At 37.0% G+C, this 115,343-nt stretch carries 113 protein-coding genes and 4 pseudogenes (1 of these 117 cut by a window edge); 56 read left to right on the forward strand and 61 right to left on the reverse strand.

The genetic code is table 11. The annotated features are described in order from the left end of the window. A protein-coding gene (locus ANA_RS08885; RefSeq protein ID WP_015079736.1) for a glycosyltransferase family 2 protein crosses the window boundary here: on the forward strand, window positions 1-762 show its 3' portion. 237 nt of this gene lie to the left of the window's left edge; only the last 762 of its 999 coding nucleotides appear in the window; its start codon lies beyond the left edge, outside the window; it ends in the stop codon at window positions 760-762. 91 nt (window positions 763-853) lie between these two features. Here the strand turns inward: ANA_RS08885 and ANA_RS08890 are convergent, their stop codons facing one another. Continuing rightward, window positions 854-1,771, reverse strand: coding sequence for a S66 peptidase family protein (locus ANA_RS08890; protein WP_015079737.1), 918 nt, complete (start codon window positions 1,769-1,771; stop codon window positions 854-856). Between the two features lie 82 nt (window positions 1,772-1,853). Then, window positions 1,854-2,852, reverse strand: coding sequence for a DMT family transporter (locus ANA_RS08895; RefSeq protein ID WP_015079738.1), 999 nt, complete (start codon window positions 2,850-2,852; stop codon window positions 1,854-1,856). A gap of 176 nt (window positions 2,853-3,028) precedes the next feature. Here ANA_RS08895 and ANA_RS08900 point away from each other — a divergent pair, with 176 nt between their 5' ends. Further along, window positions 3,029-3,508, forward strand: a complete 480-nt coding sequence (locus tag ANA_RS08900) for a molybdenum cofactor biosynthesis protein MoaE (RefSeq protein ID WP_041458331.1) — start codon at window positions 3,029-3,031, stop codon at window positions 3,506-3,508. A gap of 468 nt (window positions 3,509-3,976) precedes the next feature. On the opposite strand, the gene ANA_RS08905 is transcribed toward ANA_RS08900, so the two are convergent. Further along, window positions 3,977-4,291: a YkvA family protein gene (locus ANA_RS08905; RefSeq protein ID WP_015079740.1), complete on the reverse strand. Its 315-nt coding sequence runs from the start codon at window positions 4,289-4,291 to the stop codon at window positions 3,977-3,979. A 188-nt stretch (window positions 4,292-4,479) separates the two neighbouring features. On the opposite strand from ANA_RS08905, the gene ANA_RS08910 reads away from it, so the two are divergent. The 5 genes from ANA_RS08910 (at window position 4,480) to ANA_RS08930 (ending at window position 10,343) form a co-directional block, all read left to right on the forward strand. After that, window positions 4,480-5,319, forward strand: coding sequence for a MotA/TolQ/ExbB proton channel family protein (locus ANA_RS08910; RefSeq protein ID WP_015079741.1), 840 nt, complete (start codon window positions 4,480-4,482; stop codon window positions 5,317-5,319). After that, window positions 5,309-5,941 (forward strand): ExbD/TolR family protein, encoded by a 633-nt coding sequence (locus tag ANA_RS08915; protein WP_015079742.1) that lies wholly within the window; start codon window positions 5,309-5,311, stop codon window positions 5,939-5,941. Before ANA_RS08910 ends, ANA_RS08915 begins: the two co-directional genes overlap by 11 nt. A 113-nt stretch (window positions 5,942-6,054) precedes the next feature. Next, window positions 6,055-7,047, forward strand: a complete 993-nt coding sequence (locus ANA_RS08920) for a zinc-dependent alcohol dehydrogenase family protein (protein ID WP_015079743.1) — start codon at window positions 6,055-6,057, stop codon at window positions 7,045-7,047. Between the two features lie 16 nt (window positions 7,048-7,063). Next, window positions 7,064-9,352 carry a pentapeptide repeat-containing protein gene (locus ANA_RS08925; RefSeq protein WP_015079744.1) on the forward strand — a complete coding sequence of 763 codons (2,289 nt, stop codon included), beginning with the start codon at window positions 7,064-7,066 and terminating at the stop codon, window positions 9,350-9,352. A 118-nt stretch (window positions 9,353-9,470) separates the two neighbouring features. Further along, a complete protein-coding gene (locus ANA_RS08930; protein ID WP_015079745.1) occupies window positions 9,471-10,343 on the forward strand; it encodes an S-methyl-5'-thioadenosine phosphorylase in 873 nt (290 codons plus the stop codon). A 26-nt stretch (window positions 10,344-10,369) separates the two neighbouring features. Here the strand turns inward: ANA_RS08930 and ANA_RS08935 are convergent, their stop codons facing one another. From ANA_RS08935 to ANA_RS08945, 3 genes are all read right to left on the reverse strand, one after another. Then, window positions 10,370-10,660 (reverse strand): type II toxin-antitoxin system RelE/ParE family toxin, encoded by a 291-nt coding sequence (locus tag ANA_RS08935; RefSeq protein WP_015079746.1) that lies wholly within the window; start codon window positions 10,658-10,660, stop codon window positions 10,370-10,372. After that, on the reverse strand, window positions 10,660-10,995 hold the full coding sequence (locus ANA_RS08940; protein WP_015079747.1) for a hypothetical protein: 336 nt from the start codon (window positions 10,993-10,995) through the stop codon (window positions 10,660-10,662). The genes ANA_RS08935 and ANA_RS08940 overlap by 1 nt, the downstream gene beginning before the upstream one ends. A 72-nt stretch (window positions 10,996-11,067) precedes the next feature. Continuing rightward, on the reverse strand, window positions 11,068-11,580 hold the full coding sequence (locus ANA_RS08945) for a hypothetical protein (protein ID WP_015079748.1): 513 nt from the start codon (window positions 11,578-11,580) through the stop codon (window positions 11,068-11,070). Window positions 11,581-11,680: 100 nt separating this feature from the next. Between ANA_RS08945 and ANA_RS25780 the strand changes: the two are divergent. Next, window positions 11,681-11,820: pseudogene (locus ANA_RS25780) on the forward strand (magnesium-protoporphyrin IX monomethyl ester cyclase); the annotation flags it as partial. A gap of 138 nt (window positions 11,821-11,958) precedes the next feature. On the opposite strand, the gene ANA_RS08950 reads toward ANA_RS25780, so the two are convergent. From ANA_RS08950 to ANA_RS08965, 4 genes are all read right to left on the reverse strand, one after another. Continuing rightward, complete coding sequence (locus tag ANA_RS08950; protein ID WP_083881449.1) at window positions 11,959-12,681, reverse strand: Uma2 family endonuclease; 723 nt, start codon at window positions 12,679-12,681, stop codon at window positions 11,959-11,961. Between the two features lie 83 nt (window positions 12,682-12,764). Continuing rightward, on the reverse strand, window positions 12,765-14,909 hold the full coding sequence (locus ANA_RS08955; RefSeq protein ID WP_015079750.1) for a caspase family protein: 2,145 nt from the start codon (window positions 14,907-14,909) through the stop codon (window positions 12,765-12,767). Window positions 14,910-14,984: 75 nt separating this feature from the next. Beyond that, entirely contained in the window at window positions 14,985-16,166 is a 1,182-nt protein-coding gene (sat, locus tag ANA_RS08960; RefSeq protein WP_015079751.1) for a sulfate adenylyltransferase, read from the reverse strand. Between the two features lie 465 nt (window positions 16,167-16,631). After that, the gene (locus ANA_RS08965) at window positions 16,632-18,683 is read right to left on the reverse strand and encodes a putative Ig domain-containing protein (RefSeq protein WP_015079752.1); all 2,052 of its coding nucleotides are present in this window, start codon (window positions 18,681-18,683) and stop codon (window positions 16,632-16,634) included. Between the two features lie 193 nt (window positions 18,684-18,876). On the opposite strand from ANA_RS08965, the gene ANA_RS23495 reads away from it, so the two are divergent. From ANA_RS23495 to ANA_RS08980, 4 genes are all read left to right on the forward strand, one after another. Further along, the gene (locus tag ANA_RS23495; RefSeq protein ID WP_015079753.1) at window positions 18,877-22,455 is read left to right on the forward strand and encodes a BPSL0067 family protein; all 3,579 of its coding nucleotides are present in this window, start codon (window positions 18,877-18,879) and stop codon (window positions 22,453-22,455) included. 284 nt (window positions 22,456-22,739) lie between these two features. After that, a complete protein-coding gene (locus ANA_RS27015; RefSeq protein ID WP_168633541.1) occupies window positions 22,740-22,901 on the forward strand; it encodes a hypothetical protein in 162 nt (53 codons plus the stop codon). Then, window positions 22,898-23,122 (forward strand): type II toxin-antitoxin system VapC family toxin, encoded by a 225-nt coding sequence (locus ANA_RS08975; protein WP_015079754.1) that lies wholly within the window; start codon window positions 22,898-22,900, stop codon window positions 23,120-23,122. The genes ANA_RS27015 and ANA_RS08975 overlap by 4 nt, the downstream gene beginning before the upstream one ends. Before the next feature lie 29 nt (window positions 23,123-23,151). Further along, window positions 23,152-23,418 carry a type II toxin-antitoxin system HigB family toxin gene (locus ANA_RS08980; RefSeq protein WP_015079755.1) on the forward strand — a complete coding sequence of 89 codons (267 nt, stop codon included), beginning with the start codon at window positions 23,152-23,154 and terminating at the stop codon, window positions 23,416-23,418. A 254-nt stretch (window positions 23,419-23,672) separates the two neighbouring features. Here ANA_RS08980 and ANA_RS08985 read toward each other — a convergent pair whose 3' ends face one another. After that, window positions 23,673-23,906 carry a type II toxin-antitoxin system HicB family antitoxin gene (locus ANA_RS08985; RefSeq protein WP_015079756.1) on the reverse strand — a complete coding sequence of 78 codons (234 nt, stop codon included), beginning with the start codon at window positions 23,904-23,906 and terminating at the stop codon, window positions 23,673-23,675. Beyond that, window positions 23,906-24,142: a type II toxin-antitoxin system HicA family toxin gene (locus ANA_RS08990; RefSeq protein WP_015079757.1), complete on the reverse strand. Its 237-nt coding sequence runs from the start codon at window positions 24,140-24,142 to the stop codon at window positions 23,906-23,908. Before ANA_RS08990 ends, ANA_RS08985 begins: the two co-directional genes overlap by 1 nt. A 64-nt stretch (window positions 24,143-24,206) precedes the next feature. Between ANA_RS08990 and ANA_RS26505 the strand changes: the two genes are divergently transcribed. From ANA_RS26505 to ANA_RS27020, 3 genes are read left to right on the forward strand one after another with little or no spacing between them, the layout of a single operon-like run. Further along, complete coding sequence (locus tag ANA_RS26505; protein ID WP_158310516.1) at window positions 24,207-24,359, forward strand: hypothetical protein; 153 nt, start codon at window positions 24,207-24,209, stop codon at window positions 24,357-24,359. A 34-nt stretch (window positions 24,360-24,393) separates the two neighbouring features. Beyond that, window positions 24,394-24,867 (forward strand): type II toxin-antitoxin system VapC family toxin, encoded by a 474-nt coding sequence (locus ANA_RS08995; protein ID WP_015079758.1) that lies wholly within the window; start codon window positions 24,394-24,396, stop codon window positions 24,865-24,867. Between the two features lie 2 nt (window positions 24,868-24,869). Beyond that, window positions 24,870-25,040, forward strand: a complete 171-nt coding sequence (locus ANA_RS27020) for a hypothetical protein (protein ID WP_015079759.1) — start codon at window positions 24,870-24,872, stop codon at window positions 25,038-25,040. Between the two features lie 268 nt (window positions 25,041-25,308). Here the strand turns inward: ANA_RS27020 and ANA_RS09000 are convergent, their stop codons facing one another. Then, entirely contained in the window at window positions 25,309-25,563 is a 255-nt protein-coding gene (locus tag ANA_RS09000) for a hypothetical protein (RefSeq protein ID WP_015079760.1), read from the reverse strand. Between the two features lie 425 nt (window positions 25,564-25,988). Further along, complete coding sequence (locus tag ANA_RS09005; protein WP_235081996.1) at window positions 25,989-30,182, reverse strand: glycerophosphodiester phosphodiesterase family protein; 4,194 nt, start codon at window positions 30,180-30,182, stop codon at window positions 25,989-25,991. A gap of 495 nt (window positions 30,183-30,677) precedes the next feature. Here ANA_RS09005 and ANA_RS23500 point away from each other — a divergent pair, with 495 nt between their 5' ends. Then, the gene (locus tag ANA_RS23500) at window positions 30,678-31,769 is read left to right on the forward strand and encodes an HNH endonuclease (protein ID WP_015079762.1); all 1,092 of its coding nucleotides are present in this window, start codon (window positions 30,678-30,680) and stop codon (window positions 31,767-31,769) included. Between the two features lie 77 nt (window positions 31,770-31,846). Here ANA_RS23500 and radA read toward each other — a convergent pair whose 3' ends face one another. Next, on the reverse strand, window positions 31,847-33,361 hold the full coding sequence (gene radA, locus ANA_RS09020) for a DNA repair protein RadA (protein ID WP_015079763.1): 1,515 nt from the start codon (window positions 33,359-33,361) through the stop codon (window positions 31,847-31,849). Window positions 33,362-33,533: 172 nt separating this feature from the next. Here radA and rpaB point away from each other — a divergent pair, with 172 nt between their 5' ends. From rpaB to ANA_RS09035, 3 genes are all read left to right on the forward strand, one after another. Next, window positions 33,534-34,262, forward strand: a complete 729-nt coding sequence (gene rpaB / locus ANA_RS09025; RefSeq protein ID WP_015079764.1) for a response regulator transcription factor RpaB — start codon at window positions 33,534-33,536, stop codon at window positions 34,260-34,262. A 162-nt stretch (window positions 34,263-34,424) separates the two neighbouring features. After that, window positions 34,425-35,072, forward strand: a complete 648-nt coding sequence (locus tag ANA_RS09030) for a cofactor assembly of complex C subunit B (protein ID WP_015079765.1) — start codon at window positions 34,425-34,427, stop codon at window positions 35,070-35,072. A gap of 129 nt (window positions 35,073-35,201) precedes the next feature. Further along, a complete protein-coding gene (locus ANA_RS09035) occupies window positions 35,202-35,720 on the forward strand; it encodes a DUF456 domain-containing protein (RefSeq protein WP_015079766.1) in 519 nt (172 codons plus the stop codon). Between the two features lie 16 nt (window positions 35,721-35,736). On the opposite strand, the gene crtO is transcribed toward ANA_RS09035, so the two are convergent. Together crtO and ANA_RS09045 are read right to left on the reverse strand one after the other, a co-directional pair. Then, complete coding sequence (crtO, locus tag ANA_RS09040; RefSeq protein WP_015079767.1) at window positions 35,737-37,425, reverse strand: beta-carotene ketolase CrtO; 1,689 nt, start codon at window positions 37,423-37,425, stop codon at window positions 35,737-35,739. Between the two features lie 280 nt (window positions 37,426-37,705). Next, on the reverse strand, window positions 37,706-39,088 hold the full coding sequence (locus tag ANA_RS09045; protein ID WP_015079768.1) for a cytochrome P450: 1,383 nt from the start codon (window positions 39,086-39,088) through the stop codon (window positions 37,706-37,708). 308 nt (window positions 39,089-39,396) lie between these two features. On the opposite strand from ANA_RS09045, the gene ANA_RS09050 reads away from it, so the two are divergent. The 3 genes from ANA_RS09050 to ANA_RS09065 all read left to right on the forward strand — a co-directional run bounded on the left by ANA_RS09050 (window position 39,397) and on the right by ANA_RS09065 (window position 43,574). Further along, entirely contained in the window at window positions 39,397-41,610 is a 2,214-nt protein-coding gene (locus ANA_RS09050; protein ID WP_015079769.1) for a phosphoketolase, read from the forward strand. 95 nt (window positions 41,611-41,705) lie between these two features. Further along, entirely contained in the window at window positions 41,706-43,202 is a 1,497-nt protein-coding gene (locus tag ANA_RS23505) for a pentapeptide repeat-containing protein (RefSeq protein ID WP_200863846.1), read from the forward strand. A 57-nt stretch (window positions 43,203-43,259) separates the two neighbouring features. Then, on the forward strand, window positions 43,260-43,574 hold the full coding sequence (locus ANA_RS09065) for a hypothetical protein (protein ID WP_015079771.1): 315 nt from the start codon (window positions 43,260-43,262) through the stop codon (window positions 43,572-43,574). A 47-nt stretch (window positions 43,575-43,621) separates the two neighbouring features. Here ANA_RS09065 and ANA_RS23510 read toward each other — a convergent pair whose 3' ends face one another. After that, window positions 43,622-44,131 carry a hypothetical protein gene (locus ANA_RS23510; RefSeq protein WP_015079772.1) on the reverse strand — a complete coding sequence of 170 codons (510 nt, stop codon included), beginning with the start codon at window positions 44,129-44,131 and terminating at the stop codon, window positions 43,622-43,624. 114 nt (window positions 44,132-44,245) lie between these two features. Between ANA_RS23510 and ANA_RS25790 the strand changes: the two genes are divergently transcribed. From ANA_RS25790 to ANA_RS09080, 3 genes are all read left to right on the forward strand, one after another. Continuing rightward, window positions 44,246-44,581: a hypothetical protein gene (locus ANA_RS25790; protein WP_015079773.1), complete on the forward strand. Its 336-nt coding sequence runs from the start codon at window positions 44,246-44,248 to the stop codon at window positions 44,579-44,581. A 227-nt stretch (window positions 44,582-44,808) separates the two neighbouring features. Then, window positions 44,809-45,978 (forward strand): hypothetical protein, encoded by a 1,170-nt coding sequence (locus tag ANA_RS09075; protein WP_015079774.1) that lies wholly within the window; start codon window positions 44,809-44,811, stop codon window positions 45,976-45,978. A 9-nt stretch (window positions 45,979-45,987) separates the two neighbouring features. Continuing rightward, complete coding sequence (locus tag ANA_RS09080) at window positions 45,988-47,115, forward strand: hypothetical protein (RefSeq protein ID WP_015079775.1); 1,128 nt, start codon at window positions 45,988-45,990, stop codon at window positions 47,113-47,115. Between the two features lie 199 nt (window positions 47,116-47,314). On the opposite strand, the gene ANA_RS09085 is transcribed toward ANA_RS09080, so the two are convergent. The 3 genes from ANA_RS09085 to ANA_RS09095 all read right to left on the reverse strand — a co-directional run bounded on the left by ANA_RS09085 (window position 47,315) and on the right by ANA_RS09095 (window position 49,596). Beyond that, window positions 47,315-48,094, reverse strand: a complete 780-nt coding sequence (locus ANA_RS09085; protein ID WP_015079776.1) for an Abi family protein — start codon at window positions 48,092-48,094, stop codon at window positions 47,315-47,317. Window positions 48,095-48,913: 819 nt separating this feature from the next. After that, window positions 48,914-49,288, reverse strand: a complete 375-nt coding sequence (locus tag ANA_RS09090; protein ID WP_015079777.1) for a type II toxin-antitoxin system PemK/MazF family toxin — start codon at window positions 49,286-49,288, stop codon at window positions 48,914-48,916. Further along, window positions 49,282-49,596 (reverse strand): hypothetical protein, encoded by a 315-nt coding sequence (locus ANA_RS09095; protein ID WP_228043780.1) that lies wholly within the window; start codon window positions 49,594-49,596, stop codon window positions 49,282-49,284. Before ANA_RS09095 ends, ANA_RS09090 begins: the two co-directional genes overlap by 7 nt. A gap of 199 nt (window positions 49,597-49,795) precedes the next feature. Between ANA_RS09095 and ANA_RS28480 the strand changes: the two are divergent. Further along, window positions 49,796-50,197, forward strand: a pseudogene (locus ANA_RS28480) (type II toxin-antitoxin system VapC family toxin). A 243-nt stretch (window positions 50,198-50,440) separates the two neighbouring features. On the opposite strand, the gene ANA_RS09105 reads toward ANA_RS28480, so the two are convergent. Together ANA_RS09105 and ANA_RS09110 are read right to left on the reverse strand one after the other, a co-directional pair. Next, window positions 50,441-50,737: a type II toxin-antitoxin system RelE/ParE family toxin gene (locus ANA_RS09105; RefSeq protein WP_015079779.1), complete on the reverse strand. Its 297-nt coding sequence runs from the start codon at window positions 50,735-50,737 to the stop codon at window positions 50,441-50,443. A gap of 7 nt (window positions 50,738-50,744) precedes the next feature. Continuing rightward, window positions 50,745-50,984 (reverse strand): addiction module protein, encoded by a 240-nt coding sequence (locus ANA_RS09110; protein WP_371260394.1) that lies wholly within the window; start codon window positions 50,982-50,984, stop codon window positions 50,745-50,747. 175 nt (window positions 50,985-51,159) lie between these two features. Here ANA_RS09110 and ANA_RS09115 point away from each other — a divergent pair, with 175 nt between their 5' ends. Continuing rightward, on the forward strand, window positions 51,160-51,423 hold the full coding sequence (locus tag ANA_RS09115; RefSeq protein WP_015079781.1) for a type II toxin-antitoxin system ParD family antitoxin: 264 nt from the start codon (window positions 51,160-51,162) through the stop codon (window positions 51,421-51,423). A 2-nt stretch (window positions 51,424-51,425) separates the two neighbouring features. Continuing rightward, the gene (locus ANA_RS09120) at window positions 51,426-51,752 is read left to right on the forward strand and encodes a type II toxin-antitoxin system RelE/ParE family toxin (RefSeq protein ID WP_015079782.1); all 327 of its coding nucleotides are present in this window, start codon (window positions 51,426-51,428) and stop codon (window positions 51,750-51,752) included. Window positions 51,753-52,111: 359 nt separating this feature from the next. On the opposite strand, the gene ANA_RS09125 is transcribed toward ANA_RS09120, so the two are convergent. Continuing rightward, complete coding sequence (locus ANA_RS09125; protein ID WP_158310517.1) at window positions 52,112-53,368, reverse strand: Eco57I restriction-modification methylase domain-containing protein; 1,257 nt, start codon at window positions 53,366-53,368, stop codon at window positions 52,112-52,114. Window positions 53,369-53,531: 163 nt separating this feature from the next. Here ANA_RS09125 and ANA_RS09130 point away from each other — a divergent pair, with 163 nt between their 5' ends. The 6 genes from ANA_RS09130 (at window position 53,532) to ANA_RS09155 (ending at window position 57,164) form a co-directional block, all read left to right on the forward strand. Next, window positions 53,532-54,665, forward strand: a complete 1,134-nt coding sequence (locus tag ANA_RS09130) for an ISAs1-like element ISAsp2 family transposase (RefSeq protein ID WP_015078025.1) — start codon at window positions 53,532-53,534, stop codon at window positions 54,663-54,665. Window positions 54,666-55,063: 398 nt separating this feature from the next. Next, the gene (locus tag ANA_RS09135; protein WP_015079783.1) at window positions 55,064-55,285 is read left to right on the forward strand and encodes a ribbon-helix-helix domain-containing protein; all 222 of its coding nucleotides are present in this window, start codon (window positions 55,064-55,066) and stop codon (window positions 55,283-55,285) included. Further along, the gene (locus ANA_RS24390) at window positions 55,267-55,533 is read left to right on the forward strand and encodes a type II toxin-antitoxin system PemK/MazF family toxin (RefSeq protein ID WP_085929744.1); all 267 of its coding nucleotides are present in this window, start codon (window positions 55,267-55,269) and stop codon (window positions 55,531-55,533) included. Before ANA_RS09135 ends, ANA_RS24390 begins: the two co-directional genes overlap by 19 nt. Window positions 55,534-55,610: 77 nt before the next feature. Then, window positions 55,611-55,898, forward strand: coding sequence for a hypothetical protein (locus tag ANA_RS09145; protein WP_015079785.1), 288 nt, complete (start codon window positions 55,611-55,613; stop codon window positions 55,896-55,898). Further along, window positions 55,895-56,296 carry a type II toxin-antitoxin system VapC family toxin gene (locus tag ANA_RS09150; protein ID WP_015079786.1) on the forward strand — a complete coding sequence of 134 codons (402 nt, stop codon included), beginning with the start codon at window positions 55,895-55,897 and terminating at the stop codon, window positions 56,294-56,296. The genes ANA_RS09145 and ANA_RS09150 overlap by 4 nt, the downstream gene beginning before the upstream one ends. A 274-nt stretch (window positions 56,297-56,570) precedes the next feature. Further along, complete coding sequence (locus ANA_RS09155) at window positions 56,571-57,164, forward strand: Uma2 family endonuclease (RefSeq protein ID WP_015079787.1); 594 nt, start codon at window positions 56,571-56,573, stop codon at window positions 57,162-57,164. A 513-nt stretch (window positions 57,165-57,677) separates the two neighbouring features. Here ANA_RS09155 and ANA_RS09160 read toward each other — a convergent pair. Then, the gene (locus tag ANA_RS09160) at window positions 57,678-58,454 is read right to left on the reverse strand and encodes a hypothetical protein (RefSeq protein WP_015079788.1); all 777 of its coding nucleotides are present in this window, start codon (window positions 58,452-58,454) and stop codon (window positions 57,678-57,680) included. Between the two features lie 397 nt (window positions 58,455-58,851). After that, on the reverse strand, window positions 58,852-60,282 hold the full coding sequence (gndA, locus tag ANA_RS09165) for an NADP-dependent phosphogluconate dehydrogenase (RefSeq protein ID WP_015079789.1): 1,431 nt from the start codon (window positions 60,280-60,282) through the stop codon (window positions 58,852-58,854). Window positions 60,283-60,510: 228 nt separating this feature from the next. Between gndA and ANA_RS25800 the strand changes: the two genes are divergently transcribed. Next, complete coding sequence (locus tag ANA_RS25800) at window positions 60,511-60,699, forward strand: hypothetical protein (protein WP_015079790.1); 189 nt, start codon at window positions 60,511-60,513, stop codon at window positions 60,697-60,699. Between the two features lie 16 nt (window positions 60,700-60,715). Further along, complete coding sequence (locus ANA_RS28485; protein WP_015079791.1) at window positions 60,716-61,639, forward strand: Ycf66 family protein; 924 nt, start codon at window positions 60,716-60,718, stop codon at window positions 61,637-61,639. A 51-nt stretch (window positions 61,640-61,690) separates the two neighbouring features. Here the strand turns inward: ANA_RS28485 and ANA_RS09175 are convergent, their stop codons facing one another. Beyond that, window positions 61,691-62,785, reverse strand: coding sequence for a phosphotransacetylase family protein (locus tag ANA_RS09175; RefSeq protein ID WP_015079792.1), 1,095 nt, complete (start codon window positions 62,783-62,785; stop codon window positions 61,691-61,693). A 525-nt stretch (window positions 62,786-63,310) separates the two neighbouring features. Between ANA_RS09175 and ANA_RS09180 the strand changes: the two genes are divergently transcribed. The 6 genes from ANA_RS09180 (at window position 63,311) to ANA_RS09205 (ending at window position 68,471) form a co-directional block, all read left to right on the forward strand. Then, window positions 63,311-64,183 (forward strand): Rpn family recombination-promoting nuclease/putative transposase, encoded by an 873-nt coding sequence (locus tag ANA_RS09180; RefSeq protein ID WP_015079793.1) that lies wholly within the window; start codon window positions 63,311-63,313, stop codon window positions 64,181-64,183. A 125-nt stretch (window positions 64,184-64,308) separates the two neighbouring features. Next, window positions 64,309-65,157, forward strand: coding sequence for an Rpn family recombination-promoting nuclease/putative transposase (locus ANA_RS09185; protein ID WP_015079794.1), 849 nt, complete (start codon window positions 64,309-64,311; stop codon window positions 65,155-65,157). A gap of 125 nt (window positions 65,158-65,282) precedes the next feature. Then, window positions 65,283-66,143: an Rpn family recombination-promoting nuclease/putative transposase gene (locus ANA_RS09190; RefSeq protein WP_015079795.1), complete on the forward strand. Its 861-nt coding sequence runs from the start codon at window positions 65,283-65,285 to the stop codon at window positions 66,141-66,143. A gap of 125 nt (window positions 66,144-66,268) precedes the next feature. Then, window positions 66,269-67,105, forward strand: a complete 837-nt coding sequence (locus tag ANA_RS09195; protein ID WP_015079796.1) for an Rpn family recombination-promoting nuclease/putative transposase — start codon at window positions 66,269-66,271, stop codon at window positions 67,103-67,105. Window positions 67,106-67,230: 125 nt separating this feature from the next. After that, the gene (locus tag ANA_RS09200) at window positions 67,231-68,115 is read left to right on the forward strand and encodes an Rpn family recombination-promoting nuclease/putative transposase (RefSeq protein ID WP_015079797.1); all 885 of its coding nucleotides are present in this window, start codon (window positions 67,231-67,233) and stop codon (window positions 68,113-68,115) included. 119 nt (window positions 68,116-68,234) lie between these two features. Next, window positions 68,235-68,471, forward strand: a complete 237-nt coding sequence (locus ANA_RS09205) for a hypothetical protein (protein ID WP_015079798.1) — start codon at window positions 68,235-68,237, stop codon at window positions 68,469-68,471. A gap of 120 nt (window positions 68,472-68,591) precedes the next feature. On the opposite strand, the gene ANA_RS09210 is transcribed toward ANA_RS09205, so the two are convergent. Both ANA_RS09210 and ANA_RS09215 read right to left on the reverse strand, forming a co-directional pair. Beyond that, a complete protein-coding gene (locus tag ANA_RS09210; protein ID WP_015079799.1) occupies window positions 68,592-68,888 on the reverse strand; it encodes a type II toxin-antitoxin system RelE/ParE family toxin in 297 nt (98 codons plus the stop codon). After that, entirely contained in the window at window positions 68,885-69,109 is a 225-nt protein-coding gene (locus ANA_RS09215) for an addiction module protein (RefSeq protein WP_015079800.1), read from the reverse strand. The genes ANA_RS09210 and ANA_RS09215 overlap by 4 nt, the downstream gene beginning before the upstream one ends. A gap of 197 nt (window positions 69,110-69,306) precedes the next feature. Here ANA_RS09215 and ANA_RS09220 point away from each other — a divergent pair, with 197 nt between their 5' ends. Next, window positions 69,307-69,561 carry a UPF0175 family protein gene (locus ANA_RS09220; protein WP_015079801.1) on the forward strand — a complete coding sequence of 85 codons (255 nt, stop codon included), beginning with the start codon at window positions 69,307-69,309 and terminating at the stop codon, window positions 69,559-69,561. Between the two features lie 31 nt (window positions 69,562-69,592). Here ANA_RS09220 and ANA_RS09225 read toward each other — a convergent pair whose 3' ends face one another. The 3 genes from ANA_RS09225 to ANA_RS09235 form a co-directional block, all read right to left on the reverse strand. Further along, window positions 69,593-69,811 (reverse strand): addiction module protein, encoded by a 219-nt coding sequence (locus ANA_RS09225; RefSeq protein WP_015079802.1) that lies wholly within the window; start codon window positions 69,809-69,811, stop codon window positions 69,593-69,595. 129 nt (window positions 69,812-69,940) lie between these two features. Next, the gene (locus ANA_RS09230; protein WP_015079803.1) at window positions 69,941-70,621 is read right to left on the reverse strand and encodes an alpha-ketoglutarate-dependent dioxygenase AlkB; all 681 of its coding nucleotides are present in this window, start codon (window positions 70,619-70,621) and stop codon (window positions 69,941-69,943) included. After that, a complete protein-coding gene (locus ANA_RS09235; RefSeq protein WP_015079804.1) occupies window positions 70,621-71,601 on the reverse strand; it encodes a class I SAM-dependent methyltransferase in 981 nt (326 codons plus the stop codon). Before ANA_RS09235 ends, ANA_RS09230 begins: the two co-directional genes overlap by 1 nt. A gap of 260 nt (window positions 71,602-71,861) precedes the next feature. Here ANA_RS09235 and ANA_RS09240 point away from each other — a divergent pair, with 260 nt between their 5' ends. Beyond that, window positions 71,862-72,338: a DUF29 domain-containing protein gene (locus tag ANA_RS09240; RefSeq protein ID WP_015079805.1), complete on the forward strand. Its 477-nt coding sequence runs from the start codon at window positions 71,862-71,864 to the stop codon at window positions 72,336-72,338. A gap of 43 nt (window positions 72,339-72,381) precedes the next feature. Here ANA_RS09240 and ANA_RS09245 read toward each other — a convergent pair whose 3' ends face one another. The 4 genes from ANA_RS09245 to ANA_RS27025 form a co-directional block, all read right to left on the reverse strand. Then, window positions 72,382-73,794 carry a glycosyltransferase gene (locus ANA_RS09245; protein ID WP_015079806.1) on the reverse strand — a complete coding sequence of 471 codons (1,413 nt, stop codon included), beginning with the start codon at window positions 73,792-73,794 and terminating at the stop codon, window positions 72,382-72,384. 117 nt (window positions 73,795-73,911) lie between these two features. Then, a complete protein-coding gene (locus ANA_RS09250; RefSeq protein ID WP_015079807.1) occupies window positions 73,912-76,680 on the reverse strand; it encodes a bifunctional acetate--CoA ligase family protein/GNAT family N-acetyltransferase in 2,769 nt (922 codons plus the stop codon). Between the two features lie 270 nt (window positions 76,681-76,950). Continuing rightward, window positions 76,951-77,397 carry a hydrogenase maturation protease gene (locus ANA_RS09260; protein ID WP_015079808.1) on the reverse strand — a complete coding sequence of 149 codons (447 nt, stop codon included), beginning with the start codon at window positions 77,395-77,397 and terminating at the stop codon, window positions 76,951-76,953. Between the two features lie 97 nt (window positions 77,398-77,494). Continuing rightward, window positions 77,495-77,980, reverse strand: coding sequence for an SDR family oxidoreductase (locus ANA_RS27025; protein WP_015079809.1), 486 nt, complete (start codon window positions 77,978-77,980; stop codon window positions 77,495-77,497). 72 nt (window positions 77,981-78,052) lie between these two features. On the opposite strand from ANA_RS27025, the gene ANA_RS09270 reads away from it, so the two are divergent. Next, window positions 78,053-78,448 (forward strand): pentapeptide repeat-containing protein, encoded by a 396-nt coding sequence (locus ANA_RS09270; RefSeq protein WP_015079810.1) that lies wholly within the window; start codon window positions 78,053-78,055, stop codon window positions 78,446-78,448. 133 nt (window positions 78,449-78,581) lie between these two features. Here ANA_RS09270 and ANA_RS27520 read toward each other — a convergent pair. From ANA_RS27520 to kdpA, 13 genes and pseudogenes are all read right to left on the reverse strand, one after another. Then, window positions 78,582-78,734: pseudogene (locus ANA_RS27520) on the reverse strand (Uma2 family endonuclease); the annotation flags it as partial. A 101-nt stretch (window positions 78,735-78,835) separates the two neighbouring features. Next, on the reverse strand, window positions 78,836-80,284 hold the full coding sequence (locus tag ANA_RS09275) for a Ni/Fe hydrogenase subunit alpha (RefSeq protein ID WP_041458343.1): 1,449 nt from the start codon (window positions 80,282-80,284) through the stop codon (window positions 78,836-78,838). Between the two features lie 128 nt (window positions 80,285-80,412). Beyond that, on the reverse strand, window positions 80,413-81,027 hold the full coding sequence (locus ANA_RS09280) for a CP12 domain-containing protein (protein WP_015079812.1): 615 nt from the start codon (window positions 81,025-81,027) through the stop codon (window positions 80,413-80,415). Between the two features lie 73 nt (window positions 81,028-81,100). Beyond that, window positions 81,101-81,646 carry a hydrogenase subunit HoxY gene (locus ANA_RS09285; protein WP_015079813.1) on the reverse strand — a complete coding sequence of 182 codons (546 nt, stop codon included), beginning with the start codon at window positions 81,644-81,646 and terminating at the stop codon, window positions 81,101-81,103. Between the two features lie 70 nt (window positions 81,647-81,716). Then, entirely contained in the window at window positions 81,717-82,433 is a 717-nt protein-coding gene (gene hoxU, locus ANA_RS09290) for a bidirectional hydrogenase complex protein HoxU (RefSeq protein ID WP_015079814.1), read from the reverse strand. An 82-nt stretch (window positions 82,434-82,515) separates the two neighbouring features. Continuing rightward, window positions 82,516-84,120, reverse strand: coding sequence for a NuoF family protein (locus tag ANA_RS09295; RefSeq protein WP_015079815.1), 1,605 nt, complete (start codon window positions 84,118-84,120; stop codon window positions 82,516-82,518). Beyond that, the gene (gene hoxE, locus ANA_RS09300; RefSeq protein ID WP_015079816.1) at window positions 84,107-84,619 is read right to left on the reverse strand and encodes a bidirectional hydrogenase complex protein HoxE; all 513 of its coding nucleotides are present in this window, start codon (window positions 84,617-84,619) and stop codon (window positions 84,107-84,109) included. The genes ANA_RS09295 and hoxE overlap by 14 nt, the downstream gene beginning before the upstream one ends. 188 nt (window positions 84,620-84,807) lie before the next feature. Then, entirely contained in the window at window positions 84,808-85,338 is a 531-nt protein-coding gene (locus ANA_RS09305) for a universal stress protein (RefSeq protein WP_015079817.1), read from the reverse strand. Window positions 85,339-85,644: 306 nt separating this feature from the next. Continuing rightward, complete coding sequence (locus ANA_RS09310; protein ID WP_015079818.1) at window positions 85,645-86,766, reverse strand: sensor protein KdpD; 1,122 nt, start codon at window positions 86,764-86,766, stop codon at window positions 85,645-85,647. Between the two features lie 14 nt (window positions 86,767-86,780). Beyond that, entirely contained in the window at window positions 86,781-87,392 is a 612-nt protein-coding gene (gene kdpC / locus ANA_RS09315) for a K(+)-transporting ATPase subunit C (protein ID WP_015079819.1), read from the reverse strand. A 101-nt stretch (window positions 87,393-87,493) separates the two neighbouring features. Then, entirely contained in the window at window positions 87,494-87,697 is a 204-nt protein-coding gene (gene kdpF / locus ANA_RS28490; protein WP_015079820.1) for a K(+)-transporting ATPase subunit F, read from the reverse strand. A 3-nt stretch (window positions 87,698-87,700) separates the two neighbouring features. Continuing rightward, the gene (gene kdpB / locus ANA_RS09320; protein ID WP_015079821.1) at window positions 87,701-89,767 is read right to left on the reverse strand and encodes a potassium-transporting ATPase subunit KdpB; all 2,067 of its coding nucleotides are present in this window, start codon (window positions 89,765-89,767) and stop codon (window positions 87,701-87,703) included. A 98-nt stretch (window positions 89,768-89,865) separates the two neighbouring features. Further along, the gene (kdpA, locus tag ANA_RS09325) at window positions 89,866-91,560 is read right to left on the reverse strand and encodes a potassium-transporting ATPase subunit KdpA (protein ID WP_015079822.1); all 1,695 of its coding nucleotides are present in this window, start codon (window positions 91,558-91,560) and stop codon (window positions 89,866-89,868) included. 475 nt (window positions 91,561-92,035) lie between these two features. On the opposite strand from kdpA, the gene ANA_RS09330 reads away from it, so the two are divergent. Both ANA_RS09330 and ANA_RS09335 read left to right on the forward strand, forming a co-directional pair. After that, window positions 92,036-93,190: a sensor histidine kinase gene (locus ANA_RS09330; RefSeq protein ID WP_015079823.1), complete on the forward strand. Its 1,155-nt coding sequence runs from the start codon at window positions 92,036-92,038 to the stop codon at window positions 93,188-93,190. Between the two features lie 10 nt (window positions 93,191-93,200). Next, entirely contained in the window at window positions 93,201-93,878 is a 678-nt protein-coding gene (locus tag ANA_RS09335) for a response regulator transcription factor (protein ID WP_015079824.1), read from the forward strand. A 2-nt stretch (window positions 93,879-93,880) separates the two neighbouring features. Here the strand turns inward: ANA_RS09335 and ANA_RS09340 are convergent, their stop codons facing one another. The 4 genes and pseudogenes from ANA_RS09340 to ANA_RS09355 all read right to left on the reverse strand — a co-directional run. Further along, on the reverse strand, window positions 93,881-94,297 hold the full coding sequence (locus ANA_RS09340; RefSeq protein WP_015079825.1) for a type II toxin-antitoxin system VapC family toxin: 417 nt from the start codon (window positions 94,295-94,297) through the stop codon (window positions 93,881-93,883). Then, window positions 94,284-95,117 (reverse strand): SWIM zinc finger family protein, encoded by an 834-nt coding sequence (locus ANA_RS09345; RefSeq protein ID WP_015079826.1) that lies wholly within the window; start codon window positions 95,115-95,117, stop codon window positions 94,284-94,286. The genes ANA_RS09340 and ANA_RS09345 overlap by 14 nt, the downstream gene beginning before the upstream one ends. A 3-nt stretch (window positions 95,118-95,120) precedes the next feature. Then, window positions 95,121-96,071, reverse strand: coding sequence for a DUF4351 domain-containing protein (locus ANA_RS09350; RefSeq protein ID WP_015079827.1), 951 nt, complete (start codon window positions 96,069-96,071; stop codon window positions 95,121-95,123). A gap of 7 nt (window positions 96,072-96,078) precedes the next feature. Beyond that, window positions 96,079-98,142, reverse strand: a pseudogene (locus ANA_RS09355) (DEAD/DEAH box helicase); the annotation flags it as partial. 5 nt (window positions 98,143-98,147) lie between these two features. Here ANA_RS09355 and ANA_RS26845 point away from each other — a divergent pair. The 7 genes from ANA_RS26845 to ANA_RS27530 all read left to right on the forward strand — a co-directional run bounded on the left by ANA_RS26845 (window position 98,148) and on the right by ANA_RS27530 (window position 103,993). After that, window positions 98,148-98,531, forward strand: a complete 384-nt coding sequence (locus ANA_RS26845; protein ID WP_162471195.1) for a hypothetical protein — start codon at window positions 98,148-98,150, stop codon at window positions 98,529-98,531. A 121-nt stretch (window positions 98,532-98,652) separates the two neighbouring features. Next, window positions 98,653-98,838, forward strand: coding sequence for a hypothetical protein (locus tag ANA_RS09365; RefSeq protein ID WP_015079830.1), 186 nt, complete (start codon window positions 98,653-98,655; stop codon window positions 98,836-98,838). A gap of 619 nt (window positions 98,839-99,457) precedes the next feature. After that, window positions 99,458-100,138: a Uma2 family endonuclease gene (locus ANA_RS09370; protein ID WP_015079831.1), complete on the forward strand. Its 681-nt coding sequence runs from the start codon at window positions 99,458-99,460 to the stop codon at window positions 100,136-100,138. 765 nt (window positions 100,139-100,903) lie between these two features. Further along, entirely contained in the window at window positions 100,904-103,060 is a 2,157-nt protein-coding gene (locus ANA_RS09375; protein ID WP_015079832.1) for a polyribonucleotide nucleotidyltransferase, read from the forward strand. A 370-nt stretch (window positions 103,061-103,430) separates the two neighbouring features. Further along, complete coding sequence (locus tag ANA_RS27030) at window positions 103,431-103,601, forward strand: hypothetical protein (RefSeq protein ID WP_015079833.1); 171 nt, start codon at window positions 103,431-103,433, stop codon at window positions 103,599-103,601. A 97-nt stretch (window positions 103,602-103,698) separates the two neighbouring features. Further along, window positions 103,699-103,857 (forward strand): hypothetical protein, encoded by a 159-nt coding sequence (locus tag ANA_RS27525; protein WP_235082000.1) that lies wholly within the window; start codon window positions 103,699-103,701, stop codon window positions 103,855-103,857. Beyond that, entirely contained in the window at window positions 103,847-103,993 is a 147-nt protein-coding gene (locus ANA_RS27530) for a hypothetical protein (protein WP_168652175.1), read from the forward strand. The genes ANA_RS27525 and ANA_RS27530 overlap by 11 nt, the downstream gene beginning before the upstream one ends. On the opposite strand, the gene argH is transcribed toward ANA_RS27530, so the two are convergent. The 3 genes from argH to larB form a co-directional block, all read right to left on the reverse strand. Further along, window positions 103,980-105,368, reverse strand: coding sequence for an argininosuccinate lyase (gene argH / locus ANA_RS09380; protein WP_015079834.1), 1,389 nt, complete (start codon window positions 105,366-105,368; stop codon window positions 103,980-103,982). The two genes, ANA_RS27530 and argH, sit on opposite strands and share 14 nt — an antisense overlap. A gap of 442 nt (window positions 105,369-105,810) precedes the next feature. Further along, a complete protein-coding gene (locus tag ANA_RS09385) occupies window positions 105,811-106,083 on the reverse strand; it encodes a hypothetical protein (RefSeq protein ID WP_015079835.1) in 273 nt (90 codons plus the stop codon). A 3-nt stretch (window positions 106,084-106,086) separates the two neighbouring features. Beyond that, on the reverse strand, window positions 106,087-106,875 hold the full coding sequence (larB, locus tag ANA_RS09390) for a nickel pincer cofactor biosynthesis protein LarB (RefSeq protein WP_015079836.1): 789 nt from the start codon (window positions 106,873-106,875) through the stop codon (window positions 106,087-106,089). Between the two features lie 358 nt (window positions 106,876-107,233). Between larB and ANA_RS09395 the strand changes: the two genes are divergently transcribed. Then, a complete protein-coding gene (locus tag ANA_RS09395) occupies window positions 107,234-108,898 on the forward strand; it encodes a mechanosensitive ion channel family protein (RefSeq protein WP_235082002.1) in 1,665 nt (554 codons plus the stop codon). 36 nt (window positions 108,899-108,934) lie between these two features. Beyond that, complete coding sequence (locus ANA_RS09400; RefSeq protein WP_015079838.1) at window positions 108,935-109,864, forward strand: mechanosensitive ion channel family protein; 930 nt, start codon at window positions 108,935-108,937, stop codon at window positions 109,862-109,864. A gap of 82 nt (window positions 109,865-109,946) precedes the next feature. Here ANA_RS09400 and ANA_RS09405 read toward each other — a convergent pair whose 3' ends face one another. The 5 genes from ANA_RS09405 to ispF all read right to left on the reverse strand — a co-directional run bounded on the left by ANA_RS09405 (window position 109,947) and on the right by ispF (window position 115,221). Next, complete coding sequence (locus tag ANA_RS09405) at window positions 109,947-111,728, reverse strand: ABC transporter substrate-binding protein (RefSeq protein ID WP_015079839.1); 1,782 nt, start codon at window positions 111,726-111,728, stop codon at window positions 109,947-109,949. Window positions 111,729-111,826: 98 nt separating this feature from the next. Beyond that, on the reverse strand, window positions 111,827-113,611 hold the full coding sequence (locus ANA_RS09410) for an ABC transporter substrate-binding protein (RefSeq protein ID WP_015079840.1): 1,785 nt from the start codon (window positions 113,609-113,611) through the stop codon (window positions 111,827-111,829). 27 nt (window positions 113,612-113,638) lie between these two features. Further along, window positions 113,639-114,259, reverse strand: a complete 621-nt coding sequence (locus ANA_RS09415) for a PIN domain-containing protein (protein ID WP_015079841.1) — start codon at window positions 114,257-114,259, stop codon at window positions 113,639-113,641. Then, a complete protein-coding gene (locus ANA_RS09420; protein ID WP_015079842.1) occupies window positions 114,240-114,731 on the reverse strand; it encodes a type I restriction enzyme HsdR N-terminal domain-containing protein in 492 nt (163 codons plus the stop codon). The genes ANA_RS09415 and ANA_RS09420 overlap by 20 nt, the downstream gene beginning before the upstream one ends. A gap of 4 nt (window positions 114,732-114,735) precedes the next feature. Beyond that, window positions 114,736-115,221: a 2-C-methyl-D-erythritol 2,4-cyclodiphosphate synthase gene (gene ispF / locus ANA_RS09425; protein ID WP_015079843.1), complete on the reverse strand. Its 486-nt coding sequence runs from the start codon at window positions 115,219-115,221 to the stop codon at window positions 114,736-114,738. Window positions 115,222-115,343: the final 122 nt, after the last annotated feature.

The raw sequence follows: 115,343 nt of genomic DNA on the forward strand, positions 1-115,343 counted from the left end.
CCCACAACTAGAAATAAATGTTTGCAAGAATCATCAGGTGAATACATTGCTGTTTTAGATTGTGATGACTATGCATATCCATCAAGATTAGCAGAACAATTTGAGTTTATGGAAAATAACCCAGACTTTGGTATGGTTGGGTCTTGGGTTGAATTAATGGATGATCATGATAATTTGACGGGTGAAGTATGGAATGAGGAAGAACCCGATCAAAAAATTCCTTGTAGGCTGTTATTCCATAACTATTTTGCTCATTCAGCGGTTTTGATGAGAAGAAGTGCAATCAACGCAGTTGAGATAAATGGAGAGGTTTATAGAAAAGATTATCCAAATGCTCAAGACTATGATCTATGGGTAAGAATATCAAAAAAATTCAAAGTTTGGAATCTTCCCAAAGTTTTAATTAAATATCGTGTACATTCTCATTGTATAAGTCTAAAAGCCGCAAATTTAGTTGAAAAATTGACCTGTAAAATAGTTACTGATCAAATCAATGATTTAGGTATTCAACCCACGGATAAAGAATTAGCATTACATAGACAAATAGGATCTTATAATCCCCAGGAAATTGATACATCTATAGAGTACATGAAAGAAGTAGCAAATTGGTTGACAATACTCAGAAACGCTAATAATAACACAGGTTTATACAATCATCATGATTTTAATCAAGTTCTAGCAGATTTACAGTTATTTATATTTTGTCATTGTCTTAAACAACAAGAAATGGAACTACACAGATTAGAATTGATTATCTCATAGCAATACCTTGTCCAAATTGGAAAAAGCCTTGATTTGTAGGTTGGGTTAAGCGACAGCGCGACCCAACACCCCATCACAAAGAGGCCTATGTCTATGGGCAAAAATGCAATATTCCTTGTTCAGCATCTAATATTGCTTTTACCCCCACAGGTAAAGCAGCATTGGGGCTATCATGACCAAAGGGGAGATTAGAAACTATGGGAATACCCAAATCACCCAAACAATCGCGCAAAACTTCCTCTACAGTAAAACTAGGTATATTAGGTGGGGCTTCACACTTAGTAAACCCTCCCAAAGCAATACCACGAACTTTAGATAAAGCCCCGCTCAAACGCCACTGTGTCAACATCCTATCAATGCGATAAGGTGTTTCTGTCACATCTTCCCAGGCTAATATTACACCATCGAGGTCGGGTAAAATCGGTGTTCCTAAAAGATGGGTTGCTACTGTCAGATTACCAGGAAGCAAGATTCCTGTTACTGTACCACCACCCCAACCACAACCTTTTAAAGGTGCGAGGGGACGACCTTCTACTATGTCCAATAACCGCTTGATTGACCATTCTGACTCATTGGCTAGGGTAGTCATGACGGGACCATGTACACTGGCAATTCCGGCGTTATAGAGACTCCAAAGCAGGGCTGTGATGTCAGAAAAGCCAATTAACCATTTAGGGGTAATGGTATTTTCTTGCCAAGTCCAATCTTCTAAAATCCGGGTGCTACCAAAACCACCTCTCGCGCAGAGGATTCCCTGACATTCGGGATCTTGCCATGCTGTGGCTAATTGTTGACGACGGTGGGCATCTGTACCAGCTAGATAACCATGTCTATCATTGAGATTGTCGCCAATTTTAATCCGATAGCCGTGGGACTTCCAAATTTCCACACCTTGATTAAAAGCCTCAACTTCTCGCAATGCACCACTGGGGGCAATGACGCGCAGTAAATCACCGGGTTTGAGGGGTGGGGGTTTGAGGGTAGATTTGAGATTTTGAATGTTAGACATCAAGAGAATTACTGGCGGTTGTTAAATTTAAATTAGATCAAGAATCCACGGTAAAAGCCATACTGTAAGAGACTCTTAACTCTTAACTCCTGACTCCTGACTCCTGACTCCTGACTTCTGTGATAGTAGGTTTCTGATTTCCGCCGATATTTTCCCGTTGGTTAATTAAATAAATACTGATTAAGGTCAGAAAAACCCCAAACCATTGAATAGTAGTCAGGACTTCATTGAGAAAAATATAACCAAATATTAAAGCAAAAACGGGTGTGAGAAAAGTCAGAGAACTTAAACTGGTGAGATTGCCACTAGAGGCAAAGTAGAAAAATAATCCGTAAGCGATCGCACTGCCAAATACAGTAGCATAACTTAATGCCAACCAGTCCGATAGGACAAGATTTTCCCACTGTTGAGATTCTAATACTGAAGAAATTCCCCACAAAGGCAAGCCACCGATAATTGTATGCCATCCTGTAGCTGTTACTGGATCTACATATCGGCACACAAAGCGAATCATCACTGTTCCCACAGCCATTGATAAAGCTGCCAGTAACATTAACCACTCACCACTATCAAATAACTGTTGCCAATTATCTGTAGAGATGGTGATTCCTGATGCAAAAAGATGGAAAATCAACTCTTGAGGTAAACCAATCAAACTAATTCCTGTGATTCCCAAACCTAACCCTAACCATCCCCATAATCCAATATGTTCTTGAAATAACCACAGGGAAAGTAAAGCTACTGCTAGGGGTTGGGAGTCTATCATGACCGAACCTAAACCAGCATTGGTTCTGACTAAACCTTCAGCTAAAAAGCCTTGAAATAAAGTGCCATCAACTAAAGCAAATATAATAATCCACAACCACCCTAACCAACTTTGAGGTTGAGGTTTACCCATAAATGCAGCCACCATGAGAATTAACACCCCCGCAGGTATTAATCTGACTCCAGCCATAAATAGGGGTGTGGTGTGAGGAATTACGCCTTTCATTGCCACCATTGCTGTACCCCAAAGGAAAAAAGGAGCAATTAATAGTAGATACGCGAGGGGATTTTTAGATCCACTGAGTTGCACTTGCATGAGATGATTGTGGTTTTTATGAATAGATGAAAAAATTAGTTTAACTGATTTTACGGTTTTTAAAGTCTTGGTGAGTGGAAATAAGATTTTAATAAGTATTAACCGCAGATGAACGCAGATGAACGCAGATAAAGATGGATGAATTCAGGGATTTTAGGATGCTGTTAGGAGAATGTATGATTACAACTAAACCCAGGGTTGAAGATAGTTTTGGGATGACATTAGCACCATTGTCTGTGGAAGAAATCTACAGTCAGGCAGATAATCCTGCTAATGGTGCGGTGGTAGTAATGAGTGGTATGGTTCGTAATCAAACTGATGGTAAGTCTGTGGTAGCTTTGGAATATCAAGCTTATGAACCAATGGCTTTGCAGGTATTTTATCAAATTGCTGATGATATTCGTGATCAATGGCCTGAGGTGAGTCGGGTGGTGATATATCATCGCATTGGTAGATTGTCTGTTGGGGAAATTAGTGTGGTTGTGGCTATCGGTTGTCCTCATCGTGGTGAGGCTTTTGCCGCTTGTGAGTATGCTATTAATACATTAAAACACAATGCGCCGATTTGGAAAAAGGAACACTATAGCTTGCTGGGTGAAGATGGTTCTCCAATAGCAGAGTCTAGTTGGGTATCTATTAAAGATTGTAAACACTGAGAGGATGTTTGAAAAGTTTTGAATGTATAAATTGACCCCTCTCCAAACCTCTCCCCGACGCGGGGAGAGGCTCTGAAAACCCCATTCCCTGGTAGGGAAGGGGGCAGGGGGGTTAGGTTTTTGGAGATTATGGGTTTCATCTGATACTTTTCAAACAACCTCTAAGAAACCAAGAAAAATACATTGGTTATTGATTGTAATATAGGTTGGGTTGTTCGCGTCAACGTTGCGAAGCAATGGAACTAAACCCCATATTAACCGTAAGATACCAATAAATGGTGTTGGGTTTCCTTGCGTCAACCCAACCTACTTACTAGGTGAACACAATAAAACTAAACTGTGTAAAGAAATGTAAAATCGCTGAAAACTTCTTTACTCTTGCCTCTTGCCTCTGGTTACTGAGCGAAGTCGAAGTATTGCCTCAAGCCTAGTGCTATGACGACAATTTTCAACGCCAACCTACTAATACTACTTAACGGGGATAGAATCAACATCCACAGTTTCACCAGCCGCAGGGGCATGATTAGCCGGATTGCTGGTACTATTTTCTACAGTGCCTTTTTTGGCCTTCCAACCATCAAGAACTAAGGAAGAAACTTCGGAAACGAATAAACTTAACAATAAAACATCATCAATTTGGCCAATAATAGGAATAAAATCTGGAGAAATATCTAAAGGACTAATTAAATAGGCTACCGTGCCGATAATTATCCACCAACGGTATTTAGGATTGCGTAGAGTGTTCCGATACCATGTGTACAGGGATTGAATTGAGAAGTTCATGTTCTTAACCTCCAGTGATTTTTTTATTTTGGCAAATAATCCTCTAAACTCCCGGTGGGAATAACCGTCATATTGTGTATAGAAGATGTTACTCCTGAGTAATTAGTTAGAAAAGTTTGTGAGTAATGCAAAACTCTCTAAAATGAAAATGCTTTGACTATTAGGAATGGAGAGAGGAAACCCACACAGTGGATATTTTAGATTTATTTAAGAAAGGCGGGCCCTCCATGTGGCCTTTGCTAGTTTTATCAGTCCTATCAGTAAGTGTGATTTTTGAACGGCTGTGGTTCTGGTTACGGATTCTTGCTCAGGAAAAAGAAATAGTCAATCGGGTTCTGGATGCTGCTGGTGAGGATTGGGGCATCGCTGAAGCAATAGCTGAACAAGCCAAAAATCAGCCCATTGGCAGATTTTTATACGCACCTTTAAGCTTACAAAAAAGTGATCCAGAAACCTTTAGATTAGCCCTAGAATCCACCGCAGCGGACGAAATAGCCGGAATGCGTCGGGGTGAAAAACTTTTAGAAGCGGTGATTGCCCTTTCGCCACTGTTAGGATTATTGGGTACAGTTCTGGGTTTGATTCGTTCTTTAGGTGCAATTCGCATTGGTGATTTGGGAACTGAATCTACAGCCGGTGTCACCACGGGGATTGGGGAATCGTTAATTAGTACAGCAGCGGGATTAATAGTAGCGATCGCTAGTTTAGTATTTTACCGCCTATTTCAGAGTTTTGTTGTTAACCAAGTTAAAATTTTCAACAAAGCTGGTAATGAAATGGAACTGCTTTACCGTCAATATCCTCCCGAACCTAAAACAATTAACACAGAAAGATTCTCAAAACGCACCTCTAAAAATTTCGATTCATCTTCTCAGTTAGAATCAAAAACATTTATCCAAGAACCGGAAAATGAGCCAGATGATACAGATAATTACAGTTTAAACCTGGGAAATTCAGCAAATTTACCAGATGACAAGGTTGATAATGCCAATTTGAAATCTGGAGAAAAACAAGAAGATGAAAGTTAAGCTAGATACTCCGACTGAAGACGTTCAGATTCAAATTATCCCCTTAATTGATGTTGTTTTTTGTATTCTGACATTCTTTCTCTTAGCAGCTTTACAATTTACTCGTCAACAAGCAATTAATGTTGACTTACCCAAAGCTAGTACAGGCGAAAATTCTGCGGCTAATTCCCAAATTAAAAGCAAAATATTACCTGTAACAATTGATGCTATTGGATTGACTTACATCGAAAAAGAACCTGTGAAACAGGAAGAATTAGAAGCACGTTTAAAACAATATATCCAAGCCAATCCAGATGGAATTTTAGTATTGAATGCGTCGCGGACAGCTACTTATAACGACGTGATTCAAACATTGGATTTGCTGAGAAAAGTAGGAGGAAATCGTGTATCTTTGGGAATTATCCCCGGTTCATCTCAACCACTGACAAATTCACCCAATTTCCCAACTCCTCCCATAAATAATAATCCCACCATCCCAGGAATTAACTCACCTGACAATTTGAGGTCTTTACCACCGGTTAACCCAAATCCCCTTCCCACAGCCGGGAACGGAATTAATCCCGGTACTTTACCTCAAGCGCCTGTAACACCAGGAACTAATAATTCTTCTCCTCAAAATTAAAACCATTTTGTGAGAAATTTTGGATATTTCTTCCCCATATTTTCCTCAATAATTAGGAATTTATGGGGATATTTTTAGGTAAATTTAAATAAGTGTATCTAGGAGAAAAAACCATGAAAGCGATATTAATGACAGCAGCGGGTAAACCGGAAGTTTTAGAATTACAAGAAGTTCCCCAACCCATACCCACAAATAAAGAAATTTTAGTGAGAATTTTGGCGGCTGGTGTTAATCCCATTGACACAAAATTACGTCAAAGGGGGACATTTTACCCTGAACAAATGCCAGCTATTTTAGGATGTGATGGTGCAGGTATAGTGGAAGCTGTGGGTAATGATGTCCAAAAATTTGGCGTTGGTGACGAAGTATATTTTTGCTATGGTGGTTTGGGTGCAAAATCTGGAAATTATGCAGAATATACCATTGTTGATGAAAGATTTGTAGCCTTTAAACCCAAATCGGTTTCTTTCACCGCAGCAGCAGCAGCACCTCTGGTTTTAATCACTGCTTGGGAAGCTTTATATGAACGGGGAAGACTTGAACCAGGAGAAAAGGTATTAGTTCATGCTGGTGCGGGTGGTGTTGGTCATGTGGCTATTCAATTGGCTAAACTCAAAGGTACAGAGGTAGCGACTACGGTTAGTTCTCTAGAAAAGGCTAATTTTGTCACTCAACTTGGTGCGGATAAAATCATTTTTTACAAAGAAACTGATTTTGTCGCATCTGTATTAGAGTGGACTAATGGTGAAGGTGTAGATTTAGTTTTTGATACTGTTGGTGGTGATACTTTTGAAAAATCTTTTCCCGCAGTGCGACTTTATGGGGATATTGTGACTATTCTTGAACCGAAAGCTAACACTGTTTGGAAAGTTGCTAGAAATAGAAATCTCCGCATTGGTTTAGAATTAATGTTAACACCGATGTTGTTAGGAAATGTGGAAGCGTTAATACATCATGGAGATATTTTACAAGAATGTGCTAATTGGATAGATGAAGGGAAGTTAAAAATTGAAGTTAGTCAGACGTTCCCTTTAGCGTCAGCAGCAAAAGCACACGCTTTAGTGGAAACTGGTTCTGTGCTGGGTAAGGTTGTTTTGTTAAATTAATCATTAAGTAGGGAATTTGTTGAGATTGTTTTGTCACTTTAGTTATTTACAAAGATGGGATTTTTCTCAACTTTGGCAAATAAAAAACACCGTTAAAAAAATAAACTTATTATCTGCGAAATTAGGAAAAATCATCATATCTAATTCCGCAGTAATATTGTTTATTTGTATATTTGCTATATTTTTATTTCCTATTCCTACTTTTGCAGTCCCAAATGAACCCATAACTTTAACTTGGGAATTATTACAAGAACGAGTTAAAACACCAATTTTGCGAGATGGTAATTTAACTGTAGATTTAAGGAAAATGGTAATTGATTTACGTCCAGAAAATGGTATTTTCCGAGATGATTTTTACCAATTACTCAGAAAAGAATTACAAAAAACTGGTGCGACGGCTTTGGGTTTAGATTTGAGTAATTCTGTAATTGAAGGTGATTTTTATGGGAGTGATTTGGGTTTAAGAACTCCTGTTTATGCTCAAGGTATAGCCCAAATTTTCACACATACAGAACGGGAACAGTTAGAAAGTTTACGTTCTGTATGTTTGCAATCTTTAACAAGGGCTTTTCCTAATTCTAAAGATTGTAAATCTTTGTTGAATAATCAGTCAAATAATTCTAGTAGTATTTCTGTGTTTCGTGGGGCTTTAATTATGGTAGAAAGTCGTTTTAATGGTGAGGTAAAATTTCCGAATACGTTCTTTCTGCAATCTGTAAATATTCAAGGGGCAAATTTTTTAAAACCTACTAATTGGGAGGAATCAAGATTTAGTAGAACTGTGAGTTTTAATGGGGCTATTTTTCACGCTCTTAGTAGTTTTCAAGGTAGCATTTTCTTTGACAAAGCTAATTTTCAAAATGTCAAATTTCTAGATGCTACTAATTTCCAAGGTGATGTATTTTGTGATGATGCAAAATTTAATCAAGGAAAATTTCAACAAATAGTTAGGTTTAATAGTAGTTATTGGCAAGAAAATGCTGATTTTTCTAGTGTGATTTTTAATAATCAAGTAAACTTTAACAGAGCTAATTTTCATCAATTTCTATTCATGAAAGATGCTATTTTTAAACAAGGACTAATTTTTCGAGAATCTGAGTTTAATCAATCTGTGGATTTGCAAAGTGCAAGTATTCTTAATCAAGCTGATTTTAGTGATGTTAACTTTGCGGAAACAGCATTTTTAAATGTTTCTGATTTGGTGTTTAATTCTAATCAAGCGAAAATTTTAGGTAATGTTGGAGAAATTGGCAAAAAGTTGATTGTCCCCACTTTACGCGGTAATCAAAATATTTTGCGGAATTTAAGTCAAAATTTCCGGTTACAACAGCAGGTTAGTGATGCAAATCAGTTAGAATATACAAAACAACGGTTAAGGTTAATTGAATTAAGTCATCAGTTGATAGCTATTAATATTAATACTGCTGCTGTGAATAGGTTGATAAATTTAGGTTTTTCCGCAACCCAAGCGGCTGAAATTCATCAATATCGTCAAATCAAACATTTTCGGAATATTAGCGAGTTACTAGTTTTAGCAGATGTGAATTTAGAAATATATAATCAGTTAAGTGATAGAATTATTGCCACTGAACCTCTGGTTTTTAGTGGGTGGGTAGTTAGATATTTAAGTTGGTTGTTATTGAGTTTATTATTGCTGTTAAGTGGTTATGGGACAAACTTTTGGTTAGTATTTGGTGTGGGTGGTGTAGTTATTTCCTGTTTTGGTGTATTATTTTGGTTAGTTGATCGCTATCGTCGTTTGTCTCCTGTAGCAATTGTTCCTAGATATTATGAAACTGTTTGCATATTATTGAGTTTTATTTGTTTAATATCTGGTAGTTTATTAGCAATTTTTCGGAATTCTGGGAATCCTTGGTTAACTCTACTGTGTTTATTTTTCATTATTTTTCCCTTACCTGGAATTTTATTATGGCGACTTTATCAACAAGGACGTTATCATGATTTAATGGATATTTCCTATTTTCGAGAAGATGGAACATTAAGACAATTAAGATTATTAATTGGGAGATTACCAGTTATTCCTAGAAATCCTAGTTTCCGGGAAAGATATATGCCACTATTATGGGATAAACGTTGGAATTGGCTGAATTATTATGATTTTAGTTTGAATAATTTGGTGAGATTGGGATTTAATGATATTCGTTTACGTGATGAACATTTACCAGGAATTATCTCTACTCTGGCTTGGTATCAATGGAGTTTAGGGTTACTTTATATTATTCTCGCTGGTTGGACTCTCTCGCGGACAATTCCCGGCTTGAATTTATTGATTTATCTCAAATAGATTGAAAATTTTTCAACTTTTATAAAAACAAGAACTTTATTTTTTACCGAATATTCTTGTACAATATACAGACGGTAAAATTACTTATTAATCCCATTCATCACAAGGTTGATAATTTATGACTGTAGCTAGAATTGGCATCATTGGTGGTAGTGGGTTGTATAAGATGGAAGCACTGAAAGATGTGGAAGAAATAGAAATTTCTACCCCTTTTGGTTCACCTTCAGATGCGATTATTCTCGGAACTTTAGAGGAAACACGAGTGGCTTTTTTAGCGCGTCATGGTCGTAATCATACGTTGTTACCTTCAGAGTTGCCATTTCGGGCTAATATTTACGCTATGAAGCAATTGGGGGTAGAATACCTGATTTCTGCTAGTGCTGTGGGTTCTTTGAAGGCTGAAGCTAAACCCCTAGATATGGTAATTCCCGATCAATTTATTGACCGCACCAAGAATCGCATTTCTACCTTCTTTGGTGAGGGAATTGTGGCGCATATTGCTTTTGGTGAGCCGATTTGCCATAATTTGGCGGGGGTTTTGGCTGAAGCGATCGCTTCTTTAAGTTTACCAGATGTTACATTACATAATGGTGGTACGTACGTATGTATGGAAGGACCGGCTTTTTCTACTAAGGCTGAATCTCATCTCTATCGGAGTTGGGATGCTACAGTCATCGGGATGACAAATTTACCAGAAGCGAAGTTAGCCAGGGAAGCGGAAATCGCCTATGCAACGTTGGCGCTGGTGACGGATTATGATTGTTGGCATCCTGATCATGATACTGTGACGGTGGAAATGGTAATTGGGAATTTACATAAAAATGCGGCGAATGCACAAAAGGTAATTCAAGAAACTGTGAAGCGGTTGAGTGCAAATCCCCCTGCTAGTGAGGCGCATTCGGCTTTGAAGTATGCGATTTTGACGAATTTGGAGAAAGCACCAGCAGCAACTAAGGAGAAGTTGGCTTTGTTGTTAGAGAAGTATTTGTAAGGTCATAGGGGATGAGAACTGACTGATTAAATCGGTCTATTCTCTCGCCCATGATAGATGCGTAAAATAATCACATCATCTTCAAGAATAGCGTAGTGAATAATATAGCCGTATTTACCAAAAGAAACTAAAAGTTTTCGTAATCCTGCTACCTCATCTACAATCGCGCCTCGATGTGGATTTTGCTGTAGAGTATCGCTAGAAGAGACTATTGTTTGTACTGCGCGTGCTGCTGCGTTAACATCATTAAGTGCGATAAAATCGTAATGACGATTTAAGTCGTTAATTGCAGTTTGGGTCCAAACTATCTGAGACATCAGCGTTCTTGATTGATTCCTAAGCTATTTACCCATTCCCGCACTCGTTCATGTTCCACCCCTGAACCTGTGCGACGGTAGGCTTCTAGCGCAGATTTACTTTGCTGAATCATGTCGGCTTCAGTGAGAGGTTGAAAATTTAGTTCTGCATCTATTTCGCCATACTCAAGTGATTCTTCTGTGGTTTGAGTAGGTTTATTTGTCAACAACCGCTCAAAATCTTCTAATTCCCCAGATGTACCAGTTAGCCATGTTAAGAGAAGGGTTTTTACTTGTTCTCCAGGTAATGGTTGAAGATGATCTAGAATTTGTTGTCTAATATTACTCGCTATCATAAGTTTTTGATTTTTGTGGTAGCTTTGCCTTCAATATAACATTTTTGGCGTTGGTGATAGATAGCCATATCATTAATCCCACCAATAAGTAATAACTACAGCATCTCGCTGTTGCCAAAGCGACTCACCTTCCAAACCTGCTTCCAATCTCATTCGTAACTGTCGCCCAAGTCGCAAACCATATTCTTCATTATTACCATCAGTAATATCCACTGAATCTGCACGCCACTTTTTACCCAAATCCAAAAGCTGAGACACGATACTATCTTGGTTTTCTGTCAAAATGTAGAGGGTATCCCCAGGATAAGCTACAAAGTGGATTATACTCGATTCTGGCATCGGGCGATAATTTGCCATTGCCAATAAAGTATCTACCAAACCACCAAAACTTAAACCATTTTCATCTGGTGCAAAAATTGGTTTCGTAAACAGAAAACTTGCCCATAGATGAGAATGTTGGCTAAGATCCCTAACAACCTCCTCCCCATTAAACTCATTAAAGCGACGTTGCCACACCAAAGCTGCAAAAAGTTCCTGGGGACTGTATTCTTGAGCTAGGGTTTGAATATTAGCTAAGTTCAACATAGAGAATTAATAACAGTTTGATTAAGTAGGTTGGCGTTAAAAATTGTCGTTATGGTAAGGGAACAGAAAAGAGGTTTTCAGCCTCCTAATTATAGGAACGGGCGATTTTAAACTATCTTTAGATTTAGGTGAAGTAACCAAAACCCGCACCTATACATTTTCCCCCTTAGAATGGGTGCTTTACAGTGTTTATTTATCAGAAAAAATGGTTATTGGCATTATATCATTATTGTCCAAAATTATCTGCGTTCATCTGCGTTTATCCTCTTCCATCTGCGGTTAATTCTTTATTGTTGTACCTCACTTGAATGGGAATTACTAGAAAATATCCCCGACTTCTTTAAGAAGTCGGGGATCTGAATAGGATCTTCATGAAAATTAGTCAGAAATGCCAGCATCTCGAAGGCGTTTTTCTAACTCTTCCAAACGTTTTAAGGCAGTTTCCTTAGCAAGTCGTTCTTGTTGCACTAACTCAGAACCCCAAAGTAGCAAATTACCATCTTGATCCCACCAGCGTAACCAGTAACCTTGACGGTTTTCGCGTTTTCCTTGCCAAACACCAATAAATAATTCCATTTCAGTTAACCAGTAACGGTTATTTTCATCTGAGGAACGCAATTTATAGTGTCCATTTTCATGCAAGTTATATATTTCTAATTCACCGATATCTGGTTGAAAAATAATGTAATTAGGAACTTGTAAAACTTGTTCATAATAAAACCATTTTCCGGGGGGATAGGTGTGTTTATTAGAATATTCACTACCATCAGTATCGGAAAGAAATTCCATGACCACCACAGGAATTTGTCCCTGTTTATGGGGGGTGTAACTGCGTTGGATTTGTTCTCTAGGCACTGTAATTTGCGCCACGTAAGCCCAGTCAGGGGCTTTGATGACAAATTTGCCATTAACTGTGGCGCAGATGCCGTAATTGGTGGTAGCAAGGGCAGTTTCTGGAAGTTTGCCAGCGAGTTCTAGGCTTTCTGTGAGTGCTGCTGCTAGACTGGGTTGATTGACATTATCCACAGGTTCATTGTCTAAAACAAAGTCTTCAGGTAAAAGTTCCCAAGTGATCTTGGTGGTGGAAGCACTTACAACCATAGGAAACACAAATAAGGGATTAAGTTCTAGTATATAGTTATTCTCAATCAAATGTGAACAGGACAATAATGAAATCCCTACCTCTAAACAACCTGAAAACTAAAGTTCAAACTTGCCCAATTATTCACATCCAAAACATAAGCATCATTAATATCAGTTGTCACTTTACTGGCGTTATGTAAATCTTGTAATATGGCTTGGGCAACTTCTAAAGGGTTGACAATGGGACTAATAGCCTGTTGATCTGTGGTAGGATATTTAGCGATCGCTAATGCCGTGAGAGTTTCCTTAAATGGTGCTGTACTCAGAATAATTTGGTGTTCACAAAAAGTATAACGAGTAGGCAGTAACCAGCCAGCTATCGGGTGATTCTCTGGGATTTTGACAGTTTTACCCGGAGGAATCAGAACTTCTATTAATTGGGGTTTGGTAGGAGGAATATCTGTCTGCAGGAAAACTTCCCAAGGATAAAAAGCAAAGGCATCTTGATAATTATTTAAACCCACTAAAATTAAGTATATCGGGCGATCGCTCAAATTTTCAATTTTATATTGCCAGCGACTACCCACAGGAATTGTCGGCATAGCTATTTCTTCATAGCCAGGTGTTTGCAAAGTGTTATCAATACTTGCAGTCCCCAAAGTATCCCTCACCATAAAAACACGGGGTAAAACGTTGTTAACAATCTCTAAAGTTGCCCTCACAGGTAAACGCGAAGAACCTTTATTTTCTGTCAACTGCCACAACTTTGATGCTAACAGAGTAGAAAATTTTGGTTTTAATCGCTGTACTGCCACCTTCACCGCTTCCCCAACTTCCCCTATCGTATTAATAATCAATTCACCACCCAGGCAAAAAAGACCATAACGGCTGGGGACTTGGGCAACTTTACCAAACACATAATCAGCAGTTTCTTCTACAGTAGCAATATTAGCAATCCGGTTAATTCCTGAAAAAACACTAGTAGCATCTACCCGTTCAATTCTTTCCAAACCCTGATCTAAAGCCACATTAACATGAATATTCCGAGGTAATACCCGAATAACTTCTTGGACTATTTGCCCAACTTGAGGTAAAGTAGTAATTTCTTTATTTGTAAATTGGGCTTTAGCTATTAACCCACTTCGTGATTTAACAACTAACTCTTCTCCCGTATCCAGAGTTAACCGAGAATTTACGCCATAATTTGTGAGAACTTGATTAGGTAATCCTCCTAACCATAATTTGACTGTTTTGCCATCATCATCTATGGCTTGAACTACACCAATACTTCTCAATTTATCAATCGGAAAATAATCAACAATTAAAGCATTTTGAGATTTTTTTGGCTCATTTACTAGACTTGGTTGTTGTTTTCCACCTAACTGATACATGGAAGTAGCAACACCAGAAAGAAAAACTGGGATTGTTTTGGCTGGGATAGTTTCCCACAAATATTGAGTTAAAGCATAAGTTAATAATCCCGCAGTCCAATTAGAGAAAAGAAATTCTCCGGCTTGCTGATTTAGTTCTGAAGTCGCATTGATCATCAGAGGATTATTATTAGCTGATTTATGATTTTTCAGTTGTGATAGAAATTCTAATTCTTCTATTTGTAAAGTTGCTGTTGATAATTCTGGACGGGTACGCATTCGTAAACCACTGGGTTTTAATTCACTAGAATGATAGTAGCTAGTATCTAATATTGCTGTAACTTGATTTGTTGGGAGCGATCGCAATAATAATAACAGAGTTTCTGCCAATAAATAGTTTCTCGAATTTGTCCCCAATAAATTATTCTCATCAACAGGAACTATGGCATTATAGATCCCCGACTTCTTGAAGAAGTCGGGGATCTGCTCATTTCCCAAATTAACACGAGTCCCATAACCAGAAAAATGGAAAATCACCACATCTCCAGGTTTGGCTTGCTTACCCAAGTGATCTAAAAAAGCATTTTCAATAAATTTTCTGCTGGCTTGTTCATCAGTTAAAGTCAGAATATCTGACGCGGCAAAGCCACAACGATTAATTAACAATTCTGTTTGCAATTCCACATCAGTTACACAACCACCAAGGGCAGGACTTTGTGGATATTGATTAATTCCTATCAATAATGCCAACTTCCGCTGATTAGGTTGTGCTAAAGCTTGGTAATAGGGATTACCCAAACTCAACCACTCAGTTTCAGCCACTCCCAATGCCGCTAATAAGCCGCTAATTTGTTGTAAAAACCCACGCCGTTTCATAATTAACAGTCAGACTCCAGCCCATTCTCATAGCTTAAAGGCTGAAGTCTGGAGAGTAAAGTTTCTGATCTTAACCTAAACTAATACAGGTGCAATTTTCATAGCCCTGGTTAACTCAGCCGCAACTTCTGGACGAGAAAATTCCGGTGGTGGTAACTCACCCCGACGTAACATTTCCCGCACCTTGGTTCCCGACAGATGAACCCGTTCCTCTGGTTTGCTAGGACTGGTTTTAGTTGTGGCCATTTGTTTGGTGCGCTTGCAATAGAAAGCGTGTTCAAACTTCATTGGTACAATTCCCAACTCTTCAGGGGCGAATTCATCAAAGATATATTGAGCGTCATAAGTGCCGTAGTAGTCACCCACACCAGCATGATCACGTCCGACAATAAAATGTGTACAGCCGTAATTTTTCCGCACTAAAGCATGGAAAATGGCTTCTCTAGGCCCAGCATAACGCATGGCTGCCGGGTTAATTGCCAAAATTACTCTATCTACAGGGTAATAGTGTTCTAGTAAAATTTCATAACAACGCATCCGCACATCAGCAGCGATGTCATCTTCTTTTGTTGCCCCTACCAATGGGTGCAAAAATAGACCATCAACAGTTTCTAAAGCGCACTTTTGAATATATTCATGGGCGCGGTGGATAGGATTGCGAGTTTGGAAACCCACAATTGTTTTCCAGCCTTTTTCTCGAAACATTTCCCGTGACGCAGCCGGATCAATTTGGTAGCTGGGAAAATGGGGATGAGAGTCCCGTTGTAATAACCAGATATCACCAGCTAGGTTGATAGAACCTTGGTTATATACTACCTGCACCCCAGGATGTTTAGCATCATCAGTGCGATAAACATTTATGGCTTCTTGTTGTTTGTCGTAGGTATACTTCTCGGTCAGTTCCAATACCCCAATAAACTCGCCTCTGGGGTTATCCAGACGCACCAAACCGCCTGCTTGTAGAGGGGATGCTACTTCTTCGGTTACAGACAGTGTAATGGGAATTGACCAGACAATACCGTTAGCTAACCGCATTTGGGTGACGACTCGGTTATAGTCTGCTTGGTTCATGAAACCAGTCAAAGGACTAAAACCACCAATGGCAATCATTTCTAAATCAGAAACTGCTCGTTCATCAAGTTCCACACGCGGTAAAAAGTCAGCCTTAGAGAGAAATATTTCTCTTTGTGCTGAGGAAGCAACCCGGTTAATTAACTCTCCACCGTGGGCGGCAATGGCATCTGGATGGTAACTCAACGTAATTTTTCCCTAGTTGTTGCAGACTATGTACTAAGTTACCAAATTATTGGTACACATTGTTAAATTTCTGTGAATTTTTTTCCTTTGCCGGTCGGAAAGGGTGAGATTAGGAAAAGATGGTGTATTTTACACTGCTAATACTAGTAGTTCGTCAAGATAAAAATGATGGACTGTAGTGTGAGCGTCTCGCTCACGCGGGCAAGACTTGTACTGAGCAAGCGAAGCCCTGAGCCTGTCGAAGGGTCGAAGTATGCCCGCACTGCCAAAAACCCGTCAGGGAATAAATTCCCTGTCTCATAGCTCAAGTCCGTTAAAACGGACTAATGAATTTTCCTAGTATTTAGTCATCTTTTAGATGACTTTCGCTATTAGCAAGGAACTTGAGTTCCTTGCGGGATGAAGATTTTGCGTTAAGTTGACACCAATAAAGCTCTTGCTTTACCCCTACCTCCTAAATGCTTATTACGCAAAAACAAACTGTTTAGGATCTGTCAAACTCAAACTACTGGCTTGAATTCCCGTCAGAGTAGCTAGAGTTTGATTATTGAAGACAATCGCAGTATCTGCACCAACTTGATTTAACTTGAGTGTGGATGTGGTAATACCTAAACTGACAGCACCACTAATCCCAATCACATCAGTCCCCAGTTGGAAGTCAAGCACGGTATTAGCAGCTTTCGGTAGTTCAGCTTTGACAATCCAGAATTGGTCAGTACCAGCACCACCGGAAATTAAGTTACCACCACCAAGACTAACTCTGAAGATATCTTTACCATCACCACCCAAAGCCCGGTCATTGCTACCCAAGTAGAAGGTATCATCACCGACACCACCGGATATGCGGTTATTACCTTGGCCATCTCTAGCATCAAAGGTATCATTACCATCGCTACCGAAAGCGCGATCGCTCTTATTCACAAAGATAGTATCATCACCGCTACCCAGATCAACGATATTGCTACCTGAGTTGGGAAAAACAGATACAGTGGACAGGTCTAACTCATCTTTACCTGCACCTGTAAATACAATATTGTTTTGACCATCGAATTGACTACCAGGAGTGGCAATTAATTTATCATCTCCTGGAGTTCCTACAGTTGTAGATTGGTTGACTGCGAGAGTAAAGATATCATTGACAGTTGCCCCGGCTTTATCTGTCGCAATTACCTTGACATCTAATTTACCGACATTTCCTGTGTTGGGAGTACCACTAAAGGTGCGAGTTGTAGAGTTGAAATTCAGCCAATCTGGTAAATTACTACCATCAGCTAACGTGGCAGAATATTTAATTAAATCAGGAATTACACCATCCTTGAGCAGTGTATTTTCAAATGTATCTGTTACTAACTGATGCAGTCTGGTTGTGGGATGAACATCGTCCCAAAAAGCATATTGATCAGGGTTAACTGGCGTAGTGACTGTAATTAGCGGCTGAGTAATATTCGTGAATTTGTAATTAGCAGGATTAGTCTGAAATGCTGTACTCAAACCAAAGATGTCTACTAAAGATAAATCAACATTGAGGGCTGGTTCTAAGTTAGTTAAAGCTTGAGTTAAAGCTGCATTAAAACCAATAGAAATTGCTCTGGCATTCGCTACATTGTTATTAGCAATACTCAAAGGAGTAGCACCCAAGTCTGATAAATTGCCAACGACAATTTCTTTAGCACCTAATCCGGCTAAAGTTGTAATTGCACTACTAATATTAGTAACTGCATTAGTCACAGCCTGAGTAGGATCTGTGGCAAGATTCAGAAAATCATTAGCACCAGTCCAGATTACATACAGTCCATCTTTACCAATAGAATTGGCATTTACAGTTTTAAATTGCTGAATTTGTGTGAGTAATCCAGGTACGGTTATTTGCCCAAAAGTATTACTTACTCCTGTATTTGCGCCCAAAAAGGCGTAATTTTGAATTGATTGGTTTGTAAATTGTAAATCAGGTGCAAAGTAATCAACCCAAATTAAGCCATTAGAAAGACGACCTTGATAATTAGGTGATGGTGGAAAGGTGTTACCAGATGCTTTGTAGGCATTACCTGTATCTGAGAGGCTATCACCAAAGATGACGAGGTTTTTATAGGGATTAACTGCGTCTGGATCGGAGAAGGTATCTTTGGGTAGTGTAAATGTAAAGGTAGAATTGACCTTAACTGTTTGATCTAAAAGTGGATTTTTGAGGATGGGTGCGGTATTCACGTTTTGTACCTTAATAGTGAACGTATCATTAACAGATGCTCCTGTTTTATCTGTAGCTGCTACTTTAACATTCAGATTCCCTACATTATCATTAGTGGGAGTACCGCTAAAAGTCCGAGTTGTAGAATTGAAGGTTAACCAATTTGGTAAAGCATTACCATTTTCTAATGTTGCTGAATAGGTGAGAATATCACCCGCATCAATATCTGTGAAGGTATTGGTGGGAATTTGGAAGTTGAAAGCAGTTCCTTGTTTAGCATTTTGATCTGCGATTAGGTTAGCAACTATTGGTGCATTGTTTACGACTGCCACATCATCATTGGTAATTGTTCCTACGGCTGTAGCGGTGGCAATTGTGGGATTGGTGGGATTGGAAAGGGCGCAGGGCCTGCGCCCCTACAGATTTTCCAATTTACTGACTGTATTAAATTCAGTAATAATACTGTAGTCATGATTAAACATAATCTGTAATCATGATGAATATATATGAACTCAGAGTGTACACATGGTATTAGATATCGTAAATAATACGCTGGACTCTACCACCAGCCTTAATCTAAGCGGGACAAATCAGTTATTCACAAATATTGACATAATAGGTAATACTTATTTACTCAAAGATACAGCCAACAAATATTTTGCTCAAGCAGGAACAAATACCCCAATTACTATCAGAAATGGTGGACAACAAATCTATCAAGATATCTATTCAGGATGGCAAACTCTAGCAGTAGAAACCGTGAATGGAGATAATCAAGTTCTCTGGAAAAATGTTTCTGGAAACTTCCTGCATATCTGGCATTTAGATAATAATTGGAATTGGATTTCTTCTGAAGGAGCATGGGGATTAAATTCCTCTGAAGCTTTCACTCAAGAAACAAACTTTGGTATAGATACAAATAGTGATGGCATAATTGGCAATCCTTACAGCTTGATGGAATCAGCAGGAAATACGAAGTTAGTTAAAGATACAGCTAATAAATTCTTTGCTCAAGTAGGAACAGCTACCCCAACTCCCATCAAAAATAGTGGGCAACAAATATTCCCAAATATCTATCAAGGATGGCAAACTCTAGCAGTAGAAACCGTCAATGGAGATAATCAAGTTCTCTGGAAAAATGTTTCTGGAAACTTCCTGCATATCTGGCATTTAGATAATAATTGGAATTGGATTTCTTCTGAAGGAGCATGGGGATTAAATTCTGCTGAAGCTTTGGGTAAAGAATCTGTTTTTGCTGTAGATGCTAATGGTGATGGTGTTATTGGCAATCCTTACAGCTTGATTGAATCAGCAGGAAATACTAAGTTAGTTAAAGATACAGCTAATAAATTCTTTGCTCAAGTAGGAACAGCTACCCCAACTCCCATCAAAAATGGTGGGCAACAAATCTATCAAGATATCTATTCAGGATGGCAAACTCTAGCAGTAGAAACCGTGAATGGAGATAATCAAGTTCTCTGGAAAAATGTTTCTGGAAACTTCCTGCATATCTGGCATTTAGATAATAATTGGAATTGGATTTCTTCTGAAGGAGCATGGGGATTAAATTCTGCTGAAGCTTTGGGTAAAGAATCTGTTTTTGCTATAGATGTAAATGGTGATGGTGTTATTGGTATTGAGAAACCAACAATTACTATTAGTGCAAGTGATGCTAATGCAGGAGAAACTTCAACTGGACAAACTGCAAATCCTGGTCAGTTTACTTTTACAAGAATAGGAAATATAGCTTCATCTTTATCTGTTAATTACTCTGTTGGGGGTACAGCAACTAATGGCATAGACTACAACGCATTAAATGGGATTGCGACTTTTGCAGCTAATTCTTCTACAGCTACGGTTAACATTAATCCCATTGATGATGCTATTTATGAAGGCAATGAAACAGTAGTTTTGAGCCTAGTAAATAATGTTAATTATGTGGTTGGAACTGCTAATAATGCCACAGTTGTAATTGCTGATAATACTAAAACCAGTCATTTAGGATTGGTTACTGACTTTAATAAAGACGGTAAAACTGACATTCTCTGGAAAAATCTATCTGATGGAAACCTTGGTGCTTGGGCAATGAATGGGACCTCTGCTAGTTGGATAGACCTTGATGATGGAGGTGATAAAAATGATGGAGCTTGGTATTTTGTAGGCACTGGAGACTTTAATAATGATGGTAATACAGACATTATTCAACGTTATCACTGGGTTAATTCTCCAGGTTATGTTCGTATTTGGTTAATGAATGGTAATCAGCGCATTGATATTAAGGAGATTGAGGCAGTATCGAGCAATGATTGGCATATTGTAGGCACAGGTGATTTTAACCAAGATGGTAATGTAGATATTCTCTTGCGTAATTATGTCACAGGTGCTAATCAGGTTTGGATGATGAAGAATTATCAAGTTATTGGTCGAGTTGATTTAGAAGCTGATACCAATCTTAATCAGCGCATTGTGGGAACAGGTGACTTTAATAGTGATGGCAAGATTGATATTCTTTGGAGAAATGCAACTACAGGGGATAATTCCATCTGGTTGATGAATGGCGTAAATCGCGCTAGTACCGCCAATGTTGATAAGGTTGGGGATCTCAACTGGCATATTATGGGCGCGGCAGATTTCAATAATGATGGTAAATCCGATATTATCTGGCGCAATTATGCCAATGGTCAAAATCTTGTTTGGTTAATGAATGGTAGCACTCATACAGGTGATCTAGATATTCTAGATGAGCCTAATCGCAATTTCACTATTGTGGGTAAATCTGATCCTGTTGGCATTTGGACAACCGACTATTTCGGAAATAAAGATTTATCAGCAATACCTACTTACACAGAAGGTTTTACCGATATTACTGGCAGCTTTAGCCGGGATTGGGGTAATGGATCTGTCCCAAATACTCCGACGGATAACTTCTCTGCACGTTATCAAACTACTCATTATTTTGCACCTGGACTGTATCATATTACCACTGGTGCTGATGATGGCATTAATGTAAAAATTGGTAATGAATATGTAGTAAATAAGTACAATCAAATTGGCTGGTATTCTGGTTACTTCCGTTCAACGGGTGGGTATTATCCTGTTACCATTGAATATAAGGAAGATTCTGGTATTGCTTCAATAAATTTCAAACTGGAAGGACATCAGGCTTTCAATGACAATGTAGATACTTCAAAATACTGGAATGGATCTATTTACCATTGGGATGGACAAGGTACTGCACCTTCCTTTGATATTTTCCGTGATCAGGGGAATCTGATTGGTAATGCTAATTTAGGCTCTAATGTTCGCAGTGATGGCAAAATTGGTATTAATGCTAATTGGGGACAAGATGCGCCTAATGGTGATAACGCTCGTCTCCCTCATAATTTCTTTGTGATGGGTGCTTGGACTCTACAATATTTTGATGGTAGCGAATATAAATTCCGGGTGCGTGGAGATGATGGTTTCCACCTCTGGGCAAATGGTGCTTGGGGACAAGGCGGTTCTTACAATATCACACCTGCTAATCAATGGTTATATGCTTATGGTGACTATTACGAGGTGAAATTCACTTTGCCTGCGGGTTGGTATGATGTCGGTTACGATATGTGGGAAGGTGGTGGTGCTGCATTTATGGATATATCTTGGGAGAAAGTTGTTGTAACACCACCTGCACCATCCGGTTTAATGACTACTTCAACTCGTTTAACCCAGTTACAGAATGGACAGTTAAATGGTCAATACATTGATGTAGATGGTTATCCCAGTGAAAATATATATCAATGTTGGGATTTAGTTGCTTATGCCACAGGAATTAATAGCTCTAGTCCTTATTACTTCACCACTAACTGGAAACGAGGAGCTAATGTCATGGGAAATGGTAATGTGGCTGTAGGTACTGCGATCGCAACTTTTGCTGGACCAAATAATAGTTATGATAACGGTTCCTATCAACATACCGGAATTTTTGCAGGTTATGGAACTCAAAATGGAGTATCTGGTTTTTATTTGTGGCAACAAAATCCTGGAGCAGTTAACTTGGGATTTTATCGGAATAATGGGACAGGAGTTGGTGATGCCGACAACTACTATGTGATTCAGTCTTGATTTCTAGTTTGGTAGGGGTTTAGCAATGCTAAACCCCTACGATATCGGGTACACAAACCGATAAAATATTGGGTACAAAATCGGTAGATATTTAGGTTATTTCCATATCCAAAAATGTCGAAAATCAAGATAATTCCTCAACATGAAAATCATTGTAAATATGTCGCTGCTAGTTAGTCGTTGGGTAATGGTTTAGCAGTGCTAAACCCCTACGTTTTGGGGAGGATAAAAAGATGTAGGGATGTGGGAGAGCGAAAATTCGACCGTAGGAATCGCTTTTAGGGATGATGGAATGGAAGTTTCTAGAATTTAAAGCAGGAAACATTGATCTAATTTCACAACAGATAAACACTACAAAGAATTACCCACTCAAAGGAAAACCTATTACCATTGCTAGTGATTTTGATGAACCTATGCCTGAACTTTGGCAAGCATTAGCAGAATGATTTTTCTAGATACCCATATTTGGCTATGGTTGCTTCATGAGCCTAGTCAATTATCACAAGCAGCGCAAGAAGCTATTGAAAGTGAAGAATCCCAAAATGGCTTATTAATTTCAGCAATTTCTGTTTGGGAAGTAGCAGTTAAATCTAGTGTCAATAAATTAGTTTTGCCTTTACCCATTGATGAATGGTATCAGTTAGCGCAAACTGCAAATGCCAAGTAAACTAATTTTTGATAAATAATATTATTACAATGAGAATTATTGCTCGGACTACCCTAAGAGAATATTGGCAAAAATATCCTGATACAGAACAGCCTTTAAAAGCATGGTTTGATGATGCTACCCGTGCAAATTGGCAAAGTCCATCAGACATTAAAGAAGTTTATGCTAATGCCAGTATTATTACTAATAATCGATTAGTCTTTAATATTAAAGGTAATAATTATCGTTTAATTGTCCACATTCGTTATGAGATTGGGATTATTTTTATTCGTTTTATTGGTACCCATCAAGAATAATCACTGTTTTGCGATGATGGGAGGAGCGATAGCGAAGCCCGACCTAGGAATCGCTTTTAGGAATAGGGGGAGTGCGATAGCGAAGCGCTGCTGCAAGCAGTTCGATGTTTGGGGATGTGGGAATGCGATAGCGAAGCGCGACCTAGGAATCGCTTTTGGGGATGTCGAGGAGGTGCGATAGCGAAGCGCTGCTGCAAGCAGTTCGCTGTTTTGGGGGTGGGGGTGCGATAGCGAAGCGCTCCGCAGGAATCGCTTCATGAAGAGTACAGTTTTCTACGCACAGGAGCAAAGGGAATTTCTTTACCCTTTTGTTGATAATCTTCCTTCACTAACTCCCAGGCTAATTTTAGTTCTTGCAAAGCTTCTTCGGGAGTATCACCAAAAGCTGAAATGTTAGGTATTTCTTGGAAATGTGCTAACCAATCTCCTTGTTCATCAATATATAAATTAATTGTAAAGCCATTAAAATTATAATTATTTAAAGTCATTACTGATTTCCCTCTTGATATTCAAAGAACTGCTGAATTTGATAGAGTTTTGCTTTTCCATCTTTACGAGGTTGAATTGGTAAAGGTTTGCCACTCGGTGAATACCATAAACGATGACTTCCTTTTTGACGACTAAATTCCCACCCATTCTGAATGAGGAGAGTTTCAAATTCATCAAAAGTTAGATTTTCTGGACTATTTTTAGCTTTTTGCCATAGTTTTTCTTTTTTAGTCATCACCAAGGCTATTATTTAGTAGATTATCCCTTGATTTTATTATAGTCTGACAGGAATTTAATTTGTGACAGCGCAAGCGCTGACTTGTCAGTTCGCTTTTTGGGAATGTGGGAAGTGCGATAGCGAAGCGCTGCTGCAAGCAGTTCGCTTTTGGGATGTGGGATGTACCATTTTTGGGGATGTGGGATGCGATCGGTTGTTTGTAGCAATCATATAGTAAAATAATAAATAATTTTTTTAAATATTTAATAATGATTGAAAGTCTATATCTTGATACCAGTATTATTGGCTATCTAACAATTAGACCAAGCACTAATCTAATTACTGCTTCAAATTCAGTAATTACACAAAATTGGTGGGATACTCGTCGGGAAAATTTTACTCTATATATTTCGGAAGTAGTTCTAGAAGAATTAGCCAGAGGAGATCAAGAAATAGCTACTAAACGACTGGATCTAATAAGTGAGTTACCATTATTAGCACTCAATGAAGCAGTGGAAGAATTAGCCCAGCAATTTCTGACAAAAAGCAATCTTCCTCCTAAAGCATCTGATGATGCCTTGCATATTGCCTTAGCCACTGTTTATAAAGTAGATTATTTGTTAACATGGAACTGTAAACATATTGCCAATGCACAAATCCAGAAAAAACTCTCACAAATTAGTATTCAATCTGGATATGAACTACCAACGATTTGTACACCTTATGAACTTATGGGAGATTAAATATGTGGAAAGATGAAGTATTAGAAGAAATTTACAAAATCCGAGAAGAACACGCTAAAGCTTTTAATTATGATTTGCATGAAATTTGTCAAGATTTAAGAAAAAAACAGGTAGCTAAAAACAGAAAAGTTATTACTCAGCCGCTCGTAACATTATCATCCTCAACTAAATAGGCTCGCTGTTGTAGGGGATGATGGGAGGTGCGATAGCGAAGCGCTGCTGCAAGCAGTTCGCTGTTTTGGGGGATGATGGGATGCGATAGCGCAAGCACTGCTGCAAGCAGTTCGCTTTTTAACAAGGAGATTGAAGGCGATATAATGGTAGTAATGCAGTATAGGAAAAAGTTATGATTCAAACCTTAGATGCTCTGTTCGATGGTACAGCCCTTCTTCCTGAAGTACGTTTAAACTTACCATTAGTGTTCCATGTAATACTCAATCCCTAGCTCGCTTGATTACCTCGAATTAAATAGCGAACTTCCTCAAGTATAACATTAAATCTCTGATCACTTTCAGCCTGTCTTTCTTTTATTAATTCCATATTTTGTTGATTTTGAGCAGCCAATTGTAACAAAGCTTGAGCAGTTATTCTTAAACCATCTATACCATCTTTAACCTCAGTCATACTTTCTCTTAATTCACTTACACTTGATGCTAATTCATCAAGCATTTCGTCATTCCAGCGTTCTATAGTCATAGTATATTCCTAATTACAAACTCAATTCATATTTCCTATTTTACAATACAATAACTTGCTTTGAGATTAGGAGCGATAGCGAAGCCCGACCTAGGAATCTCTGTTTGTCACTGTTGTGATTACAAAATAACCCAGATTCCTGAGATTGATTACACTTCTAAGAGGATGTTTGAAAAGTTTTTAATGTATAAACTGACCCCTCTCCAAACCTCTCCCCTTGCAGGGGAGAGGCTTTAAAACCCCCATTCCCTTGTAGGGAAGGGGGGTAGGGGGGTTAAGTTTTTGGAGATTATGGGTTTCATATAATACTTTTCAAACAACCTCTTACAGCAGTTTTCGATCAAAAAAATGCAAACCAAACTACAGAGATTTTGCCCCGTCAGGGCTTAACGCATTGCGCTAAACCCCTACGGGAGAATTAGATTCTAAGCAAAGACAAACTGTTTAGAATCTGTCAAACTCAAACTACTGGCTTGAATCCCAGTCAGAGTAGCTAAGGTTTGATTGTTGAAGACAATCGCAGTATCTCCACCAACTTGATTTAACTTCAATGTTGATGTGGTAATACCTAAGCTAACAGCACCTTGAATACCGATAACATCCGTACCCAGTTGGAAGTCAAGCACGGTATTAGCCGAAGAGGGTAATTCAGCATTGACAATCCAGAATTGGTCAGCGCCGGCACCACCGGAAATTAAGTTACCACCACCAAGACTAACTCTGAAGATATCTTTACCATCACCACCCAAAGCCCGGTCATTGCTACCTAAGTAGAAGGTATCATCACCCACACCACCAGATATGCGGTTGCCACCTTGACCATCTCTAGCATCAAAGGTGTCATTGCCATCACTACCGAAAGTGCGATCGCCCTTATTCACAAAGATCGTATCATCACCGCTACCCGAATCAACGATATTGTTACCAGCAAAGGGAGAACTTGCACCCAAGACAGTATCAACAGTGTCATCACCTGCGCCAGTGAAGATGGTGTCATTGATGCCATCAGTGCCACCACTGACAAACAAATCATCTTTACCAGTTGTCCCCGCCACATATTGGGTAGCTTCTGCTATAGACGCAGATAGACCTAGACGGGGATCAAGGGCAAGAGGTTTGTCTAGTTCCAAGACCACCATCTCATTGTTGTCAATTCCTGGAGGACGACCAATGGAGAAGGGATAGTTGTTATCGTTTGCCACCAAAATGGTTTTGCTATCAATTACCAACACATCTTCAATGGTTTGGAAAGGCATATTGTATGTAGTTTTGCCATCACCATTGAGATCCTTAGCATCTTGGATATTTAGGAGGTCTGCGACTTCCTCTTTGGAAACAAAGCCATTAGCATCAATCTTGCTGAAATCAACTTTGAATATCTTCTTGAAAGCGGCTGTAGTACCTTGGTTATTATCGCGTTCAATAATTAGGAACTCGTTGTTATTGATGGGAGTGAAATCACCGATCGCATTACTGGTACTGGCTAATTGATAACGTCCTACCAATCCTTGGTAGCTTTCACTGGCTACATCGAATTTATAAATCCGTACAGAACCAGCAGGATCGCCGACAACAGTTCCTTCCAACATCGGATAGAGGGTTTGACGGTCAGGGCTAAATGCCATGCCTTCAAAGCCTTGGGAGCGGTTCAAATTCGCTGTTACGAGGTCGCCGTAGTAGGGTTGATTAGGAGCAAAGTATTCTGGGGAATTATTGAAGTAAGGAGTATTTAAATTCCCGTTGGGATTAGCGTAGCCTGTACCAGCCAGGTAATTATTTACTAAGACAGAACGCCCGGTTTTTGGAAAATCGGTAAAAAAGCCGTCTACACCCAAATCAATGAATTTACGGAATTCTGCACCGGGGTCGCCTTTATAATCTGCGGGGAGGAAGAAACTGTCATTCCGCAAGGTGTAGAGGTGAACGATTAAACCTGCTTTGTGGGCATCTTGAATGAGGGTTGTAGGAGCGCCTAAAATGCGATCGCCATCACTGATTTGTCCATCACCATTGAGATCATCAGGCTGTCCATCCTTATTGGCATCCACTGTCAACTGAGGAATAATCCGCTGTTTATTAGGACCAATTCCTTTAGCGTAGGTAGCAATTTCGGCTAAACCTGCGGGGGTGGACAAATTGGTATAGGTGCGGGTATCACCAGCAACTACAAAGTCATAAGGTTGACCTGAACCACCAAACAATTGCACCAGAGGAATATCAATCCCTGCGGTGGGCATGATGGTGTTTTTCAGCGCCTTGAGGTTGGCAACTTCAAAGGATTGAATGAAGATCCGAGATGGGTCGGTAAAGTTCTCAGCTTTGAGGGTGTCTGCTAAAATTTGGCTAGTATTGATACCTTGCTGTTGAAAGAAAGTAGGATGTTTGGTTTCAGGATAAATACCGATTTTGCGACCTGTTTCTAGTTCGACTTGTTTCACCAAATCAATGACTTCTTTCAGGGTTGGTACTTTCAATCCATCTTGATCGAAAGTAGTACCACGCAAAGCAGGAATCCGTTCAATCGCATTCAGTTCCTTAACTTCTGCCAGGGTAAAGTCTTCAGCAAACCAACCGACGACATTGCGACCATCTAAATTTTTGATTTTCAGGCGATCGGCAAACTTATCCCGTAAGTAAACATCCGTACTCGTATCAGTAGTATTGATAACTGGCTTACCATTAGCATCTCGTTGAATTGTGCCATCAGTATTGAGAACGCCGACTGCTAACATGGGTTCATGACGGGCAATTAAGACACCATCTTTTGTTACCACTAAATCGGGTTCAACGAAATCTGCACCTTGAGCGATCGCTAATTTGTAGGATGCTAGGGTATGTTCTGGACGTTCACCACTTGCACCCCGGTGACCGATGACGATGGGGGCTTTGCCTGTGAGGGTATCAAATTTAGGAGTAGAGAGAACAGTGGGATTTTGGGGCGATCGGACTTGATTCGCCGTAATTTGATCCCGAACTAAGTCTCCTGTCCCTGGGAAGTCAGTAAAGTAACCATCTACACCCAAACTAATGAACTGACGGTACTCCAACTCAGGATTGTTATTGTAATCTGATGCTAGAGAACGGCTTTCATTGCGGAAGGTGTAAGGATGGACAACCAAACCCTCTTTGTGGGCATCACTAACTAAGCTGGTGGGTGCTAGGGTAACTTTATCCGCATCGTTAATCACACCATCGTTATTGAGATCGTCAGGTTTACCATCATTATTGTTATCAACTGTTTTCACCGAAACAATCTGCCGTTTCCAGGGTCCAATACCATCAGCGTAGGCAGCAATTTCTTTCAAACCAGCAGGAGTTAATAAATCTCCATAGGTGCGGGTGTCTCCCTTAACAGTGAAATCGTAGGGACGAGCGTAAACATCTTGATACAACAGTGTGCCATCGTTGGCGACATCGTAGGCATCAAGCAATTGCACTAAGGGCAGATTCACACCAGCAGTCGGCATGATGGTGTTGTTTAAATCCTTGAGATTGCTGACTTCAAAGGACTGAATGAAAATCCGTTTGGGATCAGTAAATCCTTTGACTTTGAGGGTGTCAATCAGTTTTTCTTCCAGAGACAAACCCAAATTGTCGTGATAGGTGGGGTGTTTGGTTTCAGGATAAATACCGATTTTCTTACCAGTTTGTACCTCAACCTCTTTCACCAAATCAATAATTTCGCCCAGGGTAGGAACTTGGAGAAGACCGTTGTATAACTGATCTCGGAAACCTTGAGGCATTACAGCCCGCAGAGTTTTAATTTCTGCCAAGGTAAAATCTGAAGCAAAGAAACCTTCTTCAGCAACACCATCTACTATCTTAGTAGTTTTCCGACTAGCAAATTCGGGACGACTAGCTACATCGGTGGTGTTAATCAGGTTAGGTTCATGACGGGCAATTAATACCCCATCCTTAGTGGATACCAAATCTGGTTCAATGAAGTCTGCACCGCGCAAAATTGCCAGGCGGTAAGCTTCTATTGTATGTTCTGGTAGTTCACCACTAGCACCACGATGGCCAATGACAATGGGGGCTTGACCGTTGAGGGTATTTAGTTTAACAAGGTTAGGAGTGGCGAAGGGTGCATCTAATAAAACACCATTGCTATTGAAATGTAGTAGGTAAGTTCCAAATTCATCACCGACCCAAATATCGCCCTTAGCATCAATCACAAAGGACTCTACATCAAAGTCAGCCCCGGTGAGTTCCCGCTTCACCGTATTTTTATTGACAATATCAAAGGGGATTAATTTATTGGGGTCAGACAATTGAATAAAGTTTTGAAGCGCTACACTGCCATTACCGTTTTCTGTACCCGCAAAATTGGGGTCAACTTGGTAAAGTCGCAGGAGGAAATCAGCACTGTTATTTTTTGCCCCAAAACCGTTATCTGCTAAGAACCAAAAGACAGAACCACCACCATTAGGAGCAAATTGGACCCCACTAAAACCTTGCACAGGTTGACCAGGAAGGGGTGTAGGGCGACCATTGGTAGGATTAGGTACAGCCGCACCTGAAGCTGGTCCAGCAGCGAATGTATCAGCGGGTAGAGAAGCAAAACCTTTGAGTGTCACCATAGGAGAAGTAATATTTAAAGTATTTTGAGAGAAAGACAATTTGCTTATGAGAAATTGCAGGTAATGGCATCAACAATATCAGTCGAAAGTTAAGATATTATTGTCTATAGTTTAGATTTATTTAAGTGCTGATTAAGGTTGTACTTAAGTAACAAAATCTCTAAGTTAAGATTATTGATTTGGTAGGGGGAAACTATGAAAGCTTTAGAAGCTGTTTGTAGGAGAGACTAGTCAAAGTAGTTTTTGATAGAAAATGAGATAGGTATAATTAGTTATTGCTAGTTGATGGTATCATGGTGGTTACAGCAGTATAAATGCAACTGAGATGACTCCTGATGATTCGGGAGATATCCGTAAAACTGTGTGGGAAAAAATCGCCAAAAGGATTTAACAAGTATCTTGTTTTTTATCTTTCTTCAGATTCAGGTATAGAGATTCTCAGAGTCATCTATGGTGAGCAAGATATAGAAGCAATCTTGGATGAAAAGTTGGGATAAAGTAATGGTAAATAGTATTAATAAGGTAAAGTAAAAAATGTCAAATAACGAAAATTTGAAAATCAAAACAAGAATTTTAAATCGTAAAACTGGTAAGATGACAATTAAAAGCCAGTCTTTGGAAAAACTTATTCCGCGTAATAGACCAGTTAGCCAAATTACATCTGAACAGCTTAATCAAATTAACAGAATTTATTCACTTGTCGGTGTTTTTGTAACTGACAGTTTTGAAAACTGGTTAAAATGTTTTACACTAGATGTCTTTCCAGAAACAGAAATTAAAGTTTGGGAAACCATCACTTTTGTCTTTATAAAATATGTAGAGCAGCATACCTTAAACTTTAAGCAGAAAAAAGATGTTCTACTGAAGCTTATTATTCTTTCATCCGGTGAAAGTCCAAAAGATAAATTATCAAAAGAGTTATTTTTATTTCAGGCAAAATTGGAAAAGGAAATTCTAGAAGAACGTTATCAAAATACAAAGTTAGGAGCAGAAGAAAGTCCTCACGAAAATTCAAGAAATATTAGTCCTTGGGATAAAATAGATTTTGTAAAATTAGCTTTTGTTTATCAGAAATATATAAAGCAACGTGACTTTAATTCAGAGGAAGAGGATGATATTTACGTAAGGTTAATGCACCTGATGGCTGGAGAAGAGCCAAAAGACGACCTTTCTAGAGAATTACTTCATGCTCTTGAAAATGAATTTGATCCGCAGAATATTACAGATGATAGAGAGCGAGTTGTATCTGTAGTTGTTCAACGCAAAGGACAAGCTAAGTTTCGTAGTGATCTACTAAAAGCCTATCAAGGAAAGTGTTCCATTACAGGATTTGACACAAAAAATGTTTTACAAGCTGCTCATATTATTCCCTATCTTGGTTATGAAACAAATCATCCTTCTAATGGAATTTTACTTCGAGCAGATATACACATACTTTTTGATAAACACTTACTATCTATAGATCCAAAAAGCTATGAAGTGGTAATCTCCCCTAGCTTATGTGGTACTGATTATCAAGGACTTAGCGGCAAAAAATTACTACTTCCTGAAAAAGACAGATTTAAACCTAATTTAATTGCATTAGAACAGCATTATCAAACTTTTTTACAAAAATGTGAGAAATAAAAAACCCCTCTCCACTTTTGGAAAGGGGTATCCAACAATTGTATTATTTTGAACTACTAAATCCTAGCCTTTGATTATTAATCCTCATCAGGTTCTAAATCTTCTTCTGTCAATTCTTGATGAGGAACAGCCGCAATAATTGCATCTATGACTTTACCTACTGGTAGTATCTCAATCCCAATCTCAGGGAATTTTGTCCCTTTAGGAACTATGGCTCTTTTAAATCCTAGTTTCGCGGCTTCTTTTAAGCGTAGTTCCATTTGGGAAACCGACCGCACTTGTCCCCCTAACCCTACTTCCCCAATTAAGACTGTACCAGGATCAACGATTCGATCGCGGAAACTGGCAACTATCGCTACTGCAATTCCTAAGTCTACCGCTGGTTCTTCTACATTTAATCCCCCCGCAGAAGCAACGTAAGAATCTAATTTGGACATAGGTATCCCTACACGCTTTTCTAAGACGGCGAGAATCTGCACTAAGCGATTATAATCTATGCCTGTACCCGCCCGACGAGGAGATGGGTAACTGGTAGGACTGACTAAAGCCTGTAATTCCACAACTATTGGTCTTGTTCCTTCACAAGCTACCACAATAGCCGTACCCGGAGCCGGATCATCACGATTGCCCAAAAACAGTTCGGAAGGGTTATCAACTTCCTTTAATCCTTGGGATACCATTTCAAATATACCAATTTCGTGGGTTGCTCCGAAACGGTTTTTTACAGTTCTTAATAATCTGTGGGAAGCAAAGCGATCGCCTTCAAAATATAATACGGTATCTACTAAATGTTCTAATACTTTGGGACCGGCGATCGCTCCTTCTTTGGTAACATGACCCACAATTAACATCGTAATATCTTCATGTTTTGCCACCTTCATCAAAGCTGCGGTACATTCCCTGACTTGAGCAACTGAACCCGGTGCTGATGTCAAAGCAGGAAAAAACACTGTTTGGATACTATCTATTACCGCTACATTTGGTTTTAGAGAATCTATCTCCCTCAGAATTTCTTCTAAATCCGTTTCTGGCAAAACATACAAATTTGCACCTATACTGTCAGGATCTATCGGTTTTTCCGGATCTTTGTTTTCAGGATCTTCCGTGACTAGCGTAGGTGGTTTTGACATTCCCAAACGAGAAGCACGCAATTTTACCTGTTGTCCAGATTCTTCTCCAGTCACATAGAGAATTCGGTATTTTTGCGCCAATTGGTTAGAAACTTGCAGTAGTAAAGTTGATTTACCGATACCAGGATCACCACCAATTAGCACCATCGAACCGGGAACAATTCCACCACCTAAAACTCGATCTAATTCCCCATAACCGGACTCCCAACGAGCAATTTGGCGATCGCTAATTTGGTCAAAAGTCAGAGAAGATCTGGCTTTAGCTGGTTTATTATGAGACTTACTATGACCTCCAGCTTGCCAATTTCCCACTCCAGACCGGCTAGGTATATCCCCGATAAAAGAACTAATATTTTGCTCAACTAAAGAATCGTAAGTGTCACAATTTGAACATTTTCCGAACCATTGAGAGAATTCCGCTGCACAACTACTACAGATATAAATGGTTTTTGGCTTTGCCATGCTTAAATTTTAGTTAATAATCTTAATTTTTCCTTAAATTTTGGAAAAAACGAACATCTAATAATAGTAATAGTTGGAAGCTCTTTCCAAATCAATTGAGAGCAATGATATCTTAATATTATGATATTTAAAATTAATCATCAAAAATTTTAGTTAAGGAGCATGACAAAACTTGGAAAGTCATAAAGAAAAAATCCTGGTAGTAGACGACGAAGCCAGCATTCGGCGGATTTTGGAAACACGCCTTTCCATGATTGGCTACGATGTAGTGACAGCAGGAGATGGTGAGGAAGCTTTAGAAATATTTCGCAAAGCTGAACCAGACCTAGTAGTTTTAGACGTAATGATGCCAAAACTAGATGGTTATGGCGTTTGTCAAGAATTACGCAAAGAATCCGATGTCCCCATTATTATGCTCACCGCTTTGGGAGATGTGGCAGATCGCATCACCGGCTTAGAATTGGGTGCGGATGATTATGTCGTTAAACCCTTTTCACCCAAAGAACTAGAAGCACGGATTCGTTCAGTCTTGCGACGGGTGGACAAAACAGGTGCAAATGGTATTCCTAGTTCTGGGGTGATTCATGTCAGCACCATCAAAATTGATACAAATAAGCGTCAAGTTTATAAGGGTGATGAGCGCATTCGCTTAACCGGTATGGAATTTAGCTTATTAGAATTGTTAGTCAGTCGTTCTGGTGAAGCTTTTTCCCGCTCAGAAATTTTGCAGGAAGTATGGGGATATACTCCTGAACGCCATGTAGATACTCGCGTTGTGGATGTACATATCTCTCGTTTACGGGCAAAATTAGAAGATGATCCCAGCAACCCTGAACTAATTCTCACCGCTAGAGGTACTGGTTATCTGTTCCAACGCATATTAGAACCAGGGGAAGAGTAAAGTATTGGTGATTGGTGATTGGTGATTGGTAATTGGTGATTGGTAATTGGGGAATATTATAGTTCTTCTTCTTCTTCTTCTTCCTCCTCCTGACTCCTGACTCCTGACTCCTGACTCGGTGACTCCTGACTCCTCACTCCTGACTCCTGACTCCTATTCCTAATGACCAAATCAGATCCTAATCGAGTTTTACGGCGTTTACCCTTAGTTGTTGGGGGTTTAGGTGCTGTGCTTTTGTTAATGAATCGGTTGTTAACACCGGAACTGACAAATTCCCAAGCACGAGGAGATGTGCTGGGGGTAATTTTGAGTGCGGTATTGATTTTAACTGGTTTAATTTGGCAACAGGTACAGCCGCGCACACCGGAGACAGTAGAATTAATTGGGGAAGAGGGATTTTTCTTAGATCCAGAATTACCAGAAGCCGCGAAAATAGAATTAGCCTGGGCAACGCGGTTATTATTAACTAATACAGTGACGCGATCGCTCATAGTTTATTATCAAGGTAAAGTTTTATTACGTCGCGGTATTCTGGCTGCTAAATCGGAAGTAGTACCAGGAATAATTTTAAAAAAAGTATTAGAAACACAAAAGCCAATTTATTTAGTGGCTTTGTATGTCTATCCTGGTAAAATCGAATTTGACTATTTACCAGAAAACACACAAGGTGTAATTTGTCAACCAATTGGTCAAGAAGGGGTTTTAATTTTAGCAGCAAATGCTCCCCGCAGTTACACTAAACAAGATGAAAACTGGATTGCGGGAATTGCTGATAAATTAGCTGTTACTCTTGGTCATTCTCGTTCCTAGACTCTGGCTAGGAATGCTAACTTTGAGGCTCTGCCTCCCGTTACTAGCGGCAGAGCCGCGTGATGAACATTCCCAGTCGGAGACTGGGAACGAGATTAACGAGATTCTAAAAGTTATAAATTATGAATTATGCAAATTATTTATTTACTCTTAGTGGCTGTGATGTTCGTAGGGATTATTGGTGCTGTAGTTCCAGCTATCCCTGGAAGCAGCTTAATTTTAATATCTATTATTATTTGGGGAATTGTCAGTAATTCCTTTGCAGCTATCAAAATTCCCCTGATTGTGACAATCATTGTTTTACTTCTGAGTACAGGAGTTGATTTCCTTGCTGGTTATATCGGAGCAAAACAAGCCGGTGCGAGTAAGTGGGGACAAATTGGCGCATTCGTGGGTTTATTACTGGGGTTTTTTGGATTATTACCAGCTTTACCTTTTGGTGGTCCATTATTAGGGATTTTATTTGGACCACTGTTAGGAGCAATTGTTGGTGAGTTTCTTTATCAACGTCAATTATGGCCTGCGGTAAAAGCTGGTATAGGAATTACTGTCGGTACAGTGGTGGGGAATTTGATTCAAGGTGTCTTAGCTATCAGCGCGGTTGTAGTATTTTTGTTGACAACTTGGCCGCAGGTATATGGTAGTTAACCTGGATAAAAACCGTCTATCCAAATACCGAATTAACTGTAGACTTAATTGAATTTCTAGCATCCTTTAAAGCCTGACTAAAAGGTTGCTTATTCTGCAAAAATACCCTCGCACAATTGCGTCCTGGCATACCGGAAATTGAGCCACCTGGATGTGTTCCTGCACCTGTTAAAAAGAGATTATCAATGGGGGTTTTATAATTAGCTAATTCGGGTAAAGGTCGGAAAAAGATCATTTGATCCATTGTCATATCAATATGATAATAATTCCCTTTGTATGCCCCTAATCTTTCTCCTAATTCTGCCGGACTTTCTACTCTTCTAGCGATAGTTGCTTTCTTCACATTGGGGGCGTAAGTTGCTAATTTGTCAATTACTCTATCTGCAACTTTGTTTTTCAATTCATCAGTCCAACCTGTCCCTTTTAAACCTGTACCTTTTGCATTAGCAATTTGATAAGGAGCAAAAAATTCAATCCATAAAGTATGTTTACCAGGTGGTGCTAAACTAGGGTCAAGAGCGCTAGGCATGACGAGATACATGGAGGGGTCAGAATCGGGAATTTCGCCAATTGTACATTTATTATGAGCCTGTTCTACATGATTCATGGAATCAGCAATGAGAATTGAACCAATGAGATATTCATCTTTATGATCATGATGAGAAAAATGCAAAGGTTCATCTAATGCTAAATCTATTTTCAGAATGGTTTCATTGTTATTGATAATCCGTCGTTCTAACCTTTCCCACAAATCAGGATCAACGGCATCAATATCACTTTTTTCTGTCATTTGTAAGAATAATCTTTGAGCATCAATATTAGAAATTACTCCCTGTTTTGCTCGATATTCTTTACCACCTGCTACCCTAACTCCTACCGCTTTACCATCATCAATTAAAATCTTTTCTACGTGCTGGTCTGTGAGAATTACCCCACCTTTACTCTTAACTAATTTCACCAAAGCTTGCACCAATGCACCTGTACCGCCGCGAGGTCTAGCCATTCCAGGATTATGACGCATAGCCATCATCATCACCCCAATTGCCAGATTTTTTTGAGAAGGTGGCGCACCTAATTCTGATGCTAATCTAGATAGGGGGGCTTTGAGAAATTCTTCATCAAACCATTCATTAAGAATATCTTCGGCGCTGTTTAACATTGTTCGCACAAAATCAAAACTTTTGGCGGGAGAACCAACTACAGAAAATAAATCTTTAACTTGTTGCAGATTGTAGTTACCAAAAATATCTATAATTGATTTGGGTGGGGCATTAAACATGGGAATCATGGCGTTAATTGCCCGTTGCCAATAATTTGTAAACTCGGCATATTTTTTAGCATCTCTTTCATTATAACGAGCAATTTCTGCACAGGTCTTTTCTAAGGATTTATGAGCTAAAAAATATTTACCGTCGGGGTGAGGACAAAATACAACTGGGTCACAATCTAGATATTCTAAGCCATATTTTGTCAGTTCTAATTCTTCTACTACTGGACCCAAATGAATAAATTCATGGTCAATGGCACACAAGTTAAATTTAAAACCTGGTGCTTTGTCTGGGATACATTCTTCTGTTGTGGCTGCACCACCGGGAACAGGACGTTTTTCTAGTAGAAGGACGCTATAACCTGCTTTGAGTAAATAAGCTGCACAAACTAAACCGTTGTGTCCAGCACCGATGATGATAACGTCGTATTCTTGCATATCTCTTATGACATAGAAACCTGGCTTTTTTATATTATTAATATTTACGGCAAATTGCAAGTAAATTAGGTAAAATTTTAGTGGAGATTAGTTACAATAATATAGCCATCCTATTTGAGTTGTTGTCGGAGAACGAACCACAGAGGCACAGAGAGCGCAGAGGTAGAGAAGGAAGAGATGTATGTTTACGGCAGGTTATACAAATACGTCTTATTTAGGATTACTATAGATCCCCAATTTATTCAATAAATCAGGGATCTTGTTTGAGAAATTATTGCTGTTAAACTGTGACTGTTTCTAAATTTACAGATTCTGGTTGACGAAGATTCTGAATTTCTAAATTTATGGGACCATTTGGACCTGTAACTAAACCCCGTCTTTGTGGTTTAATTTCATCGGTATTCACTAATTTCATTGACCATATTTTCAGAACTTTAGCTAATATTAATTTCATTTCCATTTGGGCAAATGCTAAACCGATACAACGTCTTGCACCACCACCAAAAGGTAGAAATTCATAGGGAGAAAACTGTTTTTCTAAAAAGCGTTCTGGGTTGAATTTTTCAGGTTGAGGATAAATATCTTCCCGTTGATGAGTTAAATAAATTGAACCCATAATAATTGTACCTGCTTCAAGTTGATAACCACAAAGAGAAATAGGTGTTTTTACTTTTCTGGGAAAAGTTAGCATTGCTATGGGATAAATCCTTAATGTTTCATTACAGACAGCAGTTAAATATGGCAATTTAAAGATAGTATTAGAATCAGGATTTTCTCCTAAACTATCCAATTTGACTAATAGCTTTTCTCGAACTTCCGGGAGTTTATGAATCCAGTAAAAAGCCCAAGAAATAGCTGTGGCTGTAGTTTCATGACCTGCGACTAATAAAGTCATCAATTCATCTCTTAATTCTGCATCAGTCATAGGTTGACCGTTTTCATCTTGAGCAGACATAAGTAAATTAAGAATATCTGTGCGATTAGGATCAAAATTTTCTCTTCTTTCTTGAATTTCCTGATAAATGAGTTGATCAGCTTTTTCCTGTTTCTTCATTTGTCTTTTCCAAATTTCAGAAATTCCTATGATTTCTTTCAATTTGGGAAGATAGAGAAAAGCAACTCTCCAAGGACTGCTACCCTGTTCTAAAATTTCACAAAGTAAATGTTTAAGTTTTTCTGCTCGTTCTCCTTCATAAATGCCAAAAACAGCTTCCATCATTACCTGAAGAGTGATATCTTGGGTAATGTTCCTAATATTAAAAGATTGATTTTTTGGTTGTTGATTAAAAACTTTTGTGGTAATATTCTCAATTAATTCTGCATAAGTTCGCATTCTTTCCCCGTGAAAAGGAGGCATAATTAATTGACGTTGACGTTGATGTGCTTTACCACTAAGACTAATGACAGAATTTTTGCCCAGTAAATATTGAAAAATACTGTTTAAATCTCCTGGTGCTTCCAAGTCTTTTTGATCATTACTTAACACCTGCTGCATTGCTTCAGGAGAATGAACAAATAACATTGGTGGTAAATTACTTTGCAATTTTAAAGTGAATAAATCACCATAAGTCTTGGCACATTCTGTCAAATAACTCATGGGTCTGAATATCCAGTTTAAAACTTGAATAGTAGCTGATACTTTTGGTCCTGGTAGTAGTTGCATAATTTTCTCCTATTTTGATTACACAATTAATTACACAATAACTCAACTTCAACTATAAACCCTTGAGATTTGAATTTTCACAAGATTATCAAAAAAACTAGATGTGTAGGGGTTTAGCACTGCTAAACCCCTACGTATACTGATTTAATGACATGAAAGGAAAAACAAGTAATCATGTGAGATGAGTATTTAACCTACTTATGGTGATATTGCGAAAAAGCAATTAACTATTAGATCCTCAAAGATGTAAAATCTTGGTTACATTAAACGAGAATCTCTAGTTTTCCGATTTTATTAAGGTACTCAGCATGACAGTAGTTACATCAAAAGCAGCTTCCGCAGTTCCAAATTTTTGTGAAGGGATACAATATTTTGGGGAAGCATTGCCAGATTTTGAAACTTATGGGGCAACTCCCGTGATAGAATCGGGCAAGAGGGCGATCGCCTCCCCCACAGATGCAAATGCAGTATATCAAACCTTACTCGCGGCTGATGCCCTACGCTATCTAACCCTACAAATCACTGCTAGTAAGGCTTCTGGCCATCCCGGCGGTTTTGCCAGCCAAGCGGAGGCTTATGCAGCTTTGGTCATGCTGGGACATAAAAACATTATCACGGAAGTGGGACATCACGCCCCCGGTTTCTATAGTGCCATGTTCCTAGACCGTTCCTTAGAAGACATGGGCATTTCTACAGTACAACAATTGCGCGATCGCTTTCGAGAAAAGCATGGATTATTAGGACACCTTTCCGGCTACATTCCCGGTATTCTCGCACCGGCTGGACCCCTGGGACAAGGACAACATTTCGCTATGGCCGCAGCCCTGTTGCACCGTGATAAACTCTTCCCCTTCACCCTGGGAGACGGGGGACTGGGTGAACCCTATATCATGAGTGCAATGGCACATTTTAACACCGCTTACCCCACTGTTACCAACTTCTTGCCCATATTAGTGTGGAATGGTTACAGCCAAGAACATCATAGCATGGTATCTTTAAAAACCAACGATGAAATGATCGCTTACTGGAAAGGTAACGGTTTTAACGAAGTCGTGTTAGTAAATGCTAAAGATTTTGATGATCAAAATCAAAGCGGTGAATACGTAGATAGTACAGTATTTTCCTTTGCAAACCGCCTAGAATTTACTAAAGCTGTATTAGTAGGTATAGATAAAGCTGCTCGGTCAGCACTTAGCGGAAAATTGACCGTATTTATTATCAAACAACTCAAAGGGGCAGGGGTTCATGATTTAGGTGCAAAATCCCATAACTTGTATCCTAAAGACACATTAGACGCGCCTCATATTGTCACTGCTTTACAAAAACGGGCTTTATGTGCCGAAGCATGGCAAACTGTCCGTACAAATGCGGAACGAGCAGGGGGTGGACCGGCTGCGAAAACAGTAGTCACAGAATTTGAATTACCCTTAGCAGAAATTGGCGAATTACCATTAGTAGAATATGCAATTGGTGGAGAACCAAAAGTTTCTACAACTGTCATGGGTAAGCTGGTGGGAGTAGTAGGAAATAAAGATAAAAACTTCCTTGTGACTAACGCCGATGGTAACGCCGCTTCAGGAATTGGTAATATTAATGAGGCATTAAAAATCATTCACCCCACTACCGATGACACCTATCATCAAGCCCCATCTGGGCAAGTTTACGAACCTTTGAGCGAAGATGCTTGTGCTGGTTTAGCGGCTGGTTTATCCTTAATGGGGGCGAGAACTTTATGGTGTTCTTATGAATCTTTTGCTATCAATGGTTTACCAATTTGGCAAACTGTCACCCAAGCAATGGCAGAATTACGCCGCAAAACACCCTCAACAATTACATTATTTACAGCGGGGGCTTTAGAACAAGGACGCAACGGTTGGACTCACCAAAGACCAGAAATTGAAGCCTATTTTGCTTCTTTGATGAGAACCGGAAATGTCTTCCCATTATTTCCCCCAGATGCTAACAGTATTCAAGTCTGTTATGACTGGGCTTTGCAAACAAAAAATAAGGGCATTGTCATTACTGCTAGTAAGTCTCCTTTGCCAATTCGTAGCACCTTTGCCCAAACTGAAAAAGGCTTAATTGATGGTGCGGTGTTATTACATGAAGTGGCTGGTGGCAAGACTGTTGTATTTGCTGTAATTGGCGATTTGACTTTAATTCCTGTGTTTGAAGCGGCGGCTTTTTTAGAAACTGAAGGTATTGGTGTGAAGATTGTTTCTATTATCAATCCTCGTCGTTTATATCGTCCTCATGATACTGCTTGGGATACTTGTTCTGAACCTGATAACGGTTTTTTAAGTGATGCGGATTTTGAGCAATTGTTTGGTGGAGATGCCTTAATTGGTGTGACAGGTGGCGCTGCGGCGATGTTAGAACCTATCATGTTACGCAGTAATTCTCAGCGTGATTCTTTTGCCTGGAAGCGTGGGGAAACTACGGCCAGTGCGGGTGAGTTGATGGCTTTTAATGGCTTGACTGCGGAGGCGTTGACTAAGCGGGCTATTGAGTTGGTGCATTAAGATAATGCTATACCCCATCTAAGTTTTTACTTGGGTGGGGAATGTTAAAAATTTTATTGTTAGGATGGAAACAATTAAAGTCAATTATTAAAAATATGAACGAATACGAACTTATAAAAAGTTACGCATCAGGAAATAGAGATTTTAACAACGCTAAATTACGCCGTGCAAATCTTATTAAAGCTAAATTGCGAGATGCAAATCTGATGAATGCAAATTTGCGTTGTGCAAATCTTATTGAAGCTGATATGACTAACACAAATTGCATTTTTGCTAATCTCAGTTTTGCTAAACTTAATCACGCTAAACTACATGGATCAGTTCTGATTCAAAGCAATTTATTTAGTGCTAAATTGAATTATGCTGATCTGAGTCAGGCAAATTTAGTTGCTGCTAATTTAGATTCTGCTCACCTAAATCATGCAAACTTAAATAACACTAACTTAACAAATGCTCATCTTAGTGGTACTAACTTAATATCTGCTAATTTAGTAGCTGTAAATTTAACTGGTGCTTATTTATGGAATTCTAATTTAATAGATGCTAATCTAATAGGAGCTAACTTAAAATGTGCTAATCTGAGTTGGGCTAATTTAGAAAATAGCAATTTGGAAAATGCAAATTTAAGATGTGCTAACCTTAGCGGTGCTAATTTGGCTGGTGCAAATTTAAAAAATGCTGACTTAAGTGGTGCTATTCTCAAGAGTTTATGTTATGATTATGATCCTGATAACATAATAACTAATTTAACAGGTGCAAATTTAACTAATGTTAATTTAGAAATGGCAGATTTAAGTTTAGTAAATCTTTCATACAGTAATTTAAGTGATTCTAACCTAACTAATGCAAAGCTAATATTAGCTAATTTATCCAATGCTAATTTATCCAATGCCAATTTAGAAGGAGCAGACTTGAAAGATGCCAATCTAATTGGTGCTAACCTTCAAGGAACAATACTGATTAATGCACCAATTAATAATCTATCCCAATTAGATTGGACAATACCCTTAAAATTTTTACAATCTGATTTCATTAACAGATTAAAATCTAATGAGTTGCTTTATTGTCCTACAGAAGGAAGGCACAGCGAAATCACTAAAATTTATGGTAAGAAACGGGACGAAGTACGTGATTTTTGCTGGAAAATGGTTGCTAAATATAGAAATGAAGATCCCAAACTAATTTTTATCAATACAATGAAAGGTAAGTTAGGTGAAGAAGTTGTAAAAAGCTGCTTGGGTGATTTAGTTAGGTCAGTCAATTATAATGTATTACCTGGTGGAGATGGTAAAGTTGATTTGATTACCTATAATTCAAATATAGGCATTCAAGTAAAGGCAACTCATAGCAGTAGAATTGATACTGCGAGATGGTTTATCAGCAAAGACGAACTACAAAATAATGCTGTATTAGCCTGTGTTTTAATTACCGAACCGATAAGGGATGACCAAGCAGACTTTAATCTTGTATTTGCTGGTTTCTTACCAACAAATATGATTTATTTAGAAAATGATAGAACTTCAGTTCCAATAACAGAACTTCTTTATAGTGGTGGATTAAGAACATATCTGGAAATTTTTAATTCTATATAGCTAAATTAATAAATAGTAGTTAATATGTAAATATACAGAGTTCACAGGAATAAAAACATGATAGATGTATATTTACCACTACCATTAGCTCCAGTAAATAAAAACCAAGATCCCCACGTTTTATTTAGACTTGGTACAATCCCTGATCTTATTGAGTCTGGTCAAAAATTTAGGTTGGGAGACACCGTACTTCAAAACCTACTTCTTCATGTTATGATAATCGGCTACTATCAAGATAAGGTTTTAGTAAAACCAGTAGAAAGTGGGAAAATTACTGAAAAAGCGTTGGATTTATTTTTCAGAGATAATGATCCAGAAGATTATAGGAAAATATCTATTGAAGAATATTGGTTACTTTATCCCGAAGAATAAAAACTACTTCATTCAGAAGGCTGTGTCTAGCTGATAGACATACTAATTTAATAACCACAGTCTGCTGGATCTATAATAAACTTGGTTATAAATCTACTATCATTACCGAAATAACAAAAGGCAAATGATACGCCTTTTTGCAAAGCAAGTTTTGTCTCTGGAGTGCTACAGAGAGAATTTTGCACATTTGGCAACAGAGCATAAGCAAATTTTGATCCATCTAATTGAAAAGATGAATAGTTAATCAATTGATAGTTATAAACTAATTTATCACCCTCTACACCAACGTTATTCAGCATGGTTTCTTGATCTATTTGTACTGGTGTAAACTTATTTATCTCATTAGCTGCTTTCCATAAAGCCTGTTGCTTTGATAGTTTGTTTTGGTTACTAAATGACTTAGCAATAGCTTCACTTCCAGTTTTTACCAAAGATTCACTTACAGCACTAGCTACACCTGCTACTACAACTTTTGTTACCTGACCTGCAAGTTTACCAGAGCCTTTGCAACTACATAGTAGCACTACAATGAAAACAGAACAAAAAAATTTTTTCATGCTCGTTGATTTCTTGTTTTTAAGAAAACATAATAAATTTAATTATAATTACTGATAGTTAATTTTGCAAAATAAATTTACTTTTGATACTGCTCATCTAGCAAGTAGGTTAGGTTGACACAAGAAAACCCAACAATACCCACCATTAATAACGCACTTATTACAACCCAAAAACCCTGTATCTGTTCACATTATCTCACTCAACCATTGCTGGGGATTAGTGGAGCGATCGCACCTGAAAAGCTTACCCTGTATCTGTTCACATTATCTCACTCAACCATTACTAGGGATTACTGGAGCGATAGCGAAGCACTGCTGCAAGCAGTTCGCAGTCTGAAAACCTTACCCTGTATCTGTTTACGTTATCTCACTCAAGCGTTACTAGGGATGTTTAGGGCGATAGCGAAGCGCTGCTGCAAGCAGTTCGCTGTGATCGTGTTGGTGCATTAAGAGCTATTACCCCCATTTGAATGTTTGATTGGATGGGGGGCTATTGAGTTGGTGCATTAAGGATTTTTAACCGCAGATGTACGCAATATCTTATATTTTTAGAGTGTACATTTGCGGTTGAGTATATGGTAAAGAATTTTACTTTATTTTTCTTTACATTTAGTTTTGTCTTGATCCATTAATTTAAGACTATTATAAGACTATAAAATTTATTGCTGTTAATTTTCATGAAAATACTTTCTCAAATCTTCGATAAGAGAATAAAAGCATACAATATTCTGACAGAAATTTCTATTTCTGAATATTTAGAAATAGCTAAAATTATTCTTCAAAATAATCCTTTACAAAGAAAAAGATTAAGATCATATTCGTCAATATATAACCTACTCAAGAAAGATTTGAAAGTAGGATGTACTATACCTCCCCTAGTTTTAGCACTCGGTAATGAAAATATAGAAATTAATTATGAAGATGATAATGAATCTCTCAATTATATAAATAACCATAAAAATAAATTAATCATTATTGATGGATTACAAAGAACATACACTTTACTCGATGTAGAAAAAGAGTTGGACTTTGAAAATGATGAAAATAAAAGAAATTTTTATGATCATAAGTTAAGATTTGAAATTTATTTAGGTCTTAACAAAATAGGTATATTGTACAGAATGCTGACACTTAATACGGGTCAATCACCTATGTCGGTGAGGCATCAAATAGAAATACTTTATTCAAATTATCTCGATGAAAATATTCCTGGAGGAATAAGATTACTTAGAGAAGTTGAGGAAGAAACTCCGCATCAAATTGGCGAATACAGATTTAATGATGTAATAGATGGTTTCACTTCTTATATTCTTAGGGACGAGTCTAGTTTGGATAGAAGAGACTTGCTTGAAAGTATAAAAAGTTTAGAAAAGCTTGCTCTAGAAAATCAAGATAATGATCTATTTCAAAATTACCTCATAACATATAATAATTTGGTTAAAAAAATACATGAATTAGCAGGTGATTGGAATTTTAATAATGAAGAAATTATATTATCGGGTAAGCCGTTTGGTTCTAGCGTAGATAAAATATTTTCTAAATCACAAGTAATGACAGGTTTTGGTGCTGCCGTAGGTTTTTTGAAAGATAAAAATCTCATTAATTCATTTGATGATATAAATAGAGGTATTGCAGATATTAAACCTAGCAAAGATGACTACAACTTTCTTGACGAGTTAATTAGAAAATTAGATGAAATCAGTAAAACTGCCAAAAAAATAGGCAACTCTCAAAGAATGTATTTTTATTACTTGTTTAGAGAATTATTTAGCTCTGCAAGTGACTCATTTTTATTAATAGATGAATCAATAGAATCTAGTTACAAAAGATACAAATTAAATGAGTAAAGTTTTTATATGTCTCTCAAAATTATAGATGAAGTTTCAAATACAACATATTTGTTAACAGAAGTTACATCAACTTTTAATGATGATGAATATCACTTTGAGCTTTCTGATTCAAGTGGCACTAAGGTCTATATTGATTATGTTTTAACTGCATACAATGATTATAAACCTGAAGATTACTCATTGTTCATATTTAAGTCATGGATTTTAAATAGTGAAAATAACATTTTTCAGGCTTATGAAAAAGACATTAATGAGAGAGTTGGTTGGATGTTTCCTATTCAATCTCTTGTATCTAATGAACATAAATATGTAAGTAATTCTCATTTTTTAAAATATGCGTATGTTGCATTTCTCAAATTACTAATAAATCGAGAACAGTACGAAACTTTTACTCCATATCTCCAAACTATAGACAGTTATAGATTAACAGAATTTTACGGAGATGATATAATAATATTAGTTTTATCTAATACTCAAATTCAAAAACTTGATAATTTTCATATTGATAATTACCTTACTTCTTTATATTCATATAGTTATTACTACTGTCAACCTATTGATAATTTTAAAGAAATTAATAGTAGAGCTAATTTTCAATCTCCTGGTGATACTAGATTGATACTTCAGAGAAATTCATCCTATTTACAAGGAGAAGTTTATCTACATAGACTTTTCAAAAGTTTGTTAAAAACAGAGGAACATCCTTTGGTTCGGTTTTATCTTCTTTACCAAGTAATTGAACTAATTATAGAGATAATTTTTGAAAAAAGTTTTTCAGATATAATCAATAATTTCCAGAACAATACAGATAAAAATATATATGAACTTAAGGAATCAATAGCATCTATTTCTAGTGAAAAAGAAAGAATATCTAAATTAATAGCTACTTTAGAAAAACATTTTGATGGAAATACTAAAACCAATCTACTTCTTTATTGTAATGACTTACTTGTAGCATTTAATAGTGAGAAAAAAGATAGCTTGGCTTTAGCTTTGTACGCTGTTAGAAGTTTAATAGTTCATAAGTTTAGAAAATTGCCAGAGAAGGATTTACCAAAAATTGCAGAAATTAATAAAGAATTTGAAAATATTGTCATTAAAATAATTTTAAATTACGAAGAAATAAGTATTTAGATTTTGTAGGTTTAAATTAGTAAGTACAGTATCTGTTCACATCATCTCACTCAACCATTACTAGGGATTAGTAGAGCGATAGCGTTCGCGAAGCGTCCCGGAGGGAACTAGCGCTGCTGCAAGCAGTTCGCTGTGATCGTGTTGGTGCATTAAGAGATATTACTCCCATTTGAATGTTTGATTGGATGGGGGTATTATATTATGATAGTGATCTCATGCTAGATGGTATTGAATTTACCAATTTCTCAAATTGATTATTTTCTTCAAAAAAACATAAAGCGTCTTCACTTAACCAACCTAGTAATTTCTTAGCATTTTCGTAGGTTGTCAGTAATTCATCAAATGATAAGTTTCTAGTATTAAAAACAGGTTCATGATGAAATACACGGTTACGTATAATCCTTATTTCGTTTAAAATTCTTCTTATTCGTTTCATGTCGCGCATAAAATTGTGTTTTTCAGGAGCATTTGGAAAAACTTCATGAATATAACGAGGAGAAACAATATGCCATATAATTCTGTCATAGTCAGATCCCATAATTTCTGTCCAAAACCCGAAGTTTAGCTCTGGAGTTAAAGTATCTGATGTAACTATTTTATGGTACATTGGGTTATTAATTTTTTTATTCTGCTTGTTAATTTCTTCCTTTGCTGTGTCTATCTGTTTTAATAATCTTGCTCTTTGAGTATTACCATTTTTGTCGTGCCATTCCGTTGCAGCTTTTCCATTTAACCACTTACCTGCTTTTTCCTCAAACCAATTATCCCCAAATTCTTTAACAACTACATTACTAATACGATTTCGTAAAGCTATTTCAAATACGCAGAGGAATGAATATAGAGATTCTGATAAACTCATATTCAGTGTATATAGTTTCAATGCTTCTAGCTTATCTTCATTGGTCGCATTCAAATACGTTGAAAGGTGTGATTCAGAAAAAACTATGCAAAGACTATCATAGGTAGTAGGGTTAATCATGTTAAAAATTTCAGTATTAATTATGTCATAAGACAGATGCGTTAAAGATGAGTATATAACTTAGAGTTACGGAAATTTGAAATATTTATTTTAAAGACTTGACAAACCTGTAAATCTTAGATACTATGGATATGTGAGCCTTGGGTACTCCTTGGAGCAAAGAGTTGGATACGGCCTTCAAAACGTGAATGAGCGAGAATTAGGCTTGATCACAATTTAGAGTTCCCGACCCCAGGGCGAGAATTTTATTAAACTAAATAACCGCTTTTAAAGTTATAGGATAATTGTAGTCCGTGCTGCGGCGATGTTAGAACCGATCATGTTACGCAGTAATTCTCAGCGTGATTCTTTCGCCTGGAAGCGTGGGGAAACTACCGCCAGTGCGGGTGAGTTGATGGCGTTTACATTATTTTACTCAACTATTACTGGGAATTAGTGGGGCGATTCGCAGTCCAAAAACCTTACCCTGTATCTGTTCACATTATCTCACTCAACTATTACTAGGGATGTTTAGGGCGATAGCGAACGCGAGTGCGTCCCGGAGGGAACTAGCGCTGCTGCAAGCAGTTCGCAGTCCGAAAACCTTACCCTGTATCTGTTGACATTATCTCACTCAAGCATTACCAGGGATGTTTAGAGCGATAGCGTTCGCGAAGCGTCCCGGAGGGAACTAGCGCTGCTGCAAGCAGTTCGCACCTGAAAACCTTACCCTGTATCTGTTTACGTTATCTCACTCAAGTATTACTAGGGATATTTAGGGCGATCATGTAAATAAGAGAAGACAATAGAACCATCACAGATACACCTGGAAATATTCATTTATGTTAAATTCACTAAACCTAGACTAATCTGAATTGCTCTATCTACCTGTTCCATTGTGACTGATTCCAGAACACCCAACCGTTTAATTAATCGTTGTTTATCAATAGAACGAATTTGATTAAGAAGCGCAACAGAATCAACCTGTAAACCTCCTTCTGGTACTTTAATTATCACTTCAGTAGGATACAAAGGTTCTGTAAACTGAGAAGTAAGAGCAGCTACAATAGTTACAGGACTATATTGATTAGAAACGTCATTTTGTAAAATTAAAGCTGGTCGTGTTTTTCTGATTTCTGAACCGATAGTTGGATCAAAATTAACCAAGTAGATTTCACCACGCTGGGGATAGATTATTTTTCCCTTACTTAACACGCTTCCTCTTCCAAATTAAACCACTCTTCAACTAATCCTAAATCACGTTCTGCTCTTTTAATAGCTCCTTGTTTTAACTGTTCTTTGATATTACTAAATTTACTATAACTACCATTCGCATATTCATCACGGACTAATTGAATTTCTTTTTTAGTTTCTTCATCTTCTTGCCAATTTTCCTCTTCAGCATCAGCGATCGCTTCATTAAGAAGTTGTGAAATCTTTCGTTTTTCTGATAAACTTAGCGCATTTAAAGAGTTAATCAATAACTCCATCGGAATGAATAGATTTAATCCAGTTTGTGACATGGTTCTTATCATAATGTGATTGTCGTTCTACATTATATCAAATGATGGCGAATTAGTCTATAAAAACCCTGTATCTGTTTACATTATCTCACTCAAGCATTACTAGGGATTATGGTGCTTGGGAAGATGAACGCACAGCAGCAGAAATAGTCAAAGAGATTTATGATAGCCGAACTATTTCTAACTACGATATTAGCTTATGACTTATTTATTAGATACTGACACCTGCATTTACTGGATTAAAAACATTAATTCCGTCAGAGATAAAATTCAACAAATAGGATGGGAGCAAATTTCTATTTGCAACATCACCGTTGCTGAATTGTATTTTGGTGCTTACAATTCTCAAAAAGTAGCAGAAAATTTAACTCGTGCATAAAAATTCATTCAAGATATTGAAGTTATAAATTTAGATAATAATGCTGTCAAAAAGTTTGGAGAATTAAAAGCAGAACTTAGAAAAATAGGACAACCAGTAGCAGATTTCGATTTATTAATTGCTAGTGTGGCAACAACTAGAAACTATATTTTAGTCACTAACAACACTCGTCATTATAGCCGAATTTCAGAGCTAAAATTAGACAACTGGATTTCACCTTAAAAAAGTTCTTGAAGATGAGTTAACAATAACATAACCCATCATTAATAACGCACTTATTACAACCCAAAAATCCTGTATTTGTTCACATTATCTCATCTAATCATCACTAGGGATTACTGGAGCGATAGCGAAGCGCTGCTGCAAGCAGTTCGCAGTCCGAAAACCTTACCATGTATCTGTTTACATTATCTCAGTCAACTATTACAAGGGATTACTGGAGCGAATTATCACATGAATTAAATCTTATAAACGCCTTTCCCATTGTTGCGGATCACGTTTAACATGAAAACAACCAATAATAGAAATTGTTTCATCTATAATAATGTAAAGCAATCCATAGGGAAACTTCCGAATTAACTTTTTTCTAACTTGTTCATGAACAATTGGACAAGCAAAAGGATTACGTTGAATAGTTGAAAAACTAGCATCAACAACACGAATAAATTCAGAATCTAATCCAACAGTATGCTGTTCATACCAATTATAAGCATCCTCTAAATCAAGTTCTGCTTCTGGTGTAATGAAAATTTTGTAAGTCATATATTAACTAACGATTAAATTTTTGTTTCACTTCCTCCCAACTAGAAACTTGATGAGGATTTTGATAATAAAGTTCTAAACGTCTCTCCAATTCCTGTTTTTGAGCATCACTAATAGTTACATTATCAGCATCTACAGTGATACTATCCCAAATATCTTGGACTAATTGGATTCTTTCGGCAGTAGTTAATTGTAAAATGTTTTGAGGTAGTAAGTTCTCCATAAATCTTCCCATTTGAGTAGACAATATTTTTATTTTAACTCATCATTAGCAAGTAGGTTAGGTTGAAACTAAATTTGGTGATTTTGAAAACTCATTGATTAATATTTACAATACTTTACAAATCATCATCACTGTTATCATGGCAGAAAATGACAGAAACTGCCATACTATAGAAAAGAAGATTCACTGAAATCACATTATGAAAAGTATGAATATTTCCTTACCTGACACCATGCGCGATTATATAGAAGAACAGGTAGCGCAAGGTGGTTACAGCAGCGTCAGTGAATATTTTCGAGAATTAGTGCGACAAGACCAAAAACACAGAGCAAACGAACGATTACAAACCATGCTTTTAGAAGGATTAAACTCAGGAAATGCAACAGAAATGACTGCACAAGATTGGGAAGATATTCGTCAAGCAGTTCGTGAAAAAACTAACAAACGTCAAAGTGCAATTTAGCCATGATGTTTGCAATTAAAAAAAGACCTCAAGTTATCCGCGACTTGATAGATTTAGCTACCTACATAGCAGAAGACAGTTTAGACGTTTCCGACCGGTTTTTAATAGCAGCAGAAACAACATTTAAACAATTAGCTAAAACTCCAGCAATGGGAAAACTCTGTCAATTTTCCCATCCCAATTTAGCAGATATTCGACAACAATCAATTAAAGGATTTAGAAAATATCTCATTTTTTATCGTATCACTGAATCAGAAATTGATATTTTGCGAGTTATTCATGGTGCAAGAGATATTGAAACAATATTAGATGAGGATTTAGAAATATGAGTAATTAGGTTGGGTTGACGCAAGGAAACTCAACAATACAAACTATTAATAACACTAAATTACAACCCGAAAACCCTGTATCTGTTCACATCATCTCACCCAACCATCACCAACTATCATGTAAATAAGAGAAGACAATAGAACCATCACAGATACACCACCGAAACATTCACCTCACCTGAGAATTATCACCCGACCATGAGTTATAATCAAGATTAAAGTCATAACCATAAAATTACTATGACTCTCCAAATCCTAGACAAAACTACCGCAATTTCCGAACAGCGATTTCTTCTACCTGGTAAATATCAAATTAGGCTAGTTTTTATGTGACAACAAGACAAACACATTCTATAATTTTAGAACGGTGAAAGGAGATTGATAACAGATGTATCTACTAGTTTATGAGATACCTGCTTATGAACGTATTTCATAATAGAATCAATAATTTCTTGTTGTAGAATTTCACATAATACTTGTTTATTACCTTGTTTGAGTTCTACTAGTAATTCTTGAGTTTTCAAAGAGATATATTTTAGAGTATCCTCATCTGGTAAAATTACAGGAGTTTTTAAAATATACCTAGCAGAATTATTTGCAGATGGATTAATATCTTTTAAGCAAACCCAAAATACTGGCGAGTTACAATAAGCTAATAGAAAATATAAATCAACTGAAGATTTAGGAAAAATTCCTACTATAGATTGATCAAAAAGACTTTCCTCAATTAATGCAGCCGTAGGACGTTTAGATGTCACCATAGGAAAGCCAATTCCTGTTTTAAAATAGTAGGATGAGTTTTGAAATCTTGATTTTTTATTTGTTTTATAATGTTCAACTGCATCCTGACTCCAATCTACATACCATTGAGTTGGTTTCATAAAATTATAACCACCGCCTTTTAGAATAGGAATAAAATGTTGTGATCCTTCTATTCCATTTAAAGGATTTTTTAATGTAGAAGGTTTAGTTTCAATAGAACTAGAATTAACGACTAAATAATCAGCAGAACCTTTGACTAAAGCAGATGCTTTCCGCAGAAAAACTCTATCATTTCCTGAGTAGAAACCTGTCACACAGTCAGCAATATCAACCATTTTAATTATATTATTTGACAATTTATTAAAAACTGATTCATTAGCCGATATAGGAATAGATAGAGATTCACTATCAAAAATATCTTTCTGAATGATATTATTACCATTAGATTTCATATTTGGAGATTCTGTAAAATCTCTTAAAGAGTCAACAAATTTTACAGAAAAAGAATGGTTGTATTTCGGTTTTTCAGCACGTATAGAAATAATACAAAGACCAGCATAACCAAATGAAATACCAGGAAATAGAGATGAACGAAAGACATCTATACTTTCAATTGTAAATTCTTCGAGAATATAACGTCTAATAGTAATATAACTGTGAAGATACAAAAAAGTGTCAGGAATAATAAATACAAGTCTTCCTTTTTGTGCGAGTAATTTGAGACAACGTAGCAAAAAAACAGTATATGTCTCTTTAATATAAAATCCCGGATATTTTCTTTTTAATTCTGTACGACGTTCATATTCTTGCCAACCTCCATAGGCAGGGGAAACGCATCTAATTTTTTTTGACAAAATGTAACTTCTATGAATAGATAAAAAGGGCAGTATTACCATGTTAATATCAAGCCAATAAATGAGTATGAAGAAAATTTGATGGTAAATTCGTTTCTATAAGAATCAATAAAATGAGTTGAAGTGGTATTCTCAATAAAACTAAAGAGACAAAATTCACAAAATGAAGCTACCACCAAAAATCACAATAGTAGATCACTTTAAAGATTTAGAAGATAAAAGAGTTGAGAGAACAAAAAGGCATAAATTAATAGATATAGTAACCATTGCGATTTGTGCAGTGATCTGTGGAGTAGATAGTTGGGTATTGATGGAGGCTTATGGAAAAAAGAAAGAAAAATGGCTAAAACAATTTTTAGAACTTCCAAACGGGATTCCATCTCATGATACATTCGCAAGAGTATTTGCGAGAATAGATCCGCAACAATTTCAGAATTGTTTTTTGAGTTGGATAAAATCTATCAATAAAATTACAGAAGGAGAAGTCATAGCAATAGATGGGAAAACATTAAGGCATTCATATGATAAAGGAAAGGATAAAGGTGCGATTCAGATGGTAAGTGCATGGGCAACTAGTAATAAATTAGTATTAGGACAATGTAAAGTAGAAGAAAAGTCAAATGAAATAACAGCCATACCGGAATTAATTAAAGTATTAGATATAGCCGGATGTTTAGTAACGATTGATGCGATGGGGTGTCAAAAAGAGATAGTAAAATCAATTGCAGAAAAATCAGGCGAATATATTATCGCACTCAAAAAGAATCAAGGTAATTTATATAAGAATGTAGAAGAAATCTTCAAAGAAGCTATATCTAAAGGGTTTGAGGGATTCAAATATAGTGAATTTCATACAAAAGAAGACAAACATGGAAGAGAAGAGATTCGTCATTATCTCATGTTATCAGACATAGAAGAAAGAATAGATACTGATAAGAAATGGGTAAATCTTCAAAGTGTAGGAATGGTAGAATATATACGAAAAGTTAATGGAAAAACGAAGGTTGAGACAGGCTATTATATAAGTAGTTTGACAAATAATGCGAAATTACTAGGAGAATCAGTCCGCACTCATTGGGGTATAGAGAATTCATTACACTGGGTTTTAGATGTAGCTTTTAGAGAAGATGATTGTCGGATAAGAAAGGATAATGCACCACAAAACTTTGCAGTTATTCGTCATATAGCAGTTAATCTTTTAGGAAAAGAAAAAAGCCAAAAACTAGGAACTAAAAGTAAGCAGTTTTGTGCAGGATGGGATGATGAATATTTAGAGAAGATTTTAGAATGTATCTGATAAAAATCAGAAAATATAGACAAATATAAATATAACCAATTTATTTTTCTGTTGATTCTACAATAGAATCTATATTTTTGATGCCAAAAAATATAGATATTAATATATAGAACTGAACAAAATAAATCCATCATTAAAAATAAATAATTACTCTAAATTTATGAAATTTTTATAATTTTAATAAAGGAATTTATCAGATTTTGAATGAAGTTAGATATTTTCCCATATTGATGCACTAATATAGTATTCTGTCAAGATAATTTAGATGCGTTTCCCCTGAATATTCACCTCATCACCAAAATTATCACCCGAACTAAATCAAATTCTATATTTACAAACTACTAGACTAAAAATATCAAATTAGGCTATACTACTTATAGTATGACTGTGGGTAGGATATGGCTAAAATCTCAATTTCATTGCCAGAGGAACTACTAAATTACATTGACCAAAAAGTTGATAACCGTAGTGCGTTAATTGAAAGTCTCTTGAAACAATGGCAAGAACAAAAACAAAATGAAGCACTAGCCGCAGCTTGCGCTTTGGTTGATGAATTAGAATTAGGTTGGGAAAGTGAATGGCAAAACATAGCGATTACCGAATGGGAAGCATCTGGATAGTAACATTTAACCCATCCGTAGGTACAGAAATTCAAAAAACTCGTCCAGCACTGATAATTTCTGGGACTTTGTTTAACAACCAACGCAGCAAAGTCACAGTTTTACCTTTTACTTCCGCAAAACTGAATAACCCCCGCATTTCACCTGCGGTAGTTGAAGTACCTATATCAGCACGAAATGGACTTTCTGTGGATAGTCTTTTAATCTGCGTTGAACCCATGACATTGGATATGATAGAGAAATTTTGAAAAGAACTCGGGGATCTTTGGGGTGTAGTTTATAATAGGAGTATACCGAAAAAATTTACTCAATTGAGGAGTTAATCATGGTAATAAAAATTGCAGAAATATCTCAAGATATTGACACCTTAACAGAAGAAGCGCAAATCTTACTACTTGATTTTATTCAATTACTTAAAAAACGTTATCCAAAACCAGAAAGTCAACTCATAGAAAATGAGATAACTTTCTCATCTACCCAAAAACAAAAATCACATCCACTAGATACATTTCTAGAAAAACATAGTGCTTGGGAAGATGAACGCACAGCAGCAGAAATAGTCAAAGAGATTTATGATAGCCGGACTATTTCTAATTACGATATTAGCTTATGACTTATTTATTAGATACTGACACCTGCATTTACTGGATTAAAAACATTAATTCCGTCAGAGAGAAAATTCAACAAATAGGATGGGAGCAAATTTCTATTTGCAACATCACCGTTGCTGAATTGTATTTTGGTGCTTACAATTCTCAAAAAGTAGCAGAAAATTTAACTCGTGCAGAAAAATTTATCCAAGATATTGAAGTTATACATTTAGATAATAATGCTGTCAAAAAATTTGGAGAATTAAAAGCAGAACTTAGAAAAATAGGACAACCAGTAGCAGATTTTGATTTATTAATTGCTAGTGTGGCAATAACTAGAAACTATATTTTAGTCACTAACAACACTCGTCATTATAGCCGAATTTCCGAGCTAAAATTAGACAACTGGATTTCACCTTAAAAAGTTCTTGAAGATGAGTTAACAGTAATATAACCCATCATTAATAACGCACTTATTACAACCCGAAAAGCCTATATCTGTTTACATGATCTCACTCAACCATTACTAGGGATTAGTAGAGCGATAGCGAACGCGAGTGCGTCCCGGAGGGAACTAGCGCTGCTGCAAGCAGTTCGCCGCATGACAGATACACCTGGAAAGATTCACCTCACCTGAGAATTATCACCCGACCATGAGTTATAATCAAGATTAAAGTCATAACCATAAAATTACTATGACTCTCCAAATCCTAGACAAAACTACCACAATTTCCGAACAGCGATTTCTTCTACCTGGTTATTACACCTGGAAGGAATTTGAAATAATAAAAACCTTAACCGCAGACGCAGGAAATTTGCGGATAACTTATCTTGATGGGTACATCGAATTTATGACACTTGGTGAAGAACACGAAAATATCAAAAAAATTATCGCTATTTTGATAGAAGCATATCTTTTTGAAAAAGGGATAAACTTTATTCCAGTAGGTAGTGCTACTCGTCGCGCAAAAGAAAAGAATGCTTCCTTTGAACCTGATGAATCTTATTACATCGGAGAAAGAAAAGAAAATCCAGATTTAGCAATTGAAATTAATATTACCAGTGGCAGTATTGACAAACTAGAAAAATATAAAAGGTTTAATATTACCGAAGTCTGGTTTTGGGAAAATAATCAATTGTATTTATATCATCTTAAAAATGATAATTATGAGCAAATTAATCAAAGTGAATTATTGCCAGATTTAGATATAGATTTATTGATAAGTTGTGTTTTGATGCCTCACATTATTGATGCAAGAACAGCATTTATTAAAGGTATTAAAAAGTAGTAATTTGTAGTTTGGGTTGACACAAGGAAACCCAACAATACCCACCATTAATAATGCTAAATTGCAGCCCAAAAACCCTGTATCTGTTCACATTATCTCACCCAACCATTACCAACTATCATGTAAAGAAGAGAAGACAATAGAACCATGACATTGTTTTGTTTCCCTAAAACCTTTTTATCGGATTTCGGGTATTCTTTTTTCTATCACACTTTCTGCATGAAGGAAATCCCTGGCTTATTTGTCAAAATTAACACACTAGTATCTCATATCAAAATACTTTATTTGTTTCAAAAAGGTTCAGCATTTACGTGTTCGTATAATATTTAAAGTTATCATTGACTCTTAGAGGGTGTTTGAAAAGTCGGACAAGTTGTAAAAAAGCTCTCTCAGTATAAGCTGTAAATAAATATGCGATCGCTTTTTCAACTCATGCCAAATAGCGATAAGTGGTATAACAAAAATAAGGTGCGTTACATTTCATTTACGCATTTTACAAGATCGGCGATCGCATTAACGTATAAACCAGTCATATAAAATAACTGGGAAAGGAATAACCCACCACCACTTATCCAGAAAGTTTGCTAGTTGTTTCTTCCAGTTAAGTTTAATTTCACTAGTGGGAGTTCTCAAATCACACTTAGCTTTATAAGCGAGGTACTTACCGTTTTGATTTGTTTGCCAAATCTGTTCTCCTTCCTTAATAACGAATCCATCTTTGAATGGTATATCTGAATGATCACAAAAGTCATTCATTAGCTTTTGTAACAACTCGCTTAGTTTGATAGATTTCTCCGTATCTCGTATAACAAGTTGCGATAGTCTAACAGGTTTATCATCAGAATGTGAGAAGTTGTTGACTATATCTAAACACAGCACACCGTCAATGTGTTCCAAACCACCTAGCATTTTTCTGTTGGACGCATCTATTAGAGACAAAACAGATAAGTCGCTCTGTATCAGATTTTCTAGAATAACTAGTCCCAGAGCATCAGGATAATTGAGAACTTCTTTACTGTCCTTTATCTGATTATTTGCATCTCTCAATACTTTATTAATACTGTTATAAAAGTCACGCTTAAAGTTTTGATCAGAGATGGGAACTTTAAGAGCCAGTTTTTCTACTTTCTCCTTAATTTCGATACTCGAAAATTCTTTTATTTCACAAACAATTTGACTATCAAATAATAAAAAATCTGCCCGATCCTTGCACTCGATGAAATAGCTATTGTACTCTTGATTATCAAGATTCATTGCTTTTTCATATCTTTCTAAGAACTCTTTCATCATGAGTTAAAAGCAACCTTACCGATGGTGAAGCAATCACAAACATTTTGAAGATACTATAATATAACATCCAGAGAATAACAATAAAAATTTTAAATTCAGATATCGTTTATATCCAGGTGTTATGTAGAATTTTTGACGTTGCTGATAGCCTGCGTGGCGATAGCCATATTGAGGTATGAAAATCAAACATTCTATTTCTCAAACTCTTACTCTCCGTGACTCTGCGCCTCTGCGTGATAAAAATCATACCTTCATTCACCAACGCCAATTTTTTGGACTATCCACCTTAAATCTTGATTCTTAATCTCACAATTAAGGGCGGGGTTTCCCCGCCCCTATAGGCAATTTTGCCGAAATAAATGGCAAGAATTAACTTGAAAGTTTAACTAGAAGTGTTTTACTTCTGAGCTTCAGCAATAGGAACCCACTCAGTGTGGAAAGATCCTTCTTTGTCAGTTCGTTTGTAGGTGTGAGCGCCGAAGTAGTCCCGTTGTGCTTGAGTTAAGTTTTGTGGCAAGCGATCGCGGCGGTAACTATCGAAGTAATCTAAAGAAGCACTGAAAGCTGGAACAGGAATACCCAATTTAGCAGCAGTGACAATTACTTCACGCCAAGCAGCTTGTCTATCCAGAATTGTTTGCTTAAATTCAGGCGCTAACAACAAGTTAGGTAAAGCGGGATTTTCGTCAAATGCTTTCTTAATCTTATTCAAGAAACCAGCGCGAATAATACAACCACCTTTCCAAATCCGCGCCATTTCGCCCAGATTTAATTCCCAATTGTAGGTTTTAGAAGCTGTAGATAACAGCGCCATACCTTGAGCATAAGAACAGATTTTGGAACAATAAAGAGCATCACGCACCATGTTCACAAAAGCGGCAATATCACCACCATACTTAGCATTTGGTCCGGTGATGACCTTAGAAGCAGCAATCCGTTCATCTCGAATTGAAGAGAGAATTCGAGCATTTACCGCTGCTGTAATTGTCGGAATAGCTACACCCAATTCTAAAGCAGTTTGTACAGTCCAACGACCAGTTCCCTTTTGACCGGCTGCGTCAACAATCAAATCAACGAGGGGAATCTTGGTATCAGGATCTACGTAGGGGAAAATATTCGCGGTAATCTCAATCAAAAATGAATTGAGTTCGTCAGTTGTATTCCATTGAGCAAAGACTTCATGGAGTTGTGCTGGACTTAAACCAGCCACATTTTTCAGCAGATCGTAGGCTTCTGCAATTAACTGCATATCGCCGTACTCAATACCGTTGTGAACCATTTTTACATAGTGTCCAGAACCACCAGGACCAATGTAGGTTACACAGGGACCATCATCAACTTGAGCCGCGATTTTGTTGAAAATGGGGGATAGGTACTCGTAGGAGCTTCTTGTGCCACCGGGCATGAGAGAAGGTCCATTTAAAGCTCCTTCTTCACCACCACTCACACCCATACCGATATAGCGTAAACCGATGGGTTCTAATTCTTGAGTGCGTCTTTCGGTATCTTCAAACCAAGAGTTACCACCGTCAATAATGATATCACCTTCTTGTAGCAAAGGTTTAAGCTGTTGAATTACCGCATCAACAGGCTTACCAGCTTGTACCATCACCAAAATTTTGCGGGGACGTTCCAATGAGGCGACAAATTGTTCGAGGCTAAAAGCGGCTCTAACGTTCCGTCCTGGGGCGCGGTGCGCCATGAAGGCATCGGTTTTTTCACGAGAGCGGTTGTAAACTGCAATTGGGAAGCCATTTCTTTCTACGTTAAGTGCGATATTTTCGCCCATAACTGCTAATCCAATCACACCAAAGCTTTGTAGTGTCATAGTTCAGTTTAAATCTTTTGTTTGGGTTTGGCTCTTTCTCTTGCAGATCCTTTCTCTTTAAGGGTAGTCCGAGATTTTCGCTTCACTCCTAAAGAAGATATTAAGAGTTTTTCTAAAATTTAAGAAATCATCACTCACATCAATGAATTAATTTTAATTTGTATTGAAGTCCACAATTTAGTCCCAAATTTTGCAAAATTAAAATACATATAGCAGGAGTTCAGGAGTATGGCTAACGCCACGCTTCGCTATCAGGAGTTCAGAAGGAAGAAGGAAGAAGGAAGAAGGAAGAAGGAAGAAGGAAGAAATTTCTCCCCTACTCCCCCTACTCCCCTACTTCCCCTACTTCCCCTACTCCCCTACTTCCCCTACTCCCCCTACTCCCCTACCCCCTGTTCCCTTTCTCGAATTAAATAGTAAGGAGGATTAAAAAATGCTGGCTTATCTTCTAGCGTTGGTAATCGGTTTTGGCAGTCTCGCCATTTATCTATCAGCCTTCTTTTTTCCAGAAATCCATCGCAAGAATGATTTTATCTGGAGTGGTGTTGGGCTATTCTACGCTTTAGTGTTATGGATTTTTGCATCTCGAATTACTGGGGGGCTGTTACTAGGTCATGTAGCTAGTGTGGCACTGTTGGTATGGTTTGGCTGGCAAACTCTCTCATTACGGCGACAACTTGCTCCCGCAGGACAACAAACTCCTCTCCCCAGTCCTGAGCTAATTAAGATTAGTTTCCAATCGCAAATGTCAAAGTTTTCTGTGAAAGAGAAATTTGGACAGTTATCAAGCTTCGTTGCTGGTGTATTTGGTGGTGCTAAAGCGAAGATACAGCAGACTGTGAACAAAAAGCCTGTGATCAAAACTGCTGAAGAGATTTTACAAACAACTCCAACTGAAGCAACGCCACCGTCAGTATTACCAGATCAGTCGGTAACTGCTACCCCAGCAATTACAACTGAAAGTTTATCAGCGGATACTTTTTCTCAATCTCCTATTTTGGAAGTGGTAGAAGTAGCACCAACTCCACCCACTTTTATGGAGGAAGAACAGGTAATTCCGCCAACAGCACCGGAAACTGTGGTAGAGATCACTCAAACTGAGGTGGTGATTTCCGAGTCATTTATCACAGGAGAAACCGAAACTGTAGTCGAGATCATTCAAACTGAGGTGGTTATTGCCATAGAAGAAACTAGCGAAACGGCAGATGCACCAGAAATAAGTTCCCCAAATCCAGTGACATCAGAGTTATTAGCCGCAGAAGCAGCCGAAAAGTCTGATATGACCATTGAGGAAGTTAAACCAGTTGGGGAAGCATTGCCAGAACAAATCCCACTAAATAAACCAATCGAGGAGTAATTAAGAGGATTTACGCTGCTGATTCTAATAAATCAAAGGAATCTGGGTAGTTTATGATACTGCTGCCGCTGGATTAAGTCCCAATTGGGATAATAAACGGTCAATATCAAAATGCTCAGACATAAGAGAGCGAATGCACTCTATTTTAATTGGTTCATGAACACGAACTTGACCAAAGGTGCGATCGATGATTTCTACTGTGGTGAGAGTGTCTAAATCCACGGATAAAATCGGGATTTCTAACTCTTCAGCGCGGTTGAGGATAAAGGCAGGGGGTGGTAGTTGTCCAGTCAGGATGAGGCATTGAGTAGATGTTTCTAAGGCTGCTTGTTGAATTTCAACGCGATCGCCTCCTGTCACTACTGCCATGTTCTGACGTTTGCGGAAGTATTTGACGGCGGAGTTGACGTTCATTGCCCCAATTGCCAGACTTTCAACTAATAAATCTAGGCGATCGCTCCGACAAAGAACTTCCGCGTTTAACTGCTTGACTAATTCTCCTACACTCACACTGCGGAGGACATCGCTTTTGGGCAATGTTGCGAGGACGGAAATTCCCTGTTTTTCTAGGAATGGGCGTAAGAGTGTGTGAACTAACTCTAATTTTTCGTGAGGTACTTCATTAATTACCACACCCATTAACCGTTTGCCTAATTGCTGTTTAGCAAATAATAACGCCTCAACAGAAGTTAGTGATTGATAACGGCTAATTAACAGTACAGGAGCATCTAATTTTTCTGCTAATTCCAGTAAGGATAATCCAAATAAATTTCCTTCTGATAAGTTAGCAGGCCCTTCTAAGATTACCAAATTACTCTTTGGTATTTGTGAATACTTTTGTACTAGTAACTCTTGATAGTTGGTTGTATCTTCTCCCTGTAAGCGTTTCTGGACGGTAATTTCATCCAAAGATAATAAGGTGGGAGCAATGCGGTTGTCTGGCAGGTTAAGGTTATGAGTAATGAACTGGACATCTTCTTCAACTACTGTTCCCGCAGATGTCTTGACAAAATTACCCAAAGGTTTGCCATAAGCAATGTCCAAACCTTTTTGTTTTAGCTGATGAGACAAACCTAAAACTGTTGCAGATTTGCCACTGTAAGCTTCAACTGATCCAACCAGCAAGTATTTAGCAAGTGTTGGCACGTATGCACTCCTAATTTCAAAAGTTTGTACAACTCAGCTAGGTGTCTACTAATTTTAGTGCAATAGGCGGAAGGTAAATAGCAATAGCTATCCTAATTGCCTAAATTTTCAAAATTAACTGGGAATAAATCTAGCTGTGGTAGCTATTGTAGCGATTTTGATCAAGATAAAAATATCTGTTTAAATAAATAATTTATGTTTCTTGGCATATAAAAGCGATTATATTGAAGCTTTGATTTCTTCTGATGTCATTACATGATCTGGATTTGCTTCGTAATCAGTAATCCGAGGCTTGATAGATACTGTACAATAAATAATTATATCTTTACCCACAAATTCCGCGCCTTGCGTTCTTATTTGATGGCAAAGAATCAAACAGGTTATACCGATGAGGAAATTTTTGAGATAATTTCATGAAGCTAGTTCTAGATACTAATGTTCTGATTCAGGAAATATTAGACAGAGTTTTCTAAATACATAGTTATTCAGCGAGTATTTCATTAAAATAATCTTGGAGGAGTAGTTATGTCCGCAAAATACTTTAATCCTTATACAGATTTCGGTTTTAAGAAACTGTTCGGAGAAGAAGGCAGTAAAGATCTACTCATGGATTTTCTCAACCAACTTCTACCAATACATCATCAAATTCAACAATTAACCTTTAAAAATCCAGAAAATCTAGCTGATACCATAGCAGAACGTAAAGCCATATTTGATATTTATTGCGAAAGTAAAACTGGTGATAAGTTTATCGTGGAAATGCAAAAAGCAAAAATCAAGCATTTCAAAGATAGAGCCTTATTTTATTCCACATTCCCCATTCGTGAACAATCAGAAAAAGGCGATTGGAATTTCTTTTTACTACCCGTCTATTTTATCGCCATTTTAGATTTCGAGTATGACGAAAATACAACATCTAAATTTAGGCGCGATGTATGTCTAAAAGATCAAGATGGTGATATTTTCTTTGATAAGTTAAACTTTAAATTTTTACAAATGCCATTATTTAATAAACAAGAAAATGAATTAATAACGCATTTTGATAAATGGCTGTATTTTTTGAAGAACTTAGAAAGTTTTAATCATATACCCGTGATATTAAATGAACCAATATTTCAGAAAGGGTTTGAAATAGCGGAAATATCTCACTTAAATGTGGAGCAGTATGAACAATATAAGAAGAGTTTAGTCCAGTATTTAGAAGTGAAAAATGTATTTGATACAGCCTTTGAAGAAGGTGAGAAAGCTGGTATTGAGAAGGGTATTGAGCAAGGTATTGAGAAAGGTATTGAGAAGGGCATTGAGAAGGTTGCCAAAGCATTGAAAGAGCAAAATATAGCTATAGAAATTATTGCAGAATCAACTGGTTTATCTTATGAAGCTATTAAAAGAATCTGAGCGAATTATACCAATTGATAGACTTGCGCCCATTTTTTGTGCTATACAGGAAATATTAGACAGAGTTTTCTAAATACATAGTTATTCAGCGAGTATTTCATTAAAATAATCTTGAAGGAGTAGTTATGTCCGCAAAATACTTTAATCCTTATACAGATTTCGGTTTTAAGAAACTGTTCGGAGAAGAAGGCAGTAAAGATTTACTCATGGATTTTCTCAACCAACTTCTACCAATACATCATCAAATTCAACAATTAACCTTTAAAAATCCAGAAAATCTAGCTGATACCATAGCAGAACGTAAAGCCATATTTGATATTTATTGCGAAAGTAAAACTGGTGATAAGTTTATCGTGGAAATGCAAAAAGCAAAAATCAAGCATTTCAAAGATAGAGCCTTATTTTATTCCACATTCCCCATTCGTGAACAATCAGAAAAAGGCGATTGGAATTTCTTTTTACTACCCGTCTATTTTATCGCCATTTTAGATTTCGAGTATGACGAAAATACAACATCTAAATTTAGGCGCGATGTGTGTCTAAAAGATCAAGATGGTGATATTTTCTTTGATAAGTTAAATTTTAAATTCTTACAAATGCCGTTATTCAATAAACAAGAAAATGAATTAATAACGCATTTTGATAAATGGTTGTATTTTTTGAAGAACTTAGAAAGTTTTAATCATATACCCGTGATATTAAATGAACCAATATTTCAGAAAGGGTTTGAAATAGCGGAAATATCTCACTTAAATGTGGAGCAGTATGAACAATATAAGAAGAGTTTAGTCCAGTATTTAGAAGTGAAAAATGTATTTGATACAGCCTTTGAAGAAGGTGAGAAGGTCGGCATTGAAAAGGGCATTGAGAAGGGTATTGAGAAGGTTGCCAAAGCATTGAAAGAGCAAAATATAGCTATAGAAATTATTGCAGAATCAACTGGTTTATCTTATGAAGTTATTCAAAGAATTTAAGCGAATAATGCCAATTGATAGACTTGCGCCCATTTTTTGTGCTATACAGGAAATATTAGACAGAGTTTTCTAAATACATAGTTATTCAGCGAGTATTTCATTAAAATAATCTTGAAGGAGTAGTTATGTCCGCAAAATACTTTAATCCTTATACAGATTTCGGTTTTAAGAAACTGTTCGGAGAAGAAGGCAGTAAAGATCTACTCATTGATTTTCTCAACCAACTTCTACCAATACATCATCAAATTCAACAATTAACCTTTAAAAATCCAGAAAATCTAGCTGATACCATAGCAGAACGTAAAGCCATATTTGATATTTATTGCGAAAGTAAAACTGGTGATAAGTTTATCGTGGAAATGCAAAAAGCAAAAATCAAGCATTTCAAAGATAGAGCCTTATTTTATTCCACATTCCCCATTCGTGAACAATCGGAAAAAGGTGATTGGAATTTCTTTTTACTACCCGTCTATTTTATCGCCATTTTAGATTTTGAGTATGATGAAAATACAACATCTAAATTTAGGCGCGATGTGTGTCTAAAAGATCAAGATGGTGATATTTTCTTTGATAAGTTAAATTTTAAATTCTTACAAATGCCGTTATTCAATAAACAAGAAAATGAATTAATAACGCATTTTGATAAATGGTTGTATTTTTTGAAGAACTTAGAAAGTTTTAATCATATACCCGTGATATTAAATGAACCAATATTTCAGAAAGGGTTTGAAATAGCGGAAATATCTCACTTAAATGTGGAGCAGTATGAACAATATAAGAAGAGTTTAGTCCAGTATTTAGAAGTGAAAAATGTATTTGATACAGCCTTTGAAGAAGGTGAGAAGGTCGGCATTGAAAAGGGCATTGAGAAGGGTATTGAAAAGGGCATTGAGAAGGTTGCCAAAGCATTGAAAGAGCAAAATATAGCTATAGAAATTATTGCAGAATCAACTGGTTTATCTTATGAAGCTATTAAAAGAATCTGAGCGAATTATACCAATTGATAGACTTGCGCCCATTTTTTGTGCTATACAGGAAATATTAGACAGAGTTTTCTAAATACATAGTTATTCAGCGAGTATTTCATTAAAATAATCTTGGAGGAGTAGTTATGTCCGCAAAATACTTTAATCCTTATACAGATTTCGGTTTTAAGAAACTGTTCGGAGAAGAAGGCAGTAAAGATTTACTCATGGATTTTCTCAACCAACTTCTACCAATACATCATCAAATTCAACAATTAACCTTTAAAAATCCAGAAAATCTAGCTGATACCATAGCAGAACGTAAAGCCATATTTGATATTTACTGCGAAAGTAAAACTGGTGATAAATTTATTGTGGAAATGCAAAAAGCAAAAATCAAGCATTTCAAAGATAGAGCCTTATTCTATTCTACATTCCCCATTCGTGAACAATCGGAAAAAGGCGATTGGAATTTCTTTTTACTACCCGTCTATTTTATCGCCATTTTAGATTTTGAGTATGATGAAAATACAACATCTAAATTTAGGCGCGATGTGTGTCTAAAAGATCAAGATGGTGATATTTTCTTTGATAAGTTAAATTTTAAATTCTTACAAATGCCGTTATTCAATAAACAAGAAAATGAATTAATAACGCATTTTGATAAATGGTTGTATTTTTTGAAGAACTTAGAAAGTTTTAATCATATACCCGTGATATTAAATGAACCAATATTTCAGAAAGGGTTTGAAATAGCGGAAATATCTCACTTAAATGTGGAGCAGTATGAACAATATAAGAAGAGTTTAGTCCAGTATTTAGAAGTGAAAAATGTATTTGATACAGCCTTTGAAGAAGGTGAGAAAGCTGGTATTGAGAAGGGCATTGAGAAGGTTGCCAAAGCATTGAAAGAGCAAAATATAGCTATAGAAATTATTGCAGAATCAACTGGTTTATCTTATGAAGCTATTAAAAGAATCTGAGCGAATTATACCAATTGATAGACTTGCGCCCATTTTTTGTGCTATACAGGAAATATTAGACAGAGTTTTCTAAATACATAGTTATTCAGCGAGTATTTCATTAAAATAATCTTGAAGGAGTAGTTATGTCCGCAAAATACTTTAATCCTTATACAGATTTCGGTTTTAAGAAACTGTTCGGAGAAGAAGGCAGTAAAGATTTACTCATGGATTTTCTCAACCAACTTCTACCAATACATCATCAAATTCAACAATTAACCTTTAAAAATCCAGAAAATCTAGCTGATACCATAGCAGAACGTAAAGCCATATTTGATATTTATTGCGAAAGTAAAACTGGTGATAAGTTTATCGTGGAAATGCAAAAAGCAAAAATCAAGCATTTCAAAGATAGAGCCTTATTTTATTCCACATTCCCCATTCGTGAACAATCAGAAAAAGGCGATTGGAATTTCTTTTTACTACCCGTCTATTTTATCGCCATTTTAGATTTTGAGTATGATGAAAATACAACATCTAAATTTAGGCGCGATGTGTGTCTAAAAGATCAAGATGGTGATATTTTCTTTGATAAGTTAAATTTTAAATTCTTACAAATGCCGTTATTCAATAAACAAGAAAATGAATTAATAACGCATTTTGATAAATGGTTGTATTTTTTGAAGAACTTAGAAAGTTTTAATCATATACCCGTGATATTAAATGAACCAATATTTCAGAAAGGGTTTGAAATAGCGGAAATATCTCACTTAAATGTGGAGCAGTATGAACAATATAAGAAGAGTTTAGTCCAGTATTTAGAAGTGAAAAATGTATTTGATACAGCCTTTGAAGAAGGTGAGAAAGCTGGTATTGAGAAGGGTATTGAGAAAGGTATTGAGAAAGGTATTGAGAAAGGTATTGAGAAAGGTATTGAGAAAGTTGCTAAAGCTTTGAAAGAGCAAAATATAGCTATAGAAATTATTGCAGAATCAACTGGTTTATCTTATGAAGCTATTAAAAGAATTTGAGCGAATTATACCAATTGATAGACTTGCGCCCATTTTTTGTGCTATACAGGAAATATTAAACAGAGTTTTCTAAAGTTATTCAGTGAGTATTTCGTTAAAATAATCTTGGAGGAGTAGTTATGTCCGCAAAATACTTTAATCCTTATACAGATTTCGGCTATCAACAATATAAGAAGAGTTTAGTCCAGTATTTAGAGGTGAAAAATGTATTTGATACAGCCTTTGAAGAAGGTGAGAAAGCTGGTATTGAGAAAGGTATTGAGAAAGTTGCTAAAGCTTTGAAAGAGCAAAATATAGCCATAGAAATTATTGCAGAATCAACTGGTTTATCTTATGAAACTATTAAAAGAATTTGAGTGAATCATGCCAATTGATAGACTTGGCGATCGCATTACCGACTTTAACCCCACAGAAGGCGATTCCTAGGTCGCGCTCTGTTAATTAATAATTAGGCTGTTACGATTAACTTCTGTTTTTTAGGTTCGCGTTTGCCATGATTTTGGATCTCTTCGACTGTGAAAAATTGCTGTCACAATCACACGACTCGACACAATTCGGTAGTATATAGCGTAGGGAAAACGTCGCACCACTGTTCGTCGAACATCAAGATACACAACTGCATAGGATTCTGGCATTTGACAAATCCGATTTAGCATATTATCCACGCAGTCTAAAAACTCGTCACCAAGTCCTGTTTGCTGACTTTGATACCAATTATACGCCTCATTCAGTTCTTCACGAACTTCTGGACGAAAAACTAGGACATAATTCATTGTTGTCCTCTAATTGACGATTTAATTTCCTCCCATGTCATGACATTATCTGGATTGGCTTCGTAATCAGTAATCCGACGATCAAGTTCTCGTTTTTGCGCTGTTGTTAAATCGGGATAAGCCTGTTCTGCTGCTATACTTTCCAAAATATCTTGTACAATCTGAATTCTATCGGCAATACTCAGGGCTTTGATTTCATTTAAAGTTACACTGATGTCCATGTTAACTGACCTCAATAGGAAGATAAGGTATTTATCTATTTTCTAGGATAAGCGATCGCTCTCAGCTTTGAATTAATTTGAGGATGCGATAGCGAAGCGCGACCTAGGAATCGCACCACAACCCAGATATCGCCGTATACTTTGAGTTAATCATGATCTTTGTTATTATTTTATCAACCTTTGCTATACAATAAATCATGTCTTTGCAACTCAAAATTAACTACCCCGAAACTTTACCTGATGCTGTTGGTAAAACTAGAGAACAGTTTGAACAAGAAGCAAAATGGGCTATGGCAGTTAAACTATATGAAATGAAACGCCTTTCTTCTGGTATGGCTGCGGCGTTACTGGGAGTAGAGAGAGTAACTTTTATCCTCAAATTAAATGATTATGGAGTGCCATTAATTGATTTAAGCGAAGAAGAATTATTATCAGATATAGAAAATGCCTAACACTAGTGAAATTGTTATTAATACTTCTTATTTAATCTCTAATTGAAGCTTTGATTTCTTGCCATGTCATTACATTATCTGGATTTGTTTCATAATCACTAATCCGACGATCAAGTTCTCGTTTTTGTGCTGTTGTTAAATCGGGATAAGCCTGTTCTGCTGCTATACTTTCTAAAATATCTTGTACAATCCGAATTCTATCTGCAATACTCAGGGCTTTGATTTGATTTAAAGTTACACTGATATCCATGTTAACTGACCTCGATGGGAAGATAAGGTATTTATCTATTTTCTAGTGTAGGCGATGCCTACGGCGAGCGCAGCTATCGCCATCTTATCAATAATATTTAGATGCGTTTTTGCTGATTTTACATATACTTTATTTATCAGAGAACATGACAGTTCTAAATGTCAGAGAAATACGTCGAGAACGTTTAATTATTTTTCCTTCAAAAGAATCACTTTTCCTTTTGGCTATTCCATGTGACCAGTTATATCTAGCTTCATTTTTAAGGACAATTAAACTTTTTGGATCAAGTAATAGCGAAGTTTTCATTCCTGTCTGGTTATGACTAAAATCCATTACACATGATGAACAAAGGCTTAAAGATATAATGACATCTGTAAAACAAGATACGCAATCTGTGTGACTAGAAATACCTTGTCCCGGTTGGTAGTCATTCACAATTACTTGATCTGGTACTGTTGGGCTAAAGACTTTATGTAGCCTTTGTGCTAAGGTTAATGCCCAGTCAGGAAGAGGTGCAATGTAAAATGACTTATCAATATTATGCTTCTTATAATCATACTTATAGCCATAATGCTGTACTCTTCTTTGCAAATCTGTAAGCCACATCTGACTGTCAATCTTCTCCACTAAAAAATCATGTTCATCACTACTAATGAAATTACGAACATAAATTAAGTCGCTAATTTGCTCATGAGTTACTGTCTCTAGACGACTTTCACTGTGCTTGTCTTTATCCTCTTGAAAAAGTGGGATATCTTCAAAAAGACTTAACTGATTACCAATAGTTAACTTATTCTTGATTTGGCGCATTAGTTTTCTCCCATATCTAAAAATCGAATGTCATAGTAAAGCTTTGTTTCCCGATTTTGAACCCCACTCAAAATGTCATGGTAGTAAAAATTAGTTTTAATTGGTCCAGTTATGGCACTTTTTAACTCAGTGACTTGTTGACAAAATTCATGCCAATTAGTATTTAAGTCTGAATATTGAGGATTTTGAAAAATGAGGCAGATATCACTAAACAGGAATTTTGTAAAAACTGATTCTTTTAAAAAGTTAACTAATTGCGTAATAGCTCTTGTATTTAGGGAAGGACTAGCAAAGAAGTAGGAAAAATTTAAAACAACTAATGAAGTGTCATCAGCAAAGTTTGTTATGTAAGAAGAAGGTCTTTCTCCAAAGGAACTTGATACCGAATTAGGCTGATAAAACCAAAATTTACTTTCCTCATGAAAAAGTTTAGGAAACTGACTAAACTCCTTAGCTTTTCGGAGCATAGATTCAGCCTTGTCTATGCCTATATATCGGAATTTTAGCTTTTGATTCTTTCCCTGTGAATGTTCTGAAAAGTATCTTGCTACTGATATTCCAGAAGTAAGAGGTCCACAGCCGAAGTCCAGAAATAAAACTTGCTTATTTGATTCAAAGAAGTATGGTTCAAAAACTTCTGAATGCTTCTCGAAAATATATAATTGACTTACGGTGTGCTGCTTCATATTATTATAGCAATAGACTAGGACTCTTTCGTCTTGTGTTAATCCCTTATAAGGTTTGTCAAAGTTAGCTTGACCTGAAAGAACATAATTTTTTCCGTTTTGTTGTCCTTCACCTACGATAGCTTTGATTTCATCAAAGTTCTTACTTCTGTAAGGCTCTATAACTAATCTCTCCCATTGTTCTGTTCTTGGATGATCGTTGAATGGTTTTTGAACTGTTTCCTTAAAAAAGGTTATAAGTTCATCTGATTGCTGATAAATTACTTTACCATTATCATTTATGGGTATTATCATATCATTTCTCACACCACTGACTATGTCTTACCGTCTTTACTGATAAATAAACACAAACTCATTATACTTTTACGTGCTGATGATTGTCAATGGCATATAAAGGATTTATTGTGATTTTTGTCAGTAGATTTGACATATAGGCTGATTTCAGCAATTTGTGTTTTTGGTATAAATCTAGCTTTTTATACTTATCACTGAAGTAAGTATGTTTATAAAAAATTAAGCTAAAATAAAAGAAATAGTAAAATCCTCGTCAGTATATGGTTACATCAACACAACCAAGAACTCAAACCTTATACGATCAAGATTATTACCTGTGGATAAGAACAACCATTAACCAACTTCGCACAGGACAATTTTCCGCTGTTGATTTAGAGAACTTATTAGAAGAATTAGAAACTATAAGTAGAAGTCAAAAACGAACAATTACAAATTTATTAATTAAGCTATTTGTTCATCTACTAAAACTCAAATATTGGGATAGTGAAAGAGAACGGAATCAAGGACATTGGCTAGGGGAAATTAGAACATTTCGCAGAGAGATAAAAGATGAACTTAAAGATAGTCCTAGTTTAAAACCTTACATTTTAGAAATATTTGATGAATGTTATCAAGATGCTAGATTAGAAGCATCAGATCGTTCTCAACTTCCTCTTGACATATTTCCCGTTATCCCCATTGGTTCATTAGAACAAATTTTAGATGATTGGTTGCCAATACAAAAAAATGAAGGATAGAAAATTCATCCTTCACCCTGTAGAATTTATGGTTTTTATTTCCTTATTTCTCAACACCTGTATGGACAGTTTTCACCCATTTGAGGCGTTTTGGTCGGAAAGACATTCGCGCCGTTGTGCTACTCATAACTACTAACCAATGCAACATATATAAACTGCCGCGCAGGGTTTGTAAAAGTACCATTAAATAGGTAGATGGTTTAAATTGTTGATCGGAACGGACGTGCTTTAAACCGGCAAACATTCCTACTACTGACATTCCCAAAGATAAGCCAGTTACAGGACTTAATATGGGGGGACGATGACGAGCGATCGCCATGAAAATATCTGGTATTGCTGCTGTCGGTAAGATATACATTGTCACCATAAAGATCAACAAATCCCAGGTTTTCCTTGTCCCCATGCGGTTTTTGAGAATCAGATCCCAGTAGTCTAAATAACGTTGATAACCACCTTCTGCCCAACGGTTACGTTGATGCCAAAGGGCTGTAGCATTAGTAACACCTTCTTCTTGCACCGGAGGATAAAAAACACATTCAATATCCCATTTATCCAGATGTAACCGGATAGTTAAATCCAGATCATCAGTGATAGTTTCCTCATTCCAACCACCGCAACTAGCCAAGGCTTGACGACGGACAAATTGACCATTACCTCGAAGTTCACCAATCCCACCGATAGCGGTACGCTGTTGTTGAAACCAAATATCCAACAACATTTCCGCCATTTGTCCCTTAGTCCAAAAATTTTCCTTAGCATTGGCGATCGCTTTACGCATTTGTACCGCCCCTACCCGTTCTTTTTGAAACAACGGAACTATTTGTAATAGCAAATCTGGTGTAACTTGGGCATCAGCATCAAATACAGCAATAATGTCTCCCTTTGTCAGAGGTAATACTTGATTTAATGCCCCCGATTTGCCGCCACTAGCGTCAGGATCACGCCTAAATACATTAAGTTGTTGATATTCTTGCTTGAGTTGGGCGAGTAATTGGGGTGTATTGTCCGTACTATTATCATCAATAATCCAGACTTCATATTGACCATTACCGTATTCCAAATTACACAAATTTTTGACTAATCTGGCAATTACCGCTTCCTCATTTTTAGCAGCCACTAACACAGAAACAAAAGGCAAATCTCCCTCTATTTCTTGGGAATGGTGACGGGGTTTGGCGAAAATAATCCCCAAAGCATGAATACCTAGCATTGTTGTTAGTCCCAGGACAAATATCGAACCCCAGGAAACTAAATGCAAGGTAATAGTACCACTCCAGACTATAGTTAAAACTAGAGCAGCTTTGCCTCTACGGCCTTTAAATCGGCTGGGTGGTAGAGACGCGGAATCCATCCTTACTTCTGATTCCTCATCTACTGATAGGTCAGTAAAGATAGAGTCAAGGGGATCAGAGTTTCCGTTATCAGCATCATTTTCAGGACAGGAATTCGCCGGCATAGGTTACATAATTCAAAAACATCTATGCTATGTAGCTTTTATTTACAGACTAATACTGTAACAGATTCCTGTCCACCTAATTATAACTTGCTGAAAAATTTTTTCAGCCAACCCCATTTAAAGTTTAATTTCTGCCCTTAATACTGTTGTATCACTTGTATTTGTGATTTGGAACCCAAGTTTTTCACATACTCGCTGCATACCTGAATTATCAGCTAAAATATCAGCATAGATACAGCAACTTCTCTCGTTTTTACCAACTTCTAACAATCTGCGGAGTAATTCTGTCCCTAAGCCTTGATCTTGAAATTTGTCGCTAACTAGCATAGCAAATTCTGCCGCATTACTACCATGTAATTTACTTAATCTTCCTACTGCTAATATTTCCCGCTTTTCTGTTTCGGGATTTTGGTATTCTGCAACTAAAGCCATTTCTCGATCATAGTCAATAAAGCATATTCGGGTGAGTCGTTCATGGGTAATGCGTTGACTCAATTTAATCATGTGGAAATAGCGGAAATAAACACTTTCTTCTGATAGGGTTTTGTGAAATTCTACCATTAATGGTTCGTCTTCGGGACGAATAGGACGAATAGTAATTGGTGTACCATTGTTCAATTTCCAATTACTAATATATTGACTAGGATAGGGACGAATAGCTAATTTTGGTAATTGATGCTTTTCCACATCAGCAGAATGTAAAACTACCCGCGCATCTAAGGCAATTAATCCTCCGGGATGTATAGGAGTGGGAGGAATAGCCAACAACGGATTAATATCAATTTCTTTAATCCCAGGTTGTTCCACAACTAATTGACTAAATTCTACCATTAATTGTTCAAGAGCAGCAATATCAATACTTTTCCGTCCTCTGACTCCTTGCAAGGCTTTGTAAATTTTGGTTTGTTCCATCATTCGCCGGGCTAGGGTAGTATTAAGAGGCGGCAGGGCAATAGAACTATCTTGAAACACTTCCACCAATTGTCCCCCAGCACCAAATAATAATACAGGTCCAAATTGCGGATCTAAACTACTCCCAATAATCAATTCATAACCATCTGTTTTGATCATTGGTTGTACAGTTACACCGAGAAAATCTGCGGCTTTAGCTTTCTGTTTTACTGATGTTTCAATATTTTGATAAGCAAGTTTTACCGATTCCGCATTTTGCAGATTTAACTGCACACCACCCACATCAGTTTTATGGGTAATAGTCTGAGAATAAAGTTTTAAAACAACGGGATAACCCAGATTTTCTGCACATTCAACTGCTTTATCTGCACTTTCAGCAATGCAACCTGCAACTATAGGAATACCGTAAGCGGCTAAGATTTCCTTAGATTCAAATTCCGTGAGAATTGTTCTTCCTGCTGTTTTTGCAGCTTGAATAATATTTTCCACTTTAGCACAATTACGAGTATTAGCATCACAAGTTAATGTCGGTAAAACTGGAGTTTCATAAATACCGCGCAGGTTATAACTGGATTTCCACATATAACTAAATACCCGCGCTGCTGTATCGGGATAGGAGTATGTGGGAATACCTTGACTATTAAGAATTTGTTGCCCCGCAGCTACATCAGCACCACCCATCCAACTGGCTAAAATTGGTTTACCAGACATTTGTACATAAGGTTTTAATTGTTCGGCTATTTGGGTAGGATCTGTCATTGCTTGAGGCGTTAAAATTACTAATAACCCATCACTATTGGGATCTTTTGTGATAATTTCTAAGGCTTTTTTATAACGTTGGGGATCAGCATCTCCTAAAATATCAATAGGATTATTATGACTCCATTGCGGGGGTAAAATTTCATTTAAAGAACTCATTATTTCTGGAGAAATTGCTGCTAATTCTCCTCCACTTTCAATTAATGTATCTGTTGCTAATACTCCCGGACCGCCAGCATTAGTTAAAATTGTTAGCCGGGGACCTTGGGGACGGGGTTGTTTTGCTAATACTTCCGACATATCAAATAAATCAGAAATACTATTGACTCGTAACACCCCACAACGGCGAAAAGCTGCATCTAAAACAGCATCACTTCCTGCTAATGATCCTGTGTGAGAAGCGGCTGCTTTAGCTGCGGCTGGTGTCCGACCAGCTTTAATCACAATTATCGGTTTTGTTAAAGCCACTTCTCGCGCTGCTGATAGGAAGGAACGCGCATTCCCAATGGATTCCATATAAATTACAATACTTTTAGTATGGGGGTCATCACCAAGATAATAAATTAAATCTCCCCAACTAATATCTAACATTGAACCAATGGAAATAAAGGTGCTAAAACCTACATTCTCTTGAAAACTCCAGTCTAAAATTGCTGTACATAAAGCTCCACTTTGACTAATAAAACCAACATTTCCTGGACGCGCCATTTTACTGGCAAATGTAGCATTTAAACCGGAAATTGGATTCATTAATCCTAAACAATTGGGTCCAATAATTTTAATTTTTCCTCGGTGTGCTTGTTGCAGGATTTCCTGTTCTAAAGCGATACCTTTTTCTCCAGCTTCTTTAAAACCAGCGGAAATAATAATTGCTCCTTTAATTCCGGACTCAACGCCATCAGCAATAATTTTTGGGACTGTAGATGCAGGAGTGGCAATAACAGCTAAATCTATTTTTTCAGGAACATCAAATATAGTAGAATAAGCTTTAATTCCTAATATACTAGAATGCTGAGGATTAATGGGAAAAACTGTTCCTCCAAAGGGATTAGTGATTAAGTTCCAAAGTAGATTCCGTCCCACACTTCCGGGTTTCTCACTTGCACCAATGACAGCAACAGTTTTAGGTGCAAAAATGGCATCTAATGGGTTTAATTTCTCTGGACAAAAGATATTGTAAGGCTTGTTGGTGATTGGTTTGATAGGTGCTTCCATGACTACTCCTTAATCAGTTATAGCGGTATGCTATTGAATGAGGTACAATATTGATGGAAAAAGCCGCTCTGGGAATGAATTCCCAGTCTCATAGCTAAAGTCATCTAAAGATGACTAAAAATTCTCAAAAATCCTCAGTTTACTTAAGTAAAGTTTGGCTATTAGCCCGGAAATATGGCTTACGCTACACCATCATTTCAGTGCGGGTATGGAAGCCAATAAATAAACTATTTTTAGCTGAAGTTGACACCACTGCTTCTGGACAGAACCCTATTTTTCAATTGTATTAAGAATTTGCATAATTGTAACTATGGCGATCGCTATACCTTTTTCTGCTGTTGGTGAAATGCGATCGCTCAGTTCAAAATTCACTCCTGGGACTGAGACTAACCACGCTGAGGGACAATGACCATAGAGGATTTGAGAAAGGGCAAGTAGGGATGACGGATTACTAATATGGGTATTAATAGTATTCAACTCAGACGGTAATAATGATTGCACCTGCACCTGACCAGATTGGGAATTGATACAAGCATCAACAAAAATTGCTAAATTGACATTTGCTAAAGGTGCAGCTAATTCTGGTGTCAATTGATGAATTGCAATGGATTGCACAGATGATAAACAACAATCTTTGATAGCTTTTGCCACTTGTTGTCCAATAGCATCATCACCACGTAAATCATTGCCATAACCAATCACCATTGCAGTTACCATTATTTTTCAACTCTTTTGATCTAGTACAACACGGCATTTTTAATTTTCCTCCTAAATGTTTTTGAAACATCAAATAAATTGTTATTTTTGAAGTCATTTACTGAGCCATAAAACCTCCGTCTATGACAAGGTATTCTTCCGTAATAAAGGAAGCCTGATCTGAACAAAGAAAAACTACTACATTAGCAACTTCTTCTTCTTTTCCGACTCTACCCATGGGATGTTTGTTAATAAACTCTCGATAAAAAGGAATAGAAAAGAAAGGACGAGCCAGATCTGTATCAATCACCCCCGGACATACTGCATTAACACGAATATTTGATTGGGCAACTTCTAAAGCCACTGTTTGAGTTAAGCCTAATACCGCGTGTTTACTAGCTGTATAAGGCTGAAAATTTGACAAATTAACCGAATTTATTGTAGCTAGTTGTTTGCGAAAGACCGTGGAAGGATAAAAAGGGGAGTATTCTCCTGATGATTTATCCTTTGCTTTAAAACTAGCATAAAGATTTGAGAAATTTCTGATAAGACACAAAAACACTGAAAACAAACTTATGTAAACATAGCCTGTATTTTTTTGCATATCCGTTATAATATGAATGTAGATAGCATTGAGAATTCCGTAAAAAATTTAGATAAATTGTGAGGCTGCTCTATGCCTGAAGTTAATTTTCAACAGTCAATTAATAGTGCTGCTACGATTGTAGAAGAATATGCAGTCGGAAAAAGAGACTTTGAAAAAGCAGAATTAGGAGAAGCTAATCTACAAAATTTTGACTTGAAAGGCTCTGATTTCAGTTATGCTGATTTGAGTACAGCTAATCTCAGTGGTGCAAATCTGCGAGGATGTGATTTGAGTTTTGCTGATTTAAGTGAAGCTAATTTAGAAAATGCAGATTTGCGCGGAGCAATGTTATTTTCTGCAAATTTACGTACAGCTAATTTACAGGGGACGCATTTAGAAAAAGCAGATTGTGATCATAATACCCGGTTTCCCACAAATTTTGACCCTATTGTAGCAGGTGTAAACATGAGTGAAAACTCAGCATAGATACTGGTGCGGCTGCTATAGCCGCTTATTATTTATACTGACAATATCGTAACTTGTTATAGTTATCCCATTATATCACTTGACAATTAGAATAGCATATTTTATCAATTTTTGCAAATTTTAATTTTATAACTTAATTTTCCCCTGGAAATACTTTAGTTAAATCTAAGATTAATTCCGGGAAAGATGGCAATTTGACAGACTCATTAGGGAGGATAATTGATTTGTGACGATAGCCAAATTTACCTTGTAAATCTTGATATGGGTCACTGTAGCATTCTAAATAATAGATAAAATTTGGGTAATATGAGTTTAGCTTAAATTATATCATAAAAATACCAGATCCCCAGATCCCCGACTTCTTCAAGAAGTCGGGGATCTAAATACTTAATTACGGCAAATTTGATTAACTACAGCACCATTGTTATTTACTACTTCTATTAATAAAGGCATTTGTCCCATTGCATGAGTTGAACAACTCAAACAAGGATCAAAAGCCCTAATTCCGGCTTCGACACGGTTTAACATTCCTTCTTTTATGTTATCACCTTGGATAAAATGGCGGGCAATTTGGGCAACGCTACGATTCATTGCTAAGTTATTTTGACCCGTGGCAATAATCAAATTTACCTTTAACATTAAACCATTTTCATCAACTTGATAATGGTGAAATAATGTCCCCCTTGGGGCTTCACTTACACCCACAGCTTCTAGGCAATTAATACCAGCTTCAGCACAGAGACGAGTTGATAAAATATCTGGATCATCAAGGATAATCTCTATATGTTCAATTGCTGCTAAAATTTCAATTAACCGGGCATAATGATAGAAAAATGATGATTTAATAGTACCATTTTCATAACTGCGGAATTCTTTTAATTCTGTGTCTGCTAAAGCTGTGCCAATTTGACTACAAATATTTAATCTAGCTAATGGTCCGACGCGATACATTCCACTATCTAAACGACAATGATCACTGCTATCAGGATAACCTAAAGGAAGATAATAAGGTGATTTTAAATAAGAGTCTGTTTGCACCGCTTCACCGATAAATTCATGATAGTTAGTGGGGTCAAGATTATCAGCAACGATGTTTCCTCCACTATCAACAAATCGGATATGTCCATCATAAGTTTCCCATAAACCTTCAGAACTGACTAAACCCATGAATAAACTCGGAAAATTACCAAAGGTTTTTGCTTCTTTCTCATAAGTTTTTAATAGGGTTTTAAATAAAGCTATGGCACTAATTACAGTGGCTTTGGCTTCAGGAATTTTTTGCTGAATGTGGGTGCGATTTTCTGTGGTTAAAGGGTCACGAACTCCACCAGGAACAGCCCAGGAAGGATGAATTTTTTTGCCTCCTAATAATTCAATGATTTCTTGTCCAAATTGGCGTAAACGGATTCCACCTCTGGCTAATTCCGGTTCAGTGGCAATTAAACCAAAAATATTGCGTTTTTCTGGTTCGCTATCCATACCTAATAATAGGTCTGGTGCGCTGAGGTGAAAGAAGCTGAGGGCATGGGATTGGATGATTTGCCCTAAATTCATCAAACGGCGTAATTGGGTGGCTGTTTTGGGGATTGTGACGGCTAAAATGCGATCGCCTGTTTTGGCTGATGCTAATAAGTGACTGACTGGACAAATACCGCAAATTCTCGCAGTAATTCCTGGCATTTCTGGAAATGGACGACCAACACAAAATTTTTCAAACCCGCGAAATTCAGTGACATGAAATCTAGCATCATTTACTTGACCTTCATCATCTAAATAAATGCTAATTTTCGCGTGGCCTTCAATGCGAGTAACGGGGTCAATAATGATTGTTTTCATAATTAATCGGTGATTAGTAATTATATAAAATTGTAGGTTGGGTTGACGGAAGGAAACCCAACATTTCCGCAACATTATCAAAGATTTTGTTGGGTTTCACTTTGTTCTACCCAACCTACGGATAGTAATTACAAATCATAAATTCTAGATTCTGCTAATTCTGGATATTCATCACAGTAATCTTCAAAGGCAGTTTTGAGAGGTTTTTCAGAGAGTTGGTGAGCAATTTCTGCTTGAATTTCTTCTACCACATCCCAAGCGGCTGCACATTCTGTGGAATTAATGCCTTTTTCTGCACAAACAATTCGAGCTTTTTTAATTTCATCTTGTAATTCTTGTTCTAACAAAAATGAGCGCGGTTGTTCTAAACAACTACTTCTGGCTAAGATGTCAGTAAGTGAAATTATTCCTAATAATTTACCACTAATTACAGGCGCACGGCGGAGATGGTGGTTAGCAAATAATCTGGCTACATATTCTAAACCTAATTCTGGATTGACGACAATACAAGGTTTAGTCATAATTTCATAAACACGGATTTTATTTGGATCTTTGCTGTAGGAAATGACTTTATAAACAATGTCGCTTTCTGTGATAATTCCATAAGCATCTTGTTCATGACGACGATCTACAATTAATGCTCTCCAATCTCTTGCTTTCATTAAATCAACTGCTTCTTTGACTGTGGCTGAACTGCGAATCATGGCCACATCTTTAGTCATCACATCTGCTGCTGTTAACATAATTTACCTCAGAAAAAATAGGAGTCAGGAGAAAGAAGAAGAAAGAAGATATTTATTTGGTCGTGATCACTAATTAACCAAATTTAATCATTTCTCGGCCGACAATTTCCGGCTTTTCTCCTTTTAATAGTGGTGCAAGTGCGGCACGAATGCGAGGTGCAGAAGGTGGACAACCTGGTAAATAAATATCAACAGGTACTACCTTATGCACAGGGACAACTGTATCTAGTAAAGGGGGAACAATTCCTGGTGAATTGGGAATTTGTTGATTAATATCGGCTGCTTGAATATAAGCTAATTGTAGGGCTGGTTCAGCACCACCGGAAAGATTACGCAAAGCGGTGACATTACCAGTAACAGCACAATCACCAAAGGAAATTATTGTTTTAGTTCGTTCTCTAATTTTGTAAATTAATTCTAAATGTTCTTCATTAGCTATAGCACCTTCAACTAATACGATATCTACACCTTCGGGATATTCTTTAATATCAGCAATGGGACTATAAACTAGATCTACTTGTGCAGCTAAGTCTATTAACCATTCATCTAAATCAAGAAAGGACATATGACAGCCAGAACAACCACCTAACCAAACTGTTGCTAATTTAATTTTAGTCATTTTTTTAGATTTTTAGATATTTAAAATTCATGTATTTCTCCCTTTGCGCCTCTGCGTGAGATACTAGATATTAAAAATTCCATTGTTTTTTCTCTCGTGCAGTTACTAAAAATTCAATTTTGCCCCGATCATGTTTCATTTCACCAACACTTGAACCCTTATCAAATAACGCTCCTGTGGGACAGGCATTTACACATTTACCGCAGGAAGTACAAGTTTGGGAAGTTCCCCAAGGTTGATTTAAATCAGTAATTACGTGAGATTTTGATCCTCTTCCTGCCATATCCCAAGTATGTGCGCCTTCGATTTCATCACAGACCCGAATACAGCGAGTGCAAAGCACACAACGATTATGATCTATGCCAAAAAGATGATGAGAAGTATCAACAGTTCGCTGAGGATTTTGATATTCTAAGCGGAGATGATCCATGCCCATTTCTATGGCTAAATCTTGTAATTCACAGTTACCATTAGCAACACAAACGGAACAAACATGATTACCTTCGGCAAATAACATTTCTACAATTGTCCGCCGATATTTTTGTAAGCGATCGCTATTTGTATTTACCTCCATTCCTTCTATCACTTTTGTCACGCAAGCAGGTTGTAATTTATTACTTCCCGCAATTTCCACCAAACATAAACGACAAGCACCAATATCATCTACACCTTCTAAATGGCACAATGTAGGAATATGAATACTCGCTTCCTGCGCTGCTTCTAGTAAGGTTTCATTCTCACGAGCGCTAATCAATTCCCCATTTATTGTTAAAGTTTTTACAGTCATAATAATTTGGTAATTGGTAATTGGTAATTGGTAAATAACTCTTACCAGTAACAACTGACAACTGACGACTGACAACTGACCACTAACTACTGACTAATTCCAAATATTCATCTCGAAAATATCGCAAAGTGCTAAAAACTGGATTTGGTGCAGACTGTCCTAAACCACATAAACTTGTGTGTTTTACCATATCGCAAAGTTCCTCCAATAAATCTAAATCAGCTAGTGAACCTTTTCCTTGACTAATCTTTGTTAATAAACCGTGTAATTGCACAGTTCCTACACGACAAGGAATGCACTTACCGCAAGATTCATCCATGCAAAATTCCATGAAAAAGCGAGCGACATCTACCATATTTGTAGTTTGATCCATGACAATCATTCCCCCCGAACCCATCATTGAACCCAAGGCGGTTAAGGATTCATAATCTACAGGTGTAGCAAAAGCCGACGCAGGAATACATCCCCCTGAAGGACCGCCGGTTTGTACTGCTTTAGCAATACCATTGTCGGGAACACCTCCTCCCATTTCCTCGACAATTTCTTGTAAAGATGTTCCCATTGGGACTTCTATTAAACCCGTGTTGCGGATGTTTCCAGCTAACGCAAATACCTTTGTGCCTTTGCTTTTACCAATACCGATATTAGCAAACCAGTCAGCACCTTTACGAATAATCGGCGCAATATTGGCAAAGGTTTCCACATTGTTAATTAACGTCGGATAGCCCCATAAACCGGACTCAGCCGGGTATGGTGGCCGGGGATGAGGGACACCACGTTTACCTTCAATGGAAGCCATTAAAGCCGTTTCTTCACCGCAGACATAAGCACCCGCACCAATGCGAATTTCTACTTTAAAATCAAAGGGAGAGTCAAAGATTTGTGAACCCAAAAGCCCTAAGTGTTGGGCTTGACGAATAGCAATTTCTAGCCGTTGAATAGCAATAGGATATTCTGCCCTAACATAAATATAGCCTTGATTTGCCCCGATAGAGTAGGCAGCGATCGCCATCCCTTCCAAAACTCGATGGGGATCACTTTCCAATACACTCCTATCCATGAATGCACCAGGATCACCTTCATCAGCATTGCAAATTACAAACTTCCTCTCACCGGCGGATTTTGCTACTGTTCCCCATTTTAAACCAGTGGGATAACCAGCACCACCGCGTCCCCTTAAACCACTTTTAGTAATAGTTTCTACCACCTGACTAGGTTTCATTTCCCGTAGCACTTGGTAAAGGGCCTGATAACCATCAGCCGCAATATAAGCTTGAATCCGTTCCGGGTCAATTTTACCACTGTTTTCTAGAACAATCGGCAATTGACGGCTAAAAAATGGCTGATTTAAATCACCCTGTTGTAAATTTGTGACTTTTCCATTTACCCCCACAATAATTTCGGCTGCATTTTCCGGGGTAACTTTTTGATACAACTTCGATATGAGTGAATTTTCCTGGTTTTCTACCTGTACCAATGGTCCGTGACAACACAGACGCATACAACCCACACCAGAAACTTGCACAGTATCTTGTAAACCCGCAGCTTTCACAGATGCTTCGAGATTGTCTTTCACAGCTTGAGAATCAGAAGAGAGACAACCCGCAGCAGTACAACACCGAACTTGCACAGATTTCCGTTGAGAAAGTTCCGTTTGGGCAATTTCTAATAACTCATTTAGTTCCATTTTGCCACCATTCTCCCACTTTTTCGCAAACCGATTCTGGAGTTTGATTACCTAAAATAGCACCATCAAACACTACCGCAGGGGCAATTCCACAAGCCCCCAAACATCTAGCCGTCATCAAAGAAATTTGACCATTTGCAGTAGTTTCTCCTGCATGAATTTGCGTAAACTGTTCCACATTTGTTAAGATCGCTGTTGAGCCTTTAACATAACAAGCTGTACCCGTACAAACCACACAATTATGAACCCCTTTCGGTGCTAGGGAAAACAAATGATAGAAGGTAGCTACCCCATAAACCCGACTCGGTGGTAACTTGAGACTATGGGAAATGTAAAGCAATAAATCCAGTTCTAAATAACCAAATAGTTCAGAAGCCCGATGCAGAATTTCAATGAGTGCATCTTGTTGATATTGATTACGCTTAATAGTTGCGTCTAAAATCTTTAAACGCTTGTCTCCACTTGGATGAGTTGAAGAAAGTGGAACTGATGTTTTCATATTTTTCACGCAAGTGTCACACTAAAAATCTGTTGTCGGGTGCGTCAGAAGGCATAAATCCTGTAAATAAACAGATTGTTGATATCTGACGCACCCGACAAATATTCATCCCTCTTTATCTGTGTTTATCTGCGTTTATCTGCGGTTAATAATTCTTGAAATCTGATTCTATGCAGCTTCAATTAGCATTAATTACTAAATGTAGTAGCTGCTGAAGTAACATTTACCGCTTGGGAACTAATAGGAACATGAACAATCTGCACTGAACAGGGTGCATGATGTAAAACATAATTACTCACACTACCGAGAAAAAATTCCGTCAGTCCAGAACGTCCCCGTCGTCCCATCATAATTAAGTCAGCATTCCAGTCAATGGCTAATTCACAAATCATTCGTCCTGGATTACCAGTATTTTGTGTAAATTCCGTATTAACACCAGATTTATTAGCTTGAGCGCTCCATGACTGTAACATTTGCAAGCCTTCATTTTTAAATTTTTCCCAATGCTCTTGGTATAATTTAAAACTTTGCTCATTCCAACCGGGATAGTAGTCAATATTGGGGAAAACCAGCGCCTCTGGACTGCCTTCTTCTTCTTGTGATAAAACGTGCAGTAACATTAAGTTTGCAGATGTGATCTTGGCTAAAGATAAAGCTTGTTCAAAAACTTTTACGCTCATTTCTGAGCGATCTACTGCGACTAAAATTCTGTTAAACATATATACCTCGATGTTAGCTTGCTAACTAATGATAATGAGTATATTCGGCTTTTTAGGTTAATATTTGGTAAAAGCATCCTTAATATTCACTAACAATCATACAACAGGGGTCAAGAGTCAAAGCCTTTTATGGCATAGTTTTGTAATTAAATTTTACACTTCATATAACTACAATATCTTGCATCTATACACAAAGAATTTGGGTAACTGGTGAGAATAGATATTTAAGTTAATGTTCGATATTTATACTAGACGAAAAAGAAAAAAATTGCATCTCATCGAAGATAGATTAAAAAATATTAAAATTTATTTCTCTGTAGCGATAATATGTAAATCTATGTTTTGATTTCTGATTAACTCCAGCAAGCGTTGTGTAAAAGAGCGTTTGAAAAATCTTTTCCATCGAGGTTGCTGACTTTCACCAATAACTATCTGAGTGATATGATAAGTTGCGGCAATTTGGGCAATTGTTTGAGAAACATTGTGATTTTTAATATGGAGAAATTCACCAGCGAATTCAAGACATAGTTTTTCACAAGTATCAATGTGTAAACTTTCTTCCTTACTGAGAAAACGTTCAGGATCTGCAATAAATAGAGTATAAAGTTTGGCATTCATATAATTAGCAAGTCGCGCACCACGCCGTAATAATTGAATCGAATTGGGATAAGTAGATACACATACTAAAACTCGTTCGTGGACATTACAAATTTGCCCAGCAGAAATGGAAGTATTTGCTTCTTCTTCAACCGTATCTGCGACTTCTCTTAGTGCTAATTCTCGCAAAGCAATCAGATTTCGACGTTGAAAAAAGTTTTCTAAAGATTGCTCAATTTTATCAGGAGTATAGATTTTACCTTCCCGTAAGCGTTCTTCTAAAGTTTCTGGAGTCACATCAATCACAACAACAGCATCAGCTTCATCTAAGAGAAGATCAGGGATACGTTCTCTCACCACAACACCCGTAATTCTAGCTACCAAATCATTCAAACTTTCTAGATGTTGAATGTTGACAGTAGAGTAAACATCTATACCTTCTGCTAAAATTAATTCTACATCTTGATAGCGTTTTTCTCTAGCTGAACCGGGGATATTTGTATGCGCTAATTCATCAACTAAAACCAGTTGGGGAGAGCGTTTAAAAATTCCCTCTGTGTCCATTTCTTCAAGGTTGATATTTTTGTGAATAATGACTTTTCTAGGAATTACCTCCAATCCTATCGCTTTTACCGCCGTATCTTTGCGTCCATGAGTTTCTAACAAGCCAATAACAACATCAATACCATCTTTTTTAAGTTGATGTGCTTCCTCTAGCATTCTATAAGTTTTCCCCACACCGGGAGCCATACCAATGAAAATTTTATGCTTTCCGCGTCGAGCAGGACGAATATAAGAACTGTCAGGAGAAGGGGTAGAGGGATTAAACATGAAGAAATTCCTACTTATTTACTAATTTTATCCACTGCTAGATTTAGTTTTAAAACATTTACTCCCGGTTCACCAAAAATACCCAAGAAACGACCATCAGTGTTTTGAGAAATTAAAGTTTCCAACTGCTTTGGTTCAACTCCTCGCGCTTTTGCTACTCTGGCAATTTGTACCTTAGCACTTTCAGGAGTAATGTGAGGATCAAGACTCGAACCAGAAGTATAAACTAAATCCGCAGTAGGTTGGATACCCGCTTTTTTAAGTCGCTGAATTTCACCTTCATTCCCATTAATACGTTCTAGTAATGCTGGATTACTGGGAGCTAAATTACTAGCACCAGATACCCCCGTCTTCAAAACACCAACTTCATCCTTTTTAGGGTCTGCTGTGCTGTAATTAGTAGTGCTAGGACGACCCCAAAAATACTTTTCACTGGCAAAAGGTTGACCAATTAAAGCTGAACCAATAATCACACCTTGAGAATTTTTAATTAAACTACCATTAGCCTGATCAGAAAAAACAACTTGTCCCGAAATCAACATAAATAACGGATAAATAAAAGCCGTTATCACCCACAAAACCAAAGTCGAACGAATCGCCTTACTAACTTGATGTCTCTGACTCATATTCAAACCTCCCTAATTTAAAAAACCACAACAAAATATATTTCTTCCTTTGCGCCTTTGCTCCTTAGCGTCTCTGCGCGAAATAAAAAATATGGTTCATATTAAAACCTCTCAGGCTGAAAAATCACCACAAACAAATAAACACAAAGACACAGAGTAACAAGCCCCAACAAAGTAATCGTATAAGCCGAAAAACGCGATTCTGCTACCGAAGTCGCTGCTTGAACTGCTGGTGCTAATAATAAATTCAAGCAAAGTAGTAAAAACAGACCCAGAGGAACACGATGACCTTTAGAAATTGTCATTGATTAAGCTAATCCTATAGATACAATGAAAACGTCAATAATTTTGATAGCAATAAAAGGAGCTATTACGCCACCTAATCCGTAAATAAAGATGTTCCGTTGCAAAAGTTGGTTAGCAGTGAGAGGACGAAATTTCACCCCAGTTAATGCTAAGGGAATTAAAGCCGGAATAATCAAAGCGTTGTAAATCAAAGCTGATAAAACTGCTGATTGGGTACTTGCCAAACCCATAATATTTAAACCATTTACCCCAATCCCAGGGAAAATTGCTGGAATAATTGCGAAGTATTTAGCGACATCATTAGCGAGAGAAAAAGTTGTTAAAGCCCCACGGGTAATTAGTAATTGTTTACCAATAGTGACAATATCAATTAATTTTGTCGGGTCAGAATCCAGGTCTACCATATTAGCAGCTTCCTTTGCAGCTTGTGTACCAGAATTCATTGCTACACCAACATTCGCTTGTGCTAAAGCTGGGGCATCATTAGTACCATCTCCAGTCATAGCGACTAATTTTCCTTGTGCTTGTTCGCTGCGAATTACTTCAATTTTGTCCTCTGGAGTTGCTTCAGCAATAAAGTCATCTACACCAGCTTCTTCGGCAATTACAGAAGCAGTGAGACGGTTATCTCCTGTCAGCATCACAGTTTTAATTCCCATTCTTCGCATTTGATCAAATCGTTCTTTAATCCCCGGTTTAATAATATCTTTAAGATAAATTACACCATAAATATCATCATTTTTACAAACTGCTAATGGTGTTCCCCCTAATTTAGAAACTCGCTCATAAGCCGTATTAAGTTCTGCGGTTAATTGTCCATTTCGAGAACGCACAAATCCTTTAATTGCATCTACAGCCCCTTTGCGAATTTCTACGCCATTCGGTAAATCAATGCCACTCATACGCGTTTTTGCTGAAAATTCAATTCCTGCCGCAGTTGTGGGATTAAAACTCAATTTTGCTCCTAATGATTCGGCTAATTTAACAATTGATTTTCCTTCGGGAGTTTCATCAAAAATACTGGATGCCAAGGAAATTTGGGCAACTTCATTGAGAGAATGACCTTTAACAGGAATAAATTCTTCCGCCATGCGGTTTCCTAATGTAATTGTTCCCGTTTTGTCTAAAACCAAAGTGTTAATATCTCCACAGGCTTCTACAGCCCTTCCAGATGTGGCTATGACATTAAATTGAGCCACTCTATCCATCCCGGCAATGCCAATTGCACTCAATAATCCGCCAATTGTAGTAGGAATTAACGCCACTAATAAGGCAATTAATACCGCAATACTCACAGGTGATTTAACATAAACTGACACTGTTGGTAGCGTGACAATTACCACTAAAAAAACTTGAGTTAGCACTGCCAAAAGTACAGTTAAGGCAATTTCATTGGGGGTTTTAGTGCGAGAAGCCCCTTCTACTAAAGCAATCATTCTATCAATAAAACCTTGACCTGGATCTGATGTTACCCTAATAGTTAGTTCATCAGAATTAATGCGCGTTCCTCCCGTTACAGAACTAGCAATATCAGTTCCTGGTTGTTTTAAAACTGGCGCAGATTCTCCAGTAATAGCAGATTCATCTACAGAAGCCACACCAGCAATTACTTCTCCGTCTGCGGGGATAACATCACCAGCGATAACTTTAATTTGATCACCACGACGCAAAGTAGCAGAATTAACTTCTTGAATAGAACCGTCAGGGAGAAGTTTTCGGGCTACAACATCGGATTTTGTCGCCCGTAATGAGTCAGCTTGCGCTTTTCCTCGTCCTTCTGCTACCGCTTCGGCGAAATTTGCAAAAATAAGAGTCAAGAACAGAATTATGGTAATTAGACCGTTAAAAAGTCGCGGATTATTATCAGGAGTAATCCCAAAAAGATTTGGTTCAATAGTTACTAAAGCTGTAACAATCGTCCCCACCCATACCAAAAACATAACTGGATTTTTTAGCATATTGCGTGGGTCTAATTTGACAAATGCTTGTTTAAATGCTCTAGTATAAATTCCAGTATTTTTAACTTTGGGAGTATGTTTTCGTTCTTGTCGAGTTTTTGTAGTTTTCATGGATGTTTAGTTATTCAAAAATGTCAGGGACGAACCACAGAGGCACAGAGGACGCAGAGAAATAAAAGATTGAAACATATTTTGTGTAAGTCATAAGTTTATTTGGAAATTAAAAACCATTCTGCAATTGGACCTAAAACTAATACAGGAAAGAAAGTCAGCGCCCCAAGAATTAAAATTACTCCTCCTGTAACTCCAGTGAATAAACCAGTGTCGGTTCTGAGAGTACCGGCAGTCATAGGAACTGGTTGTTTGTTGGACATACTATCTGCTAATAGCAACAAGGCAATAATGGGAATATAACGTCCTGCGAGAATACTGAAACTAGCACTGAGATTCCACCAAAGTCCTGTTGCTGCTGGTTGACTATCAGCTAGTCCTTCAAAGCCAGAACCGTTATTTGCGGCTGCGGAAGCATATTCATAAACTACTTGAGAAACGCCATGAAAGCCTGGGTTACTAATACCTGAAAGTGCATCGGGAAAAGCAAAAACTATTGCCCAAGGAATGAGAATGGCGAAGGGGTGAACTAATAAAACAACGCTGGACAGAACGATTTCTTTTTTCTCTATTTTGCGACCTAAAAATTCTGGAGTCCGTCCTACCATTAAGCCGGTTAAAAACACTGCTAAAATATAGTAGATAAATAAATAGGCTGTCCCAGTTCCTTGGCCTCCCCAAACGATTTGCAAGAATAAATTAAAGAGAAATACAAATCCACCTGGGGGCATAAATGAGTCGAGAAGTGCGTTAACAGCACCACACATTGTCCCGGTGGTAATAGTTGCAAATAATGAACTTTGCGCCCAACCAAATCTTACTTCTTTTCCTTCTAAATTGGGTTGTTGTGATCCTAAAAGAGAATTAACTAAGGGATTTCCTTGATACTCACCAATTGTAGTCACAATCCACAAGATGGTAAAGATAGTAAATACCATCCAAAATGCTAACCATGCCTGTTTGAGATTGTTAGCAAATACGCCATAGGTGTAAATTAGTGCTGTGGGGATAGAAATCATGCCCCAGGTTTGCAATAAGTTAGAAAAACCACTGGGATTTTCAAAGGGATGTGCTGAGTTAATAGCAAAAAAACCACCACCGTTCTCACCAATTTGTTTAATCGCTTCCATGTGGGCAACTGGTCCGCGAGCGATCGCTTGAGTAGCACCTTCTAATGTTGTCGCTGTTGCCACTCCGGCAAGGGTTTCAGGCACACCAGCCATGATCAATAACAATCCCATAATGATTGACATGGGCAACAAAATCCGCGTAATTGACTTGGTGATGTCAATATAAAAGTTACCCAATGTTCTGCCAGTTAAGCCCCGAATAAAGGCAATTCCTACCGACAAACCGGTCGCTGATGAAACGAACATCAAAAAACTCAAAGCGAATGTTTGACTGGCATAACTCAAGGTTGTTTCTCCAGAATAATGTTGTTGATCTGTATTAGTCAGAAAAGAAAAAGTCGTGTGTAATGCTGTATCCCAAGTTGGTGTACCTAACCCTGTCGGATTGAATGGTAGCCATGCTTGAGTTATCAAAATAGTAAATACCAAAATCCCCATAACGATATTACTGTAAAGTACAGCTTTGGCATATTGCCAACCTGTCATTTCATCTTGAGGACGAACTCCAATTAAAACAAAAATTATTCTTTCTATGGGATTTAACACAGAGTCAAGCAGTGTGCTTTCTCCTAGAAAAACGCAAGCGATATATCTCCCTAATAAAGGAGTGGTGGCAATGACAATGATTAATGTTAATGCAATTTGTATCCAACCTTGTAACATGAATTATAAAATCTCCTCAAAGAAAGTTGTTATGGCTTTTCAGTATTAAGCAGTCAGCTAAAAACAGATTTTACGGGTTTTCAAGTGGGGGGAGGCTGACATCAGTAATTAATATTCAGAATGCTTATCAATTCAATTCTTCCTAATAGCTGACGGCTAAATGCTTACTTTCAGTATCATTTTTGTTAATTATTTCATCCTAAAAATCCTGATTTAGATAGTAATCTTGAGATGATTAATTTATATCATCAATTATTGTGGCAATAAAAACAAGGAGTACAAGGATATAAAAATCGTTTATTTTTCTATTTGTGTGTCTACCCAAAGATATATATCAGTGTTTAGTAAAGTTTAGAGGAAATCTAAACGCTAGTAAACAAGATCCCATCAAGATCTCTGACTTCTTTAAGAAGTCGGGGATCTGAGCCTTGATAATTGTTATAGTTATATAAGTTGAGAAAAGGTAAGTTAGTAAATGGCATCTTTAAAAAATAAATTAATAAACAATAACTTACGTCTTAGTAAAATATTACTAATTGTCACTATATTTATCTTTCTAGCAGTTTTAGAATATTCCACCCCCAATGATTATGTTTTTGGATATCTCTACAGTGGAGCAATTTTATTAGTCAATTCTTGGTTTGGGGGAATGGCAACAATAGGCGCAACATTTCTTGCTGTTTTTCTAACTATGTTAAATGCGTGGATACCTGGAGGTGAATCAATTCGAGCTTCTACTGTTGCCAGTCGAGTAATTGCTGCAATAGCTTTGATAGTCACCGGATTTTTAAGTCAGCGATTACGAAAATCTCAAAAAGCCATTGCCCTCACTCAAACTAAACTCGAATCCCAAGCCCAATTAGTGAGACTAAGAGAAGATTTTGCTTCCACACTTACTCACGATTTAAAAACGCCACTTTTAGGAGCAGTTGAAACTATTAAAGCCTTTCAAAAAGAAAAATTTGGTGCAGTTTTACCAACCCAACAGAAAGTTCTAGCAACAATGGCACGCAGCCATGAAACTTCCCTTGATTTATTAGAAACTTTGTTAGATGTTTATCGCAATGATACAGAAGGCTTAAAACTAGATTTAGCTCCTGTGGATTTAAGTATCTTAGCAGAAACAGCAACGGCTACTTTAATTGAATTAGCAGCAAATCGTCGCATTCATCTATCATTAAACTATGGTGATTCTGATTGGAAACGCTCTCTTTGGGTGCGCGGTGATGCTTTGCAACTGCAACGAGTTTTTAGCAATTTGCTGATTAATGCTATTAACCATTCTCGACGCGGTGATCATGTCGAAATTGTCTTAGAACCGCAAACTTCCTATCAAGTTGTCAAAATTTTAGATACAGGTGCAGGTATCCAACCTGAACAGTTTTCCCACTTATTTGAACGATTTTACCAAGGAAATAGCGATTCCTACGGAGCGCTAGTTCCCTCCGGGACGCTCCGCGAACGCTATCGCGGTGAGCTTTGCCAACGCCAAGCTAAAGGTTCGGGATTAGGACTTTATTTATCTCGGCAAATTATTGAAGCTCATAACGGTATAATATGGGCAGAAAACAGAGTTCCCAATGGCGCTATTTTTGCCTTCAAGCTCCCTGTTTTGCCATTTCAATCTTAAATAACATCAGATGTCTTCTACCCCCATAAAAATCCTCCTAGTTGAGGATGATGAACTTTTCCGTTTGGGCTTGCGTGTGCGATTGCAGCAAGAAACTGGTTTGGAGATTATCGCGGAAGCGGAAGATGGTGAAACAGCCATTGAGTTAGTCAACCAGCACCCTCTTGATGTCGTTATTTTAGATGTAGGATTACCAGGAATTGGCGGGATTGAAGCCTGTTATCAAATTAAACAAAAATATCCTAATTTGCCAGTTTTAGTCCTCACTTCCCATTCCCAAAAATCTCTGATTACGCGGTTAATTGAAGTGGGCGCTCAAGGTTATTGTCTTAAAGGTGTTGCGGCTGAAAAATTGGTATTGGCTCTGTATTCCGTCGCATCTGGGGCATCTTGGTGGGATGAAACTGCAACTAGGGAAATTCGTTCTACCTTTGCATCAGATCATCACCATTTTGAATCAGAAAATAGCTCAAAGCCTACTCATAAACTAACACAAAGAGAACAAGAAATTTTATTACTATTGGCAGCGGGAAAAACTAATCAAGAAATTGCTCTGGCACTTTATATTACACCGGGAACAGTGCGGGTTCACGTCCATACTATCTTACATAAACTAGAAGTGAGCGATCGCTCTCAGGCTGTTGTTGTGGCTTTACAAAAACGGTTGATTAAAAATGATTTAATTTAATTTTATTCCTCTTGCAACCAATCTTCTAATTGCAATTCTTTAATTCTTAATAAATCAGAATCATGGGAAACTAAAATTAAATTGTGGATAATAGCTGTAGCTGCTATAAATATATCGGCTTCTTGAATTGGTAAACCTCTTTGTTTCAAATCAGCATAGATTTCCGCAGCTTTTTGAAATATAGCCATATCATCTAATAGTAATACCTTGTATTCATTGCCTAAATTTTCTAAGTTGATTAACTTTCTCGTAGCTTTGACAGCTAGAAATCCCCGTTGAATTTCATAGTAAGTCATTCCACTGATAAAAACTTTTTCTCCTTGAGTACGTAATTTGTCTAATTTAATAATAATTTTTGGATTATTTCTGAAAATTGCTGCAATAATATTAGTGCGTTTCCCCTGCTTATTGTCCCACATTCATCGCTGCTACAAATGCCTTTTGACTCACATCTTGATAAATGGCTTTTAAATATTTCATCACCAATTCACTAGCAGGTAAATTAGTTGTATTTCCCTCATCTTTCGCTAAGGGAATTGTCCCTAATACATCTAATACTGTTTCACTAACAGCAGGTGAAATAACTACTAAAGACGATTCTAACGGCTGATTATATTGCCAAAAATCATCTATTTTAACGGGATATTGATGTTCAGAAACTTCTGGTTGAATTGCCGATATTTCCTGAATTGTTTCTACATTTTTAGTGCTGCGTAATTGACGTAAATCGCTGATAATTTGCTCTTTGGTGCGTCCACGTAATTGAAATAATACAAATGGATCTTCACTAAAGCGATCGCCTAATTGATAATATACTGCACCTATATGTTTACAAGGAACGGCTTTATCAGGACAAGAACATTTACTGTGAACATCAGTCAGAGTAAAGGGAAACAATGATAAACCATTACTGATAAAAACTTCTTCAATATTTTGTGGCATTTCCCCCGCTAATAACTTAGCCGCAAAAATCGCCTTTTGAGACATTGTTTCCACCACATAACCCCATTCTTCCTCACTAAAAGCATCAAGAGATAAAGAAACTTTATAAGGTTCTGCTTCACTACCTTGGACTCTAGCTAATACTTTCGCAGCTTTAAATCTAATACTCAAAACATTTCCTTGTCGAGAATAATTTCTTGCCCGTTCTAAGCGCTTTTTAAATCGGTAAGAATCCAGTAAATCGAGCCATCTTTGTGACCACCATTCCCGACTTGCTTGTAAGGTTTCGTTACTCATATATTAAAGATTATCTAACCAATTTTGCAAATCTTCCACAGTATCTAAATCAAATATTGCTTCTCCCAAAGTCTCAATGATTTCTATATTTAAACTTCTAATTTCAGTTTCTAATTCTCGATCAATTTGTCCAAACTTCCTATTAATTAAACGGAGAATTAAATTTTTTTCTCGTTCAATTCCTCGTTCAATTCCTCGTTCAATTCCTCGTTCAATTCCTCGTTCAATTCCTTCTTCCATCCAACTGGTGACAATTTGCATAACTTCCTCCTTTTCTTCTTTGATTAATGTACCTATTTCTGTTTGAAATTTCTCTTCTTCTATTTTATTCAATCTCAAATATGTGTCAATGAAACCTGATATTAATTGCATTTTGGCTGGATTTAATTTTAAGGTGACTAATAACCTTAAACATTCTGCTTTGACTTTTGGCCTATCTTCTGGCACTATGCTCATTTTTGACATCAAAGCTGATGCAACCGGATTTTGACGGGCTAAAAAGTCTCGCCAGTTGAGTTGATTCAGTTGCACTACTTGATAATTAAATTTTAGCACTTGAAAATCAGGAAAGTTGATTTGATAGTTATTCACGGCTACGGTTTTGGGTGAGTCGTAGGAAAATATAACTATGGGATATATTGGTAAGTCTAATTTTTCATCTAATCTGGCAAAATAACGAAACATTCTTTGATTAAATTTCGATCTTGCACCTGATTCGGCTTCAATATGAATCACAAAATAAGAAGGTTGACCTAAAAATTTAACTTTGGCTATCAGGTCGGTTTCATATTTGTCTCCTGCGGTAACATCAGTAAATATTTCCTTGTCTAAGAATATAATTGATTCAGTGTCTATATATTCGAGAACTTGAGGAAAGAATAATTCTATAAATTCTATGAAAAAAGTTGATATTAGTTCTTTGAATAACCGGTCATGGTCTATGTTTTCTGTCATATCTTCCTTAAACTTCATCTTCTTCGATGACTGCATTCCGATCTAATATTAATAAGTTGCGAAGTTGGTCTGTATCCATTTCCGTTAACCAATCTTCTCCTGCACCTACTACTTGTTCTGCGAGTTGTTTTTTACTTTCTATCATATCATTAATTTTTTCTTCTAAAGTCCCAGTACAGACAAATTTATGAACTTGGACATTGCGAGTTTGACCAATTCTAAATACTCTGTCTGTGGCTTGATTTTCCACTGCGGGATTCCACCATCTATCAAAGTGAAATACATGATTTGCCCTAGTTAAATTTAAGCCCACACCACCAGCTTTTAACGATAAAATCATAATTGGTGGTCCTTGGGGGTCATGTTGGAATCTATCAATCATTTCTTCTCTTTGTTTTTTGCTGGTACTACCATATAAAAAGAATATTTCCCGTCCTAATTTCTTTTCTAAATAAGGTTTTAGCAATTTACCCCATTCAGCAAATTGTGTGAAAATTAAAGCGCGGTCTTCTTCTACTAAAACTTCATCTAACATTTCCTCTAGTCGTTGTAATTTAGCTGAATGATGTTTTTCTAAAGTTGCTAATTTTAAATATTGAGAAGGATGATTACATATCTGTTTTAGCTTCACTAATAATCCTAAAATCATCCCCCGACGTTGTAAACCTTCCGCAGATTCAATTGCTACTAAAGATTCATCTACTAATTGTTGATATAGTGTAGCTTGTTCGGAAGTTAAGCCACAAAAAACCGTCATTTCTTGCTTATCTGGCAAGTCTTGAATAATGTCCTTATCACTTTTTAACCGTCGCAGAATAAAAGGTTGAACTAAAGAACGTAATTGATTTAAAGAAGCAGTATCACCATACTTTTCAATCGGCATAGCAAACCGTCTTTGGAAAAATTGTTTATTCCCTAAATATCCAGGATTAAGAAAATCTAAAATAGACCATAATTCTTGTAATCTATTTTCTACAGGTGTTCCTGTTAAAGCAATCCGAAATGTGGTTTCTAATTGCCGAACTGCTTGTGATTGTTTTGCTTCGGAATTCTTGATATTTTGGGCTTCGTCTAAAACAATTATTTGCCATTCAATTACTTTCAATAACTTAATATCGCGGTGAATCAGTGCATAGCTAGTAATTACTATATCGTGTTTATTAACTGCTTCTGTAAATGCTTTACCTTTAGGGCGTTTATCACCGTGATATTCTAAAACTTTAAGAGTAGGAGCAAATTTTTTGACTTCTTTTTGCCAATTGCCCATAACAGAAGTAGGACAAACTAATAAAGTTGGTTTTTCTAGAACATTTTCTTCTTTAAGATGAAGTAGAAAAGCGATAAATTGGACGGTTTTTCCTAATCCCATATCGTCTGCAAGACAAGCACCTAAACCCCAACGTTCTAAGAATGCTAACCAACCCGCACCTCTTTCTTGATAAGGACGTAATTCTCCTCGAAAAATTTTAGGTGTAGTTAAAGGTTGAATTTCTTGATTATTAGTTAATGCCCCTATTAATTCTTCCAATGCACCAGAAGCTTCAAAACTGACAACAGGTAATTTTTCAATTACTTGAGTATCTCCTTTACTAATGCGTAAAGCATCTTCTAAGGAAAGAGACATTTGTTCTTTACGGGAACTAAAAAAAGTTTGGGCAGTTTTAATATCTTGGGGACGCAATTCTACCCATTCACCATTAATTTCGACTAAAGGACTATTTAATTTTACCAGTTTATCAAACTGAACTTTAGAGATTGTTTGTCCACCAATTGCCAAATGCCATTGAAAATTTAATAAACTTTGTAAACCCAAACGTCCTGATTTTTGTTGAGGAGTTTCGGCACTAATTTTTAACCCTAAACGATTTGCCCACCCTTCCCGATTTGCTAAACTAGGAGGTAAAATTACGCCTAAACCACTATCTTCAAATTTCCAAGTTACAGCTTTGATAAATTCATAAGCTTCCATGGGGGTAAGGTGACAAAATTCGGGAGATGCGGTTTCTAAACTAGGGGTAATTATCGGATACAATCGAGAAGCTAAACCCAAACCTCGCAAAAATGTTTCTTGGTGCATTGATTGGTGCAGTAATTGGTTTTACAATTGCTTTTATAATTGGTCCAGTAATTAATTTATTGATGGGTTATTTTATTGCAACGCTTTTTATAGCAATTGTAATAGTCCTTGGGGCTGTTGGAGGGGTTCATTCTGTTTTATATGATGATTTTTATCAGTTTAAAGAATGGAAACGGTCTGAATTTGTACTGTATTTACTCACAGCAGGATTAGGAAACAGCTTAGGAATTCTTTATATAGCTAGATTAACCAATCCCTACATCCTATTTGCACTAACTGGAACAAGTTTACCCGCACTTTCTATGCTGGTTTATCCACCCCTAAAAAGACGTAAATTAATTGCTAAATATCGTCAGTCTGAGGAATCTTTAATTAAGCCGTGAAAATGTCAGTCATGTAGGTTGGGTTAAGCGACAGCGCAACCCAACAAAAGATATAATAAAAATATCAGAATCAGGATATCCAGGATTAAAGGATTTACAGGATGAAGAGATTAAATATTTATTGTCTGAATCAGGATATCCAGGATTTAAGGATTTACAGGATGAAGAGATTAAATATTTATTGTCTGAATCAGGATACCCAGGATTTAAGGATTTACAGGATCAAGAGATTAAATATTTATTGTCTGAATCAGGATACCCAGGATTTAAGGATTTACAGGATGAAGAGATTAAATATTTTCAATGATCACCAAATTCTATTAATCTACCAATTCTGTCAATCATGATAACAAAGCCTGATAGCGTGGCGTATCCATATCAGGATATATGGAATTCAATTGTTTTATGAATGAACTATCTTTGAGAAACACACAATTATTTAATTATTCAAATCATCAAAATCCAAATCCCAACAAAAATCCTGTACATCCTTAAATCCTGGACATCCTGATTCTGACAAAAATATTTAATTATTCAAATCATCAAAATCCAAATCCCAACAAAAATCCTGTACATCCTTAAATCCTGGACATCCTGATTCTGACAAAAATATTTAATTATTCAAATCATCAAAATCCAAATTCATACAAAAATCCTGTACATCCTTAAATCCTGGACATCCTGATTCTGACAAAAATATTTAATTATTCAAATCATCAAAATCCAAATCCCAACAAAAATCCTGTAAATCCTTTAATCCTGGACATCCTGATTCAGACAAAAATATTTAATTATTCAAATCATCAAAGTCATGTAGGTTGGGTTAAGCAACAGCGCAGCCCCACAAAAGAATAATATAATATTGGGTTTTCTCAACTCAACCTACATAATGCTATAATCAACAAATAACTACTTGGTATCATATCATGATGATTACTCAAGAATTAGAATGTCAAGAAAACATCTCCCAAGATGTAATATTTCCCCCAAGTGATTTATATAGTGATGAACCGACCGTGGAAACAGAACTACATCTAAGACAAATAATTCTACTTTTCAAATGTCTAGAATGGTTATGGAAAGATAGAAATGATTTCTATGCTGCGGGAAATCTCACCATTTACTATAGTCCTAATCAGAAAAAATCTGAATATTTCCGAGGTCCAGATTTCTTTGTCGTCTTAGGAACAGAACGCAAAACTCGCAAAAGTTGGGTAGTTTGGGAAGAAGATGGTAAATATCCTAATTTCATTTTAGAAATTCTCTCACCAACTACAGCTAATACAGATAGAGAATATAAAAAAGAACTTTATCAAAATACCTTCCGCACACCAGATTATTTTTGGTTCGACCCTTATACACTAGAATTTGCAGGTTTTCATTTAGTAGACGGAGAATATCAACCTTTAGAACAAAATCAGCAAGGATATTTGTGGAGTCGTCAGCTAGGTTTATATTTAGGAATTTATCAAGGACTATTACGGTATTTTACACCAGCAGGAGAGCTAGTTCCCACACCTGAAGAAACCGCAGAAAAAGAAGCGAAAAAATCAGAACGTTTAGCAGCAAAACTGCGGGAGTTAAATATAGATCCTGATACAATTTAATGTAGGTTGGGTTAAGCGACAGCGCAACCCAACAACAGCTTTAATAAACCAATGATGAAAATGTCTGAATCAGGATATCCACCGATTTAAGGATTTACAGGATGAAGAGATTAAATATTTTTAATAATCACCAAATTCTGTGGATATGACAATTCTGTGAATGATGATAAAAATATCTTATTAAGCATGAATAGGATTACATTACTTTCACCATCAAATATTTTATTCAGCAATCCTATGTCCTGCGAATCTGCCAATCATAAAAATCTAAATCCCAACAAAAATCCTGTACATCCTTAAATCCTGGATATCCTGATTCAGACAAAAATATTTAATTATTCAATTCCGAAAATCCAAATCCAAACAAAGATCCTGTACATCCTTAAATCCTGGATATCCTGATTCAGACAAAAATATTTAATTATTCAATTCCGAAAATCCAAATCCAAAGAAAAATCCTGTAAATCCTTAAATCCTGGACATCCTGATTCTGACAAAAATATTTAATTATTCAATTCCGAAAATTCCTTTTTAATGACAGGGGTAATTACGATGCAGTTACTTGCCTCTTAATTGATTGATAAAATATTATTAAATCGTTCAGCAAAAAGATAACTTAGAACACAAACCCAGATATGAAGCCCGTTGTACAGCTAACTTAGAGAATTTTGTTGTATGTTTGTTCATTACAGAAGCCGTCTAGACTGCATAAATGTTAGGATTGCCACAGAGTGAGAATCGCGTAAGAGAAGGAAAAAAAACTGAATGGCAGAATTTGAAAAGTCAATATCCTTTGATGGACGGGATATTCGACTGACGGTTGGCCTACTAGCCCCCCAAGCAGGTGGGTCGGTTTTGATACAATCAGGAGATACAACTGTTTTAGTAACGGCTACAAGGTCAGCAGCGCGGGAAGGCATTGATTTTTTGCCACTGACCGTAGATTACGAAGAAAGATTGTACGCAGCGGGAAGAATTCCTGGGGGAATTATGCGCCGAGAAGGTCGTCCACCGGAAAAGTCAATTCTTACCAGTCGGCTGATTGACCGTCCACTCCGTCCTTTATTCCCTTCATGGTTGCGGGATGACTTGCAAGTTATGGCAATAACTATGTCAATGGATGAGCAAGTCCCTCCTGATGTGTTAGCAGTAACAGGTGCTTCAATTGCTACCCTCATTGCCCAAATTCCTTTTAATGGACCCATGGCCGCAGTGCGAGTAGGCTTAGTGGGGGATGATTTTATTATTAACCCTACCTACGCAGAAATTGCAGCGGGAGATTTGGATTTAGTCGTCGCCGGTTCACCAGATGGGGTAATCATGGTGGAAGCGGGTGCAAATCAATTGCCAGAGCGAGATATTATTGAGGCGATTGATTTTGGCTACGAAGCAGTTCGGGATTTAATTCAGGCCCAGTTAGATTTACTGGATGAATTAGGTCTAAAACTGGTGCAAGAAGCACCACCAGAACCAGATCAGACATTAGAAAACTATATCCGCGATCGCGCTAGTAATGAGATTAAAAAAATCTTAGCGCAATTTGAGTTAACTAAAACTGATCGTGATATTGCTTTGGACGCAGTTGAAGATAGTATTGCTGATGAAATCAAAGCTTTACCAGAAGAAGACCCCATTCGCATTGCTGCTACAGCAAACTCTAAAGCTCTTGGCAATACATTCAAAAGTATTACTAAATACTTCATGCGCCGTCAAATTGTCGAAGATAATGTCCGCGTAGATGGTCGCAAACTTGATGAAGTCCGCCCTATATCTTGTCGAGTTGGCATAATACCCAAACGAGTTCATGGTAGCGGTTTATTCAATCGGGGACTGACTCAGGTACTATCAATGTGTACCCTTGGGACTCCCGGAGATGCCCAAAACCTCAACGATGACTTGCAACTAGAACAAACCAAACGTTACCTGCATCACTATAACTTCCCTCCCTTCTCCGTCGGCGAAACCAAACCATTACGCGCCCCTGGGAGACGAGAAATCGGACATGGTGCATTAGCAGAACGGGCATTATTACCTGTACTACCATCCAAGGAAAAATTTCCCTACGTAATTCGCGTAGTATCAGAAGTTCTTTCTTCCAATGGTTCGACTTCAATGGGTTCAGTTTGTGGTTCTAGCCTATCCCTCATGGATGCCGGTGTACCAATTACTAAACCTGTGAGTGGTGCGGCAATGGGCTTGATTAAGGAAGGGGACGAAGTGCGAATCCTTACCGACATTCAAGGCATTGAAGACTTTTTAGGTGATATGGACTTCAAAGTTGCCGGTACAGATACTGGGATTACCGCTTTGCAAATGGATATGAAAATATCTGGGTTGCCTTTAGAGGTAATTGCCCAAGCTGTCAACCAAGCCAAACCTGCCCGGTTACATATTCTGGAAAAAATGCTCCAGACTATTGACACACACAGGGAAGAAACTTCACCCTATGCCCCACGTCTGTTGACCATCAAGATTGATCCTGACATGATTGGTCTAGTCATTGGACCTGGAGGGAAAACCATCAAGGGGATCACTGAAGAAACTGGTGCAAAAATTGACATCCAAGATGATGGTACTGTCACCATTTCCGCAGTTGATGAAAACCGAGCTAAGAGAGCGCGGAATATCGTTCAAGGCATGACTCGTAAACTCCATGAAGGGGACGTTTACATCGGTCGTGTGACACGAGTTATACCCATTGGTGCTTTTGTGGAGTTCTTGCCCGGTAAAGAAGGCATGATTCACATTTCTCAGCTTGCTGACTATCGCGTTGGCAAGGTTGAAGATGAAGTAGCTGTTGGTGATGAGGTGATTGTCAAAGTGCGAGAAATTGACAATAAGGGACGAATTAACCTCACACGCTTGGGTATTCACCCAGATCAAGCAGCAGCAGCACGGGAAGCAGCAGCCGTAAACCATTAAATCGCTGGTTGGATTTTAGATTTTAGATTACAGATGAATCGCAAATCTAAAATCCGCGATGCCTTGCTAGTAGGCATCGCTGTCGAATTCTTTATTATTTAAGTATAAAAAATTAAATTTAATTGGGTTGTTAAAATAGAATTTTCCTCCTCACCCTGATGATATGATGGCGCAGTCCTTACGCCCCTAGGAGTTTGCGATCGCTAAATTCTGGTTGACATTAGACTTTTTAGTGCGATATAATGGTATGCTATTTAAAGTGTATTGATTGCTGCACTAGGCTAAAAAAGTATATCAATAATATCGGTAGCTAATATGGCCTAAGTAATGCCTAGATGCCAATTTTTTGTTGTTTATTAATGAGGTGAATATGGCAAAGCGCCGTAACCCGAAAAAAGAAAAGGCGCTACGAAACCAGGCCTACGCCAGAAAGTTTCGTAAACGTACCACCACAGGTAGAATGGGCAGAAGATTCCAACAAAGACCGCCCAAGAGTGAAGAGGAAGACACAGGCGCAGCAGCAATGGACGCTGCTGATTAGTACGTCTGGTTAAATTTTACTCTTTCATATTCTGAATTTTTAGGGTGTACACGAGTACACCCTTATTTGTTGTCAGTGGTCAGTAGGGGCGAAGCATTTGGAAGATAAATTATCGGTCATTGCCAAAAATAGTTCTCCAAATGCTTCGCCCGTACAGTTGTCAGTTGTCAGTTGGAAGATAAATTATCGGTCATTGCCAAAAATAGTTCTCCAAATGCTTCGCCCGTACAGTTGTCAGTTGTCAGTTGGAAGATAAATTATCGGTCATTGCCAAAAATAGTTCTCCAAATGCTTCGCCCGTACAGTTGTCAGTTGTCAGTTGGAAGAAAGAATTGAATTTCTCCCCTGTTCCCTGTTCCCTGTTTCCTAACTTAGAAATTATTTCACAATGAGTTGAGTCCGGGCGTTGAGAAGAGCTTGTCTAACTTGGACAAAGCCTGTGCCTCCGTAGCTGTTGCGGGCTGCAACTACTTGACGTGGGGTTATGGCTTCATAAATATCAGCAGCAAATGCGGGATGGATTTGTTGCCATTCTTCTAGCTGCAAATCTTTGAGTAGTTTACCAGCGGCAATACTGGTTTTGACGACTTTGCCCACAATGTTATAAGCTTCGCGGAAGGGTACACCCCGCGCTGCCAGATAATCTGCGACATCGGTAGCGTTAGCAAAGTCTTCTGTAACTGCTGTTGCTAATCGCTGATGACGAAATTCTAAACCTTCTTGCAGTAAAATTGTCATTGCTTCTAAACAGGCTTTGACTGTGTTCACGCTGTCAAATATGCCTTCTTTGTCTTCTTGGAGGTCTTTGTTATAAGCCAGGGGTAAACCCTTCATAATTACTAACATGGCTTGCAGATGACCAAATACTCGCCCGGTTTTGCCGCGCACTAATTCGGGTACGTCGGGGTTTTTCTTTTGGGGCATAATGCTAGAACCTGTGGCACAGCTATCTTTGAGGGTGACGAAGCGAAATTCTTCAGATGCCCACAGAATCACTTCTTCGGACAGACGGCTGAGGTGAACCATGATGATACTAGCAGCACAGAGGAATTCTATGGCAAAGTCCCGATCGCTCACTCCGTCCAAGCTGTTAGCATAAACATTGTCAAAATGTAATAAATTGGCTGTATAGTGGCGGTCAATAGGAAAAGTTGTTCCCGCTAAAGCACCACAACCCAAGGGGGAGATATTCACTCGTTTACAAACGTCTTCCAAGCGTTCCCAATCCCGTTGTGCCATTTGGAAGTATGCCAGTAAATGGTGCGCTAAACTTACTGGTTGGGCGCGTTGTAGGTGGGTATAGCCAGGAATCAGAGTTTCGACATTTTTTTCGGCTATATCAACTAAGACTGTCTGAAAGTCCCGTAATTGCTGGCGAATTTGTTGAATTTGATCGCGGAGGTATAATCGAGTATCTGTACCTACTTGGTCATTGCGAGAACGGGCGGTGTGAAGTTTTTTACCTACATCTCCGACAATTTCCGTAAGGCGCTTTTCTACGGCAAAATGCACATCTTCGGCATCAACACCGGGTTGGAATTGCCCTTGACGATATTCTTGACGAACTCGTTCTAAACCGTTAAACAGTGCTTCCCCTTCTTCGTGGGAAATTATACCTGTATGAGCCAACATTTTGGCATGGGCTTGAGAACCAGTAATGTCATATTCGATAAGTTCAATGTCAAAACTGATACTTGCATTGAAACGAGCGATCGCCGGATGCAGCGCGGACTCAAACCGCTGACTCCAAGTTTGTTTTTCGGTCATAAATCTGAAGGGAGAGGCAGAAATTATTTTTAGATGTTAGATTTTCAATACCTTGTCCAAATTGGAAAAAGCCTTGATTTGTAGGTTGGGTTGAAACATGAAACCCAACATGAGCCTTGGGTTGCGCTGTCGCTTAACCCAACAAAGCAGAAAATGGACAAGGTATTGATTTTGGGCGTTGCTGAATTGAGGTATGAAATTGAAAAATCAAAAAAATGAAACTCTTACTCTCTGAGACTGGATCACCTCTGCGTGTTAGCGAAGCGGGGCGAAGCCCAATAAAATCATACTCTTAATCAGCAACGCCGATTTTGAATCATGATTAATCCAAAATCTAAAACCTAGAATATAGCAGTTGTCAAGTAGTTTAAAACAGATACTGATCAAAAAAAATCAGATACCAAAAGACTTTCAACTCTATTCCTTGTTCCTGACCATAAATTTAACTGTAACTGGTTAAACCTTTAAACATATAGCCAATGACAAAACCAATAACCATCGCCCAAATTTGCCCAGTTTTGACAAAGTGATTCCAAGCACCTTGGATTTGACCCAAAATGTCTGTCTCTTTTACAAGACCATATATAAAGTAGTCTGTGTAATTACTAACAGTAAAATTGATATGAAAGTCCAAATTTCCCAAGATGAGAAATAGTGAGTCGTTAAGGTGTTCCATGAGATAAATATCGTAATTATACGCAGTTTTTACGGTCATACTTTAATATTTTTCTGCTGCCAAGCGTAATTTTTCTGAAGTTCTTAAAATTTGTCCCGCTAAAACCGCTGCACCAAAGCCATTATCTATATTGACCACACCTATACCAGCAGCGCAAGAATTGAGCATTGTTAATAAAGGTGCTAAACCGGAAAAACTTGCACCATAACCAATACTGGTAGGAACAGCAATCACTGGACAATCCGTCAAACCTGCTACCACACTGGGTAAAGCCCCTTCCATGCCCGCTACCACAATTAATACTGATGATGATTCTAGCAGGTGACGGTTACTTAATAAACGGTGAATTCCGGCTACACCCACATCCCAAAGACGCTGTACAGAAAAACCCGAAAGTTCCGCAGTGACAGCGGCTTCTTCGGCGACGGCTAAATCAGCAGTACCAGCGGAGAGAATCCCGATTTGTCCAGGAAATCTGACTTCAATCACCGGAGGAACAATGGCACAAATTCGGGCTTGTTCGTAATATTGGATACCTCTAACTTTTTTTTGCAATGCAGAATATACTTTTGGCTCAATGCGGGTAGCCATGACTACGGAAGTGCGGTGGCGCATGACTTCCATAATTTGAGCAATTTGTTCCGGTGTTTTACCAGGTCCCCAAATTACTTCCGGGAAACCTGTTCTTAATTGACGATGGTTGTCTATTTTAGCAAACTCACCTACAGATTCATATTGTAAGTTTTTGAGGGAGTCAAAGGCTATCTCTGGGCTAATTGTACCATTGGCGACGGATTCTAAGAGCGATCGCAAATTTTCGGGTTGTGTCACAGCAATTTTAGATTTTAAGTGAATATAATTATCCTTGATATGCGCTTGATATACACAAACATCAATTTATACTATAAATCTATTTTATAGGAATCCGGTTTGATTTATGCAAGGGTAAAGCAAAAGCTAAACCCCTACTTGTCACGGCTTCTTGTGTACGAAATTTGTTCAAAATATTGCCTTTGCTTTTAGGTTGATTATGTTTATAACCTTAATGATACCATATCAAAAGTAGATTAAGTAAGTCCATAAATTTAATCAAACCATGAACAAATACACCAATAAAAACAAGTATCTAAATATTTTAAATAAATTCATGATTAGCCTGATATGTTGTATTTTTATAATCAACATATCTATGGGTTATTCTCAAGATAAAACCGTAACTATTCAAGATAAAGCTATACCTGTTGCCCAAAATTCAGAAATTGTGAATAAAATAGATGGAACTCCTGTGTTATTAGGAAATACAACACTATTTGTAATTCAGAAAAATGTCGGTTCATTTTCTCACCAAGCGCGAGCGCAAGCTGTCACCAATAGACTAGAAAAAATTGCTAATGATCCATTAATATCTATGGATAAATTGCGAGTTGTAGAAAATTCAGATACAACTAATATTGTCATAGGGGATAAAACATTATTTACCATCACAGACAAAGATGCTAAAGCTGTAAATAAAACAAGACAAATACTAGCAGAAAAATGTATAGAAATAATTAGAAATGCCATCAATCAATACAGAAAAGAACGTAGCTTATATAATATTTTGAAGGGGCTATTTTATACTTTTATTTCAACAGTAATTTTATTCGTGTTCCTGAAAGTGTTTAATCAAGTTTATCCCAGAATTATTACTAAATTACAAAATTGGAGAGGAATTAGAATTCCTGAGTTAAGAATTCAAAATATAGAACTTTTACCCACAGCTAGAGTCAGTAATATTGTGACTAGGCTAGTTAAGATTATCTGCATAATTATAGTAATTAGTATTTTATATATCTACATTTCTTTAGTTTTAAGTTTTTTTCCTTGGACAAAACAAATAAGTTCTAGACTTATTAGTTATTTTCTAGGAGCAATTTATAAAAGTTGGTTAGCATTTGCCGATTATTTACCTAATATATTTGCATTAGCATTAATTTTCTTCATTACCCACTACAGTCTTAAATTTATTCGCTATATTTTCACAGAATTGGGTAATGGAAATATATCCATTTCCGGCTTTTATAATGACTGGGCAGAACCAACTTATAAACTGGTATTCTTAATTATAGTCGCCCTAGCATTAGTCTTAGCATTTCCTTATTTACCAGGATTTGGTTCACCAGCTTTTCAGGGTATCTCAGTATTTTTAGGTGTTTTATTTTCATTAGGTTCAACGGCTGTTATTACTAATGTTGTCGCGGGAACTATTCTTATTTATACCCGTGCTTTCCAAATAGGCGATCGCATTAAAATTGGTGACGCTATAGGTGATATAGTAGAAAAAACCCTGCTAGTTACCCGCATTCGTACCATTAAAAATGTGATCATTACTATTCCTAATGGAACTGTATTAACTAGCCAAATTATCAACTATAGTTCCCTATCACAAGACCCTAATTATTATCTAATATTAAATACTACAATCACACTGGGGTATGATGTGCCTTGGCGAAAAGTTCATCAAGTTTTAATTGATGCAGCAATAGCAACAAATAATATTTTAGCCGAGCCTGTTCCCTTTGTATTCCAAACCAGTTTAGATGATTTTTATGTCAGCTATGAATTAAATGCTTATACCAATAAACCTATACTCATGGCAAGTATTTATTCAGAACTCCACCAAAACATTCAAGATAAATGTAATGAAGCAGAAATTGAAATTCTGTCTCCCCATTACTCTGCTGTCAGAGACGGTAATCAGACGACTATACCAGAAAATTATTTGCCTCAAGATTACAAATCACCAGGATTTCGGCTATCTTCTTTAAATAATCTGTTCAACCCTGATAACAGTAAAAATACACCAGATTCATGAATGTAAATTAACTTTTTATTTAATAAGGAGTAACTTGTGGAAAATGCTTCAAAGACAATTCAAAACTTACTGGCGGATGCTATAGTTGTCAAATTGATTGAAGTAACTTCAGGAATTATTATAGTTGCCATTGTTTTCCGAATTTTAGCTCAAGTTTTACCGCGCCAAGTTCAAGACAGTGATTTGCGCTATCATATCCGCAAAGCCATTACCTTCATTGGCTATGCAATTATGGCTTTATTAATTGTTTTGATATTTAGTGATAGCCTGGGAAAACTAACAGTAATTTTTGGGGTAATTGGTGCTGGTGTCGCCTTTGCATTACAAGAAGTAATTGGGAGTTTTGCTGGTTGGGTAGCTATTTCCTTAGGTCAATATTACAAACCAGGAGATAGAGTATTACTGGGTGGGATAATGGGAGATGTTATAGATATTAGTATTTTGCGGACTACCTTAATGGAGTGCGGTGCTTGGGTAAAAGCTGATCTTTATAATGGTCGTATTGTGAGAATTGCTAATAGTTTTGTATTTAAAGAACCCGTATTTAATTATTCGGCAGATTTTCCCTTTGTATGGGATGAAATTACTGTACCAGTAAAATACGGGAGCGATCGCTCTTTAACCAGAGAAATTCTGCAACAGGTAGCTAACGAAGTTGTCGGGGAATATATGCCTCAAGCCAAGGCACAATGGCAACACATGGTACACAAATATTTAATTGAAGATGCCAAAATTGAACCTGCTGTCACCCTAACAGCTAACGACAACTGGCTAGAATTTACCCTGCGTTATATAGTGGACTACAAACAACGTCGAGGCAAAAAAGATATCATCTTTAGTCGGATTCTTGACGAATTCGACAACACAAACGGAAGTATAAGCATTGCGTCCACCACCATTCATATAGTAGAAACACCCGCATTTAACGTCAAACTTGTGGACAACAGAAATGAAATATCCCAATAAGAAACCAATAGCTCAAACTCTTACTCTCTGAGCCTCTGCGCCTCTGCGTGTTAGCGAAGCGGGGCGAAGCCTGACGAATTACCTACTTCGTAATTTTAATTTCATGAATATTCCAAAAAGCACCACCAAGCGCAGAAAATTTAATACCTTCAAAACGATTTCGCACTGCTGAGAGAGAATAGGAATTAACCAAATAAATAAAAGGCAAATACTCCTGCGTTAATTGTTGACTTTCCCCATAAATTTCCTTTAATTTAACCTCATCAAATTCCTGTGCGCCTTGAATATAAAGTTCATTAATTTTATTTTCCCAGTCAGCAACTTCCCAACCTTCAATCGGTTTTTGTCCAGCTTGAGGTTTTTGATTAAACATATGTAATCCCCCTTGAGGCGACCAGACATTTGCACCATCATTTGGTTCTAAACCCCCTGTTAAACCTATTAAACAAGCATCCCAATCTAAAGTATTAGAAAGTTTATCTATAAAGGTATTCCAAGCCAATGGTGTAAAATCTACTTGAATCCCAATTTTACTTAAATCCTGTTTAATTTGCGAACCCATTGACTCCCGAATTTTATTACCAGCATTAGTTAACAATGCAAATCTCACCTCATTACCTTGATCATCTACTAAGAGATTTTTTTCATTATATTTAAATCCCGCTTTTAGTAGCAATTCTTTGGCTTTATCAGGATTGTATTTATAAACCTTTAAACCCTGTTCTGGTGATAAAAAATAATGACTTTGGACAGAAATAGGAGAATTTTGAGGTGTACCTAAACCGCGAAAAGTATTATTTAACATGGTTTGTCTATCAATAGCATAGGCTACCGCTTGGCGAAATTGCACATTATTAAACCATTTAGATTTAATAGGATCAACTAATGGTTGATTTTTCCTTTTTCCCTTATTTAAGTTAAAGGAAATAAAGGAAGTGCTAGAACTCGGACCACCATTATATATTCTAAAATTACCTTGTTTTTCCTGGACTTTTAACAAAGAAAAATAATCAGGAGAAACACCAATAGTATCTAAATCTCCAGAGCGAAATTGGAGTAGAGAAGTATCAGTTGATTCCACAATTTGCCAAACTATCCGTTCAATATAAGGTTGTGGTTTACCTTGAGCATCTTTACGCCAATAATAGGGGTTACGGCGAAAAATTACCCGTTGACTGGTATCGTATCTTTCCAGTTTATAGGGTCCATTAACAATAAGTTCTTGGGGAGGAGTATCAACACCCCATTTACTTAAAAATTCCAATTTCCCATCTTTATTTTTGGTTTTAACTGATTTTTCTAAAATATGAGCAGGTAAAATAGATGCTCCTGTATTTAGTAAAAAAGGTCTAAATGGTTCAGGGACACTAAATTCTACTCTTCTATTATCTATTTTTTTGACAGTTGGTAATTTGCGATCTTTTCCGACTCTTAAAACATCTCTAGTATCTGTAGGGATATTTTCATTCAAATAAATATCATTATAGGTAAACACAACATCATCAACTGTTAATGGTTGTCCGTCTGACCATTTTAAACCTTCGCGCATGGTAAAGGTAATTTTGGTTTTATCTGGTGATATTTCCCATGATTGGGCTAACACACCTTCTATTTTTCCGTCAATAGGATTTTGAGTTAATAATCCTTCATAAGTGTAACCGAAAATATTTGGTGATTCGGAACTTAGCGCAGCATTAAATGTTTTTGGATCACTGAGAATACTCGTTACTAATTGGGGTATTTGAGCCGCATTGGTTTTTAATTTAGTTGGGTTACAAGCGGTAATTGTCATTGCTGTGAAAGCAATGATTGTGATTAATAAGAAAAAGCGTTTTGTGGAATGGAGTATTTTTTGTAATGTCATAGTTTATTACCAGATATTAATATGAGAATGATTTAGACTCTAGCCAACCTAGAAAGTTTTTGGTGATTGGTAATTAGTAAGAATTTCTTCACTATTACCTATTTCGTAACTTTAATTTCATGAATATTCCAAAAAGCACCACCAAGGACAGAAAATTGGATACCTTCAAAACGATTTCTAATTGCTGACATAGCAGAGGAATTTACCAAATAAATAAAAGGTAAATACTCCTGTGTTAATTGTTGACTTTCCCCATAAATTTCCTTGACTTTCACCTCATCAAATTCCTGTGCGCCCTGAATATAAAGTTCATTAATTTTCACTTCCCAAGGTGCAACTTCTCTCCCTTCTATGGGCTTTTGTCCAGATTGGGGTTTTTGATTAAACATATGTAATCCCCCGTCAGGTGACCAAACATTAGCACCATCATTAGGTTCTAATCCATCAATTAAACCTAATAAACCAGCCTCCCAATCTAAAGTATTAGATATCTTACCTATAAAAGTATTCCATGCCAAGGGAGTAAAATCAACTTGAATGCCAATTTTACTCAAATCTTGTTTAATTTGCGAACCCATTGATTCCCGAATTTTATTACCAGCATTGGTGAGTAAACTAAATCTGACTTCGTTACCTTGATTATCCACTAAAAGATTTTTGTCATTATATTTGAATCCTGCTTTTATTAGTAATTCCTTCGCTTTATCAGGATTATATTTATAAACTTTTAGTCCCTTTTCTGGTGATAAAAAATAAGGACTTAGAACAGAAATAGAAGAATTTTGGAAAGTACCCAAACCACGAAAAGTATTATTTAACATGGTTTGTCTATCAATAGCATAAGCTACCGCTTGGCGAAATTGGACATTATTAAACCATTGAGATTTAATAGGATCAACTAATGGTTTATTATTTCTTTTCCCTTTATTTAAGTTGAAAGAAAGAAATAAAGTGCTAGAACTTTGACCACCATTATATATTGTAAAATTTCCTTGTTTTTCCTGAACTTTTAACAGCGAAAAATAATCAGGGGAAACACTAATAGAATCTAAATCACCGGAACGAAATTGGAGTAAAGAAGCATCTGTTGATTCCACAATTTGCCAAATTATCCGTTCAATATAAGGTTGTGATTTACCTTGAGCATCTTTACGCCAATAATAGGGATTACGGCGAAAAATTATCCGTTGACTTGTATCATATCTTTCAATTTTATAAGGTCCATTAACAATAATTTCTTCTGGGGGAGTATCAACACTCCATTTACTCAAAAATTCCAGTTTACTATCTTTATCTTTTGTTTTCACTGATTTTTCTAAAATATGAGCAGGTAAAATAGATGCCCTTGTATTTAGCAAAAAAGGTCTAAATGGTTCAGGTACACTAAATTCTACTCTTTTATTATCTATTTTTTTCACAGTTGGTAATTTGCGATCTTTACCAATTCTCAAAACATCTCTAGTATCTGTGGGAATTTTTTCATTTAAATAAATATCATTGTAGGTAAATACGACATCATCAACTGTTAATGGTTGTCCGTCTGACCATTTTAAACCCTCACGCATGGTAAAGGCAATTTTGGTTTTATCAGGTGATATTTCCCATGATTGAGCTAATGCTCCTTCTATTTTACCGTTAATAGGATTTTGCGTTAATAATCCTTCATAAGTAAGATCAAAAATATTTGGTGATTCAGAACCAAGTGCCGCATTAAATGTTTTTGGATCATTCAGAATACTTCTGACTAATTGCGAAACTTGAGCCGCATTGGTTTTTAATTGAATTGGGTTACAAGCGGTAATTGTTGTTGCTGTAAAAGCAATAATTGTGATTAATAAGAAAAAGCGTTTCGTAAGATTGAATAATTTTTCTGTTAATGTCATAATTTATTACCAAAAATGGACTTATGATTATTGAGACTGTAGCCAACCTAAAAAGTTTTTAGTATTACTAAAGTATTTTATTCCAGCATTATTTAAAATATTTTCTACTTCTGGTTTACCAAAATCTTTAGTGTTACCATTTATGAATATTTTCTCGTCTGTAGGATGCTGATTTGCATGACTGAGAATACACTGTAATATTAAGTTATCCATGAGATCATTCTTGATTAGCAATGATTCTGTTTCTATAAAAATCTGTTCAGAAATTTCTTGAATTATGGTGTTATTAAAATTGATAGTTTCTGAATTTGCAATTAATAAATTAATAGTTTTGGATAAACGATTTTGTATATCACTTAATAGGTATGTATTTTCAATAGATGCTTTTTCCAAAAGTGATAAAAAATTTTTTGCATGACTAGAAGTTTTATCACGCATTGCTTCATTAATCTGTTTATCCATTTCTGCTCGGAATTTCAATTGACTTTGTTTATCTATTCTGTATGTATTAATAGCTTCGAGATAACAAATAGCTGGTATAGCTATACGAAGTGACGATGGTAGATTACGCAGTAACTCTTCTGCTTCTAAGTCTCTTCCTTTAGCAATTGCCATTAAAAAATTAGTTTCAATATAAAGTATCCGCACCTAAATTTCCTTCAATATAAATATGTCCACCTTCTAATAATGGTAATAAGCCAATTTTTGCTAATTGATTATATGCTGGTGGTGTATCTGAATGCCAATGATATGATAAATCTCTCAGCCAAGATTTAACAAGTGTTTCTAAATGAAAATCAAAGATCATTTTTTCGCTAAATTCTGGATCGTAGTTGCTTAGTATGTCATTAGTTTTTAATGATAAAAGTGTATTTTGGATATTTTTATCATCTGTAACTGCAAAAATATTAATTTTTTCTAAATCAACTAACATAGCAAACAAAATATCTAGTCTGATATTCTGTAAATATTTATTTAATTGAGAAATAGCATTTTCTTTCGAGCTTGTTGTTAGTTTTTTAGCTTTGATTTCCACTAATAAAATAATTTGATCATCTTTATTAGTAAACATAATATCAGGGCGATATTGTTTCTGATCTGCAAAGTTAATAAAGTTCATATTTTTAATTGTCCTCTGCCACCAACAAAACTACAGCATAAGCACAAATCCCTTCTTCTCTTCCCGTTGGTCCAAGTTTTTCATTAGTTGTAGCTTTGACACCAATTTGATTTGGTTCTACTTCTAAAACTGCGGCTAATTTATCCCGCATTTTAGAAATATGGGGTTTTAATTTGGGACGTTCAGCCACAACGACAGAATCAATATTGCCAATTTTCCAACCTTGGTCACGAATTAATTGATGTACTTGATCTAATAGTACAAGACTATCAGCCCCTTTCCATTTTGGATCTGTAGGGGGAAAATAATGACCAATATCCCCTAAAGATAATGCTCCTAACATCGCGTCCATAATGGCATGGGTAAGAACATCAGCATCACTGTGTCCTAACAAGCCGAGTTCATGGGGAATGTGAATACCGCCTAAAATTAAATTGCGATCGCTCACCAATCTGTGTATATCGTAGCCGTTACCAATTCTGATGTTCATAGTTTGTTAGTTGTCAGTTGTTAGTAGGGGCGAAGCATTTGGAGAAGCATTTTTCGCAACTACCGATAATTTATCTTCCAAATGCTTCGCCCTTACAGTTGTCAGTTGCAAAAGAATATTTT

This window comes from Anabaena sp. 90, assembly GCF_000312705.1.
Lineage (GTDB): Bacteria > Cyanobacteriota > Cyanobacteriia > Cyanobacteriales > Nostocaceae > Dolichospermum > Dolichospermum lemmermannii.

Bases quoted from the DNA above. Each gene is read 5' to 3' on its own strand.
- ANA_RS08890 (WP_015079737.1), bottom strand. From the start codon at position 1,771: ATGTCTAACATTCAAAATCTCAAATCTACCCTCAAACCCCCACCCCTC.
- ANA_RS08895 (WP_015079738.1), bottom strand. From the start codon at position 2,852: ATGCAAGTGCAACTCAGTGGATCTAAAAATCCCCTCGCGTATCTACTA.
- ANA_RS08900 (WP_041458331.1), top strand. From the start codon at position 3,029: ATGATTACAACTAAACCCAGGGTTGAAGATAGTTTTGGGATGACATTA.
- ANA_RS08905 (WP_015079740.1), bottom strand. From the start codon at position 4,291: ATGAACTTCTCAATTCAATCCCTGTACACATGGTATCGGAACACTCTA.
- ANA_RS08915 (WP_015079742.1), top strand. From the start codon at position 5,309: ATGAAAGTTAAGCTAGATACTCCGACTGAAGACGTTCAGATTCAAATT.
- ANA_RS08920 (WP_015079743.1), top strand. From the start codon at position 6,055: ATGAAAGCGATATTAATGACAGCAGCGGGTAAACCGGAAGTTTTAGAA.
- ANA_RS08930 (WP_015079745.1), top strand. From the start codon at position 9,471: ATGACTGTAGCTAGAATTGGCATCATTGGTGGTAGTGGGTTGTATAAG.
- ANA_RS08935 (WP_015079746.1), bottom strand. From the start codon at position 10,660: ATGTCTCAGATAGTTTGGACCCAAACTGCAATTAACGACTTAAATCGT.
- ANA_RS08940 (WP_015079747.1), bottom strand. From the start codon at position 10,995: ATGATAGCGAGTAATATTAGACAACAAATTCTAGATCATCTTCAACCA.
- ANA_RS08945 (WP_015079748.1), bottom strand. From the start codon at position 11,580: ATGTTGAACTTAGCTAATATTCAAACCCTAGCTCAAGAATACAGTCCC.
- ANA_RS08950 (WP_083881449.1), bottom strand. From the start codon at position 12,681: ATGGTTGTAAGTGCTTCCACCACCAAGATCACTTGGGAACTTTTACCT.
- ANA_RS08955 (WP_015079750.1), bottom strand. From the start codon at position 14,909: ATGAAACGGCGTGGGTTTTTACAACAAATTAGCGGCTTATTAGCGGCA.
- ANA_RS23495 (WP_015079753.1), top strand. From the start codon at position 18,877: ATGGTATTAGATATCGTAAATAATACGCTGGACTCTACCACCAGCCTT.
- ANA_RS27015 (WP_168633541.1), top strand. From the start codon at position 22,740: ATGATGGAATGGAAGTTTCTAGAATTTAAAGCAGGAAACATTGATCTA.
- ANA_RS08975 (WP_015079754.1), top strand. From the start codon at position 22,898: ATGATTTTTCTAGATACCCATATTTGGCTATGGTTGCTTCATGAGCCT.
- ANA_RS08980 (WP_015079755.1), top strand. From the start codon at position 23,152: ATGAGAATTATTGCTCGGACTACCCTAAGAGAATATTGGCAAAAATAT.
- ANA_RS08985 (WP_015079756.1), bottom strand. From the start codon at position 23,906: ATGACTTTAAATAATTATAATTTTAATGGCTTTACAATTAATTTATAT.
- ANA_RS08990 (WP_015079757.1), bottom strand. From the start codon at position 24,142: ATGACTAAAAAAGAAAAACTATGGCAAAAAGCTAAAAATAGTCCAGAA.
- ANA_RS08995 (WP_015079758.1), top strand. From the start codon at position 24,394: ATGATTGAAAGTCTATATCTTGATACCAGTATTATTGGCTATCTAACA.
- ANA_RS27020 (WP_015079759.1), top strand. From the start codon at position 24,870: ATGTGGAAAGATGAAGTATTAGAAGAAATTTACAAAATCCGAGAAGAA.
- ANA_RS09000 (WP_015079760.1), bottom strand. From the start codon at position 25,563: ATGACTATAGAACGCTGGAATGACGAAATGCTTGATGAATTAGCATCA.
- ANA_RS23500 (WP_015079762.1), top strand. From the start codon at position 30,678: ATGTCAAATAACGAAAATTTGAAAATCAAAACAAGAATTTTAAATCGT.
- radA (WP_015079763.1), bottom strand. From the start codon at position 33,361: ATGGCAAAGCCAAAAACCATTTATATCTGTAGTAGTTGTGCAGCGGAA.
- ANA_RS09030 (WP_015079765.1), top strand. From the start codon at position 34,425: ATGACCAAATCAGATCCTAATCGAGTTTTACGGCGTTTACCCTTAGTT.
- ANA_RS09035 (WP_015079766.1), top strand. From the start codon at position 35,202: ATGCAAATTATTTATTTACTCTTAGTGGCTGTGATGTTCGTAGGGATT.
- crtO (WP_015079767.1), bottom strand. From the start codon at position 37,425: ATGCAAGAATACGACGTTATCATCATCGGTGCTGGACACAACGGTTTA.
- ANA_RS09045 (WP_015079768.1), bottom strand. From the start codon at position 39,088: ATGCAACTACTACCAGGACCAAAAGTATCAGCTACTATTCAAGTTTTA.
- ANA_RS09050 (WP_015079769.1), top strand. From the start codon at position 39,397: ATGACAGTAGTTACATCAAAAGCAGCTTCCGCAGTTCCAAATTTTTGT.
- ANA_RS23505 (WP_200863846.1), top strand. From the start codon at position 41,706: ATGAACGAATACGAACTTATAAAAAGTTACGCATCAGGAAATAGAGAT.
- ANA_RS09065 (WP_015079771.1), top strand. From the start codon at position 43,260: ATGATAGATGTATATTTACCACTACCATTAGCTCCAGTAAATAAAAAC.
- ANA_RS23510 (WP_015079772.1), bottom strand. From the start codon at position 44,131: ATGAAAAAATTTTTTTGTTCTGTTTTCATTGTAGTGCTACTATGTAGT.
- ANA_RS09075 (WP_015079774.1), top strand. From the start codon at position 44,809: ATGAAAATACTTTCTCAAATCTTCGATAAGAGAATAAAAGCATACAAT.
- ANA_RS09080 (WP_015079775.1), top strand. From the start codon at position 45,988: ATGTCTCTCAAAATTATAGATGAAGTTTCAAATACAACATATTTGTTA.
- ANA_RS09085 (WP_015079776.1), bottom strand. From the start codon at position 48,094: ATGATTAACCCTACTACCTATGATAGTCTTTGCATAGTTTTTTCTGAA.
- ANA_RS09095 (WP_228043780.1), bottom strand. From the start codon at position 49,596: ATGTCACAAACTGGATTAAATCTATTCATTCCGATGGAGTTATTGATT.
- ANA_RS09105 (WP_015079779.1), bottom strand. From the start codon at position 50,737: ATGACTTACAAAATTTTCATTACACCAGAAGCAGAACTTGATTTAGAG.
- ANA_RS09115 (WP_015079781.1), top strand. From the start codon at position 51,160: ATGAAAAGTATGAATATTTCCTTACCTGACACCATGCGCGATTATATA.
- ANA_RS09120 (WP_015079782.1), top strand. From the start codon at position 51,426: ATGATGTTTGCAATTAAAAAAAGACCTCAAGTTATCCGCGACTTGATA.
- ANA_RS09130 (WP_015078025.1), top strand. From the start codon at position 53,532: ATGAAGCTACCACCAAAAATCACAATAGTAGATCACTTTAAAGATTTA.
- ANA_RS09135 (WP_015079783.1), top strand. From the start codon at position 55,064: ATGGCTAAAATCTCAATTTCATTGCCAGAGGAACTACTAAATTACATT.
- ANA_RS24390 (WP_085929744.1), top strand. From the start codon at position 55,267: ATGGGAAGCATCTGGATAGTAACATTTAACCCATCCGTAGGTACAGAA.
- ANA_RS09145 (WP_015079785.1), top strand. From the start codon at position 55,611: ATGGTAATAAAAATTGCAGAAATATCTCAAGATATTGACACCTTAACA.
- ANA_RS09150 (WP_015079786.1), top strand. From the start codon at position 55,895: ATGACTTATTTATTAGATACTGACACCTGCATTTACTGGATTAAAAAC.
- ANA_RS09155 (WP_015079787.1), top strand. From the start codon at position 56,571: ATGACTCTCCAAATCCTAGACAAAACTACCACAATTTCCGAACAGCGA.
- ANA_RS09160 (WP_015079788.1), bottom strand. From the start codon at position 58,454: ATGATGAAAGAGTTCTTAGAAAGATATGAAAAAGCAATGAATCTTGAT.
- gndA (WP_015079789.1), bottom strand. From the start codon at position 60,282: ATGACACTACAAAGCTTTGGTGTGATTGGATTAGCAGTTATGGGCGAA.
- ANA_RS25800 (WP_015079790.1), top strand. From the start codon at position 60,511: ATGGCTAACGCCACGCTTCGCTATCAGGAGTTCAGAAGGAAGAAGGAA.
- ANA_RS28485 (WP_015079791.1), top strand. From the start codon at position 60,716: ATGCTGGCTTATCTTCTAGCGTTGGTAATCGGTTTTGGCAGTCTCGCC.
- ANA_RS09180 (WP_015079793.1), top strand. From the start codon at position 63,311: ATGTCCGCAAAATACTTTAATCCTTATACAGATTTCGGTTTTAAGAAA.
- ANA_RS09185 (WP_015079794.1), top strand. From the start codon at position 64,309: ATGTCCGCAAAATACTTTAATCCTTATACAGATTTCGGTTTTAAGAAA.
- ANA_RS09190 (WP_015079795.1), top strand. From the start codon at position 65,283: ATGTCCGCAAAATACTTTAATCCTTATACAGATTTCGGTTTTAAGAAA.
- ANA_RS09195 (WP_015079796.1), top strand. From the start codon at position 66,269: ATGTCCGCAAAATACTTTAATCCTTATACAGATTTCGGTTTTAAGAAA.
- ANA_RS09200 (WP_015079797.1), top strand. From the start codon at position 67,231: ATGTCCGCAAAATACTTTAATCCTTATACAGATTTCGGTTTTAAGAAA.
- ANA_RS09205 (WP_015079798.1), top strand. From the start codon at position 68,235: ATGTCCGCAAAATACTTTAATCCTTATACAGATTTCGGCTATCAACAA.
- ANA_RS09210 (WP_015079799.1), bottom strand. From the start codon at position 68,888: ATGAATTATGTCCTAGTTTTTCGTCCAGAAGTTCGTGAAGAACTGAAT.
- ANA_RS09215 (WP_015079800.1), bottom strand. From the start codon at position 69,109: ATGGACATCAGTGTAACTTTAAATGAAATCAAAGCCCTGAGTATTGCC.
- ANA_RS09220 (WP_015079801.1), top strand. From the start codon at position 69,307: ATGTCTTTGCAACTCAAAATTAACTACCCCGAAACTTTACCTGATGCT.
- ANA_RS09225 (WP_015079802.1), bottom strand. From the start codon at position 69,811: ATGGATATCAGTGTAACTTTAAATCAAATCAAAGCCCTGAGTATTGCA.
- ANA_RS09230 (WP_015079803.1), bottom strand. From the start codon at position 70,621: ATGCGCCAAATCAAGAATAAGTTAACTATTGGTAATCAGTTAAGTCTT.
- ANA_RS09235 (WP_015079804.1), bottom strand. From the start codon at position 71,601: ATGATAATACCCATAAATGATAATGGTAAAGTAATTTATCAGCAATCA.
- ANA_RS09240 (WP_015079805.1), top strand. From the start codon at position 71,862: ATGGTTACATCAACACAACCAAGAACTCAAACCTTATACGATCAAGAT.
- ANA_RS09245 (WP_015079806.1), bottom strand. From the start codon at position 73,794: ATGCCGGCGAATTCCTGTCCTGAAAATGATGCTGATAACGGAAACTCT.
- ANA_RS09250 (WP_015079807.1), bottom strand. From the start codon at position 76,680: ATGGAAGCACCTATCAAACCAATCACCAACAAGCCTTACAATATCTTT.
- ANA_RS09260 (WP_015079808.1), bottom strand. From the start codon at position 77,397: ATGGTAACTGCAATGGTGATTGGTTATGGCAATGATTTACGTGGTGAT.
- ANA_RS27025 (WP_015079809.1), bottom strand. From the start codon at position 77,980: ATGCAAAAAAATACAGGCTATGTTTACATAAGTTTGTTTTCAGTGTTT.
- ANA_RS09270 (WP_015079810.1), top strand. From the start codon at position 78,053: ATGCCTGAAGTTAATTTTCAACAGTCAATTAATAGTGCTGCTACGATT.
- ANA_RS09275 (WP_041458343.1), bottom strand. From the start codon at position 80,284: ATGAAAACAATCATTATTGACCCCGTTACTCGCATTGAAGGCCACGCG.
- ANA_RS09280 (WP_015079812.1), bottom strand. From the start codon at position 81,027: ATGTTAACAGCAGCAGATGTGATGACTAAAGATGTGGCCATGATTCGC.
- ANA_RS09285 (WP_015079813.1), bottom strand. From the start codon at position 81,646: ATGACTAAAATTAAATTAGCAACAGTTTGGTTAGGTGGTTGTTCTGGC.
- hoxU (WP_015079814.1), bottom strand. From the start codon at position 82,433: ATGACTGTAAAAACTTTAACAATAAATGGGGAATTGATTAGCGCTCGT.
- ANA_RS09295 (WP_015079815.1), bottom strand. From the start codon at position 84,120: ATGGAACTAAATGAGTTATTAGAAATTGCCCAAACGGAACTTTCTCAA.
- hoxE (WP_015079816.1), bottom strand. From the start codon at position 84,619: ATGAAAACATCAGTTCCACTTTCTTCAACTCATCCAAGTGGAGACAAG.
- ANA_RS09305 (WP_015079817.1), bottom strand. From the start codon at position 85,338: ATGTTTAACAGAATTTTAGTCGCAGTAGATCGCTCAGAAATGAGCGTA.
- ANA_RS09310 (WP_015079818.1), bottom strand. From the start codon at position 86,766: ATGTTTAATCCCTCTACCCCTTCTCCTGACAGTTCTTATATTCGTCCT.
- kdpC (WP_015079819.1), bottom strand. From the start codon at position 87,392: ATGAGTCAGAGACATCAAGTTAGTAAGGCGATTCGTTCGACTTTGGTT.
- kdpF (WP_015079820.1), bottom strand. From the start codon at position 87,697: ATGACAATTTCTAAAGGTCATCGTGTTCCTCTGGGTCTGTTTTTACTA.
- kdpB (WP_015079821.1), bottom strand. From the start codon at position 89,767: ATGAAAACTACAAAAACTCGACAAGAACGAAAACATACTCCCAAAGTT.
- kdpA (WP_015079822.1), bottom strand. From the start codon at position 91,560: ATGTTACAAGGTTGGATACAAATTGCATTAACATTAATCATTGTCATT.
- ANA_RS09330 (WP_015079823.1), top strand. From the start codon at position 92,036: ATGGCATCTTTAAAAAATAAATTAATAAACAATAACTTACGTCTTAGT.
- ANA_RS09335 (WP_015079824.1), top strand. From the start codon at position 93,201: ATGTCTTCTACCCCCATAAAAATCCTCCTAGTTGAGGATGATGAACTT.
- ANA_RS09340 (WP_015079825.1), bottom strand. From the start codon at position 94,297: ATGTGGGACAATAAGCAGGGGAAACGCACTAATATTATTGCAGCAATT.
- ANA_RS09345 (WP_015079826.1), bottom strand. From the start codon at position 95,117: ATGAGTAACGAAACCTTACAAGCAAGTCGGGAATGGTGGTCACAAAGA.
- ANA_RS09350 (WP_015079827.1), bottom strand. From the start codon at position 96,071: ATGACAGAAAACATAGACCATGACCGGTTATTCAAAGAACTAATATCA.
- ANA_RS09370 (WP_015079831.1), top strand. From the start codon at position 99,458: ATGATGATTACTCAAGAATTAGAATGTCAAGAAAACATCTCCCAAGAT.
- ANA_RS09375 (WP_015079832.1), top strand. From the start codon at position 100,904: ATGGCAGAATTTGAAAAGTCAATATCCTTTGATGGACGGGATATTCGA.
- ANA_RS27030 (WP_015079833.1), top strand. From the start codon at position 103,431: ATGGCAAAGCGCCGTAACCCGAAAAAAGAAAAGGCGCTACGAAACCAG.
- argH (WP_015079834.1), bottom strand. From the start codon at position 105,368: ATGACCGAAAAACAAACTTGGAGTCAGCGGTTTGAGTCCGCGCTGCAT.
- ANA_RS09385 (WP_015079835.1), bottom strand. From the start codon at position 106,083: ATGACCGTAAAAACTGCGTATAATTACGATATTTATCTCATGGAACAC.
- ANA_RS09395 (WP_235082002.1), top strand. From the start codon at position 107,234: ATGGGTTATTCTCAAGATAAAACCGTAACTATTCAAGATAAAGCTATA.
- ANA_RS09405 (WP_015079839.1), bottom strand. From the start codon at position 111,728: ATGACATTACAAAAAATACTCCATTCCACAAAACGCTTTTTCTTATTA.
- ANA_RS09410 (WP_015079840.1), bottom strand. From the start codon at position 113,611: ATGACATTAACAGAAAAATTATTCAATCTTACGAAACGCTTTTTCTTA.
- ANA_RS09420 (WP_015079842.1), bottom strand. From the start codon at position 114,731: ATGAACTTTATTAACTTTGCAGATCAGAAACAATATCGCCCTGATATT.
- ispF (WP_015079843.1), bottom strand. From the start codon at position 115,221: ATGAACATCAGAATTGGTAACGGCTACGATATACACAGATTGGTGAGC.